Here is a 115,343-nt window from a genome sequence, read left to right as displayed (position 1 = left end):
GGAACGGGCTGGTCAGGTTGACGTCGAGGATCCGCTGCCAGTCCTGGAGGGTCTCCTCGACGACCGAGGCGCGCCGGTTCAGGCCCGCGTTGTTGACCAGTACGTCGATGCCGCCGAACGCGTCGACGCGGTCCCGCAGGGCCTCGCCCGCGGCCGCGGGGTCGGTCAGGTCGAGCCCGAGGGTCTCGGCCCGTACGCCGTGCCGTACGGCGAGCCCGTCGGCGATCTCCTTGGCGGCGTCCGCCTGCCGTCCGTAGCCGACGACGAGGTCATGGCCGGTCGCTGCGAGGGCCTCGGCCACGGCCGCGCCGATGCCCGAACTGGCGCCGGTGACAACGGCGATGGGGCGGTTCATGGGGTGTCCTTCCTGGTGGGGTGCGGGGAGGGGAGGGGGATGCGGGGGAGGGGAGAGGGGGTGGGGCCGGAAGCCCCTGACGCAGCCGGGGGAAGGAAGCGTCAGGGGCGGTTGCCGGCCACGTCCCCTTCAGGGGCGGGGAGTCAGTGACAGGGCCACCTTGGGAGCGGCTCGACGCCCCCTCTCCAGCAGCTCGAAGGCCTTGTCGACGTCGGCCAGCTCGAAGACGTCGGCGATCATGCCCTTCGCCGACAGGACGCCCTCGGCGAAGAGCCGCAGCGCGCGCTCGTAGTAGTCGAGCCCGTGCCGTACGCCGGTCATGGTGACGCCGCGCAGCACCAGCTCCGAGGCGTCGACGGCCGGCAGCGGGTCGCTGGGCACGCCGACCGCCGCGATCCGGCCTCCGACGTCGGCGACCCGCAGCGCTTCGAGGAGCGCCGGCACCGCGCCGGACGCCTCGATGACGACGTCGTAGTCGCCGTCGCGCGCCTCACCGGGCAGGAAGGCGTGTTCCGCCCCCATGCGCAGCGCGGCGCCGATGCCCGCGTCGTCGATGCCGACCACGTCGACCGTGCCCGCGACGCGGCGCGCCATCTGCACGGCGAGCAGGCCCATCGTGCCGGTGCCGAAGACGAGGACGCGCTCTCCGGGGAAGACCCCGACCTTGTCCAGTGCCGCGAGCACCGTGACCGCGGGTTCCGCGAGCGCCGCGGCGAAGTCGTCGACGCCCGGCGGGACCTTCGTCAGGGACTGGGCGGGGAGCCTGATGAACTCCGCGGCCGCGCCCTGCTGTCCGTAGAGGCCGACCTCCTTGAGCTGCGAGCACTCGTTGCGGTGGCCGCGCTGGCAGGCCCGGCAGCCCCCGCAGGAGAGCATGGTCTGCCCGACGACGCGGTCGCCGATCTCCAGCTGCCGCGAGTACTGGCAGTTCCCGGCGATCGCCACCACACGTCCGACCCACTCGTGGCCGAACACGTGGGGCATGGTGGCCCTGCCGTCCCGCACGTAACTGGCGGTGCCGTGCAGGAGTTCGAGGTCCGTGCCGCAGATGCCGACCGTCGTGGGGGCCACCAGGACATAGCCGAGCTCGGGGCCCGGTATCTCCACCTCCACCTGGCCGACCTTGTTGACGTCCATGACCGCGGCGGCCTTCATGGAGCCGTTCGGCCAGCGGCCGCACAGCAGGTCGTCCGTGGGCGGCAGCACTTTTTCGTGGTGTTCAGCCAACGTGTCTGCTCCTCAATCAGCGCCCGTCGTCGGTCGGCGGGCGGAAAATCGGGGTCTGCTCGCGCGTCGGCAGCTCCGGCACCCGCACGGGGAGCCGGGAGGCGACATCGGCGGGCAGCACGCGTACGGCGAGGAGGTCGAGCCCCTCGGCCCCGGCGGTGACCCGCACCGCGGCGCGCGCCTCGACGAGCAGCGCGCCACCGGCGTCGAGCACGCGCTCCGCGCGGTCGGGCGTCGGGTCGGTGTGCACCGACGCCGACCCGGCGACGGCGTACAGCGCGGCCTCGGTGCCGTGGGCCGGCTCGTGCGCCCAGGTGGCGCCGGGGGAGAGCCGGATCTGCTCGAAGGACTCGCACTCGCTGTGCAACATGCCGCGGCGGGCGAGACAGCGCCAGGTGCCGCTGTCGCCGCGCAGGGAGGGCGGCGCGGGTTCGCTGACGATCACCGGTCGGACCCCGGCGACGCGACGGCGACCTCGGCGTGGAAGAACTCCAGGCCGTCTCCCCGGTCCGCGCCGATGCGGGCGCGGGTGCCGAGCGGCAGCGTCACGGCCGTGCCCGGGCGGAGCTCCGCGGTGTCGCTGCCGTTCTCGACCCAGCCCGTGCCGGAGAGCACGAACACCATGTGCTCGCACCCCTCGGCGGTCAGCTCGACGGTGCCGGCGGCGTCGACCGTCTCCAGGGCGAGCGTGCGCAGCGGTCCTGTGAAGACGCCGGCGGGGGAGACGGAGCGCTCGGCTCGTAGGTCGTGAAGGCGGGCGGTGGGCACCGGGGGCTCCTCCTTGAGGGAAGCGGGGGTGGGGGCGTCGGCAGTGGTGGGCGCGGTCGCGCCGAGCGCCTCGCTGAAGCGGGGCGAGCGCATCTCGATGACCAGCCAGGCCAGATCGCTGTCGCCCGTGTTGCGCAGACCGTGGACGGTGCCGAGGCCGGTGAGGACCATCGAGCCCGGGGCGATCGGGTGGGCGGTGCCGTCGAGGTAGATCTCGCCCGTGCCGGAGAGGATGAAGTAGACCTCCTCGGTCCGGGTGTGCAGGTGCTCGCCGCTGACGCCGCCCGGCGGGACGCACGCCCACTCGACGGCCTCCCAGCCCCCGCGCAGGTCCGCGCCGGACGCGAGGGCCTTCCAGCGGGTCACGCCGGTGGTGCCGTGCACGCCGTGGATGTGGGCGGGGCCGCTGACGTCGCCGACGATCACCTCGCCGCCGTACGCGAAGGGGGCCGGGGCGTCGGGAGCCGGAGCGTACGCGGTCTCAGACATGCCGGCCCTCCACGAGGTCACGACCGCGCCCGCGTCCCGCGACCCGCAACTCGGCCACCGCGTCCAGGAGTTCCTGCTCGGTGACGTCGTTGACGAAGGTGACGTCGCCGATGCCCACGGGGAGCGGCAGACGCTGCTGGCCGTTGCGGTGGCGGACGGTGTCGAGCAGGGCGGCCGTCAGGAGTTCCGGCTGGTCGAGCAGGTCGTCCCAGGCGGGCAGTTCGAGGCCGTGCATCACGTCGTAGACCCGGCGCGCGTCCGCGTCGTCGATCAGTCCGCGGCGGCGGGCGAGGGCGGTGGTCAGCGCCATGTCGACGCAGACCGCCTCGCCGTGCAGCAGCGCGGGCAGGGCGCGCATCTCGACGGTGGGGCTGAAGGTGTGGCCGTAGTCGACCGAGCGCTCCAGCTTGGTCTCCCACAGGTTGGGTTGCAGCTCTTCGAGCATGCCCTGGATGGCGCGGTGCACGACCTCGCGCGCGGCGTCCTCGCCGGCTTCGCTCTCGCCCTGGAACTTCTCGTTCAGGAGGAGCGGGCCGTGGCTCTCCAGGACGTCGAAGAGCCGGGCGTCCTTGATCAGGGCGATCTTGAGGATCTCGGCGAGGCCGTTGCCGATGTGGCGGCGGTCGAGCGTGGCGAGGAAGGTGCGGTCCAGGAGGGTGAGGTCGGCGGGGAAGTAGGTGCCGAGCCGGTTCTTGTGGCCGTTGAAGTTGACGCCGGTCTTGGCGCCCACACCCGCGTCGACCAGGCCGATCAGGGTGGTGGGGACGCGGATGAACGGGGTGCCGCGGCGGTAGAGGCTGCTCGCCAGGCCGACGATGTCCATGAGGACGCCGCCGCCGATGACGATGAGGGGCTCCCGGCGCCGGTCCACGCCGAACGCGTCGAGTTCCTCGACGATGCGGGCCGCGGTCTCGAAGCTCTTGACGGTCTCGTCGGCTGGGACGACGCAGATGACGTGCTCGACGTCGTGGTAGTCGAAGTAGGCGCGGATGCGGTTGCCGTGGAGCAGGTCGACGTCGGAGTCGAGCACCACGAACCGGCGCAGGCGCTTGCCGGGGGCCGCGGCCGGCTCCAGGAGGTCCGTGCGCTCGAAGTCGAACAGGCCGTCGGCGACGCGTACTTCGTAGCTGACGGGCTTGGCGGTACGGACGACCCACGAGTCGACGCGCTCGCTGTAGGCGTACAGCCCGGCGCCGGGCTGAGCCGCGACGGCTGCGTCACCGGTGGAGCCGGCCGCGCCGTACCCGACGGTCTGGACGCGCTCGCTGGGTCGGCCCAGAAGCGCCGAATTGTTCCCGGACACGGATCACCTCAACTGGTTCGGAGTGAGCCTCTCGGCTGTGGAGAGCGGCTTAATCTATGCATTCTCAAGCAATCAACCGCAAGCGCGAGCGGCCATTTCCTGGACTTGGCGAAGTAGGCGTGCGTAGTCCTCAGAGGTGGGAGCGGAGAACCGAACGACTGCTACGTTCTGCCGTAATCACATAACTCGCAGGAGGATCTACGTGCGTGCCAGCACCCTGCCCCGGTACGGGGGCCCCGAACTGCTGACCGTGGCCGAACTGCCCCGCCCCACGCCGGGACCGGGTCAGATCCTGGTCCGGGTCGCCGCGTCGGCCGTGAACCCGGTCGACCTGGAGGTCCGTTCGGGGTCGGCGGCCCAGAACGTGGGCCACGGCTTCCCGATGATCCTCGGCTGGGACCTCTCCGGCGTCGTCGAGGAGTGCGGCTCCGGGGTGGACCGCTTCGCCGCGGGGGACCGGGTCGTCGCCATGTCGGCGCAGATGGCCACCGGAATCGGCACCCACGCGCAGTACGTCGCGCTCGACGCGGCACTGGCCGCCAGGGCGCCGCGCACCGCCGAGCTCCGGGACGCCGCCGCGCTGCCGCTCGCCGGACTCACCGCCCACCAGGCGCTGGAGGCCCTCGCCTCGCCGGCCGACGCCACCCTGCTCGTCACCGGCGCGACCGGCGCCGTCGGCGGGTTCGCCGTCCAGCTCGCCGTCTCCCGCGGCCTCAAGGTGCTCGCGTACGGACGGTCCGGCGACGCCGACCGGCTGCAGGCGCTCGGCGCCCACGAGGCGTACTCCGACGAGCGGCCCGTGCCGCCCGGCGCCGCCGACTGCCTCCTGGAGACGGCCGGACTGCCCGGCTCCGTCGCCGGGGTGCGGGACGGCGGGCGCGCCGTCTCCATCGTGCCGACGGCGCCGCCCGTCGCGGAACGCGGCATCGACGTACGGATGTCGTTCGTGGAGCAGGACGGCCGACGCCTCGAAGAGCTCTCCGCCCTGGTGGACGAGGGCGTGCTCACGCTGCGGGTCGCGGAGACGTTCCCGCTCGCCGAGGTGGGCGAGGCGCACCGGCGGCTCGCGGCGGGCGGCTCCCGCGGCAAGCTGCTGATCTCTCCCTGGGACTGACCGCGGCGCCCGTCGTGACGTGACCACACCTCGGTCCGTGACCCGATCCGCACCCCGGTCCGTGACCCGGCCCGTGCCCCGACCCGTGACTTGGAACAGCCATGCCGTTTGCCCTCTTCCCCCTGATGCTCTGCGTCTTCAGCGTCGGCAGCGCGGAGCTGGTCGTCGCCGGAGTCCTGCCGGCCATCGCCGGTGACCTGGACGTCTCCCTGTCCGACGCGGGTCTGCTCGTGACGGCGTACGCGCTCGGCGTCGTGGTCCTCGGCCCGCTCGTCACCCTCGCCAGCAGCAGGGTGCCCCGCACCCCGCTGCTGCTCGGCCTGATGGGGCTCTTCACGGCGAGCAACGTGCTCGCCGCGCTGGCCCCCACGTACGCGGTCCTGATGACCGCCCGCGTGCTCTCGGCGATCACCCACTGCACGCTGTTCGCGGTCTGCATCGTCGTCGCGGGATCGCTGGCGGAGAAGGGCAAGGAGGCCTCGGCGGTGTCGCGGGTCGCCGTCGGCCTCAACCTCGCCACCGTGCTCGGCGTGCCCCTCGGCGTCCTCCTGGAGGAGCACTTCGGCTGGCGCTCGGCGTTCTGGAGCATCGCCGGGCTGAGCCTGCTCGCCCTCGCCCTGGTCGCCTGGCGGCCGCCCGTCGCGCCCGTGCCGGTCGCCGGCGGGTCCGGTGGCGTCGGTGCCGAGCTGCGGGTGCTGCGCAACCGCACCGTCCAGATCGCCATCCTGCTCACCGCCCTCGCGATGGCGGGCGTCTTCACCGCGTACACCTTCGTGAACCCGATCCTCACCTCGATGGGCGGGTTCGACGACTCGACCGTGAGCTGGCTGCTGCTGCTCGTCGGCTGCGGCTCCCTCATCGGCAACCTCATCGGCGGCAAGCTCGCCGACCGTGCGCTGATGCCCTCGCTCGTCGGCGTCCTCGCGGTGCTCGGCGCCGACCTCGCCCTGATGGCGCTCGGCGGCGAGGTGCCCTGGCTCCTGCTCGTCCTGCTCGTCGTCTTCGGCGCCGCCTACTTCGCCGTCATGCCGGGGCTGCAGGCACGCATCCTCAAGGGGGCCGGCGACGGCGCGCCCACGCTCGCCATCGCCATCAACATCGGCGCGTTCAACATCGGCATCGCCTTCGGCGCCTGGTTCGGCGGCCAACTCCTCGGCTGGGACCTCGGGTTGCGCGTCGTCATCGCCGCGTCGGCGCTCCTCTCCTGGCTCGCCATGGCCCTCGCCGCCAACGAGCTCAGGAAGGACCGGCGCGCCGACCGCGCCACGGCCGCCCCGGCGCCCACCGACCCCGCCCACGCGTCCGCCCCCGCCCCCGCGTCCGCCCCCTCCCGCGTTCCCGCCACGGCCGACACCGCGACCGACTGAGACCGGCCCTTCGTCCGCGGCCCCACCTGCCGCAGCAACCACCTGTGGCACCCGACTTCCTCTGGAGTAGCACTGATGAGTGAGCTCACCCGGCGCAAGGTCCTGCGGCGATCCGCGGTGGCGGGCGGCGTCGCCCTGGGCGCGACGGTCCCCGGCGCGGGCTTCGCCGAGGCTGCGCCTGTCCGGGCCACGTCCGTCCGCGCCGCGGCCGAGGCCGCCCCGTCGGCGGCCGGTACGGCGGTCACCGTGCGGCCCGACGACGCCCGCTACCCGGAGCTGATCCGCGGCACCAACCAGCGCTGGGTCGGCAGCCCCGACTACGTACGTCTGGTGACCAGCGCCGACCAGGTGGTCGACGCCGTCAAGGAGGCCGTCACCGCGGGCAAGCGCGTGGCGGTGCGCAGCGGCGGCCACTGCTACGAGAACTTCACCACCAGCTCCGACATCAAGGTCGTCATCGACCTGTCGCAGCTCACGTCGGTGACGTACGACGCCGAACAGCGGGTGTTCGTGGTGGAGCCCGGCGCCTGGCTGTCCGACGTCTACAGCACCCTGTTCAAGCGCTGGGGCGTCACGCTGCCCGGCGGCTCCTGCCCGTCGGTGGCGGCCGGCGGCCACATCGTCGGCGGCGGCTACGGCGCGCTGTCCCGCCTGTTCGGGCTCACCGTCGACCACCTGCACGGCGTCGAGGTCGTGACGGTGGACAAGGACAAGACCGTGCGCAAGGTGGTCGCGACCCGGGACAGCGCCGACGCCCGCCTGCGCGACCTGTGGTGGGCGCACACCGGAGGCGGCGGCGGCAACTTCGGCATCGTCACCAAGTACCTGCTCCGCACCCCGGGCGCCACGGGAACCGACCCGGCGAACCTCCTGCCCCGCCCGCCCGCGGAGCTGCTGACGTCCACCGTCACCTGGTCCTGGGACGGTCTGACGCAGACGGGCTTCAAGCGCCTGGTGAAGAACTACGGCGACTGGTTCGTCGCCCACGGCGGTCCCGACGCCACCCACCTCGACCTGTTCAGCCAGCTCAAGGCGGCCCACAAGGCGGCGGGCGCGATCACGATGGTGACGCAGCTCGACGCCACCCGCTCCGGCGCCGAGGCCGACCTGGACGCGTTCGTCGCCGCCGTCGGCGCGGGCGTGCCCGTCACGCCCCGCGTCAGCACGCAGCGGCTGCCGTTCCTGCACGCCACCAAGTGGCCCGGGTTCGCGGGCGGCGACCCGACGCTGCGCTTCGAGGACAAGTCCGCGTACATGCGGGCGGGCTTCCCCGACGACCAGCTGTCCGCCGCGTACCACCACCTGACCCGCACCGACTACACCAACCCGGCGGCGCTGCTGCTGATCGCGGGGTACGGCGGGCGCGTCAACGCCGTCGCGCGGGACGCGACCGCGGTGGCCCAGCGGGACTCGGTGATGAAGCTGCAGTACCTCGCGTTCTGGCAGGAGACCGCCGAGGACGAACGGCACCTGGCGTGGGTCCGCGAGTTCTACCGGGACGTCTACAGCGCCTCCGGCGGCGTCCCCGCGCCGGGCCGCGTGAACGACGGCTGCTTCGTCAACTACGCCGACGTCGACCTCGGCGACCCGGCGCACAACACCTCGCAGACGCCGTGGCACGCCCTCTACTACAAGGACAACTACCCGCGCCTGCAACGCGTGAAGGCCGCCTGGGACCCGCGCGGCATCCTGCGGCACGCCCAGTCCGTCGAGCCCGCCACGGGCTGACCCCTGATCTCCGCGGTCCCTCCCCGGGCCGCGGCGCCGCGCCGGCCACTACCGGCGCGGCTTCCCCCCCTCCCGCAGAACAGCGACACGACAACAAGGAGAAAGCGATGCCTTTCGCTTCGACGCACGGCTCCAAGGTGGAGTACTTCGAGACCGGCACCGGTCCCGGCCTCGTCCTGGTCCACGGCACCGGCGGCGACGCGGGAACGTACGACCAGCTGCGCGACACCTTCAGTGACCGCCGCACCGTCGTCGTTCCCAACTACTCGGGCAGCGGCGCCACCGAGGACGAGGGCGGCCCGCTCACCCTGGACCTGCTCATCGCCCAGATCGACGCGGCGATCGAGGACAGCAGCGCCGAGGGCCCCGTCGACCTGGTGGGCTGGTCGCAGGGCGCGCTCGCCGTCGCCGCCTACGCGGCCGTGCACCCGGAGAAGGTGCGCCGCCTGGTCCTGCTCACCGGCTGGATCAAGAACGACGCCCGTCAGCAGCTCTACTTCGACCTGTGGCACCGGCTCGACCAGCTCGACCACGAAACGTTCGGCCGTTTCCTCCAGCTGAACGGCTGGACCACGGCGCAGGTGAATTCCTTCGGCGTCGCGGGCGTCGAGGAGATGGTCTCGGGCGGTGTCCCCGCGGGCATCGGCCGGCAGATCGCGCTCAACCTGGAGCTCGACATCACCGAGCACCTGCCGAAGATCACCGCGCCGACGCTGGTGATCGGTGCCACGCACGACAACATGATCCCGGTCCAGCACTCCCGCGCGCTGCACGCGGCCATCAAGGGCAGCCGGTACGCCGAGCTGGACGCCGGCCACTTCGCGGTCTTCGAGAAGCCGGCCGAACTGGCCGAGCTGGTCGGGGAGTTCCTCGCGGAGGACGACGCCAAGGGCGGGACCGAGGCGGCCTGAGGCGGCTGCGGGGCGCGCTTCCGTACGTCCGTACAGAGCCCGGTGGGGGCGGTGAGCCGCCCCCACCGGGCTCTGTCGCGTGCTTCCGCTACCGCGCCTCAGGCGCCGGGGTGTGCCGGAGCCGGTTCACCAGGGACGCCGTCTCCGGTTCGAAGGAGGCCATGTCGAGGGCGAGCGAAAGCTCCTTGGCGAACGTGCCCTGCGCCTGGGCGACCAGCTTCTTGCCCTCGGCGGTGAGGTGCGCGAACATCACCCGCCGGTCCTCCTCGCCGACCGTACGGGCCACCAGGTCCTCGTTCTCCAGACGGGTGACCAGGCGGCTCATCGTGGACTGGCTCGAGCCCACCGAGTCGGCGAGCTCCTGCATCCGCAGCGCGCCGCGCCCCAGGACCGAGAGGGCCGTGAACTCCGATGCGGTCACGCCGTGTTGGCGCTGGAGTTTCTTGTCGAGGGTCGTGCTCACCCCGTTCACCAGGAGCAGCAGCTGCCTCCACAGTTCGAGTTCGCCACTGAGCCGTCCGCGCGCGGCAGTCGCCATGCCGTCCTTCACCGTCCTGTAATCGCCTGCGCCCGAACCCCGGCCCCCTTGGAAGCGGCTCGGCGCCCCACGGTGTCGTCACAGCAGTGAAATACTTGCCTTTGCAAGCATAGGTCAAGGTGTGTCACGAGGGCCAGCATGTGGACGCACGGAAGAGCCGGCGCACCCTCGGGCAGGGCGCGCCGGCTCTTTCCTCGTCCGGCCCCGGAAGGTCAGCGCTTCGCGCGGGGCTTGGCGAACCTGCGCATCATCGGCATCTCGACGCCCTTGTGCAGCAGCCACGCGAAGGCCATGCACACCACGAAGTACAGGGCCATGACGCCCATGCCCCCGACGAACCCGAACTGCCGCGTCTCGCCGATCAGCGAACGGACGTGCACCAGGAGGACGTTGTGCACGATGTAGAACGCGAACGACACCTCGCCGAGCCAGACCATCACGCGTCCGCGGAACGGGGAGCGGTCACCGCGCAGGTCGGTGGCGGCGACGGCCGGGATGAGCAGGGCGAACGGGACGAGCGCCGCCGCGTTGAGGCCGAAGAGCCAGGGGGTGGCGTTGGCGACCGCGTATCCGACGACGACGAGACCGCAGGCGGGCAGCATGCCCAGGTTGATCCAGCGGCCGGTCATGAGGATGCGGGCCATGACGATGCCGAGGACGAAGTCGAGGGTGCGCACCGGCGGCAGCATGTAGACGGCCCAGTACTGGACCTCGGAGACCGGGAAGCCGTTGGACATGGTGCCGTCGGGCAGCAGGAGGTAGCCGAGCGCCGGGATCGCGGTGATGGCGGCGATCAGGCCGACGGCCCACGCCCACAGCCGCTCGGGCCGTATCGCCGAGATCCAGCGGTGCAGCAGGGGGAAGCAGAGGTAGAAGAAGACCTCGCAGGAGAGCGACCAGCTCGGCGGGTTGATGCTCAGGTACGTGTGGTAGTCCGGGATCCACGTCTGCATCAGGAGCAGGTTGGGCAGCCACTGCTGCCAGGTGGCGGTCGCCGCGGCGAACAGCACCATCGCGCCGATCCAGCCGACCACGTGGCTGGGGTAGAGCTTGACGAGGCGGCGGCGCCAGAACCTGCGGGGCGTGTCGTCCGGGCGGGCGGAGTAGGTGAGGATGAAGCCGCTGAGCAGGAAGAAGAACGTGACGCCCATCCACCCCGTCTTGCTGGCGGCGGCGTGGAAGAAGTCCGAGACGTCGCCGCTGAAGGGGTTCAGGGGCGGCTCGGTGGTCAGGGACGCGTGGAAGAGGAAGACCATGACCGCGGCGATGAAGCGCAGGCCGGTCAGCGAGGGGAGCCGGGCGAAGCCGGCGGGTCTGGCGGCCGGGGACGGGGCCGTACTGCTGAGGGGAGCGACGTTCGTCGCCATGGAGACCTCCGTGAGTGAATTAGATTGCATCCTGATGCAAGGACTGGCGCTGCGTGCCTGCGGCGAGCTCCCGCTGGATCGCGTCGAACGAGCGGTTCTTCGTCTCGGGGACCGTGCGCACCACGAAGACCAGCGCGGCGACGCAGACCGCGGCGAAGCACCAGAAGACGGCGGCCTCCCCGAACAGATCGGCGGCGGGCAGGAAGAGCTGGCCGACGACGAAGTTGGCGGACCAGTTGACGAGGACGCACAGCGCGACCCCCTTGGCCCGTACGGCGGGCGGGAAGACCTCGGCGGCGAGGATCCAGAAGACCGGTCCGATGCCGACCGCGAAGGCGGAGACGTAGAGCCCCATGGAGACGAGGCTGACCACGTGCGAGGCCCCGCCGAACGCCCCGTTCAGCGCGCACCCGAGCGGCACGAGCGCCGCGGCCATGCCCACCAGGGAGAGGACGAGCAGCGGCTTGCGGCCCGCCCGGTCGACCAGCGGGATCGCGGCGACCGTCATCAGCAGGTTGGCCGTGCCGATGGCGACCGAGTACATGATCGAGTTCGTGGCGGGGAGCCCGGCACGCTGCATGATGCTGGGGGCGTAGTAGATGATCGTGTTGATCCCCGCGAACTGCTGCACCGCGCCGATCGTGACGCCGATCAGCAGCGCGCGCCGCACGACGGGCTCGGCGAGCATCCCGCGCAGTGTGCCGCGGTCCCCGCCCTCTTCGCGTGCCGTCATCACCCCGCCCTGCCTCCGCCGCTGGAGCCACACCGGGCTCTCGGGGACGAAGAAGAGGCCGACCAGCATCAGGACGGACGGGATCAGGCCCGCGCCGAACATCGCGCGCCAGTTGGCGTCGTCGGCGAACCAGAGGTTGATCAGGTACGAGACGAGGATGCCCGCGGTGAGCAGGATCTGGTTCACCGTGATGAGGCGGCCGCGCAGCCGGGGCGGCGCCACCTCGGCGAGGTAGAGCGGCACGAGCGAGGAGGCGGATCCGACGGCGAGCCCGAGGATCACGCGTGCGGCGACCAGGGTCCAGAAGCCGGTGGCCAGGGTGGCGAGCAGCAGGCCGAGCGTGAAGGTGGCGGCGACGGCGATCAGCGTCCCGCGCCGCCCCCAGCGGTCGGCGGGCCCGCCGCTCCACAGGGCGCCGGCCGCCGCGCCGAGCAGGAGCGACGAGATCACCGCGCCCTCCTGGAAGGACGTCAGGTGGAAGTCCTCCTTGAGGAACAGCAGCGCTCCCGAGATGACGCCCGTGTCGAAGCCGAAGAGCAGTCCGCCCAGGGCGACGACGCCGACGGTGAGCGCCAACCGCCAGTTCGGAATGGCTGATTCCAGTCCCTCGGGCGCCTCTGGCCCAGGCGGGGCCAGGGACGTCGCCTCGTCAGATGTCACGGTCACCGACGGCACTCGCTTTCTTGGGTCTGCGTAGGTGGGGTTCATGTGTCACACGCCGTACCTCGTCCGGTACACCGCATAGCGGCTGTGCAACTCGCGGCGCGAGAGGTCGAATTCGGCGGGCTGGAAGGGGCGTGCGCGGCGTGCCTCGCGGGCCGTCCCGGCGACGAACGTCGTCACGACGCGGTCGAACATCGGCGTCGCCGTCACCCCCGCGAAGGCGAGTACGGCGCGCACCTGCCCGGCCGGGTCCGCCACCAGGTCGTCGAAGCGCAGGTCGAGCAGGCGCCCGCGCGGGACGTCGAGCCGGGCCCGCTCGGACGCCACGAGGTGGCGCTCGATGCGGTCGGCCCACTCCTGCCCGGCGGGCCGCACCTGACGGGCCGTGCGGCCGCGCAGCGCCGTCGCGATCCCGGCGCACGCGGCGACGGTGTCCGCCGGATCGCGGTGCACCTGGACGACCTTGGCGTCCGGGTAGACCCGCAGGAGCTGCTTCAGGTGGCGCGCGTGGAAGGAGTCGCGCAGCACCGGGCGGGAGGCCGGGACGCGCCAGGTGACGGCCTGGAGCTGGGCGCGGTGGAACGCGTACGCCTCGGTCGTGTCGGCCGTCTCCAGCCAGGCCGCGTAGCCGGGCACCCGCCAGGAGAGGGTCGCCGCCATGCTGTGGAAGGCGTTGCCGAGCAGCCGGTGGCAGCCGCCGGGCCGCGTGGCGCCGAGGAGCAGCCCGGAGCCCCGCCCCGCCGTGGCGAGCGCCGCGTCCCGCGCGACGCTCCCGGCCCGGCCGAGGGCCGCGCGGCGCCGGCGGATCGTGGTGGGGCGGCCCGCGGGGTCGTGCAGTTCCGCGAGGGTCGGGGCGTCGAGCCCGGGGTGCTCGGCGAGGGCGTTGTGCAGGAGCGCCGCGCCGCTGCCCGGCAGTCCGGTGACGAAGATCGGGGCGCGGATGTCGTTCAGGGCGATCTCGGGCCGCTCCCGCAGCAGCCGGATCATCTGCTGCTGCTTCAGGAGGGCCGCCACCAGTGCGGAGCGTGCGGCCGCGCGGCCCTCCGCGTGCAGGTCCGCCTCGGTGTCGAGGGAGTGCAGCAGCCGCCCGAGCGCGGGCAGGAAGCGCAGCCCGACGGCGTCCGCGCCGCCGTCCTCGCGCACCCGCTCCAGGAGGTCGTCCACGGCGAGCACGTCGCGGGCGCGTCCGCCCGGGTGCCCGCCGGGGGCCCCGTGTGCCGCCGTCCTCGGCAGGTCGCCGGTGGCGTGTCGCGGACTGCCCGCGCCGCGCCCCCAGACGGGGCCGCCGCCCCCGGTGCCGCCCCAGGGAACAGCCGACTCGCGTGCGAGGACAGCGGATTCGCTCCGTCTGCTCACCGACCCACCTTCCTGATACGTGCGTCACTCGCCGCCGTGCGTGTCGTGTCCGCACGGCGGCAGGGCCGGGTCGGCCCCGTCGAGTCCTGTGATGTCTTCGCGTACGTGTCCCCGCCCGGCCGCGCCGCCCCGGCGTCAGTGCCCGGACAGGCCCGGCAGGACGAGTGTCCAGAGGCGGGAGAGGTGCCGTTCCACGCTGTCGTCGCCCTCGTCCTCGCCTCCGGGACCGTGGAGCCGCCCCCGGAGACGGGACTCCGCACCCGCGAGGAGGTACTCCGCGAGGAGCACCACGTCGCGTTCGCCGACGGCGGGGGCGAGTCCGGCCGGGCCCGCGCGCTCGATGGCCTCCGCCACCGCGGGCAGCCAGAGGCCGGACCACGTGCCGTCGCCGTCGGGAAGCTCCCGCCACAGCCGGACGGCGGCGCGCACCACCTCGTCCTCCTCGAGGAGCCGTGCGAGCGCGAGGGTGAGCGAGACAACGGTGTCGAGCGCGGGCGCGGTGCCCGCGCCGGCTTCCGGCACGCCCGCGCCGGCCTCCGCCACGCACGCGCGGACCGCGGCGTCGCCGCGCGTCCGCACGGCCTGTGCCAGGCCCGCCTTGGAGGAGAAGTGGAAGGTGAGGGCGCCGACCGAGATGCCCGCGGCCCCGGCGACCCGGGTGAGGGACGTGCCCTCGTACCCGGTGTGCTCGAACTCGTGGGCCGCCGCACGGACCAGCGCCTCCCGGGTCCTCGCGGCCCGTTCCTGCTTCACCATCTCGCCCTTCCCTGTCCCCCCGGAGCCCTGCAACTCGCCCCGGTCCTTCACGCCACAGCCACTGTGGGCACTGGGCGCGTCGCCGACAACGCCGACTTCCGAAAGTCGCCCCTCGTGCCGATCCGCGCCGGCCGGACTTGGCCAAGTAGCGGCCGCCTGCAATCCCATCCGCACCCCGGGGCTTCAAAAGAAAACGAACGTTCTCTATTCTTGAGGAAGTCAGGCGCCATCACGGGGAGGGAATGCCATGACAGAGCTCCAGGACCACCGGCTGCCCGAGCTGATCGCGGACGGGTCGATCACCTCGTACGCGGAGACCGTCTTCGGTCATCTGCGCCGCGCGGACCAGCGGCGCTGGGCCGCGGCCTACGTGCTGGGGCTGCTCACCACGCCCGGCAGGAAGTCGGTCAGGCGCCTCGCGGCGCAGCTGCACGCGGGACCGACGGCCGCCCAGTCCCTGCACCAGTTCGCCAACGCCAGCCCCTGGGAGTGGAATCCGGCCCGGTACGAGCTGCTGCGGCTGGCCGAGCGCCGTACCCGGGTCCGCGCCTGGACCGTCGGCGTGGCGGTGCTGCCCAAGCGGGGCAGCCACTCCTGCGGCGTGCACCAGCGGTTCGAGCGGGCCACGGGCCGCACCGTCAACTGCCAGATGGGGATAGGGCTCTTCCTGTCCTCGGACACCGAGCACATTCCCGTGGACTGGCGGCTGCGGCTCCCCAAGGAGTGGGACGAGGACGAGGAGCTGCGGGCGCGCACGCGCATCCCCGGCACCGTGCGGCACTGCTCGCCCACGGAGCACGTCCTGCACCTCGTCGACTCGCTCACCCCGCACTCCGGCCGCGAACCGGTCCCGGTGGTCGCCGACACGAGCCACCACCCGACGTCGGGGACGCACCTGGCCACGGAGCTGACCGCGCGCGGGCGCCACTGTGTGATCGCCGTGCCGCACGGCCTGCGGGTCGTGCCGGAGGGGCAGCGGGTGCTCGCGCCGGGCGCCCCCGACGGCATCCTCACCGCGGGCCGTCTCCTCCAACTCCTGTCGCCGAAGGGGGCGGTGTCGGCCGCGGTCGACTTCCGGCACGGCGCGCCGCGGGCGGACCGGCTGGTCTCCGCCCTGGTGCGACTGCCCGGGCGGCGCGGCGTCTCGCCGGGTGTCTACCGGGTCTTCGCGCGGCGCCGCCCCGGGTCGCACGGTGTGGGGCGCATCTGGCTGACCAGCCTGGTCAACCCGCGGCTGCACGATCTGCTGCCGCTGGTGCGGGCGCACTCCGGCACGGCCGCCGCCCTCACGGACCTCACGGAGAACTACGGCCTGCGCGACTTCGAGGGCCGCTCGTTCCCCGGCTGGCACCACCACATGACGCTGGCGTCCGCCGCGTACGCGTACCGGCGGCTCGTCGCGGAGGAGCCGGTGGAACAGTGGCCGCGGCGGCACATCGCCTGAGGACTTACCGGGTAAGCCTGGTGACGCCGTGTCAGCTCGCCCGGTCGAAGTCGATCGCGCTGTACGCACGCAGCTTCGTGAGCCGGTGCGTGGAGTCGATGCGGCGGATCGTACGGGAGCGGGAGCGCATCACCAGCGACTCCGTGCTCGCGCTCGCCGCGCCGTAGCGCACGCCGCGCAGCAGCTCGCCGTCGGTGATGCCGGTGGCGACGAAGAAGACGTTGTCGCCCTTGACCAGGTCGTCCGTGGCGAGGACGCGGTCGAGGTCGTGACCGGCGTCCAGGGCGCGCCCGCGCTCCGCGTCGTCCCTCGGCCGCAACCTGCCCTGGATGGTGCCGCCCAGGCACTTGATGGCGCAGGCCGAGATGATGCCCTCGGGGGTGCCGCCGACGCCGAGCAGCAGGTCGACGCCGCTGTCCTCCTGGACGGCGAGCACGGAACCCGCGACGTCGCCGTCGGAGATGAGCTTGATGCGGGCACCCGTCGCACGGACCTCGTCGATCACTCCCCGGTGCCGGGGCCGGTCCAGGACGACGACGGTGACGTCCTCGGGGGCCAGGCTCTTGGCCTTGGCGACGCGGCGGACGTTGACCGAGACGGGCGCGTCGATGTCGACGTAGTCCGCGGCCTCGGGGCCGGTGACGAGCTTGTCCATGTAGAAGACGGCGGACGGGTCGAACATGGCGCCGCGGTCGGCGGCGGCGAGCACGGCGATGGCGTTGGGCATGCCCTTGGCGGTCAGGGTGGTGCCGTCGATGGGGTCGACGGCGATGTCGACCTCGGCGCCGGTGCCGTCGCCGATGCGCTCCCCGTTGAAGAGCATCGGGGCCTCGTCCTTCTCGCCCTCGCCGATGACGACGACGCCGTTCATCGAGACGGTGTGGACGAGGGTCCGCATGGCGCGCACGGCGGCGCCGTCGGCGCCGTTCTTGTCGCCGCGGCCGACCCAGCGTCCCGCGGCCATGGCGGCGGCCTCGGTGACCCGGACGAGCTCCAGGGCGAGGTTGCGGTCGGGGGCCTCCGCGGCTACCGCGAGCGGGGAGGACGTCGGGACGGGGGAGGTGAGCAGAGGCACCGGTGAGACCTTCCGATTCCGTGAACGGGCAGCTTCCGTCCGGACGTTACGTCTCCCGCCCGCCCCGGCGCCCGCCCCGGCCCCCGAACCCCCCACGCCTTTGGCAACTCCCCAAGGTCCCGTCGCCCCCCACCGGCACGCGTCGGCCGGGGCACCCCCTCCCGCACCCCGGCCAGCGTGTACGACCTCCGTGCCTCAGGCCGCCGTCCACCCGCCGTCGACCGGCACGGAGCCACCCGTGACGAACGACGATCGGTCGCTGAGCAGCCACGCGGCGGCCTGCGCCACCTCCACCGGGTCGGCCATGCGCTTCTGCATGGAGCGGGAGACGAAGCTCTCCTCCAGGGACGGCGTGTCCGCGAGCACCTGGTCCATGAGCTCCGTGCGGGTGCTCCCCACCACCAGGGCATTCACCCGGATCCCGCGCCGCCCGTACTCGTCGCCGCCCGCCTTCGTCAGACCGAGCACGGCGTGCTTCGCCGCGATGTACGACGCCGTGGCCCCCGTCGCGACCACGCCCGCCGCGCTGGACGTGTTGACGACGGCGCCTCCCTTGCCGTCCGCCAGCATCGCGCTGATCTGCGCCTTCATGCAGTTCCAGACACCGCGTACGTTGACGTCGATCACCTGGTCGAAGACGGCGTCGTCGGTCTCGTGCAGCGGCGTACCCGCGGTGGCCCACCCCGCGTTGTTGAAACCGCCGTCCAGCCGGCCGTACGTCTCCACCGCCGCGTCGACCACACGCCTGACGTCCGCCGGGACCGTCACGTCCCCGGCGACCGCGAGGGCCTGCCCGCCGGTCTCCGCTATCTCCGCGGCGATCTTCTCCACCAGCTGCTCACGGCGTGCCGTGAGGACCACGGCGGCGCCCTCGGCGGCGAAGAGCCGTGCCGCCGCCGCGCCGATGCCGCTCGAAGCGCCGGTGATCATGATCGTCTTGCCGGCCAGCATGCCGTGCTCGCCGTGCGTCGTGGTGCCGTTCATCGTCGTGCCGTCCCCCTTGGTGTGATGCTGCGTGTGGTGGTGCCGGGTCCTTGATCCGAAGGCCCTTCGGCGTTCCTCAACTCGGCGTCGTGGCGGGCCAGACAGCACCGGACGCGGCCTCCGCGTCGAGGGTGCGCAGGAGGTCCTCGTCGATCGCGTCCAGCGAGTCGACGATGTGCCGCACCGACAGCTCCTCCATGAACGTGCGCTGGAAACTGCAGGGATGGCCGACGAACGGCACGCCAAGCCCCTTCGCCGCCTCGGCGACCCGGGCGACGTCGTCCACGAACAGCACCTCGTCGAGACCCAGCGAGAACACGTCCTCGGCGATCTCCTTGATGCCGGGCCGGAACGAGTCGGTGCAGACGTAGCCGGGGCCGTCGAAGAGGTGCGCCCACGGGCCCAGGTGGGTGTCGAAGTGGGGCTTGCTCAGGCCGCCGTAGCAGACCACCTGGAGGCCCAGGCCGCGTATCCGCCCGATCAGCTCCGCGGCGCCCGGGTTCGGCCGCACCGGATGCTCGGCGACGTAGCGGTCGCGCTCGGCGAAGTAGAGCTCCAGGGCGGCGTCGCCCGTGATGTCGAGGCCGGCCGCGCGGGCCATCTCGCCCCCGGCGACGCGGCGCGGCTGGGACAGGATGCGCCGCTCGGTCGCGGCGTCGTACACGCCCCCGCGGCTGGTGATGAAGTTGCCGATGACGGGGCTGAACGTGTCGTTGAGCAGAACGCCGTCGATGTTGAGCGCGACGAGACGCAGTCGGTCGAAGTGCTGGTGCATGGAACGTCCTTGGCTGCTGGTCGGTCGGAGAACGAGGTGGTGATCGGTGATCGGTGACCGTGATCGGAGGAGCGCCGTCAGGCGTTGACCGCGGCCTCCCGCGACTCGCTCACGTCGATGCTGTCGGCGGCGTTGCCCGTGGCGATGGCGGGCATGAGCAGCCGCCACATGGCCCGGGTCCGCTCGGGCAGGTCCTCGCGGCCGCTCGCCAGGAGGGAGTACGCCTGGAGGCCCGTACACGCGGACACGATGAACTCGGCCAGCGTGCGGACGTCGACGTCCGTGCGGACGTCGCCCGCCGTGCGGCCGTCGGCGAGGCACTCCTCCATGATCCGGGCCCACTCCCGGTAGGGCGTGGCGTCGTCGAGTCCGAAGCCGGTCTGCTCGCTGGTGAGCCGGACGCCCGCGCGCAGCATCGGGTCCGTCTGGAGCTTGTGCGCCCACACGAACGTGATGTCCACCAGGCGTTGCAGCCCCTGTGACTTCAGGGCGGGGACGATGCTGGCCGGCTGGGCGCGCATCACCGCCAGGGCCAGCGCCTCCTTGTTGGGGAAGTGGAAGTAGACGGCTCCGAGCGTCACACCGGCGCGGTTCATGATCTCCCGCATGCCGGCACCGCTGTACCCGCGCTCGTCGAAGACCTCAGCGGCGGCGCGAAGGATTTCCTCGCGCGTCTTCTGGGCCCGCTCCTGCTTCGGTTCCGGCATCCGGACGGCCTCTCTCGACAAACAAAAAGAACGCACGTTACTTTACGCGTCATGGTTCTGGGTGACCAGAGCCCGCGCACTTCGATCGGGCATCACACATCCCTGGGGGGGACCCATGACTCTCGTTTCGTATGCACAGAACGCGCCAACCGCTGAACTGCGTCACGTGCCGCAGGAGTACGTCCACAAGCGCGTCCGCGACGAAGTACTGCTCACCGGCTGGGCGCCCGCGGGCGACGACCGGGTGACGGTCACCGCCCGGTGGCCGCGCGGTCATGCCTTCTACGCGCCCGTCACCGGACGGCACGACCCGATGCTGCTCGCCGAGACGCTGCGGCAGAGCATCCCGCTCATCTCGCACGCCCTCTACGACGTGCCGCTCGGCCACCACCTCATCTGGCAGCACTTCACCTTCGAGGTCGCGCCCGACGCGATGGTCCTCGACGCGGGCCCGATGGACGTCGAACTCCGCATCAGCTGCGGCGACATCGCCCGGCGCGGCGGCCGGCTCGCCGCGCTCACGATGGACATCGAGATCCTGCGCGACGGCCGCCACCTCGGTACCGCGCACACCCGGTTCAGCAGCCACGCCCCGGCGATCTACCGCAGACTCCGCGGCGACCGCTGCACGCCGCCCGCCGACACGCCCCGGGACCCGCTCGGCCCCGCGGTACCGCCCGCCCTGGTGGGCAGGGACCACGCCGACGACGTCGTGCTCTCACCCGCCCCGGTGCCGCACCAGTGGCAGTTGCGCGTCGACCGGACGCACCCCATCCTGTTCGACCACCCCGTCGACCACGCGCCGGGCATGCTGCTGCTCGAAGCCGCCCGGCAGGCGGCCCACGCCGTCCAGGGCCCGCGCGCCGGTGACGTCTTCCCGATCCGCTTCGAGTCGGCGTTCTTCCGCTACGTCGAGTTCGACGCACCGTGCCTGATCACCGCCCACGTCGAGCCCGCCGCGTATCCGGAAGGCCACCTGAGCGTCTCGGTCACAGCCCTGCAGGAGGACAGCGAGGCCTTCTCCTGCCGCGTGACCCTGGCGCACCCGGCGCCGTGAACCACCGGGCCCGGCGGAACGGAGGGCCGCCGGGCCCGGTACCACGGCCGAACTACCGGGCGAGCAGCCTCTGAAGGGTCGCCCGTCCCGCATGACCCCACGTCACCTTGCCACCGGGCAGGCCCCGTTCGCCGTTGCGGCCGATGTCGATCAGGGCCAGGGACTGGAGGGCCGCCCAGCCCTTGGCGCGGCGGACCATCGCCTCGTCGGCGCGTCCGTACGCCTCGAAGAAGCGGGGTGCGGCCCCCGTCGGCAGGATCAGCCACGCCGCCCCGAGGTCCGTCGCGGGGTCGCCCGCGCAGAGCTCTCCGAAGTCCAGCACGCCGGTGAGGGCGCCGTCGGCGACCACCACGTTCGCGGGGTGCAGGTCGCAGTGCAGCCAGCTGGGCGGCCCCTGCCACGCGGGCGCCGCGACGGCGTCCTCCCAGAGGGCGAGGAGGGCGTCCGCGCCGTCCGCGCCGACGCCGATGTCCTCGGGTGACAGGTCGGCGAGCCGGCCGGGGAAGTCGCGCGCGAGCGGGCGCAGGGGGCCGCCGCGCCCCTGGTGCGGCGGCGCCTGCGCGGGGGCGGGCGCGTGCAGCGTCCGCAGGAATTCCGCGAGGGCGTCCGCCGCCTGGGCGCCCCGGCTGACCGGCGTGCGGTCGGCCGGTGTGCCGGGCACCCAGGCCGCCACGGTCCACGGTTCCGGGAAGCGGGCGGACGGCACGCCCAGGCGCAAGGGCGTCGGTACGGGAAGGGGGAGGCCCGGCGCCATGGCCGGCAGCCAGCGGTACTCCTTGCGCAGGAGGCCGGGGGCGCGTTCCGTGCGGGGCATGCGCAGCGCCAAGTCGTCGCCCAGGCGCCAGAGTTCGTTGTCCCATCCTCTGGCCGCCCGGCGGATCTCCAGGGTCGCCAGATCCGGGTACTGCTCCTTGAGGAGGGTGCGCAGTACGGGTTCGGTGATCTCGGTCTCGGGGGCCTTGATGGCTGCTCCTCACCGGCGGGCGGCGTACTCGTGGGACGACCGGCTCGCGGGAGCACCCACCGTGAACCGAACCTCGTGCACGGAGTTCCGTGCGCCCGGCGGCGGCTGGACGCGGCCCGCCGCGTCCGTCGCGCGCGAGCGGACCGTGTGCGGGCCGGGGGCGAGCGTGCGGCGCAGGGAGAAGCCCTGCCAGGCCGGGTCGGCGCCGGGGGCGTCGAGGGTGGCCCGCTCCCACGGGTCGCCGTCGAAGGAGAGGTCGACGCGGACGACCTCCGTCGTGCTCCACGTACGCCCCCGGAACACCCAGCCCGTGTAAGGGAGTTCGGCGTCGGCGTCGGGCGAGAGGATCTTGCTGTTGACGTCCAGCGCGCGCACCGGCTGCGGGACGTCGTCCCCCGGGAGCGTCCGCGTGTAGAGGGTCGTCGTGAACACGTGCTCCGGGCGTTCGTCCGTCAGGACGATCCGGGTCAGCCATTTCACCGAGTTCGTGCCGAACATGCGCGGGACCACGGCCCGCAGCGGATACCCGTGCCGGACGCGCAGCGGCTCGCCGTTCATGCCGTGGGCGAGGAACACGTCACGCCGGGCGGTCTCCAGGGGGAGGTCCTTCACGTACGAGAGTCCGTCCTCGCCCTGGAAGGAGCCGGTGTCCGCGCCCTCGAAGAGCACGTGCCGGGCGGCGGGCAGCGGGCCCGCCCGGTCCAGGAGTGCGGCCAGGGGCAGGCCCGTCCACTCGATGTTCGTCACCGCCCGCGTGGGCGTGTCGGGCCGGAACGGGCTGCCGAAGCACTCGTGGACGGCGGTGAGCCGATCGGACGGCACGGCGAGGAGCGTCGCGAGGTCCAGGCGCAGTGGGCGCTCCACCAGGCCCTCGACCGTCAGGGTCCAGGCCGCGGGGTCGATGTCGGGGAAGCCGCCGAGATGGGTGCGGACGAAGACGTTGTCCACCGGAGTGATGAAGTCGGGGCCGGGGGCCGGGTCCCCGTGCGAGGGATCCCCCGGTGGTGGCGTCAGCGGAGGCGTGGACGTGGTGATGGGGGCGGAGGCGGACGCGGGTGCGGGTGCGGACGTGCGGCCCGCTGCGTCGGACGGTGTGCGCGGCGAGGTGGGTGCGGTCATCGGGCGGCTCCCTTTCCGGCGCCTCCGGGGCTGCCGGGGCCATCGGGTTCGGCGCCGGGCTCCGCCCCGCCGCGGTGCGGCGCCGTGTCGGACGCCTTCATCGCCAGGACGAACAGGGCCAGCATGGCCAGGGACAGGGCCGTGGGCGCGATGAGCATGACGAGAATTCCCCCCGGGTTCTCGAAGTCGTGCAAACCTCAAGATCCTAGGGGGACTTCATCGCGCGGTCCCACTTCTTTTTCCGCTCCGGCCCCCGGGTGGGGCGGACCTCAGCAGTTGCCGCGCGCCTCCTTCCCCGCGAACCGCTCCGCCAGCCACTGCGCCGCGAACGGCGACTGCGTGATCACGCCGCTGACGTGGCCACCGGCCGGCACCGTGTGCCACTCGACGTTCGCCCCCTGCGCACACCAGTCCTTGCGGACCTTCTTGCCCACGGCGTACGGGATGAGCTCGTCGGCGAGCGCGTGGTACTGGTACACGGGCGCGTCCGGCCTGGCCGCGCCGACCCGGGACTCGGTCAGGCGCTGCTTCCAGTCGGGCTGCTCCAGGGGGTTCTTCGTCGTCATGGACGCGATCGTCTTGAACGAGCCGAGCACCGAGCCGTCCGCGACGCAGGAGTTGCGCAGGGCGCCGATGAGCTTCTTGCCCTCGGGGTTGAGGTAGGAGCCGAGCTTCAGCTCGGGGAAGGCCGCGTTCTGGCCGATCGCCGCCATGAAGATGAGGCCCGAGCCGTACAGGCCGTCGTTGAACTTCGCGACCTCCAGCAGGTCACCGGGTACGCCACCGGTCGCCGTGCCCTTGACGTCGAGCTCGGGAGCGTACGAGCCGTGCAGTTCGGCCGCCCAGGACGAGGCCTGGCCGCCCTGCGAGTAGCCCATGATGCCGACCGGCGTGTCCTTGCCGAGACCCGCCTCGGGCAGGCGGATCGCGGCGCGGGCCGCGTCCAGCACGGCCTGGCCCTCGGCGCGGCCCACGGTGTACGTGTGGTCGCCCGGCGTGCCGAGGCCTTCGTAGTCGGTGACGGCCACCGCCCAGCCGCGCAGGGTGAGCTGCTGGATGAGGTTGCCCTCCACGGTGGTGCCCTTGGGGAAGCCCGCGCTGGGGGCGCAGTGGTCGCCGAGGCCGACGGTACCGACGGCGTACGTGATCAGGGGGCGGGGGCCCTTCCTGCCGTCCTCGGGCACGATGACCGTCCCCGAGACGGTGTTCGGCTCGCCCTTGGCCGTGGTCGAGCGGTAGTGGATCTTCCAGGCCTTGGTGTGGGTGGGCTGGCCGGGGATCGGGTGGAAGCTGCTGGGCTCGGAGGACACGATGTCGCCGGGGGAGTCGGCGGTCGCGGGGGTGCCGGTGGGGGCGGCGGCGGTCGCGGGGGTGCCGGTGGGCGCGGCGGCCTGTGCCGCGGTGAGCGGGGTGATGGCCGACAGGCCGAGCGCGGCCACCACGGCCCACGCTCTGGCGCTGGTACGTGCGTGCATGCGGCTCTCCCAACTTTCCTCAGGGGCAGGGGTGTTCTGTCAACGACCGTAGAGACAGGCGGGTAATCGCCGGGATGACCGGGACGCTCACCTTCGTTGACCTCGGTTCGCAGGTATCCAGGCCGCCGTCTCGGCGCTACGTTCCCAGAGGGGGAGCCGCGGGGCTCGGAGCGATGGGGGTGTGGCGCATGCTCGATGACGCCATGACGGCACTGGCGGCGGAGGGCTCGGCCGCCGTCGTGCAGGCCGCGGGGACGGAGGCGTGGCGGGACGTGCGGGGACCGGTGGCCCGGTGGTTCGGCCGCGGCGACCCGGCCCGCGAGCAGGCCGAGCTGGCCCGCCTGGACCGGACGGACGCCCGGCTCAAGGCGGTGGAGGGCGATCCGGGGCGGCGGCTGCGCGGCGACGAGCGGATCTCCTGGCGCACCCGCTTCGAGATCGTCCTCGACGATCTGGACGACGGCGTGCGCCGGGCGCTCGGCGACGGACTGCGGGAGCTCGTGAAGGAGCTGCGCGCCGCCCTCGTGACCCAAGGGCCCACCGTCGGGCACCTGACGGCGTCCGGGCCGGGCGGCCAGGCCGTCCTCGGCTCCGTCGTGAACCACGGCAGCCCGGTCAACATCGGAGAGATGCACGGGGATCTGTGGCTGGACCGCCCTTCCCCGCCGGATCCGGCCGAGGGCTGAGCGGACCGGCGGGTACCAGGCCGTTCACACGGCACAGCCCGCACATCGTCGGAGTGCTGCCCCAGGAGGCGCACTGCTTCCAGGACCGCGGCGTGGGCAGACGCCTCGCGCGGGAGATGGCCGACGGCGGCACCGCCGTGCTCGGCCAGGTCCTCTCCGGCACCGGAGGCGTCGGCAAGACCCAGCTGGCCGCACGCTACGCCCGCGACCTGCTGCGCAGCGGCGAGGTCGACCTGCTCCTGTGGGTCACCGCGGTCAAGCGCGAGGCGGTCGTCGCGGCGTACGCGCAGGCGGCGGAGGACGTCCTCGGCATCACCCTCGCCGACTCGGAGCAGGCCGCCGCCCGCTTCCTCGCCTGGCTGGAGCCGCGCCCGCCCGGCGGCGACGGGGAACAGGGCCCCGGCTGGATGGTGGTCCTCGACGACCTCGCGGACCCGGTCGACCTGCTCGCCGACCCCGTCACGCCCCGCATCGCCCTGTGGCCGCCGGCGGGCCCGCACGGCCGGACGCTCGTCACCACGCGGCGCCGCGACGCCGTCCTGACCGGGCACGGACACCGCTGCATCGACGTCGGCCTGTTCGACAGGGCGGAGTCGGTCGCGTACCTCACGCAGGTGCTCGCGGGGGAGCGCGGGGACAGCGACGCCGGCCCGCCACCGTCCGCGGACCTGCCGCCCGACCGCCTCGCGCGGCTCGCCGAGGACCTCGCGGACCTGCCGCCCGATCGCGTCGCGCGGCTCGTCGAGGTTCTCGGGGATCTGCCGTCGGATCGCGTCGCGCGGCTTGCCGAGGTTCTCGGGGGCCTGCCGTCGGATCGCGTCGGGCGGCTTGCCGAGGTTCTCGGGGGCCTGCCGTCGGATCGCGTCGGGCGGCTTGCCGAGGTTCTCGGGGGCCTGCCGTCCGATCGCGTCGCGCGGCTTGCCGAGGATCTCGCGGGCCTGCCGTCCGATCGCGTCGCGCGGCTTGCCGAGGATCTCGCGGGCCTGCCGTCCGATCGCGTCGCGCGGCTTGCCGAGGATCTCGCGGGTCTGCCGTCCGACTGCATCGCGCGGCTTGCCGAGGATCTCGGGGATCTGGCGTCCGATCGCGTCGCGCGGCTTGCCGAGGATCTCGCGGGTCTGCCGTCCGATCGCGTCGCGCGGCTCGTCGAGGATCTCGCGGGTCTGCCGTCCGATCGCGTCGCGCGGCTTGCCGAGAATCTCGGGGGCCTGCCGCTCGACTGCATCGCGCGGCTCGCCGAGGACCTCGGAGACCTGCCGCTCGCGCTGTCGCAGGCCGCCGCGTACCTCCTGGAGACCGGTCTCGACTGCGCCCGCTACCGCGCCCTCCTCGCGGGCCGCACCCGTGACCTGGCCCGCCTCCTCCCCGAGCCCGGCTCGCTGCCCGACGCGCAGACCGTCACCCTCGCCGCGACCTGGTCGCTCTCCGTCGACCGCGCCGACCGAATGCGGCCGCGGGGCCTCGCGAGCCCCCTGCTCGTCCTCATCGCCCTGCTCGACCCCAGCGGCATCCCCGCGTCCGTGCTCACCGGAGAGGCCGCGTGCCGCTACCTGGCCCGGCACCGCGCCGGGCCCGACGAGTCCGCCGGCACGGAGGACACCGTCGAGGCCTTCGACGCCGTCGACGCACTCCGAGCCCTGCACCGCATGCACCTCATCGACTACACCCCCGGGGTCCCCCATCAGGCCGTACGCGTCCACCAACTGGTCCAGCGCAGCATCCGCGAGACCCTCTCCCGCGACCGCGTCGACGAGGCCGCGTCGGCCGCCGCCGACGCGCTGGTCGAGGCCTGGCCCGAGGTCGAGAAGGACGCCGCGCTGAGCCGGGCGCTGCGGGCGAACACCGACGCGCTGCGGCGCGTGGCGGACGGGGCGCTGTGGGCGCCCGAGGGGCACGACGTGATCTTCCGGGCGGTGAGCAGCGTCGCGGAGGCCGGCCACTACACACACGCCGTGGAGCAGTACGAGACCCTGGCGGAACAGGCCGCGCAGCGCCTCGGGCCCGACCACAGGGACACCCTCGGGGCCAGGCTCGAAGCCGCCAAGCTACGGGCCGTGTCGGGCCACCCGCTCGTGGCGGTCGAAGAGCTCCGGCAGCTGGTCGGCGACACCGAGCGCGTCTGCGGGCCCGACGACGCCGACTCGCTGCGGGCCCGGCGCTCCCTCGCCCATGCGCGGGCACTCGCCGGGGACGTGCACGGGGCCCTCGTGGCGCTGGAGCAGGTCCTCTGCGACTTCCAGCGCGAACTGGGGGACGAGGCGCCCGAGACGCTGGGCGTCAGGGGCACCCTCGCTCTGTGGTGGGGCGAGGCGGGCGACACGGCCGGTGCGATCAACGCCCTCGAGCAGCTCGTCGTCGACCGCGAGGAGCCCCTCGGCCGCGAGGACGTCGAACTGTTCTGGGCCCGGCACAACCTCGCGGAGTACCGGGGGCGGGCGGGCGACGCGGCCGGTGCCGTCACCGCGTACGAGGAACTCCTCGCCGACCGGGAGCGGGTGCTCGGCCCCGACCACACCGACACGCTGGTCAACCGCACCGAACACGCCTACTGGCTGCGCATGTCGGGCCGCGTCACCGAAGCACTCGTGGCCCTGGAGCGCCTCCTGGTCGACGTGGAGCGAGTGCTCGGGACGTGTCACATCGAGCTGTTCGCCGTCCTGCGCAGCCTCGCCGACTGCTGGGAGGAGGCGGGCGACATCGCGGGCGCCGCCCTCGCCCACCGGCAGCAACTGGACGACCTGCGCGACGCCTTCGGGCCCGACCACGCCCAGACGGCGGGAGCCGCAGCCAACCTGACCCACACACTGATCAACCGCGGACGGGAACTGCGCGACGGAAGCAGGACTCCACCATCCGACCCCGAACGGAGAACCGCCATGCCGGAAGAGACCAGCCAGTCCCGGCCCGCCCGCCTGGACCAGGCCCTCGCCTGCTTCTACGAGGCGCGCGGCCTGACCGACCCCGAGGAGTCGCCGGGCGTCTACGGCATCATCCTGCACGACATCGCCGACACCTACCGCGACGCCCACGACCTCAAGGAGGCCGTCGAGTACTTCCGGCAGGCCGTCTCGTACAAGCAGCAGGCCGACAACCCGAGCGACCTCGCCACGACGATGACGGCACTCGCCAACACGCTGGTCGCGACGGGCGAGCGGACCGAGGCGCGGGACGTCCTCGAACAGCTCGCCGCGGAGGTCCCGAAGATCGGGGACACCGAGCGGCGGGCGGCCGTCCTGCACAACATGGCCCTCACCTACGAGGAGCTCGGCCGCCTGGGTGTCGAGCGGGCCTACGCCGACGCGGTCGCCGCCTGCCAGGCGGTGCTCGCCCTGATCGACGGTGCGTCCGATCCCGGCTGGTACGCGTCCGTGCTCAAGGACATGGGTGACGTCTACGACGCGCAGGACATGCTGCCGCAGGCCCACGCCGCGTACGAGGAGGCCGTCCGCTGCACCCGCCGCATCGAGGGCACGTCCACCTCGCTCATCACCGTCCTGATCGCCCTCGGCCGCACCAGCAGGCGGCTCGGCAAGCAGGAGGGCGAGACGACGGTGTCCGGTAACGGCGCGGCGGTCAACGGAGCGCGGCCCGACGCCGCGAGGTCTCAGCCGCGCGAAACCTCCGCGGAGACCCCGTCGGACGCGCCCCCGCCGCCGGACGGTCCGCCACCGGGCGACGAGGAGTCGTAGGGAGGGGCGCCGGGCGGGCGTTCCGTCTCCGTGCGGTACGCGCCGGGTGTCGTGCCCGTCCAGCGGCGGAACGCCCGGTGGAACGCGGTGTCCTCGGAGAAGCCGAGCCGGGCCGCGAGCTCCGCGATCGGCTCGTGGCCCTCCGCCAGACCCGCGATCGCCGCGTCGCACCGCACCGCGTCCTTCAACTGCTGGTACGACGTGGACTCCTGGGCGAGCCTGCGGCGCAGCGTCGCCGGGCTCACCGCGAGCCGCGCCGCGATCTCGCCGAGGGAGGGGAGCCGCGGCGTGGAGCGCAGGGCCCCGGCGAGGACGCGGCGCACCTGCTCGGCGACCGTCGTGCCGTACTCGCGGCGGCTGAGGAGTTCGAAGGGGGCAAGGCGCAGCATCTCGTCGAGCGCGTCCTCGTCCCTGACGAGCGGCGCGTCGAGCCAGTGCGGGTCGAAGCCCGCGCCGGTCCGCTCGGCGCCGAACCGCACGGGGCACCCGAAGAGCAGCTCGTACTCGTCCTTGTGCGGGGGCGGCGGGTGCCCGAACTCGGCCCAGCGCAGCGGGATGCGGCGCCCGATGAGCCAACTGCACAACCGGTGCCAGATGATGACGAGGCACTCGGCGAGGAAGTAGTCCTGTTCGAGGTCGCTGCGCACACCGAACACGGCCTCGCGCCCGCGCCGTTCGAGGACGAGATCGGGCCCGCCGGGAAACAGGCCGTAGAACGTCACGCCCCGCTCGACGGCCGCGCCGAGATCACGGCAGCCCAGCGCGGCCCGGCACATCATCGCGAACGTTCCCGGCCTGCTGACGGCGGAGCCGAGGCCCAGGAACTCGTCCTGCGTCGCGCGGTACAGCTCCCGGAAGAGCCGGGTGAACTGGGGCGCCGTGACCCGCGCCCGGTCGTCCCCGAGGAGGAGCGGCGGAATCTGCGCTTCCCGCAGCAGCGGCACCGTGTCCACACCGTGCCGCTCGGCGCCGCGCAGCACGGCCCGTACATGGTGCACGGTGATCGTCCGCCTGGCCATGTCACGACGTTAGCGCCGGGAGGTCCGGCCCAGAACACCGCGTTGGCGAGAACGGCTGAGCGCCCCGGCCAGTGGTGCTGACGTTTCGCGTCATCCCCGCGGCCGGGCGGGCTCCTTAGCGTCGTACGCATGCAGCAGACGCGGAAGGACCCCGTGCAGCCGTCCGAACTGCCCGGCACCCTGGCGCTCCTCGCGGAGTGGGCGGCGGAGCGCCACACCGATCTGCCCGCCCTGCGCTTCCGGCGCGACGGGGAGTGGGCCGGGACGACGTACGAGGAACTCCGCGACGCCGCACGCCGGGTGGGCCGGGCGCTGCTCGCGCTCGGGGTCCTTCCGGGCGCCCGCGTCGGGGTCCTCGCCGAGACGAGGCCCGAGTGGACCTGCACGCATTTCGGTGTCCTCGCGGCGGGTGCCGTCGTGGTGCCGGTCTATCCGACGGCCGGTGACGACGAGGTCGCGTGGGTCCTGTCGGACTCCGGCGCGGAGGTCGTGATCTGCGAGGACGCGGACCGGGCGGCGAGGGTCGGACGGCTGCGGGACCGCGTTCCCGGTCTGCGGCACGTGCTCCTCATGACGGAGCCGCCGAACGAACTCGGCTCGCTGGAAGAGCTCTTGGAGCGGGCATCCGCGTGCCGCGGCACGGACCTGGCCACCGTCATCTATACGTCAGGTACCACGGGACCGCCCAAGGGCTGTCTGCTCACGCACGGCAACCTGCTGGCCGTGCAGGCCGCGACCCTCCCGCTCGTGGACGGCGGCCCCGGCGAGTCCACGTACCTCTATCTGCCGCTGGCCCATCTCCTGGCCCAGCTCATCGAGTTCACGACGCTCATCGCGGGCGGCACGCTCACCTACTTCGGCGGGCGCATCGAGGACGTCGTCGCCGAGCTCGCCGAGGCACGGCCCACGCATCTGCCGTCCGTGCCGCGGCTGTTCGAGAAGGTGCGGTCCGTGGTGCTGTCGCTGGCCGAGGCGCGGGAGGGCGGGCGTGAGCGGTTCGAGGAGGCCGTCCGCATCGGGGTCCTCGCCGCCGAAGGAGCGCTGCCCGACGAGCTGCGGGACGCGTACGAAGCGGCCGACGAGGCCCTCTACAGCCTGGTCAGGCAGGCGCTCGGCGGCCGGGTCCGGTGGGCGCTGACGGGCGGCGCGCCCATCGCGCCGGACACCGTCGACTTCCTGCGGGCCTGCGGCATCGCGGTCTACGAGGGGTACGGGATGACGGAGTCGGCGGGCGTCCTCACCCTCAACCACCCGGGGGCGGTGCGGTACGGGACGGTGGGCCGGCCCGTCGACGGCGTCGAGCTGCGCATCGCCGATGACGGGGAGGTCCTGGCCCGCGGCGCCATGGTCTTCTCCGGCTACCACAACAACCCCGACGCCACCCGTGACGTCCTCGACGCCGGAGGGTGGCTGCACACGGGCGACCTGGGCGCGCTCGACGACGACGGGTTCCTCACGATCACGGGCCGCAAGAAGGACCTCATCATCACCTCCGGCGGCAAGAACCTCACTCCCTCCCTGACCGAACTCGCCATTCAGGCCTCACGGTTCGTCTCCCGCGCCGTGATGATCGGCGATCACCGGCCCTACCCGGTCGCGCTCGTCACGCTGGACGCGGAGGAGGTCGCGGGGTGGGCGGAGCGCGAGGGCGTGACACCGGCCGTCCCCGCCTCCCGCGACCCACGCGTGCGCGCCCTGGTCCAGGAGGCCGTGGACGCCGCCAACGCCACGGCGTCGCGGCCCGCCCGCATCCGCGACTTCACCGTCCTCGACGAGGACTTCACGGTGGAGGGCGGCCTGCTCACCCCGAGCCTGAAGGTGCGCAGGAAGGCGGTGACGGAGCGGTACGCGGAGGTGGTGGAGGAGTTGTACGAGCGGGGACCGACCAACCGAGCCCCCTAGGGAGAGCGCCCGGCTACCGCACCCCCGCCAGCCGCAGCAGCGCCGTCGTCGCCGCCGCGCCCACCACGACCACGGCGAACGGCGCCCTGCGCCACGCGAGCACCCCGCCGGCCAGTACCCCGGCGGGCCTCGCCCACCCCGCGAAGCCCTGCCCCTCGGTGAGCGCGCCGGTGGCGAGCAGCGCGACGAGCAGCACGGTGGCGCCCACGGTCAGCATCTCCTGGACCCGGGCGGGGAGTTCGACGCGTCCGTGCAGGACGGGCCCGGCGAGCCGGAAGACGTACGTTCCCGCGGCCAGGGCGAGGACGCAGGCGAGCGTGGCGTTCATGAGGCGCTCCTCGAAGAGGCGGGGCGGGGGCGGCGGGGTCCGCGGCGTGCCGCGAGCAGACCGAGCAGGGCGAGGAGTACGGGGACCCCGGCGGGCAGCAGCGGCGCGGCGAGCACCGCGACGACCGCGCCGGCCGCCGAGGCCCGCCGTGCCGCGCTGTCGCCGCGCAGGGCGGGCAGCACCAGCGCGAGCAGCACCGCGGGGAACGCGGCGTCGAGCCCGAACCGGTCGGTGTCGCCGAGCGCGGACCCGGCGAGGGCGCCCGCGAGCACGGAGAGGTTCCACGCGGCGAACAGGCCGACGCCGGATATCCAGAAGGCCGCCTTGCGCTGCCTGCGTCCCTCCTGGGCGAGGACGAACGCGGCGGTCTCGTCGGTGACGAGGTGCGCGCCGATCAGCCGCGCGGTCCAGGACCGGCCGAGGTCGTCGGCGAGGGCGAGGCTGAACGCGGCCGTACGGGAGTTGAGCAGCAGCCCGGTCGCCGCGGCCGCCACGGGGCCGCCGCCCGCGGTGAGGACGCCGACCGCGCTGAACTGGGCGGAGCCCGCGTACACGAGCAGCGACATGAGGACCGGCACCCACACGGGAAGGCCGCCTCCGACGGCGATGGCGCCGAAGGAGATGCCGACGACGGCGTCGGCGAGCCAGACGAGCGCGATGTCGCGCAGGACGCCGGGCGGGAGGTCGGAGAAGCGGACGAGGCCGGTGGCCCCCTCGCCCGTTCGGCAGGACGGGTCGTCTGTTCGGTGTGGCGAACGCATGCGTCGTAGGATGGGCGGAGAGGATCGCGTTCGTCAAGCCGAACGATCGGCCCCCTGTACCGAACGGACGGGGAAGAGGGCTAGGAGAAGCAGTCATGACCGACGGGTCCGACGGGTCCCGCATGCCGCGCGAGTGGGTGGCCGCGGCGCTGCGCCGCGAGCGCACCAGGGCCGGGCTCTCCCTCTCCGAGCTGGCCAAGCGCGCGGGCATCGCGAAGTCCACGCTGTCCCAGCTGGAGGCGGCCACGGGCAACCCCGGCATCGAGACGCTCTGGGCGCTGGCCGTCGCGCTCGGCGTGCCGTTCAGCGTGCTCGTGGAGTCGCCGACGCCCGCGGTGACGGTGATCCGCGCGGGCGAGGGCCCGACCATGCACGCGGAGAACTCCTCGTACGCGGGCACGCTGCTCTCCGCGGGCCCGACGGGCGTACGGCGCGACATCTACCACGGCGCACTGGAGCCGGGCGCGCCCCGCGAGTCCGACGCGCACATCCCGGGTTCGGTGGAACACCTGGTCATCAGCACGGGCCGCCTCCTGGCGGGCCCACGGGGCGAAGCGGTGGAACTGTCCCCCGGCGACTACATGTCGTACCGCGGAGACGTCCCCCACTCCTACGAGGCCCTGGCCCCGAACACGACGTTCGTCATGATCATGCAACACGTGTAGAGCTGCCCCGAAGGGGCGCACTCCAGGGGCGCGGGGAACTGCGCGCCCAGCCCCGTCCGGCCCGCACCGGGGCGACCGCCCGGCCCCCACGAGCGGAGGTCGATACCCAGGGCCCAGGGGCCAGAAAAGGCAGGAGCCCCGTCTCCTCTGCTCGCGCAGGGGAGCGGGGCTCCTTGGGTACTACTAATCAATCTCCGGATCTGGTCACCGGAGCAACCACACGCCCCACTCGCGTGGGGCGCCCGATCACATCGGGGTGACGTTCTCCGCCTGCGGGCCCTTCGGACCCTGCGTCACGTCGAAGGAAACGGCCTGGTTCTCCTCGAGGGAGCGGAAGCCGTTCGCGTTGATCGCGGAGTAGTGGACGAAGACGTCCGGGCCGCCGCCTTCCTGGGCAATGAAGCCAAAGCCCTTTTCAGCGTTGAACCACTTCACGGTTCCGGTAGCCATAAGCCCTCCTTGGGCCAAAGGGTTGCCCTGCTCCAGAACCAGCGATTGTTTAAACAACTGCATAAGTCTGAAAACGACGAGAGCCCACGGAGTTACATGCTCCGCAGGCTCTGTACTGCAAGGGAAACCAAACTGCAACTTGCGGCGAGCTTAGCACGCAGGCAGGGGAATGCAATAGGGGGCAAGATCACGTCACCCGGAGGTTTGACGCGTCCCCCAGTGGTGTTGACGGGACGCGCCCGGGCCCCGGCGCCCCGCCCGTACCGCAAGGGGGCTAGCCTCGCCGATGTGGACAATTCTCCCCTGAACGCCTTTGCGGGGGCAGGCGCCGAACAGCCGCACGACTCCCGTCGCATTCCCCGGCCGCGCGTCGGTCACATCCAGTTCCTCAACTGCATGCCCCTGTACTGGGGCCTCGCGCGGACCGGGACCCTCCTCGACTTCGAGCTCACCAAGGACACCCCCGAGAAGCTCAGCGAGCAGCTGGTCAGGGGCGAGCTGGACATCGCGCCGGTCACCCTCGTCGAGTTCCTGAAGAACGCCGACGACCTCGTCGCCTTCCCCGACCTCGCGGTCGGCTGCGACGGCCCCGTCATGTCGTGCGTGATCGTCTCGCAGGTGCCGCTGGACCGGCTGGACGGCGCACGCGTCGCGCTCGGCTCGACGTCCCGCACCTCCGTGCGGCTCGCGCAGCTGCTGCTCGCCGAGCGGCACGGCGTGCGTCCCGAGTACTACACGTGCCCGCCCGACCTGGGGCTGATGATGCGGGAGGCGGACGCCGCCGTCCTCATCGGTGACGCGGCGCTCCGCGCGAACCTCATCGACGGACCGCGGCTCGGCCTGGACGTGTACGACCTCGGGGAGATGTGGAAGGAGTGGACGGGCCTGCCGTTCGTCTTCGCCGTCTGGGCGGCGCGGCGCGACTACGCGACGCGGGAGCCGGAGGTCGTCCGCGCGGTGCACAAGGCGTTCCTCTCCTCCCGCGACCTCTCCCTGGAGGAGGTCGGCAAGGTCGCGGAGCAGGCCGCACGCTGGGAGTCCTTCGACGCCGGCGTCCTGGAGCGGTACTTCACGACCCTCGACTTCCGCTTCGGCGGCGAGCAGCTGGAGGGCGTGACCGAGTTCGCCCGCAGGGTCGGCCCGACGACGGGCTTCTCCGCGGACGTACAGGTGGCGCTCCTGGAGCCGTAGGCGGCTCAGCCGCCCGGGATCGGCGCCTGCATGTGCTCGCTGATCCACTGGATGGGGCCGTCGGCCATGGCGGGGACGTAGGAACGCGCGTTGTGGCCGCCGCCCTGGATGACGTTGAGCCGCGTCTTCACGGGGCCCTTCCCGTACGTCCTGATGAACTTCCGCAGGTTCGCCCGCCCCGATTCCTCCGTGCCGATCTGGAAGGCGAGGTCGACCTCCGGGCCCCCGCGCTCGGCGAGGCGCCGGGCGAGCCGCCCCGGGTCGTTGGCCCGGCGCTCCTTCTCGTGGCCCGCCCAGAGCGGCGAGTCAGGGACGGTGTCCGGGCCGCTGGCGATCACGGCGCGGAACCTGTCCGGGCGCTTCAGGACGGACTTCAGCCCGACGAAGCCGCCGGACGACGAACCCATGAAGGCCCAGCCGTCGCGGGACTTGAACGTCCGGAAATTCGCCCGTGCGAAATCGGGGACGTCGTCCGTCATCCAGGTGCCCATTCTCGGACGGCCCGGAATATCGCTGCCGTCGTAATAGTTCTTTGCGTCCGGATTGAGGACGGGCATCACCACGATGAACGGCAGACTCTTCCCTTCCCTGGACCAACGGGCGATGCTGCTCTCCAGCTTGAGGTCGGTCCCCATCCAATAGTTGTTGGGATAGCCGTTGCCGCCGGGCAGGACTATCAGTACGGGGAAGCCGCTGTCGGCGTACTTCGGGTCGAAGTACTGCTTCGGTGCCCAGACCCACACCTTGCCGGTGAATCCGGACTTCTTCCCCTTCAGTGTCGTCACCCCGATCTTTGTGCCGTCGTCGAGTGTGCTCTCGGTGGTGAAGGCCGCCTTGGGTCCGGTCGGCAGGAGTGTCTTCGCCGCCGCCGCGCCCTTCGCCTGTGTCGTGGCGCCCGAGGGCCGCTTCGGCCCCTCGAAGCTCACCGGCTCACCCTTGTCGGAGGAGCAGGCGGACAGGAGCAGCGCCGAGGCCAGGGCCGCGGCGGTCGCTGCGAGTGCGGTGGGGGAGGGACGGCGACGGTTCATGGGGACCTCGGGGCGGGGACGTGGGAAACGTGGGGTCGTAGCGGGATGTAGGTGAGCAATACGGGCATTACGCACATGTAGAGGGGAATGCGGGCGGGAGCGTTCCGTCCGCGGCTCGCGCACTACGCTGATCCGCGGTGTCGAGGCGCGCGAGGTGTCCGGCGCCGCGCCTGGGGGAGGCCAAGGTCATGCATCCGCTCGAAGCCGACGAACCCACCGCGATCGGGCCCTACCGGCTGCTCGGCCGGCTCGGCTCCGGCGGCATGGGCCGGGTCTATCTGGGCCGCAGCGGGGGCGGCCGCACCGTCGCGGTCAAGGTCGTGCACCCGCACTTCGCGCTCGACGAGGAGTTCCGGGCGCGCTTCCGCCGCGAGGTCGACGCGGCCCGGCGGGTCGGCGGCGACTGGACGGCCCCCGTCCTGGACGCGGACCCGGACGCGTCCGTCCCTTGGGTCGCCACGGGGTACGCGGCCGGGCCCTCGCTCACCGAGGCGGTGCGGGACGGCGGGCCGCTGCCCGAGCACTCCGTACGGGTCCTCGGCGCGGGCCTCGCCGAGGCGCTGGCGCACGTGCACGGACTGGGACTCGTCCACCGCGACGTGAAGCCCTCCAACGTCCTGCTCACCCTCGACGGCCCCCGCCTCATCGACTTCGGTATCGCCCGCGCCACCGACGGCACCGCCTCGCTCACCTCCACCGGCGTCTCCGTCGGCTCGCCCGGCTACATGTCGCCCGAGCAGATCCTCGGCAAGGGCGTCACGGGCGCGGCGGACGTCTTCTCGCTCGGCGCGGTCCTGGTGTACGGGGCGACGGGAGAGTCACCGTTCCCCGGCGACTCGTCGGCGGCCCTGCTCTACAAGGTCGTCCACGAAGAGCCCGAACTCGGCGCGCTGCGCGGCGATCTGCGCGCCCTCGCCGCCGCGTGCCTGGCCAAGGACGCGTCCGCGCGCCCCGCCCCCGCGGAACTCGCCCGCCGCCTCGCCCCGCAGGGCGCGGCCGCGCTGGTGACGGCGGGGTGGCTGCCGGGTCCCGTGGTGGAACGGGTGAGCCGGAGCGCGGTGCGGCTGCTGGACCTGGACACGGGAGCGGGGGCGGGGGCGGGGGCGGCGCCCGCTCCGCGGGAGGCGCCCTCGGGTCCCGTGGCGTTCAACACACCCTCCGTGGAGGGCTCGTTCGGCCCCCCGGACCCGTCGTACGCACCCGCACCCCCTTCCGTACCGGCACCCGTATCCGCGCCCGCCCCCGCCGCACCGGGCAAGCTCACCGTCTCCGTGGCCGCGACCTCCGCACCCGAAGGCCCGAACGGGCGCGGCCGCAGGGTGAGTTGTACGGTCGCGCTCGCCGTGGCCGGGGCGTTGGCCGCCGTCACGGTCGGTTCGGTGTTCGTCTTCGGGATGCTGCCGGAGGACGAGAATGCGGCGGGGGACCAGGCCGGTCAGCCGCCGGCGGCGTCCGGCGCGCCCAGCACCCCGGAGGGCTCCGCGGGCCCGGGCAAGGTCCCCGAGACCTACCTCGGCACATGGCGAGGCGACGCCGACGCGAGCGGCGGCCGGGTCCCCCTAGGCACGTTCACGGTCACCCTGCGCCAGACGAAGCCGGGGGAACGGCTCGGCACGGTCCTGCAGCGCGACCCGATCGGCAACACGTGCACGGACGTCCTGACCCTGAAGTCGGCCACCAAGGCGGAGGTCGTGGCGGTGGGCAAGGGCGCCGAGGGCAACGGCGGCCAGTGCGCGCAGACCCCGCACACGGTCCGCCTGCGCCTGGACGGCAGGACCCTCGTCTACACGTCGGACGACCCCGACGCGGGCGACCCTAAGGCGCGGCTGTCCCGGGTGGAGTGAGAGCCGCGCGGCGCCTCTTCAGGTACAGGTGCACGAGCCGGCCGCCCGCCACCGCGCAGAAGACGGCCGCCGCGAGGCCCGGCAGCCACAGGTAGGGGTACTGCTCGTGGACCCAGCAGGGCTCGCCGTGGGCGAAGCACTCCGGGCCGCGGCGGCGGTGCTTGGGCCGCGTCGCTCCGAAGCAGAGCAGGAGAAGCAGGCACGTCAGCGCCACGCCGGGAAGGGCGGCGACCGCCCGGCCCGCCGAACGCAGCGGCTCCTTCTTCCAGTCCGCCCGCAGCAGCGGAACGACGATCGCGGCGACGGCGGGCGGGGCGAGAAGCCCGATGGTGATCGCGAAGCCGTAGCCGCCGCCGGGCCAGCCGGGCGCGACCTCTCCCCACAGCGTCTCGCCCCAGGCCAGGTCCGCCAGGCCGAAGAGGACCACCACGGCGAGGACGGCGAGGAACAGCAGGGTGCCGAAGCGCCAGTTGCCCCGCTCCCCCTCCTCGCCCCCCTTCCGCTTCCCCTTCCCCGACCGGCCGGAGGTCCGCGCCCCCGGCACATGCTCGTACCGCAGCGCGGGCCCCGCCGCGCGCCGCCGGGAACTCCCCACAGCCGACCCCTTCCTGCCCTCACGACCTCCGCTACAGCGGAGTCGTCACCGTGGAGATCTCGCCGCTGCCGAGGTGCAGCATGCCCTTGCCCGGCGCCACCGGACCGCCGACCATGCTGCGCGAGATCCGCAGCCCGATCAGATCGCCGCTGGAGCTGTCCTGCGGCGACAGCAGAATGCCGCGGCGTCCCTTCTTCGCGTCGACCTGCCAGCCCGAGAAGCCGCTGCAGACGTCCTCCTCGTCGCCGGCGATGACCAGGGCGAGACCCAGGTCGGTGCCGCGCTGGATGATCCGCTTGAAGTGGCTCGCCGCGTCCGCGTCCTCGAGGATCTCGGCGTCGTCGACGAGGACGACGACCGGGTCCTCGGTCGACGCCTCCGCCTCGTCGATGAGCTCCTCGAACTCGTCTTCGTCGATGTCGTCCCCGGTGAACACTTTCAGCACGCCCTCCGTGCCCTCGAGCGCACGCAGCGGCGACTGGCGCGGGGCGGCGACGACCAGACGTACACCCTGCGTGCGGAACGAACGCGCCATGTTCATCAGGACCGTCGAGCGACCCGACTTGGCCGGGCCCGCGATGACGAACGCCGGCACGCCCTCCGCCAGGTCGGGCCCGTGCCCCATGACCTCGTCGCCGCCGATGCCCACCAGCGCCCACAGCTTGGAGCGCGAGGCGTCCGGGTCGCGCAGCTCCCACGCCTCCTCGAAGGAGATGCGGCTCGGCAGCGTGTCGACGCGGAACGGGCGGCGGTGGCGCGGCACGTCCGCGTCACGGGCCGCGGCCCGCTCGCCGATCGCGCCGATCGCGGCGGCCTGCCCCTGACCGGTGGAATCCTCCGACAGGAGAGCGAACTGCGTCTCCGTGCCGCTCTCGTTCCTGAAGGCGCGGCCCGGCGCGATCTCCTCGGGGACCTTGCGAGCCGGGATGCCGAGCATCGAGAAGTCGGAGCGGTCGGCGAGCCGCAGACCGTACTTGTCCTCGGTGAGCGAGGAGATGCGGCCCACGAGGAGCTGGCGGTCACCCGTCATCACCATGTGGAGGCCGACGCTCGCGCCCTCCCGCATGATCGTGGTGATCTCGTCGGTCAGCGAACCGTGGTCGATCTCGCCGAGCGTGGGCAGCCAGCCCTCCCAGCGGTCGAGGAGCACGACGATGTGCGGCAGCCGCTCGTCCTCCGCGGCGTCGGCCCGCTGCTCGCCGATGTCCGCGTACCCCTTGTCGGCCAGCAGGTCCTGGCGGCGGGTGAGTTCGCCCTTGAGGCGGTTGATGAGGCGTACGACGCGCTCGGTCTGGTTGCGGCCGACGACGGCGCCGCAGTGCGGCAGGCGGGTCAGCGCGTTGAGCGCACCGTTGCCGCAGTCGATGCCGTAGAGGTGCACGTCGGCGCTGGAGTGGGTGCGGGCGAGCGAGCCCGCGATGGTCCGCAGGACCTGCGAGCGGCCGGAGCGCGGCGCGCCGCCGATCATCAGATGGCCGAAGTGCGCGAAGTCCACGACGACGGGGCGGCGCGCCTGGTCGGCGGGGAGGTCCTCGACGCCGTACGGGGCGGGCGTGAGCGCGCCGGGGGCCGTGCGGGGCGCCGGGGCGGGGATCTCGTCGAGCAGCAGGGTCTCGCCGAGCGCGGGCAGCCAGGGGCTGTGCTGGGCGGGGATGCCGAGGGTCCTGTTGGCCTCGATGATCTCGTCGACGAGGACCTTCAGGTCGGTGATCTCCTCCTCCTCGCGGGCCTGCGCCTTCGGCTTCACGAGCGTGGCGCGGCCGAGGGCCGCCCAGTCGAGGGAGTCGACCCACGGCGCGAGCAGCGTCGGGTCGGCGGCCCCGGGGCGGCGGCCACCGACACGGCCCGACTGGAACGGTACGAGGGAGGCGTGCCCGAGACGCACGTACGCCCGTCCCGGGGTGTTCTTGGAGATGTGCCCGGCCTCGGGGGAGTCGATGACGTCGCTGGACTCGCCGCCGTCCGTCACGCGCAGCGCGATGCGGAGGTTGGTGTTGGCGCGGATCTCCGGAGAGACGACACCGGAGGGCCGCTGCGTGGCCAGGAGCAGGTGGATGCCGAGCGAACGGCCGCGCTGGGCGATGTTCACGAGGCCCGTCACGAAGTCGGGCAGGTCACGCACCATCGAGGCGAACTCGTCGATGACGATGAGGAGTCGCGGCACGGGCGCGTGCGAGGGGTCGCGCCGCACGAGGTCCTGGTAGTCCTCGATGTCCTTGGCGTCGGCGTCGGCGAGGATGTGCTCGCGCCGCTTCAGCTCGGCCCCGAGGGACTCCAGGGCCCTCTCCACGAGGTGCGCGTCGAGGTCGGTGACCATGCCGACGGTGTGCGGCAGCTTCACGCAGTCCTTGAAGGCAGACCCACCCTTGTAGTCCACGAGGACGAAGGTCATGTTCTCGGGCGTATTGGCGACGGCGAGCGCGGCCACGATGGTCTGCAGCAGCTCCGACTTACCGGAACCGGTGGTACCGGCGATGAGGCCGTGCGGCCCGTCCTTGCGCATGTCGATGCCGAAGGGACCGTCGTACGACTCACCGATGACGGCCATGGTGGACTGCCCGCCCGCCTGCCACCTGGCGGTGATCGCTCCCGCGGTCGGCGGCTCCAGCTGCAGCACGTCGAGCAGCCGACTCGACCCGGGCAGCGCGGAGTCCTCGGTCTCCCCGCTGATGTCGCGCAGCGGCGACACGGACCGCGCGAGGCGCAGGCACCAGGCGGGGGTCACGAAGTCGGGCCGTACGTCGAGGAGTCGCTCGGCGCCGCTCATCTCGACGCGCAACCGCAGCTCGCGCGGGGCGCCGGCCTGCTGCGGGTCGGGCGCGGTGGTGTGCCAGGCCTGGAAGGAGGGGAAGCCGCCGGGGGCCTGCTGGGGCATCGCGGGCCCGCTCGGCGCGCTCGGCAGGGCCGCGCCGCCGGCGCCGCTCGCGTACGGGTCGGGACCCGGCTTCGGCTCGGCGACGACGAAGGCCTGGCACTCGCCCGGCAGGAACCGTTCCTCGGTGTCGAGGCAGAGCGCGTACATGTGCACGGCGGGCCCCTCGCGCAGCAGCCGCACCACACCGGGCAGCGACCGCAGCCGCCGCGACCCGTCCCACACCACGACGATGTCGGGGTCGGAGAAGGCCGCCCCCTGCCCCTTGTTCTCCTCGGCGGCCTTCACCCGCGCGTCGAGGATCTGGGTCAGCTCACCGATGCGGGCGCCGACGGTCTCGGCGTCCGTCCCGATGAGTACGTTGATGTCCTGGCCGCCGGACGGCCGGGCGTGCGGCAGCCACCGCACCCAGTCCCAGCTCTCCTTCGACGTGGCCTCGGTGAGTACGTAGAACTGCACGTCCATCGGGCTGTGCAGGGTCGCGGTCTGCGCGACGGCCCAGCGCCCGAGCGCGGTGGCGGAGTCGTCGGGCCCCGCTATGCCGATGACACCGAGCCCCTTCAGCGGCAGCGCGACGGGCGCGTCCTCGATCTTCCACGTGACCTGCCGCCGGTGGTCGTCCTTCTCCGGGTCGTCGAGGACGACCTCGGAGGGCAACTGCCCGGTCCCGAACCGCACGAGGAGATGGTCGGCGTCGGTGCGCCGCCGCTCCCAGAGCCGGGTGCGGGGCCCGGTGGCGAGGGCGAGCACGGAGGCGGGATCGGGCACGGCGTTGCGCCGGTCGACCCGCTCGGCGACGAGCGCGTCCTGCGCGTCCTTCTCGATCCGGGCCTTCGTCTCCTTGTACTCCTTGACCTGCTTCGCATGGGACTTGCGCCCGTGCTTCTTGTCCATGAAGTAGTTGCCGAACAGCATGATGGGACTCAGTCCCGCCATGATCAGGTAGTACCAGCGATTGAAGATCATCGCTGCGATGACGGCACCGACCAGCGGAAACAGCGCCATCAGCCACGGCAGCGGCCGCGCCTCGAACTCACGGGGCGGGCTGGGCAGCCGGAAACTGGTCTGCCGCTCGGGCGGCCGCAGCCGCGGAGGCCGGTTGTAGTCGAGCCCGGCACCGTCCTCGGACCACTTGAGGGCGGCGTTCGGGGGCGTGTAGCGGACGAGTTCGAGGAGGGTGTTGCCGAGCGCGATCTGAGCCCCGAGCGGCCAAGCGACACTGTCGAGCCGCCCATTGGCGCCCCGGGCCCCCTTCGCCAGCTTGGCCCGAGCCTCCTTGCGCTCCTTCCACTCCTTGCGAGCCTGCCGCTCCCGCTTCTCCCGGGCCTTGCGGTCCTTCTTGGACTCGCCCTCGACCGGCGCCCCCGCCCCAACGGGCTCTTCCTCCTCCTTCTCCACCCCGAAGGGCGCGCCGTCGAGCGTCACACCCTCCTTCTCCTCAGGGGTTCCGTGGAGGGTGGCCTGACAGGTGCCGTCGGTTGCAACTGACAACGTCAGGGCGCGGGCGGGCAGCTCCGGATCATCGATGCGGATGTACGAGGCGGGCCCGCCGCCGATGTCGTACCGCCCGATCCCGAGCCGGTGCACGGCTCCGGCGGCGGCCCCGCTCGCGACGCGCAGCTCGACGAGCCCGGAGGGCTCGCCGGGCAGACATCCGGCGGGATCGTCGAGGCTGACGATGGCCCCCTCGCGCAGCGGCGAGGTGACGACGGTGGCGGAGGGGTCGACGGCGTACCCGTCCACATAAATGATCGGAGCGCCACCGCCGGGCGCCTGCTGCCCGTGCCCGATCGGAATGACCTGCGCACCGCTGTGGCCGACCTGCCGGGCCAGTTCCACCGCGATGTCCCGCACGGTGGACTCGGGATCGGCGTCGAGAACCACGTCGGCGGTGCCCCCGCCGAACGGATCGACGACGGTCAGAGTCAGGCGCACGATCGTCCTCCCCGGAGCTGAACAATGCGCCCGACGATATCCGCTCCCCCCTTCCCACAGGCAACGCCCTGTGCACAGCCGCACCCGGGAAAGGCCACGCGCCACCCGACATCCCCTGCCGCGATCTCCCTCCGCATCCGCCCGCATTCCTCCATAACTCTTCGCACCCCTTCGCACTCGCTCATAGCAGAGCTGTGACTGAACCGGGCTGTGATCCCATCCGCCCCACCCGTAAGCTGCTGGCGCAAGAGCGGAAGATCACACCATCCGCGTTAAGGGAGCCACGGGGGTTGGCCCTGCGGCGAGTTGATTGGGAGAGAGCCTCATGGCCAAGGACCTTGATGTCACATATCAGGACATGCGAGACGCGGCCAAGCACGTGGTCAAGGAGAAGGACAAGCTCAACGAGAAGCTGGACGGGCTGAAGAAGTACATCAAGCACCTCGTCGAGACGGGCTTCGTCACGAAGAGCGCCTCGAAGGCGTTCGACGAGAACTTCGACGAGTTCGTCGAGGGCGCGAAGAAGACGATCGACGGCCTGGACGGCATGGGCGACTACCTGACCAACGCCGCGGACAAGTACGAGCAGATCGACGACGAGCTCGGCAAGGCTGCACGCAAGTAGCCGGGGGCTCGGCTCCTTCGGGGCGGGAAGGGCGGGGCGACCGCCGTTCCCGCCCCGCCGTCGTTGTTCGGGCAGGGTTCGCAGGCGAGAAGCCACGGGACCACCCCCGCCGCCGGTTACAAGGGAGTTGATGTCGTGACGGAGCAAGAGCGGCAGAGCCGAAACGGAAGTGCACGGAGCACACCGGGCCCACCCGTCCCCGTCCCTGAGGACGACTACGTCGTCGCATTCGACTTCGACGACGGCTGGCTCGGGCTCACGCTCCACGAGGGCACCCGGGCGGAGGCCCGTCAGATGGCCGCGAGCCTTGCCGAGCGATTCGATCCGCGGCGGCAGGGCGTCGGCGGCAGGGGGACGGCAGGGGGACGGCAGGGCGGCGGCAGGACGGCGCTCCAGCGCGAACTGGAGGAGCATGCCCTCTCGGTCCACGCATCCGGCCCGCTCCTGACCGCGGTGGCCTAAACGGTCAGTGGCGTGTTCTTGCCCACCCGCGGCCCGCCGGGGTCCTCAACGGTTGATCGACTGGATCTCCTCGACCGTGACGTTCTGGACCGCCTCTATCTTGCCGTCGGGCATGGCCTCGGCCGCGCCATGGCCTGTGCCCGTCCAGCTGATTTCCCAGGTGAGGGAGGCCTTGAGGGGGAACGTGGAGCCGGCGGACGAGCGGCCGTAGACGATGCCGCAGGGCGGGGTCTCCTTGGACTTGCCCTTCGCGTACGGCTCCCCGATCGTGTCGCCGACGATGGGGCACTCACCGTTCGCGGGGAGCGTGGTCGCGTCCGCGGTGCCGGGGTCGAGGGTGAGCGACTTGGGCTTCGCGGTCGTCGTCGCCTCGATCCGGAAGCCCGGGATGTCGATCGCCGCCGTCGCCTTCACCTCGTCGAAGGCCGCCTTGTCGAGCCAGGCCCACGTCGGCAGCTTCACCTTGGTCGTGCCGTCGGGGGCCAGGGTGACCTTGGTCTTCGGCAGCTCCATGTGCTGGTAGGCGAGCGCCGCGAGGATCTCCGGGCTGATGGCCTCCTCGTACTGGGGCGGCGGCGCCTCGCCGTTCTCGACCCAGAAGGGGATGTCACTGCACGAGGTCCGCTTGAGGTAGTCCGGCTCGTCGGGGTTCTCGACCGCCGCCCAGAACATCCCCTCGCCGTCCTTGTCGACGTTGTAGTCCTTGTAGCCGGGGGTGTCCGTCCAGCCGTAGTCGTCCTCGTAATGCCGCTGGAGCTCGTTGATCGCCGCGCCCGCGTGCCCGGTCATCCCGGGCGCGCTCGCCGCGTCCTTCAGCTCCTTCGACATCTTCTTCTTGAACTCCTCGGCGCCGTACTTGGGTGCGTACCAGCAGGGCGGAGGCGTCCAGTTGACGTCGGACGACGTCACATTGCCGCTGCCGCCGCCTTTGGCGACGGAGCCGGTGTAGGTGACTTTCGCGGCGGCGTAGATGCCGGTGCCGGATTTGTCGGCGCCGCCCTGCTGTTCGGTGCTTCCGCCCTCGCCGTTGCTGCTGGGCTCCGCGGCGTACGCCGCGTGTGTGAGGGTGAGCGTTCCGGCGGCGAGTGCCAGGGCCGCCGCGCCGGTACCGAGCGTCGTGAGCCGTGATCTGTTCACTGGCATTGCTTCGCCTTCGTCTCGACGAACACCTTGGAGGCCTGCCACAAGCCTTCACCCGTGGGGTACTTGACCATCACGATCTTGAAGTGGTCGTAGTCCTTGATGCTCGGCTCGCTCTTCAGGACCTTTCCGGTCTTGATCTCTTTGCCGTAGAACTTGCTCGAGTCCACGCAGAAGGCGACCTCCACCGACTTGCCGTTCGGGGCGGACCGGGTGGTGGCCTGGTAGTGGCGCCGGGTCCCGGTGGCCGTCCAGCCGCCGTCGATCCGGCTGTCGATCTGCACCTTCGCGTAGTGCAGCCCGCCGCCGGTGGAGTACGCGGACACCGCCGCGTCCTTCGAGGTGCGCTTGTCAACGCCCCGATAGATCGCCCGCATGAAGTTCGCGGCATCATCCATAGCCGCCGCCTCGTTCGCGTCCTTCGGCTTGTCCCAGTCGAAGACCAGATTCATGCTCTTCGGCAGCGATACGTCGACGCCGTCCGGCTTGTCCGCGGCCGGTGCGCCCGCCGGGTCGGCCGACTTCTTCGGCTTCGCCGAGCCGTCGTCGGCCCCGGCGATCTTGTCGTTGTCCTTGGAGTCACTGTCGCTCCCGCCGCCGCATCCCGTCAGGAGCAGGGCAGCGGTCGCGGCGAGCGCGGCGGTGACGGGCACGGTGCGGCGGTTCACGGTCGGCTCCCGGTGGGGCGAGGGGTGTCTCCAGCGTGCCGACGTTAACCGTGGGGTCGCGGGTTCCGCCAGGGCTGGAAGTGGCCTGATAGCGGGGCGAATCGCCTGATTCCAGTGGACTGTCACCGTGTCGTGACGCGGAGGCGCGGGCGCCATCTATCGGGACTCAGCTGTCGCCGGAACCATTCAAGGAGGGCACGCGGTGATACAGGCACTCGGCTCAGGCGTCGAGGTTCACGAAGAGGCTCCGGGCGAACTCGTCGAACTCGTCGAACTCGTCGATGTTCGACGTGATCCACCCGATGTCCTCACCCACCGTGCGCACGATCACGTCGATGCGGAGGGATTCCAGGCGCCAGGCGTAGTTCACCGAACAGCACATGGCACCGGCCTCGGATGCGACGAAGTAGCGGATGGAGCGCTTGCCGCGGCCCAGATGCTCGGTGTCGAAGTCGATGACCTCGGGGTCCTGAGCGGCGCCGGGTTCGTCCTTCTGGACGAGCTCGTCCAGCGTCGCGTCGACGTCACCCTCGCTCGGGCCCGCGTGAACGAGGAAGGTCAGGAACTCCCTGCGGGGGTCCGGTACGTAGAGAAAGATCTGGTGGACCGGGACGGTCCGGGGAAGCTGCTCCGCCACGGAGTCCAGCTCGAAGGCCAGCATCTTGACCTGCTTCTTGTCGACGTGTTCGTCGTCGACGAGCGACCAGAGCAGCTCCGAGGTGCGGCGAGCCCATTTCTTGCGTTCCCGTGCCGCCGCACGCCCGTCGCCCAGGAGGGGCATGGCGGGCCAGACGGTGGCATCGCTGTCCGAGTCGAGAGAGAAGGTGACGGTCACTCGGTCCTCCAGCGAAACGTAGTCATCACGGCGTCGAAGAGCTCGACGAGGATCTCGGTGAAGTCGCCCTCGGGGTTGCCGTCGCCGAGTGTGGTGAAGCTGACGACGACCCAACCCCCGTCCCCGCCGGGCGGGGCGGGAGAGCCTGACAACGCGGACGACGGTACCGGCACGACGTATTCGACGTGCTTCGACGGCGCGTCCGCACCCTTCATCGCACAACGAACTAGCTTCTACAGTGGCGTAGTAGTACGGTCGGTGGCGACGTCAAGATCACCCCGCGCTCTGGGTGCCGTCCACGCCGCCAGCCAGGGTGCCGAGAGCCAACTACGCCTCAATCAACAGGTCTTCCTCTCCGGCCAGGGAATCGACCTGGGCGGTAAGGCCCTCGGATCGAGCGACACGGTGGACAAGCCGTACTTCGAGCCGTTCCAGGACTACAAGAACGAGTACACCGCCGAAGTGGGGTCCTCCTGGTGAGCCGAGGGGACCGCCGGGAGCCCGGCGAGCGCTACTTCGCCGCGCTGGACCGCGACCGCTTGCAGCGGGAGCGCGTGGCCGAGGAGGCGGAGCGCGCCTACGCCAAGGACGTGGGCGTGGTGCGCGTGATCTCGATGGTGCCTCCGCTCTTGTACTGCGCGTCCATGATCGTGGGCGCCGCCTCGGAGGGCGTCGCGCTGTTCGTCCTGCGGTACGTGCTGGGGCCCGCGGGTCTCGTCGCCACGGCGTTCGTGATCGGGCTGGTCCTGAAGTACGAGCGTTCGCCCCGGCGCGACTTCGGGGTTCCGGTGGTGGTCTTCGGCTCGGCCCTCCTGAACGGCCTGACCGGCTTCGCCACTGGGTCCGTGATCTACGTACTCGTACCGCTCGCAGCGCCCCTCACTCAGTGGGCACTGCCCAAGTACCGGGCCCGAGCCCGCAGCAGCGCCCGCACCCACAAGGAGCGCCGGCCGTGACCGTCCGACCGCACCCCGCCGAAGGCCTTACGTGACTGACCGCACCGCCACCGCTCCCCGCGGCTACCAGCTGATCCTGCCGCCCGAATGGGCCCGTATACCCATGCGGACGGGCACCGACGACGCGATCCGCGCCCTCGTCGACGACGCGTTCGCCACGCTGCCCGCGGACGCGCCGCGGGACAGGGTCGGGCCGTACCGGCGAGAGCTGGAGCGGCGTCTCAAGGACGCCGTCCAGGAGGCCCGCAAGGCCGAGGCGCTCGACCTCTACCTACCGGTCGAGCGCATGCACGGCATCGCCGTCCCCGCGTCGATCGTCGTCTCGGAGATGAAGTTCCCGGACGAGGTGGCCGTCGATCCCTCGGCGGTCTCGCGCCGCCTGCTGGAATCACCAGGCCGGGCGGGCGATACCGCGGTTGTGGAAATCGACGGCGTGAGCGCGGTCCGTACGGAACGCACGGTCGCCGCCGGGGAACCGGGTGGTGGCGAGCTCGCTTCGCGCCGCGTCGACTACGTGGTTCCCGTGCCGGGCGATCCCGGACGCTGGCTCGGTGCCGTCTTCTCGACGCTCGCGGTGGGGCAGCCGGAGGAGCCGGACGAGGAGAGGGATGCGGGTGTCGACGGCCTTGCCGAGCACATCGAGTACGCCGCGTACACCGATCTCTTCGTGGAACTGTTCGACGCGATGATGAGCACCTTCCGATGGAGTCGCCCGTGAGCCGGCCGCATGTGGACTACGACACCGATCTGTGGATGCAGATCCCGAACTCCTGGGCCGGCACTCCGTGGAAGGGCCCCAAGGAGTGGGGCCGCGATCTGTCCGCGGCGTGGTGGGGTGACAGCGGCCTGGAGCCGACCCGCAAGGACCTCAAGGTCCTGGCCGCGACGCTGCGCTCCTGTGCCGAGCGATTCCCGTCGAGCCACCCCGGGTTCGACGTCTACCTCCATCTGCCCGACCCGCGCCTGATGCCGCTGCCGGTGTACGTCGCCTCGATCGAGGCGGACGGCGAGGGCGACGGCGACCACGACCGTGATGAAAGTCTGCGGGCCCTGGTCACCACGGACGCCCCGGCCCTCGTGGAGAAGCCGATCGTGGAGGACTTCACCACAGAGTCGCTCGGCACGGGCCTGCGTTCCCTGCGGTACACGCAGCTGCCCGAAACGGACGGCGGCACGCTCGTCGCGGGCGTGCGCTACGCCTGGCGTCACGAGGCGACCGGATGCGACGTCGTGGTCATCGTGTCCGCCCCCGACCCGCGACGGGTACTGGGCGCCATGGACGACCTCGACGCCTTCGTGCGGTGGATCGGCATGCAGGGGTCGGCGTGAGCCCCGGACGGATCACGTGCAGCTGCCCCGCCGCGGACGGATCACGTGCAACTGCCCCGCCCCGCACGGGTCACGTGAACCCGCCCCGCCCCACCCCTCAGGGAGCCCAGACGCTCAGCGTCCGCGCCAGGTTCTCCAGATCCTCCGCCGCCCGCATGACATGCGCGATGTCCTCGGAGGCCGTCCAGATGACGACGTCCGCGCCGTGCTCCTCGATCTGCCACGCGTACCGCACGCAGGCCAGCAGGTGCGGGGAGTCCTCCTGCGGGACGTAGCGGAACGTGGTCATGCCCTTGCCGAGTCGGTCGGACTTGACCGTCTTCACGACCGGCGGTTCGACCGCGCTCTTGTCGTCCGCCTCGGTGAGGGCGCGGAGGGTCTCCTCGCGGGGGCCGGCGGTGGGGCCGAGTGCCGCGCAGACGGGGAGCGGGACGTCCGTCGGGTGGTCGAGGTGGAGGAAGAGCCAGTGGTCCGAGCCGGGCGGGGCGAGGGCTTCGGCGGTGCGCTGCAGGGTGCCTGCGACGAAGTCGACGCCGTTGGGGCCGGGGTCGAGGTCGAAGTCCTCCCACAGTTCCTCGGCAGTCTCACGAGCCCAGGCGCCGATGTCGTCCCATAGGTCGAACGGAGCGCTGAGACCTGCCCTGGGCGGTACGAGAACCCAAGGGTCCGCATCGATATCTCCGATATCGAGAATGCTCCAAAAGTACTCTTTCGCTTCTTTGGTCACCCTCGGCTCCAGCGGAAGTTTGCCATCACCGCGTCGAACCATTCGACGAGCGCTTCGGCCAGTTCGTCCTGCGGATCCCCGCCTCCCACAGTCGAGAATGCGGCCACGAACCAGCGGTCCGGATCGCCCGGTACGGACACCATGTACTCCACTCGACGAGATGCGAGGTCCGCGCCCTTCTGTGCCGAAGCACCTGCCACGTGCTCACGACGTACGGCGAGCGCACCATCGATCTGGCCCGAGCTCAGATCCGCGTCCTCCACACCATCCCGCGAGAGCAACTGGACCGCGACCTCGGTGGGCTCCGTCTCCGCAGTTCGGCGACCGGCGGGCCTGGGGACGAGGGATTCAGTCACCAGGATCGAAGCGCCGAGCATGGCATCACCCATGGGTTTCACGGGCAGATAGAGGTCCAGGGCATTGGTTTTCCGGGCATTGGTGACGGCCGCACGGAACCGGCGTTCCAGCTCGCGTTTATAGGGGCCGATCCGGTCCGTTGGGGCGTCCTCAGGTATGCGTGTGAACGCGTCATCCAGGATATGGCGAACGGCTTCTTCTGTGCCCTGGCGAAGCGGGACCTGGGCCCATTCGCTGGGCAGGAGAAGGCGATAGCCCGTGACGGGAGGGAGGCCTGGGGCGCCGGAGGAAAGATCTCGCGGAGCCGAGTCCATATGTTCAGCCTTCACCGTCTTGCTCCTTGCGATTGAGGTGTGCCATACCGGCGAGACCGGCAAGACTCACGGCCGCGGCGATCCACAAAGACAGGTGACCCTTCCCGATGGCGAGCAATGAGGCGTAGAAGAGGTAGATCACGAGGGCCCACTTGATCAAGCTGTGCTCATCAGCGATCTTCGACCAGTCGTCGGGGCGTCGAGCCAGGTAGATCAAGATCACTGGTGAGACCGCACACAGCGTCCATTCCCAGGTCGCGGGCGGGAGCCATGCCTCACCGGCGAGATCTTCCGTGAGGAACGGCGCGAACATACGGGCCAGGCCCAGCAGAAAGATCACCCGGAAGGAGACCACGCCGATCCGGAGACGCCGGTCCCTCTGGTGGTCACGGTCCTCGGGGCGCGAGGATTCCGGGCGCGAGGATTCGGCCGTCATGGGTTCTCCTTCACCATCGTGATGCCACGGGCCTGGTCATCCGGTCCTTCATGCGGCTGTACTCGCCGTCGGAGGCATAGTCTCCGGCCTTGTCACCAGTATCCAGGACAGTGCTGACCCCCCAGGACCCCCGAAGCACGTCTTTCTGTCGCGCGGCTTCGCGCGCGTTGTCGGCGAGCTTGGTGTTTTCGGGGTACGCGTCCCGCCACTTGTTGATGTCCTTGATCTGCTTGCCAACCTCGACATCGCCGAGCGCATCTGCCTTTTCTTTGGCGCTGATCTGGGGCATCTCGGCATCGCGTACCTCGTCGGCGGCCTTCTTCCCCTGACTCCTAGCTTTACCGAGTTGGTTCAGGTTACGGGCTTTGGCGTTCTTCCGCGCGGTGCCCGACCTGCCGCCTCCCTTTCGGGACTTAGCCACCGAACTCGCGCGCGATCCAGCCGTCTTGGAGGCGCTCTGCGCCGTCTTGGCCGTGCCAGCAGCACTGGAGGCTGCCTTGCGGGAACTCTCCTGCAGAGCCTTTATCGCTTTGCCGGCCTTGATGCCGTTGCGCGCCATCTTCAACGCACCGACATCCATGAGGACATCGAACCAGGAGCCGTTTCCTGTCGCAGCCTGCACGAGATGGATCGCGGCTACAGCGATCGTCAAGCCAAGGGCGATGACGCCGAGCCCGGGGAAGAACATCGCTGCGATGCCCACAGCGGTGGCCGCCCAGCTCATGGCCTCGGCCAGGGTGCCTAGCCACTCGGCATCCCCGATCGCCGCCTTAAAGTCGTTCCACCAACTGTCCTTCATGTCATCGTCGATGGACTTGCGGATCTTGCCCGCGTAATGGCTCGCGCGCTCGTCGTAATCCCCGGCCGCGGAGTTGAGACGCCCGCGGGCGTCCGACAGGTCTTCCTTGGCCTTCTTCAGGGCGGGATCCTCGGTGTCGGAATCCTTGTCGCCCTTCTTGTCCTTCTCGTCGCCGTCCTTGGCCTTCTTGTCGGAGTCCGGTTTGTTCTCGTGGGCGTCGATGATGCGCTGGGCGTCCTTGGCGTCGTCGAGCGCCTTGTCCGCCCGCTTCTGGTACCCCTCCATGTCCTCGGCCCAGCTGGACAGATGGTTTTTGACCTCGCGGTAGCGGTCCTCTGCCTCGTCGAGCTTGCGGCCGAGCCCGCGGGCGTCTTCTGCTAGCTTGTCCGCGTATTGGCCTTTGAGGTTGTCGGCGTCGGCCATCGCGGTGAGCGCCGCCGCCTGTGTGCGCAGGTACTCGGCGATCTTCTTCATGTGCTTCACCTGGCTGCGGACCCCCTCGGGGTCCCCCGGTACGGGGTCGCTCTCACGCAGTGGTTGCCAGTCCTTGGGCCGTGCCATTTCTCCCCCGAAAGTCGTGCTCGTGCGGTGTGACTGTGCCGCGCTGCGCTACTTGTCCTTCTTCTTGCCGGTTTTCGACAATTGGTCTTCGAGCTTCTGGAAGGCGTCCCGAGTGCCCTCGACTTGCTTACCGACCTCTTCGAGGTCTTCGAGGAGGCGTTTGCGATTCTTGTCCCAGTTGTCGACGAAGTCACCCATGGCATCCTTCATGTCGGATGCGCCAACCGCCGTTTTGACGTCGTCCTTCCACTCGTCGAGATTCTTGAATTCCTTCTCGATGGCGTTCAATTGGCTCGCCGACTTGTTGAGTAGCTGGAAGTCGACGACCAGGTCGGATCCGGACATGTCACCCCGTTGTTCTGGCTCGATATGCCGCATTGCGCGGGTCACTACTTTGCCATGATCGCGCCTGAACTGTCGGCGCCTGTTCTGTGGACGTCCTGAGGAAACCAGGACCGTCGATGACACGCCATGCCGTCTTCAGCCGCGCGGCTTCCGGGGAGGATCCTGCCTTCGGGAGAAGTCCCCTCGCCCCACCCGCCGCGCGATCCCGTCCTCCGGGGCATCGCCCAGCAGGGACCCGTACCCCGTCGCCGCCCACACGCTCGACTCGGCGTCGGCCTCGAAGTAGGGGACAGGGCGGCCGTCCGGGGGCGCCGTGTCCGTGAGGACCTCCGGAGCGCGGCGTTCGCGGACCGCGCGGGCGCAGTCGGCGCAGGCGGAGACCCGCAGTTGATCGCGGCGGCCCAGGGGCCGCCAGGAGATGGTGCGGGCCGCGCGGCCGTGCAGGGGGTTGAAGAAGCAGAGGGGGAGCGGGTCCGGCGTGCCGTCCAGGGCGTCGCGGCCCTCCAGCACCAGGGCGAGGACGCCGGCCAGGTCGGGCAGCCCCCGTGCGGAGTCGAGGACGGTGCCTGCGGCGGCGTACGCGTCGAGGGCCCGCTGGAGCCCCGGCGTCGTCCCGGCGTCCGCCGCCCGTGCCGCGTCGCCGAGCGCGAGGACCTCCGCCTCCGCGCGGCGGCGCAGCTCGGCCTCGTCGGCGGCGCGTGCCGCGGCGAAGACGGCCTGGGGGAGGGCGAAGGGGGCGGCGGCCGACGCGGTGCGGCGGCGTGCGGAACGTACGACGAAGGCCGCGAGGAGCGCGAGAGCGAGCGCCGGTACCGCGACGGCGGCGATGAGGGGCCAGGGGGGACCGTCGGCCTCCGGCCCAGCGCCTGAGCTGCCGCCCTCGCCGCTTTTGCCGCCGTTCCCCGCCCCGCGGTCCCGGGCCAGGTCCTCGTGCAGCTTCTTCGTCTCCTTCTCGTACTCCGCCGTGCCGTTGCCCCGCTCGATCACCGTGACGGCCTTGGCGGTCAGGTCCGCGAGGCTCGCGTCGTCCAGTTCGTCCATGAGGTCGACGGCGTTCGCGGCGTCCTCGGCCTGGTGCGCTTCGCCGGGCCACTCGTGGCCGCGGATCGAGTCGTGGAAGTCGCCGTCGGTGGTGAGGAGGATGAGGTCACCGTCCGTTGAGGGGCCACCGTCCGTTGAGGGGCCACCGTCCGTCGAGGGGGCACCGTCCGTCGAGGGGCCGCCGTCCGCCGAGAGGTCGCGGTCCTCGAGGCGGTCGCGTACGACGCCCGCGAGCGTGTCCGCGTCCCCGTTGTACGCGTCGCCCTTGGCCAGCGGTACGAGGACGACCTTGATGGGCAGACCGGTGGCGTCGATCTGCCGGACGAGTTCCTTCTGCCGGACAGGAGGCACGGCGGACTCGGCGTACGAAGGGTCGACGTACACCGGGGACTCGGCCAGCGCCCGAGCGATCTTCTCCCCGGGACCGCGGCCAGGGCCGGAGCCGGGCCCGGGGTCGGACGGAGCGGCGAGCGCGGGCGCCGTGGACGTCAGCAGGGCGAGCGAGGCCAGGACGGCGGCGACGGACGCCACCACCGGGCGGCGACGGAAACGCGGAGGGCGGTTCGGGTCACTGGACACCGGCGTACTCCCGTACCTGGCGGATGAGTTGGGGAACGCCCTTGCGCGCGGCGGGCATGGGGCCCGCGGCGTCCTCGTACGGGACACGGTCGGCGCCGCGCCCGCCCGAGGGCGCCGGCAGCCTGAGGCGGCGCGTGTGGGCGAGCTCCGGCCGCTCGATGACGAAGGCGCGGCAGGCGTCGCAGACGGGGATGGTGCGGCGCCTGCTGTCCTCCGGCGCGTACTGGGCGTCGCGCCAGCCGGTGGCCGGGCCGTGCAGCGGGTTGAGCGCGCAGCAGGGCTTGTCGGTGTCGCCGTTCGCGAGCGCGGCGCGGCCCATGCGGGCGAGCGTGACGGCGGCGGCGAGGTCGGCGGCCGGCACGTCGTCGTCCACGCGGCCGTCGGGCCCGCCGGCGTCCCGGTCGGCCAGCAGGGCGGCGGTGTCGAGGCAGTCCCATACGCGGGTGCGCAGACGGGAGGGCAGCGCGGCCTCGGGGTCGAACTCCCGCGACAGCGAGGCGAGTTCCTCGTGGGCGGCGCGGCGGAGGTAGGAGGGGGAAGGGTCGGTCGGGGCATCGAAGCCGACGAGCGTCGCACGCCTCCTCCCGGACCCTCCGCCACTCCCCGGCCTGGGCCGGATGACGCGAAGGCCCGGGGCGGCGGGACGCAGCCTCGGCACCGTACGCCCCAGGATGCCGAGGACGGCGGCGACCACGAGGAAGACGATCACGGCCCCGATCGCGCCCACCAGGAGGCCGGGCCAGAAGTCGGTGCTGAAGAGACGGGGCAGAGCGGTGTCGTCGACGGGGTCGGGCGCGTCGGCGCCGATCGAGGAGGTCTCGGGTGCGTCCGTACGGGGCGAGTCGTCGAGGAACGTCAGGAGTTCGTCGAGGCGTCGGCCCAGCCGGTGGTCGTCGGAACGCTCGTCCGAGTCGTCGTAGCTGATGCCGTCGGGCAGGTCGAAGGCGACGCGGTTCGCGTCGACGCGTACGTCGTACGAGACGACGTCGATGTCGCCCGAGATCGGATCGGCGACGACGTACACGCCGGGCTTGCCGAGGCCGCGGTGGAGCGCGTCGGCGAAGACCTCGGGGTCGCCGCCGGACTCGTCCTCGGTCATCTGGGGCACGAGGGCGACGTGTACGGGGCCGTAGTCGGCGTCCTTCATGCGGGAGCGGAGGCCGTCGAGCTGCCGGGCCGTGAGGGGGTGGGGGCTGTCGGGGTCGCTGTAGACGGGGTCGCGGCGCAGCCCGTCCGTGACGCGGTCGACGCGCGCTTCCATGTCGGCGGCGGTGGGCGGGGGAGAGGCGCTGGACGTGGTCTGGTCGAAGAGGGCGGTGGCGGTGAGGGCGACGGCCGCGGCGAGGACGAGGGCGACGGCGCCCTCGACCCAGTGAAGCCGACGGGCCCGGGACGGGGTGCGGGGCGAGGTCGCTTCCCCGTCGCCCTTCCTCAGGGAGACGACGTCGACGGCCGGCGTCCGCCGCCGTCGCCACCACCGGCGTACGTACGGGGAGATCAGCAGGACGAGCAGCGGGAGGCCGGTGAGCGCGATGCCGGTGAGGAAGGACTGGTTGCGGCGGTCGGTGGGACCGATGTGCAGCTCGTCGGGCTCTTCGCCGCCGCCCGACCCGTGCTTCTCGCGGGCTGCCTCGGCCCGCCGTGCGGCCTTCTCCGGGCCCAGCGCGATGACATCGGCGAACCGCTGGAAGCTGAGCAAGGGCCCGGCGTCGTACGGAAGTTCCCGGAGCTGGACCGACCAGGCGTCCTCGGCGGCCGCGCGCACGCCGAAGGCGACGGCCTGCGAGACGGAGGACTCGTCGATGAGCACGTACAGCCCGTCCCGCCCGAGCCGGTCGTGCACGGCACCGAGCAGCGCCTTGCTCTCCGTGCTGCTACCGGGTTCGGGCAGCACGAGCACATAGGTCCGCACACCGATCCGCCGGGTGATGCCCTCGGCGATCTCGGCGTAGTCGGGGGCGGTGGAGCGGGGGACGGCGCGGGGGAGGTGGTCGGTGATGTAAACGGGGTCGGAACGGAGGTGGGCGGCGAGGGAGGCGGCCTGGGTGGACCCCCGCGGGGACGGCTCGGGCGCGGCGAGGGCGGGGGCGGCGGCGAGGAGGGGGAGGAGGAGACAGGCGGAGAGGATGGCGCTGAGGGAAGCGGTCAGGAGGCCGATCAGGGACAGACACCGACGCCACCCCGAACCGTGACGCCTTCCCGCGCCCCGAGGGACCCTGCCCCCGTTGCCCTGGCGAACCCGCCCCGTCCGCGTGCGTCCCGCACCCTTCGCTTCCACGGCCACAGCGTCCCCCTCGTTCATTCGCCGCACATTACTGTCGCGACGAGCGGAGGACCACGGGTGGCGGGGCGGGCGGTGTGAGGGTGGCGTGCGGGTGCTGGGGCGGCGGGACAGGTCGACGAACCAGGGGGAGCAGGGCGCAGGGCGCCTCGGTCGGGGCGCGGGTCGGCCTCCGCTCCCGCCGCAACCCGGCCGCCACCGTCGGAACACGGATTTGCCACCCGGCGTCCGCCCGGCATCGGCATGATGGCCCGATGCCCGACGAGACCCCCACACCTGCCACGCCCGCCACACCCCCCACGCCCACCACAAGCCCGACCCCCACCCCCACCCCACCCCTCACCCCCCTCTCCGGCCCCCGCCGAACCGACCCCCCGCACGCCGCCGCCGACGAACGCGCCTCGCTCACCGCCTTCCTCCAGTACCAGCGCGAGACCCTCGCGATGAAGTGCGCGGGGCTGACCGCCGAGCAGCTCAAGGAGCGGGCCGTACCGCCGTCGGACATGTCGCTGCTGGGGCTGGTCCGGCACCTGGCGGAGGTCGAGCGGTCCTGGTTCCGCAACGTGCTCAACGGCGAGGCGGCGAACGCCCACTGGCAGGGCCGGGTCCCGGGTGAGCCCGCCGACTTCGACGTGGCGGACGCGGACCCCGACGAGGCGTTCGAGACGTGGCACACGGAGTGCGCCCGCTCCCGCGGCGTCGTGGAGGCCCTGAACCGCGCGGGCTCCCTCGACTACACCGTCGACTTCCGCGGCGACACGTACTCGCTGCGCTACGTCCTCACGCACATGATCGAGGAGTACGCCCGCCACAACGGGCACGCCGACCTGCTCAGGGAGCGGATCGACGGAGTCACCGGGGAGTAGTCCCGGCAGGCCGCCCCCGTAGGCTGGCGGCCGGAGAACAGTCGGACCCGGGGGACGGAGAGGGTGCCAGCCATGGCCCGCTACACAGCACCGCAGACCATCGCGCGCGGAGGCTTCAGCATCAAGGTGCCGGAGACGTGGTGGGAGTTCGACGTGCGCCCCGAATCCCGCGACGCCGCCATCCGCCAGATGATCAACGACCGCGTCCGGGCCCGCCCGGAGCTCGCCCCGCACCGGGAGACGTTCGAGGCGTTCCTGCGCAAGGCGTCGAAGGACGCGTGGCAGTCCGGCGCGCTGTACTGCGGCTGCATGGCGGAGAGCTTCGGCGGCGATACGCCGGTGACGGGTTCGGTCACCGTCTCCCTGGTCGGCGCCCGCACCCCCGACGGCGACGTCCTGCCCACCGACCCGGACCGCATCGTCGCCCAGCTCGGCGTCCGCGAGGCCAAGCGCGAGGGGGACGCGTGGCGCAAGGTCGAGACGGTCGACATCCCGGGCGTCGGCCTCGCGGCCCGCACGTACGGCATCGAGGACATCTCCGTCCCCGGCGACGAACGCACCATCCGCGTCGTCCTCATGCAGACCTTCATCCCGGTCCCCGGCCAGGAGGGCAAGGTGGCCCTGGTCTCCGGCAGCAGCCAGCTCCTCGAACTCGCGGACTCGTTCTTCGACATCTTCGACGCGGTGACGTCCACGTTCCGCTTCGCGGAGTAGGAGCGTGGAAGGGGGGCGGCCCGGGGCACGGCCCGGGCACCGTCCGGGGTACGGCGCGAGGCACTGTCGCCTTGCGTGCCCCGGGCCGCCCGTTCACGTCGACCGAAGGTCAGCGGCGGTTCATCGCCCGCTTGATCTTCTTGCCCGCCGCCGACTCGTCCAGCGTCTTCCACAGCTTCGACGAGCTGAGCGACGTGTAGACGCCGGGGGCGCCCTGCGCGCCGCAGCCGTCACCGTAGGAGACGACGCCGATGAGGATCGGGGCCTCGCGGCCGGGGACCTTGCGGAAGATGGGGCCGCCGCTGTCACCCTGGCAGGAGTCCTTCGTCTCCACGCCCGCGCAGAAGTTGACCTTCGCGTCGTACTCCTTGTAGCTCGTCCTGCACTCCGCGTGGGACAGGATCGGCACCTTCACCTGACGCAGGCGGTCGGGCGTGTGCGTCAGGTCCGTGTCCGTGTTGCCCCAGCCCGCGACCGTCGCCTTCTGGCCCGGGCGGATCAGCGCGTCCGTGCCCTGCGTGGGGAGCGCCACGGGCGAGATGCCGCGGACCGGCTTCTCCAGCTTGAGGAAGGCGACGTCGTACGCCTCCTTGCCCTTGAGGTAGCGGGGGTGCACGACCACGCCGTCCTTGGCGATGTTGCGTATCTGGCCCTGCCTGGCGGACAGGACCGTGCGGCCCACCGCCACCTGCAGCGACTTCGGTTTGACCGGTTTGCCCGCGTCGTCGACCAGGCAGTGCGCCGCCGTCACCGCCGTGTCGGGGGTGACCAGGCTCGCGCCGCAGAACTGACGGTCGCGCGCGCCGCCCGGCCCCTTCTCCATGACCGCCGTCATGAACGGGTAGGCGTCGTTGGGCACTTCGGTGCCGCCGATGATCGCGTGCGCCGCGGGGGCCGAGGTGGCGACCATCGCCAGCGCCGCGCCGGTCGCGGCGATACCGGCGGCTACGGCGGACTTGCGCGTGGGGGTTTCCAGGCCGATTTCCCGGCGGGCTTTCAGACGGGCTTTCAGGGGGGTTCTCATGGGGGGGTACGTCTCTTTCGTGCGTCCGTGTGACGGGAATGACGAATCACTCGGCGCGCGAAAAGTCTGTACCAGAGAGCCGCGTCAACCGCTGCGAACTGCCGCGCATTTACTCAGTTGTTCAACCATCTCGTACCGCTTCCCTCGCGCCGAAAAGAGAGACGGAGAATGCGTGCGGCGGGTTCATTCCTTCTGTTCCTCGGATTCCTCCGCGTACAACTCGCGCAATTGCGGGGAGAGTTCCGGGACCTGCGCACCGGCCGCCTGTGCCGCCGCGAGAGCCCGTACGTACGCGAGTGCCTCCTCGCGCAACGCCCGTTTCTCGCTTCCCTGCCGACTGCCCGCCAGCCACGTCACGATCGCCGGCGGGATGAGCGCGCCCGCCAGGTAACCGGCAGGGGCGTGCTGCGTGTATCCCCACCCGATCCCGATGCCTCCCGCGATCAGCAGGATCCACCCCGCCTCGTCGTGCCAGCCGCCTTCGTCCGCCCTCGCCTCGTACTGGGATACAGCAGCTGTTTTCACCGGAATCGGGACATGGGTGCGGGCCGGGGTGCTCCCGGTGGGGGTGTTCCCGGGAGGGGTGTTCCCGGGAAGGGTGCTCCCAGCCGGGGCGCGTCCGGGCGGGGCGGTCCCCACTTCCCTGTACGAGGGGATCGGCGCCACCCCCTTCCCCGTCCCGCCGTCCGAACGGCCCACCAGCCAGTCCGGCACCTGCGTCACCGGTGCCCCGCACGCCACCGCCGCCCCGATCACCTCGCGGTACCCCGCCAGCAGCGGATGCAGCAACTCCCGCTTCCAGCGCCGCCACACGAGCACCCAGAGCCAGACCGTCAGCGCCGTCAAGAAGACCGCGGGGCCGAACCGGACCGCCGGAGGGCGTGCCGCCAGGGACGGGACCGCGGAGGCGGCGAGCGGCCAGCAGACCGCGGCGACGACCGCCAGCGCGCCCAGCCAGGCCGGCGCGCTGTTCCCCGCGCCGCGGACCGCCTTCCGGCGCTCCCGGAGGAGGGCCGCCGTCGCCGTGTCGTCCGTGTAGTCGAAGCCGCGCCGGGCTCCGATGTCCCGTGCGGCCGCCAGAAGTCCCGGATCGGCGGCCAGAGTTGCGTGGGTTATGGGGAGGAGTGACGGGTGTTCCGTGGGGGTGCCCATGGTGGCGTCGTGTCCCTTCGCGGGTGGGGAACCGGACCGCCCCTCCGGGGCGTCCCCCTCGAGGCTGACGGATCATGGCACAGGCGTCGGCGCGCGCCACAAAACCCACCCGTCGGCTCTCCCGGCGACACCGGAACCGGACCGCACGGATCGCGCGTGGATAACGATGACAGCTGTGAGGTTCGCGATCTTTAACGCGCCTTGAGGGGCTTATGTGCTGCTGATACGGTGCGATGACTTGACACCGGACCTGGGGCTGAATAGCCCGTCCGAGACCGGGCGAGAAACCCGCGAGTGTCGCAGATGACGATATTTGACCGAATCTTCTTGGGTGTGCGGGGAGCAGTTGCGTGAAGATCCAGGAGCGTACGGGGGCGGGCAACAACCGTTCTGCCGCACCGGCCCAGCCGGGGGTCGGTGAGCGCCTTCCCGCGCCGCCTCGCGAGCGCAAACCGGCACTTGCCGCTCTGGCCGTCCTCCTCATCCTCGTCGGCGCCCTCGGCGCCACGGTGCTCGTGCTGCGCGCGGGCGACCGGATCGAGGTCGTGAAGGTGACCAAGCCCATTCAGGCCGGTGAATCCGTCAAGGAGAACGTGAACATCACCGGCGTGATGGTCGCCAAGGACGACTCCATCAACTACATCCCGTACGAGCAGCGCGGCGCGCTCACCAAGCTCAAGGCCAAGAGCACCATCCCCGGCGGCGTCGTCGCCGTCGGCGAGATGTTCGGCGCCAAGGCCGAACTGCCCGCGGGGAAGGCCTCCGTCGGCCTCTCCCTGAAGGAGGGCCAGTACCCCTCCGACATCAAGAACGGTGACACCGTCGCCGTCTACCCCGTCGTCTCCGGCACCTCCACCGGCAAGGGCTCCAGCGGCGGCACCGGCTCCAGCGGCGGCACGCCCCTGGTCGCCGACGCCAAGGTGAACAACGTCGCGGACAAGAGCGACGCCACCGTGAGCACCGGCAACCTCAACATCACCCTCGTCGTCCCGCAGGAGGAGGCCGCGGCTCTGGCGAGCGCGGCGTCCGAGGGCAAGGCCGTCGTCGCCCGCGTCTCCGACGCCGACTAGAGGCGAGTACAAGAGACATGGCGCTCATCGCTCTCGCCGCCGACAAGGGTTCGCCCGGCGTCACCACCGCGGCCGTCGCGCTCGCCGCCGTCTGGCCGCGCCGCGTGCTGGTCGCGGAGACCGACCCCGCGGGCGGCGACCTGGTCTACCGCAGTGCCGCCGCGCACGGTGGGCCGCTCAACCCCAACACCGGCATGCTCTCCATCGCGGCCACCGCACGCCGCGGCCTCGTGCCCGACCAACTCTGGGACCACACGCAGCCCCTGAGCGGCGGCCTCGAAGTCCTCGTCGGCCTCGGCATCGCCGAGCAGGCCGCGGGTCTCGCGGGGCTCTGGCCCACCCTCGGCCGCGCCTTCTCGCAGCTCGCCGACTCCCCGAACGCGCCCGCCGACGTGATAGCGGACTGCGGCCGGATCAGCGGCGACGGACCGGCCGTCGAGCTGTTCCCGCACGCGGCGCTCGTGCTGCTCGTCTCGCGCACCGAGCCCGAGGCCATCGCGCGCGTCCGCGACCGCGCCGCGGCCCTCGCCACCAAGCTGCACGGCGGCCCGCGCGGTGCGGCGTCCCTGGCGCAGCCCCTCATCGGCGTACTCCTGATCGCCGACCCCTCGACCTCCGCGAAACTCGTCCACCAGGTCAACGACATGCTGATGGCCGCGCAGACCGGCGCGCGCGTCGTGGGCACCCTCGCCGACGACCCCGCGGGCTCCGACCAGCTGGCCGGGCGCCGCCGCGGCCGGCTCGACAAGTCGCTGCTCATCCGCTCCGCGCGCAAGGTGACCGTCGACCTGTACCAGCAGTACGGCGCCGCCTGGACCAACCCCGTCGCGCAGCAGCCCGGGACGGGCCGATGAGCGCACCCGTCGATCACCAGCTCGTCAAGCGGTTCCGGCAGGACGCCGGTGACCGCATCGCCGAGCAGCGCCGCCTCGACCAGGTCTCCGGCGTCACCCCGATGTCGGGCGAGGACGAGCGGCACTACGCCCGCGCCGTCATCGCGCAGATCCTCGAGGAGCACGCGCGCACGGAGATCAACGCCGGGCGCACCCCCCTCGACGCGGAGACCGAGGAGCAGTACGCGGCCGCCGTGCACGCCGCGCTCTTCGGCGTCGGACGGCTCCAGCCGCTGCTCGACGACCCCGAGGTCGAGAACATCGACATCAACGGCTGCGACCAGGTCTTCGTCGGATACGCCGACGGCCGCGAGGCCAAGGCCGACCCGGTCGCCGAGACCGACGAGGAGCTCGTCGAGCTCATCCAGGTCCTCGGCGCGTACTCCGGCCTGTCGTCCCGCCCCTTCGACTCCGCCAACCCGCAGCTCGACCTGCGCCTGCCCGACGGCTCGCGCCTCTCGGCGGTCATGGACGTCACACGCCGCCCGGCGCTGTCCATCCGCCGCGCCCGCATGGGCAAGGTCTTCATGTCGGACCTCGTCGGGAACGGCACCCTGACCCCCGAGATCGGCCACTTCCTCGCCTGCGCCGTCCGCGCCCGCAAGAACATCATGATCGCGGGCGCGACCAACGCGGGAAAGACGACGCTGCTGCGCGCCCTCGCCAACGAGATCCCGCCGCACGAGCGCCTCGTCACCGTCGAACGCGCTCTGGAGCTCGGCCTCGACCAGTTCGCCGACCTGCACCCCAACGTCGTCGCGTTCGAGGAGCGCCTGCCCAACTCCGAGGGCCAGGGCGAGATCTCGATGGCGGAACTGGTGCGCCGGTCCCTGCGCATGAACCCCTCCCGCGTCATCGTCGGTGAGGTCCTCGGCGACGAGATCGTGACCATGCTCAACGCGATGTCGCAGGGCAACGACGGCTCGCTCTCCACGATCCACGCCAACAGCTCCAGCGAGGTCTTCAACCGCATCTCGACGTACGCGCTGCAGGCCTCCGAACGGCTCCCCATCGAAGCGAGCCAGATGCTCGTCGCGGGCGCCGTCAACTTCGTCGTCTTCATCCAGCGGCGCAACAACTACCAGTCCGGCGGCAAGCTCCAGCGCATGGTGACCTCCGTCCGCGAGGTCAACGGCGTCGACGGCCGCGTCCTGTCCAGCGAGGTCTTCGCGGAGGCCCCCGACGGGCGGGTCGTCGCCCACGCGCCGATCGCCTGCATGGACGAGCTGGCCGCGTTCGGCTACCGCCCCGCCGGGCAATGGGGGTGAGCACGACATGAAGCACGACATGAACTCACTGGCCGCTCTCGACGGTCTCGGCTCCATGGGCGGCGTCTTCTCGCTGCCCGTCCTGTACGCACTGGGCTGCGGCGTCGCCGCGGGCGGCGGCCTCGCGCTGCTCGCCGTCGCGATCCGCGGCCTGCCCGCCAAGCCCGAGCACGAGAAGCACCGGGCGAGCGAGCGCGCGGGCGAACTGGTCCGCTTCGTGGGCCGGCGCGGCTCCGCCGCCATCGGCGTGGGCCTGGTCGTGCTGCTCCTCACCCGCTGGGCCGTCGCGGGCATCGCGGCCGGCATCCTCGTCTTCTTCTGGGACAAGCTGTTCGGCGGCGCCGCCGAGGAGCGCGCGCAGATGAAGCGGGTCGAGGCACTCGCCGCCTGGACGGAGTCGCTGCGCGACACCATCGCGGGCGCGGTCGGCCTGGAACAGGCGATCCCCGCGTCCGCGCGGGCCGCAGCCCCGGTGCTCCGCCCCCACCTGGACGCGCTCGTGGACCGCCTCCGCGCGCGCACCCCGCTCCCCGAGGCCCTCCAGATACTGGCCGACGAGATCGACGACGCCTCGGCCGACATCATCGTCGCCGCCCTGATCCTCAACGCCAAGCTGCGCGGCCCCGGCCTGCGCCAGGTCCTCGGCGCGCTCGCCAAGTCGGCGCGCGAGGAGGTCGACATGCGCCAGCGCGTCATGGCGCAGCGCGCCTCGACCCGCCGCTCGGTGCAGATCGTGGTCGCCGTCTCCATCGCCTTCGTGCTCGGCCTCTCCATCTTCAACCGCGAGTTCGTCGAGCCGTACGGCACGCCCGTCGGCCAGCTCGTCCTCGCCATGGTGTGCGCCCTGTTCGCGCTCGGCTTCTGGTGGCTGCGGAAGCTGTCGACGGTGGAGACCCCGGACCGCTTCCTGGTCAAGGACGAGCCGGGCGTCCAGTTCGTACGCCCCCGGGGGCCCGGCGGCGCACCCGTGCCCGGCGGCCCCGAGCAGGCACCGCAGTTCGGCCGCCCCGGCGCCGCCCCGCAGACCCTGCCGGGCTACACCAACCCGTCCGAGGGGGTACGACGATGAGCCTGACCATGCCGGTAGTGATCGGCGCGATCCTCGGCCTCGGCGTCTTCGTCCTCATCCGCGCCCTGATGCCGTCGAAGCGCAGCGCGGTCGCGACCGTCGCGCGCATCGACGCGATGCGGGCGCGCGGCGCGGCCTACGAGTCGCAGCGGGCCACCACGGACACCGAGAAGCCCGGCCGGCTCGGCACGATGCGCGGCCGCGTGGGCCAGCGGGTCGCCGAGTTCTACCTCCAGCAGGGCTGGGAACAGCGCTCGCTCCGCGCGGACCTGGCGGTCCTCGACCGCAGCTGGGAGAAGTTCCTGGCGACGAAGGTGCTGCTCGCCGCGGCCGGCGTGTTCTTCGGCCCGTTCCTCTTCGCCGTGATCTACACGCTCGGCGTCGGCCGCAGCCCGATCATCCCGGTGTGGCTGGCGCTGATGTTCGGCGCGCTCTTCTTCTTCCTGCCGGACCTGGAAGTACGCAGGGACGCGGCGGACAAGCGGCGCGACCTGCGCCGCGTCATCGGCGCCTATCTGGACCTGGTGTCGATGAGCCTCGCGGGCGGCCGCGGTCTCCCCGAGGCGCTCATGGCGGCGGCGGAGGTCTCCGACGGATGGGCGACGCAACGCATCCGGAGCGCTCTGGCCGACGCCCGCATCACCGGCGTCAGCCAGTGGCAGGCCCTCGGCTCGCTCGGCGAGGAACTCGGCGTCGAAGAGCTGAAGGACCTGTCGGCGTCCCTGGCGCTGGTGGCGGACGACGGCGCGAAGGTGCGCGAGTCCCTCGCCTCCCGCGCCGAGACGATGCGACACCGCGAACTGGCCGAGATCGAGGGCAGTGCGGGCGAGAAATCCCAGTCGATGCTGGTCGCGCAGCTGCTTCTGTGCGCGGGCTTCCTGGTCTTCCTCATCTTCCCGGCGGCGATGCGCGTGTTCCAGGTCTGACGCGCGTGTGCCAGGACCAGGTGGCGCCGGCGACAACGGGGGCCGGCGCTTCTTCCCCCCACCCACTCTGAGAGGACTACTCATCATGAACGGACGGAACTTCAGTCACCCGGCTGTCGACTTCCTCGTGGCCTTCCTCAAGGGCCGCGTGGAGCGCGCCCGCTCCGGCGAGCTCGACCGCGGCGCGTCCGCGGTCGAGTGGGTCATCATCTCGGCGGTCGTCGTGGCGATCGTCGGCGTGGTCGCCGCGGTCATCAACGCGGCGCTGAAGGGCGGCGCGGACAAGGTCAGCGACTGCATCAAGGGCGCGGACGCGGGCAGCACCTGCTGACCGGCCGTTCACGGCATCGCATCGTGGGAGACGACGGGGTTCGAGTGCAGAGATCGCGGGGACTGCGTGGATTCGTGCGCCGCAGGGTGGAGGCCGCCTCCGCCCGCGGTGAATCCGGCATGACCGCGATCGAGTTCGTGCTGCTCACCCCGGTGCTGTTCTTCATGATCTTCGCGACGGTGCAGTTCGCCCTGTACTTCTTCGCGGACCACGTCGCCCAGGCGGCGGCGCAGGCGGGCGCGCGCACGGCCCGTGCCACGGCCGACGAGAACGCGGGCGGCTGGCGGGGCGAGGCACGTGACGTGGCCGACGCGTACATCCGCCAGCTCGGACCGAAGCTCGTGCTCGGCCCGGACGTGAAGACGATCCAGCCGGAGCAGAACACGGTCGGCGTGGAGATCACGGCACGGGTCCCCACGGTCTTCCCGGGCCTCGACCTGGACGTGCACGCGCGGTCGGCGGGCCCCGTCGAGCGGTTCGTGGAGGACAACGGCTGATGCGGAACACAGGCCTTCGCCTGCGCGACGACCGGGGACTCTCCACGGTCGAAGTGGTGATCCTGGCCCCGGTGATGATCCTCCTGATCCTGGTCCTGGTGGCCTTCGGCCAGCTCGTCGACGGCCGGGGAGCCATCGACGGCGCCGCACGCGACGCCGCACGCGCGGGCTCCATCCAGAAGGAACACGGCACGGCGCTCGCGGAAGCGCGCAAGGCGGCACGGGCCGACCTGGCGGACGTCTGCTCGGGCCCGGTCGAGGTCGTCCAGAAGAGCGAGGGGTTCGACGAGGACGTCGACCCGTTCTTCACCGTCGAGGTCAGCTGCGAGGTCAGGGGACTCGCCATGCTGGGCCTGGACATCCCGACGACGCTGGAGGCCACCTTCAGCTCCCCGCTGGACCCGTACCGGAGGCAGGCGTGACGCGCCGCACCGCCGTACGCGACTGGATCGCGTCCCGCCGCACCCGCCTCGACGACCGTGGCTCGGGCGCCGGCGCGGTCATCATCTTCGCGATCGTCTTCCTCGCGCTCGCGGCGTTCGTCATCGACGGCGGCCTGTCCATCTCCAAGCGGGAACGCGCCGCGGACATCGCGGAACAGGCGGCGCGCTACGCGGCACAGGACCTGGACCTCGAAGGCATCTACGAGGGCGTCAAGGGCGCCCCCATCAACTTCGAGAACTGCGACGCGCGGGTGGCGGCGTACGTGGCGGAGGCTGGCCTCAAGGGCGCGGACGTGGCCAACACGCACTGCGTGACGGCGAACCCGCAGCAGGTCGAGGTCGAGGTCCAGATGACGTACAGCCCGGTGTTCACCGGGATGTTCTACGGCGGCGACGTGACGGTGAAGGGGCGGGCCGTGGCGGAGAACGAGGTGGGCTGAGGCGCGGGATCCCCCTCACGCCTTCTTGTCGCCGCCGCCCTTTCCGCCCTTTCCGTCCTTTCCACCCTTCCCCTCTTGCTCCTTGACCGCGTCGTTGATCTTCTTGGTCAGGTCGTCCTCAAGCTTCTTGAACTCGCGGACCACCGCGTCGGACAGATCGGCGAGCTGGTCCAGCTGCTGGCCGATGTCCTCGCGACCGTCCTCCCAGTTGGACTCGAAGTCGTCCAGCGAGTCGTAGACGCCGCCGTCACCGATGTCGTCCTTGTAGGACTCGAATGTCTTCTTCGTGCGGTTCATACGGGTCTTGATGGAGCGCAGCCTGCTGCCGTAGTCCTCGAGATCGGTGAGCGGAATCGAGAGGTCGCTCTTGCCCTTGGCGCCCATGGTTGTTGTCCCCTCCCTCAGGTGCCCGAACAGCTTAGGTGCCGGCCGGTTTCCGGGTCGTAGTAGCGGGAGCCGTTGTAGTGCAGGCCCGATTCCGGGTCGAAGTACTGGCCGGGGGAACGCAGGGGGGTGTACGCCGTGCTGTTCGCCGGCCATGCGGTCGTTCCCCAGAGCGTGCTGCGGGTCCGCCATGTGACGGTGCCGCGGTCGTCGACGAGTTCCGTGGGTGTGCCGGTCAGATCGGTGACGAGCGTGAAGGAGCGGGAGTCGACCGTGTGGATGCGCTCCGTCTGGGCGAGGGGGTGGTCGCCCTCGTGGTCCCAGGTCAGAGTCACCGGGTGCGGTAGGTTCCGGGCCGTCGTGGTCTGTTCGCAGAGCGTCGTGCCGTCCCAGGTGAAGTCGGTCCGCTCGTCCACCGTCTCGCCGTCGGGCCCGAGCCGCTGCTTCGATACGCGTCGGCCGAGCGGGTCGTACGTGTAGCGCCAGCGTGTCCCGTCCGGAGTGATCACCGACGTGAGCCGGTCTTCCGCGTCCCACGTGTACCGCCAGTACAGCCCGGCCTTCCTTCGTAGGACGACGCGGCCGAGCGCGTCGTGTTCGTAGCGAGTGCTTCCTGCGCGCGTGAGGAGTGTTCCCGCGTACTCCCGCGGGCCCGTGGACTCGTGGCCGGGGTGGCTGTCCGGCCAGGTGGCGTGCGTCTGGTTGCCCGCGAGGTCGTAGGCGTACGTCTCCGTCCAGTTGTGGGCGTACACGGCCGTCACCCGGCCCGCCGGGTCGAGTTCGAAGTGGCGTCCTCCGGAGAGATGGTCGTCGAGGGCGGTGAGGGCTCCGTCGGCGCGGTAGGTGTAGGCGCGGTGCTGGACCGGGCTGCCGTCCGGTGCCGTCACCGTCTGGGCGGTGAGGCGGCCGACTTCGTCGTAGGCGCACTCCAGGGTCACCCGAGCGCCGGCGCCGGGTCCGGGGGAGGCCGTGGTGGTGATCCGCCTGCCCACCGCGTCCCGCTCGAAGTCCACGGTCCTGCCGCCGGGGGCGGTGAGCCGCGTCCGGTTGCCCGCCGCGTCGTACGTCCAGCTGCTGGTCGCCCCCGTGGGAGTCGTGCGTCCCGTACGTCGGCCCGCCGCGTCGTACGCGTACGTGAGGGGCCCGCGGCCGTCGACCGTCTCGGAGAGCAGGCGCCCGGAACCGTCCCGCTCCAGAGTGAGCCGGCAGTCGGGACCGGCGGCTTCGACCAAGTTGCCGCACCGGTCGTACGCGAAGGTGGTGACCGCCTCGGCGGACTCCTTGCGGACGAGCCGGTCCAGCGCGTCGTAGGCGAACGAGAGCACATCGCCGACCGCGTTCGTGCGGGTCACGACGCGGCCCGCGGCGTCGTACGCGTAGGACAGGGTGCGGCCGTCGAAGTCCGTCTCCGCGATCAGACGGCCCGCGGCGTCGTGCTCGTACGTCCAGGACAGCCCCTGCGGGTTGTCGACCCGGGTGAGGCGCAGGGACGCGTCGTAGTCGAAGTGGTGGCGGGCCCCGTCCGTGCCGACGCGGGCGGCGAGCAGGTCGAAGTGGGTGTACTCGGACGACGAGACCTGGCCCAGCTGATCGGTGTGGCCGATGCGGTTTCCCTCGCCGTCGTACGTCCAGGACTCCACCGCGCCGTCCGGAGCGGCGCGCCGGACGAGCCGGCCCTCCGTCGACCACGCGAGTCGGGTGGTGTGCCCCAGCGGGTCGGTGAGGGCCGTGGGCCGTCCCAGGGCGTCCCTCTCCCAGACCGTGACGGCGCCCAGCGGGTCCGTGACCTTGAGGGGCAGGCCCGCGCCGTCGCACCGCACGGTGGTCGTGCCGCCGGCCCCGTCGGTGACCGAGAGGGGGTGCCCCGCGGGCGTGTAGGCGTGGTGGACGGTCACGCCGGACGGATCGGTGACCGACGTGCAGTTGCCGCGCTCGTCGTACGTGTACCGCCAGTTGGTGCCGTCGGGCAGGTCGACGACCGTCTTCAGGTTCAGGTCGTTGTAGGCGACGCGGACGACGGCGCCGTCGGGCCGGGTCACCTCGGTGGGCCGGCCCAGTTCGTTGTTGACGTAGGCCGTGGTGCGCCCGAGCGGGTCGGTCGTGGCGGCGACGTGGTGCAGCGCGTCGTACGTGGTCGTGACCGTGGCGCCGAGCGGGTCGGTCTCGGCGACGACCAGGCAGTGCTCGTCGACGGCGAAGCGGGAGGTGGCGCCCGCGGCCGTGGTGACCTCGGTGACGCGGCAGCCGGGCCGGGCGGGGTCGGGCACGTCGTAGGCGAAGGTGTGGGCCATGTGCCCGGCCATGCCCCGCTGGGCGACGCAGCGGTCCCGGTCGTCGTACGCGTACGTGCGACGGCTGTTGTTCGTGTCCTCCCGCACCGTGAGGCGCAGCCGCTCGTCGTACGTGAACCGCGTCGGCAGACCGGAGGAGTTGGTGACGGCGGTGAGGTTGCCGTCCGTGTAGCCGTACCGCTTGACGACGAGGTCGTCGCCGCTGCCGTCCGCGGCCCCGCCCGCCACGCTGAGCATGGTGACGCGGCCGTCCTCGACGGTCAGCGTCACGTAGTAGCCGCCGCTGTGGAGGATCGCCCGCGGGGTGCCCGCCGCGTCGTAGTCGAAGTCGACGGTGTTGCGGTTGCGGTCCGAGATCATGGTCAGCAGGGCCACGCCATCGTCCTCGCGGGGCGCGGCGAAGCGGCGGGCGATGCCGGTGACCGGGTCGGTCACGCGGTAGCCGCCGTCGGCGAGGCGCTTGAGGGGCCGACGGGGGCCGGACTCGGGAAGTACGAGTTCCGCGGGCGCCGCCGCGGGTGTGGGCGGTGCGTCCGCGGCGTCCCGCCCCGCGGGGTGCGGGTACGTGAGGAGCATGCCGTCCTCCGTCACGAACACGATCCCGTCCTCGTCGACTTCGAGGCGCTGGTCGATCGTGGAGGTCCACGTCGGCCCGAACCAGCCGCCGCACCGGTATCCCGAGGCGGCCCGCCGGGTGAAGTCCAGCGGCAGCGTGCCGGGCAGCGAGAGGTCCGTCTCCTCCAGGAACATCTGGCCTGTGGCGACGTCGACCGAGTCGCCGCGGCTCTTGACCTTGCTCTTGACGCGGTCGTACGCGCCTCGCTCCCCGTCCTCGACGGCGGTACGGGCCGACTTGAACCCCTTGAGCCCGTCCTTCAAACCCTGAGCCCCTTTCCGAGTCTGGCCAGGTCGGCCTGATCCTTCGCGTGCCCAGTATCGGCTCATGGCCGACGTGGGCCGCGGATCCGTACCGGAACTGTGACGGGGACCCCCGATCCGTACAACCGCGAGCTCAGCGCGGTCCGCGGGCCGCACACCCGCCCCACGTGGGAAACGGGCCTATCGGGTGCGGCGGGAGGAAGCGGGCCGACGGCCCGGCGCCCGGGACCGTCCGGGCCTGTCTGACGTCCGACCCCTTCCGTAACATCACCTCAGTAGGCTCATCCGACCCCTCTGACCATCCACTCCTCCCCACAGGACACCAGGACACCTGCCATGGCGCGCATCCCTTCACGCTCGACGAGCCCGCCGAACCCGCAGTCTCCGCGGAACCGGACGCCGCAGCCGTTGCCGCGGCGCCGGCGCACCGCCGGAGACTTCGTCAAGGCATTCCTCGCGTTCGTAGCGCTTGCCGTGCTCCTCGTGGGCGTGCCCGGAGCCCTCGTCGTCTTCGTGGGGTGGCCGCTGCCGGGCGGTACGCCCTCGCTGAGCTGGCTGCAGCAGGAGATCACCGTCAGTACGTTCATCAACGTACTGACCGTCGTCGTCTGGTTCGCCTGGGCGCAGTTCGCCGCCTGTGTGCTCGTCGAGATAAAGGCCGCCCTCTCCGGAGTCGGCATTCCGGGCCGGGTACCGGGTGCCGGCGGCAGTCAGATGCTCGCGCGGCAGCTCGTCGCCGCCGTGCTGCTCGTGGGTGCCACCGCGGCCAGTTTCGCGCCGGGGCTCTCGCAGTTCGGGCAGTCCCTGGAGGGCAACCAGAAGCCGGCGTCCGCCGCGAGCGCCCAGCAGACCCCCGGTCTCTTCGGGCAGGAGCAGCAGGCCGCGGCGAGCGCCGCCGACGCGCTGGCCGCGCAGGCCGACCAGGCCGCCGCCCACGCCGGCGGGGGCGGCCGCACCGCCAAGGACGGGGACACGAAGTACTACCGGATCCAGCCTCCCGAGGGGCGCCACCACGACTCCCTGTGGGAGGTCGCGGAGCGGCACCTCGGTGACGGCCGCCGGTACAAGGAGATCTACCAGCTCAACAAGGACCGTGAGCAGCCCGACGGTTCGAAGCTCTCCGAGGCGAGCCTCATCCGGCCCGGCTGGATCATGGAGATGCCCGCGGACGCGCACGGCGGCGAGCTCGTCGAGATGCCCGACGAGGCGCCCAAGGTCTCCGAGGACGTCAAGGAGCAGATCTCCGACTACTCCAGGACGGGCGACCAGCGGCAGGGCGGCGGCGCCCAGGAGGGCGGCCAGGAGCAGGGCGGTGGCCGGGAGCAGGGCGGCGGCAGCTCCGTCGACCACGACACCGCCCACATCGTCCTCCCGGAACAGCGCCCCGCCGCGCCGGAGAAGCCCGCCATGCCGCAGGCCCCGGCCACCCCGGAGACGCCCGCCGCCGAGGCTCCCTCCGCCACCACCGGCAGCGACTCCGAAGGCTTCGACTTCGGGCTGCCCGAGGCGCTCCTCGGCGCGCCCCTCCTCGCCGCGGGTCTGCTCGGCGCCCTCGGCCGCCGTCGCCGCCACGCCCTGTGGCAGTCGGCCATGGGTGCCGTCGGCGGGCGCGGCGGCATGCAGCCGCCGACGCCGACCGGCACCGCGGCCGACGTGCAGGACGCGCTGCTCGTGGGCGCCGACCCCGAGGGCGTACGCCTCCTCGACCGGTCACTGCGCGGCCTCGCCGCCTCGCTCGCCGAGGAGAACCGCCCCCTGCCGACCGTGTACGCGGCCTGGCTGACAAACGGCGACCTGCACCTCCAGCTCGCCACGCCCGCAGGCCGCCCGCCCGCGCCCTGGCAGCTGGGCCAGGACCAGACGTTCTGGGTGCTGTCGCGCGCCGACGCCGAGCGGTACGAGGACGTGGACACGGCCGCGCCCTACCCCGGCCTCGTCTGCCTGGGCACCCTGGACGACTCGCGGCTGCTCCTCAACCTGGAGGCCGTGCCCGGCATCGTGTCGCTGAGCGGCGGCGCCGCCGACCGTGCCGCCGTCTTCGCGTCGGTCGCCGCCGAACTCGCCACCAACGGCTGGTCGGACCGGATGACCATCACCGTCGTCGGCTTCGGCCAGGACCTCACCCCGCTCGCGCCGAACCGCCTGCGTCACCTCGACGACGTCGAGGCGCTCATCGAGACCATGGAGGCCGAGACGCGGCAGCGGCGCGGCGCGCTCGGCGCCGCCGGGCACGACTCCGTGCTCACCGGCCGCACCGGCCCCGCCCAGCACACGCGCTGGGCCCCGCACCTGGTGCTGCTCGCCGCCGAGCCGAGCGCCGAGGACGCGGTCAAGCTCGCCGAACTCGCCGCGGACGCGAGCCGCCTGGGCATCGGCTACCTCGTCGGCGCGGAGTCCGGGGACCTGCCCGGCGCCGCCTGGGAGATGGAGATCACCCGCGACGGCAAGCTGCTCGCGCCGCTGCTCGGGCTCGAACTGGCCGCGCAGTCGCTGCCCGAGGCCCAGCAGCGCGCCGTCGTCCAGCTGTTCACGGACGCCGACCCGGAGGGCTCCGGCAGCCCCACGGGCCCCGGCGACGGCCCCACGGGCGCCGCGCCGCCGTTCCTCGTCGACGTCACCGAGCAGGGACGCCCCGCGGTCTACGCCCGCCTCGTCGGCACGTACGAGATCATCGGCCTCGGGACCCCGGACGGCGAGCGCAGCCCGCTGATGCACGAGGCCCTTGCCCTGCTGCTCCTGCACCGCGAGGGAGTGCACCCCCGGGTGCTCGCCTCCGCGCTGTGGCCGCGCGGCGTCACCGACGACGTGCGGGACGCGCTCGTCGACCGGTTGCGCGACTGGCTCGGCACCGAGCCCGACGGCTCGCCCCGGCTGCGCGCCGACCGCACGGGCCGGCTCACGCTCGCCAAGTCCGTCGTCTCCGACCTGGACGTGCTGCGGTCGCTCTACCACGAGGCGACGCAGGGGCGCGGCGCCGGCAACCGTGCCGTGCGCGGCCGGATGCTCACCGACGCGCTGGTCCTGGTGCGCGGTCCGCTGCTCGCCGACCGGCCGCAGGGGCGGTACGGCTGGCTCACGCACGAGATCATCGACGCCCAGCTCCCGCTGCTCGTCGCCGACATCGGGCTCGCGCTCTCCGAGTTCCACCTGGAGAAGGGCCGCGCGGAGAAGGCGATCGAGGCGCTCAACGCGGCGCTGGGCTCGGCGCCCGGCGACGAGCGGCTCTGGAACGAGCTGCTCCGTGCCACGCACGCCACGGAGGACCCGGCCCGCCTCCAGCAGGTCGCCGCGGACCTCATGGCCCGCAGCGGGGCGCGCGGGCTGCCGCCGCGCACGGAAGCGCTGCTGGACGAGCTGCTGCCGACGTGGCGCAGCGGCGTCACGGCGGCGGGCTGAGAGTCGTAGCTCTTGTTCCTGATCCTCGTTCTCGGCGGCGCCCTCTGGGGCGCCTTCGCCGGGCTCTTCGTCCCGCGGGCCGCCTACCGGCTGTCCGTGCCGCCCGACGAGGCGTGGCGTGCCGCGTGCCCCGAGGGGCACCCCCTCACCTCGTGGCTCGGGCTCGCCCGCTGCCGGGAGGACGGAGGCTGCCGGGAGGACGGAGGCTACGGCCCCCGAACCTCCGCCACGATCATCACCACCGCCCTGGTCTGCGCCGCGCTGGCCGCGACCACGGGCACCCGCCCCGAGCTGGCCGTCTGGCTCCTGCTCGCCCCTGTGGGTGTGCTCCTCGCCCTGGTCGACTTCACCGTGCACCGCCTGCCGGACGTCCTGACGCTCCCGCTGGCGGGCGCGTCCCTCGCGCTGCTCGGGGCGGTCACGCTCGTCCCGGAGCAGGCAGGCTCGTGGGAAGCGGCCCTCTACGGAGCACTCGCGCTGGCGGGCGCGTACTTCCTCCTCTTCCTCATCAACCCCAACGGCATGGGGTTCGGCGACGTGAAGCTGGCCCTCGGCCTGGGCGCCGTGCTCGGCTGGTACGGCTGGGGCGTCCTCCTGATCGGCACCTTCGCGGGCTTCCTGCTGGCCTCGCTGTACGGAGCGGCCCTGGTCGTCGCCCGCCGCGCGAGCCGCAAGACGGCGATCCCCTTCGGCCCGTTCCTGATCGGCGGGGCCTTCGTGGGCCTGCTGCTGGGGGGCTACACCGCCTGACGTCGGGCGTTCCCCACCCCTGGCGTACGCTGGCCTGGTCCGTCCACAACCCTTACGAACCTTGCGAAAGGGACGCCCCGGTGACCGAGAAGGCCGACCTCCAGTCCGTGCTCGACCGCGCCGCCGCAGGTGGGCGGATCACCCCGGAAGAGGCGCTCGCCCTCTACCGCGACGCCCCGCTGCACGCCCTGGGCGCCGCCGCCGACGCCGTGCGCCGCCGTCGCTACGCCGGTACGGAGCACATCGCGACGTACATCATCGAGCGCAACATCAACTACACGAACGTCTGCGTGACGGCCTGCAAGTTCTGCGCCTTCTACGCCGCTCCGAAGGACACCAAGAAGGGCTGGAGCCGCGACCTCGACGACATCCTGCGCCGCTGCGCGGAGACCGTCGAGCTGGGCGGCACCCAGATCATGTTCCAGGGCGGCCACCACCCGGACTACGGCGTCGAGTACTACGAGAAGCACTTCTCCGCGATCAAGGAGAACTTCCCGCAGCTGGTCATCCACTCCCTCGGCGCGTCCGAGGTCGAGCACATGGCCCGCATCTCGAAGGTCTCCGTGGAGGAGGCCATCCAGCGCATCAACGCGGCGGGCCTCGACTCCTTCGCGGGCGCGGGCGCCGAGCTGCTCCCGGCCCGCCCCCGAAAGGCCATCGCCCCCCTCAAGGAGTCCGGCGAGCGCTGGCTGGAGATCATGGAGATCTCCCACAACCTGGGCGTGGAGTCCACGTCCACGATGCTCATGGGCACGGGCGAGACGAACGCCGAGCGCATCGAGCACCTCCGGATGATCCGCGACGTGCAGGACCGGACGGGTGGCTTCCGCGCCTTCATCCCGTACACGTACCAGCCCGAGAACAACCACCTCAAGGGCCGCACCCAGGCGACGATCTTCGAGTACATCCGCATGATCGCGATCGCCCGGATCTTCCTCGACAACGTCGCGCACATCCAGGGCTCCTGGCTGACGACGGGCAAGGAGGCGGGCCAGCTCACCCTCCACTACGGAGCGGATGACCTCGGTTCGGTCATGCTGGAGGAGAACGTCGTCTCGTCGGCGGGCGCCAAGCACCGCTCGAACCTCCGCGAGATGATCGACATGATCCGCACGGCGGAGCGTGTGCCCGCGCAGCGCGCCACCACCTACGAGCACCTCGTCGTGCACGACGACCCGGCGAACGACCCGGTCGACGACCGCGTCGCCTCGCACATCTCCTCCACGGCGATCGAGGGCGGCACGGCCCACCCGGAGCTCAAGCTCCTCGCCTCCAACTGAGCACGGCGAGACCTGCCTTGCTGACCCTGCACGTCGCCGAGCACTCCCCGGAGACGGCGGTCCTGGTCTCCGGCGCGAGCGTCGCGGCGGTCGGTCCGTACGACGACCTGGCCGCGGCGCACCCGTCGGCCCGGGTCCGCCGCTGGCCCGGCATCCTCACCCCCGGCCTCCTGAACCCGTACGCCCCCGAACTCCTCGAGGCGACGTACCACCCCGACCCGCGCGAGTCCGACACGCTCGGCGTCGACCCCATCGGCGGCGAACGCGCCCGCGCGATCTTCGCAGCGGACCCCTCCCGCCGCGGCGGGAGCGCCCGCCGCGGCGTCCAGCGCCTCCTGGCGCACGGCACGGTGGCGGTGGCCGGCGACCTCCGCGCCCGCCCCGCCGTCGACGCGGTCCGCAGAGCATCCCTGTCCCAGGGCCAACGCCCCCCGACCCTCCCGGGCCCCCCATCCCTCTCCCCAACCCCCCTGATCCTCCTCCCACCCCTGACCACCGCCTCCCCGGCCCGCTTCGCGGTCTTCGACGTACGAGACCGCCGAGACCTGGTGAGACACGGCGCAAGCACGTGCGTGGCAACGGTGGTGGAGGGCCGCTTGGTGTACAGGTCACGCTGATGGGCCGACGGGCCGGGCCTCCAGGCTTCCAGCGAGTGCGGGCCCCTTGGTTGGCTGCCGGGGAGGTTGCTTCTAGGCGCCGGGGAGCGGGCGCTTTCAGGGGCGCGGGGAACTGCGCGAGCAACCACGACGGTCCCGCACCCGCGAACGCGCCGCGTGGGGCAGATGCGAGGGCGCGTCTTTATGGGGCGCGGGGGAACGGCTGTCTTGGCGCGGGGGAGCGGGTGTCTTCAGGGGCGCGGGGAACTGCGCGAGCAACCACGACGGTCCCGCACCCGCGCACGCGCCGCGTGGGGCAGATGCGAGGGCGCGTCTTTATGGGGCGCGGGGGAACGGCTGTCTTGGCGCGGGGGAGCGGCTGTCTTCAGGGGCGCGGGGAACTGCGCGAGCAACCACAACGAACCCGCACCCGCGAACGCGCCGCGTGGGGCAGATGCGAGGGCGCGTCTTATGGGGCGCGGGGGAACGGCTCTTGGCGCGGGGGAACGGGTGTCTTCAGGGGCGCGGGGAACTGCGCGAGCAACCACGACGGTCCCGCACCCGCGAACCCGCCCCGCACGAGGCACACGCGACCGCGAGAAAGCCCGCCGCAGGCGAGAGAGCCCGCCGCAGGCGAAAGAGGCCGCCGCCAAGGAAGAAGACCGGCCTGACACAATGGGCCGGGTGACCCGAGCCACCCTGGACAAGCAGCCGCACGAAGTCGCCACCATGTTCGACGACGTCGCAGAACGCTACGACCTCACCAACGACGTCCTCTCCCTCGGCCAGGCCCGCCTCTGGCGCAAGGAAGTCGCGAAGGCGGTCGACGCCCGCCCCGCCCAGAAGGTCCTCGACCTCGCCGCCGGCACGGCCACCTCATCCCAGCCCTTCGCCCGGTCCGGCGCCTACGTCGTCCCCTGCGACTTCTCCCTCGGCATGCTGCGCGTCGGCAAGCAGCGCCACCCCTGGATGCCGTTCACCGCGGGCGACGGCACGAAGCTGCCGTTCAAGGACGACACCTTCGACGCCGTCACGATCTCCTTCGGCCTGCGCAACATCCAGGACACGAGCGCCGCGCTCCGCGAGATGTACCGCGTGACGAAGCCCGGCGGCCGGGTCGTGATCTGCGAGTTCTCGCACGCGACGTGGGCCCCGTTCCGCACGGTCTACGAGGAGTACCTGATGCGCGCGCTGCCCCCGGTCGCCCGCGCGGTCTCCTCGAACCCGGACGCGTACGTCTATCTCGCGGAGTCGATCCGCTCCTGGCCGGACCAGCCGGCGCTGGCCGCGCTGCTGCAGGACGCGGGCTGGTCGAAGGTGGCCTGGCGGAACCTGACGGGCGGCGTCGTGGCGCTGCACCGCGGCTTCAAGCAGAGCTGATTCGTAACGCTCCAGTTGAGACTCGGATGCTGCGGACCCGAGGGAACCGGCCAACGGGCAAGATGTGTCCGTTGATACGACCCTGCCGTTTACTTATGCGGCGCTTATGGGCCGGTCCGCATCCCTGCCGAACTCCAGCGTCCCCGGAGCGTCTTGATGGCGTCGTACTGTCCACACTGCGGGGTACCCACCCCCGATGAGGCCCGCTTCTGCATGAAGTGCGGCCGCGAACGCCTCCCGGCGCCACAGGCGGAGGACCCACCACGGGCGGAGGACCCACCCCAGGCGGAGGAGAGACCAAAGCAGGCGGAGAAGCCCCCACACCCAGAGCAAACCCCGCCCACCCCCCAAACCCAAACCCCACCTCCCCCCACCCAGGCCCCCGCTCCCACCGCCACCACCCCTACCCCCACAGCCCCCTCCCCCCTCACCGCCTTCCTCACCCGCACCTTCCGCGGCGACTGGACCGGCTCCGTACAGGCCGCGCTCTGGCCCGTGGTCCTGCTGCTGGCCGGTGCCGCCGCGCTCGCGACCCCGGCGTACGGCCAGGGCGACGACGCCGTCTTCGGCTTCACGGACCGGCTCCGCATCGCCCTCGCGCTCCTGCTCCAATCGGTCGGCGGAGGCTTCGAGTTCACGGGCCGCGAGGAGGGGCCGGACTTCGGCTCGGGGTCCGGAAGCGACGGCCTCGGCCTGGACACAGGCACAGACATGGGCACGGACATGGGTACGGGCCTGGGCTCGGGCCCGGGTTCGGACTCCACGGCGACGACCCTGGAGGGCACCGCCTCCCTGCACTTGGTCCCGCTCACCATGACCGCACTGTGGATCGTGGCGCTCTACATCGGCGTACGCGTGCTCCGCACCCGCATCCTCACCCGGGCCGCGGCCCGGAACGGCACGGCCACGGCCACGGCCCCCACCGCCCCCACCGCCGGGCTGGAAGCCGCCGTGCGCGTCGCGCTGCTGGTGACCGTCGGCGTGCTCGCACTCGCTCTCTTCGCGCAGCCCGAGATCGAAGGCGTGGAACTGTCGTCGTCGCCGGTGCTCGCCGCCCTGGGCGCACTCCTGCTCGGACTCGCCGTATCCAGCGCGGTGTTGCTCCGCGTGGACACGTCGGTCTGGGCGAGGGTGACCTCACGGCCGGGAGCACAGTCCCTCATTCGGGCGACGGGCACGGCACTGCGGGCACTGGTCGTCGTACTCGTCCTCTGCTCGGTCGTCGCCTTCATCAGCCTCGCCCAGGTGGACGACCTGTCCGAGCTCACGGACCTCGACGACTCCGGCATCTCACCGCTCCTGGTCGCGCTGCTGATCCTGCCGAACCTCGCGGTGACGGCACTCGGCGTCGGCTGGGGCGCGGGCGCGGAGGCCTCGGTGCGCGGCAGCAGCTCGATGTACGGGAGCAGGCGCGAGAGCGGATCGTTCGGGCTCTCCGAACTCGGTGATGTCACCAACGACTGGGCGGTCGTGGGTGCGTTGGCACTCGGCCTCGTCTGCGCGCTGGCGATCGGCGTGCTCGCCGCGCGGCGCTGCGCGGGCCGCGGTGAACAGCTCCTCGCCGCGGGCGTCTTCTTCGGATTCGTCCTGCTGCTCGCCGGATTCAGCGGAATCGGCGTCGAGGTCTCCGGGCAGGCGTTCGGCAGCGGTTCGGGATTCGGCGGGTCGAGCAGCGGTGGCGGCGGCGGCGTGGAGACGGGCCTGAGCGTCCCGGAGATGCTGCTGTTCGGCCTGCTGTGGATTCTCCCCGCGGCACTCCTGGGCCCGTACCTCCTCCAGATGACGGGCCGACAGACCGCACACCCCTCCCCTCCCAGCCCTCCCGCGTACGCCCCAAGCCCCGCAGCACCCCAGACGCCTACCGCCCTGACGCCCCCGGCCCTGACGCCCCCGGCCCTCACGCCCTCGGCTCCGACGCCACCGGCACCGACGGCTCCCACCCAAACGGCCGCCACCTACACCCCCCAGCCCGCCTACCCGGGCCTCCACCCCCTCCCCACCAGGCCCCACAACCGAGCCACCGTCTGGGTGATCACCATCGTCGTGGCCCTTGTCGTCGGAGGCGGTGCGACCGCAGGCGTGCTGCTCTGGCGGGACACGGGGGACGACAAGGCGGGCACCGCGGACAACGCGGGCAAGGACAACAGGCCCGCGGTCAGCCGTTCCGAAGAGCCGACCAACACCCCGACCAGCGACCCGACAGAGGGCCCGAGCGGCGCCCCGTCCGGCGACCCGACCCCGGCCGCCTCACCCAACCCGGCCCCTGAAGGCACCGAACGCGTCACGGACCCCGAAGGCTTCTCTTTCGCCGTGCCCGAGGGGTGGTCCCGCCGGCCCGTCAACCCCGAGCGACCCGGACAGATCACCTATGCCGGGTCGACGGGACGTGAGGAGTTCCTCGTCGGCGTCGTCGCCGATGCCCCCTACACCTCGTACGAGAATTTCAGGAACATCGAGAGGCACACCAAGACCGCGCCGGACAAGTCGGACTACAACCGCGTCCGGATGGAGGAGAACACCTTCCAGGGGCGCGACGGAGCGATCTGGGAGTACACGTACACCGACAAGGGTGGCCGCACGATCCACGCCCTCAACCAGAGCTACGTCGCGGAGAACGGCACGGAGTACGCGATCCAGCTCTCGTGGCGCGAGGACTTCTGGCCGACGGGTGAGGGCGCGAAGACACACACGGCCGCACTGGACACATGGCGCCTCACGGACTGACGTGAGCGCCGGCTCCAGTAGTCGACGCCCATGTCAGTAGACCTACTGGAGCCCACGTCAGTAGTCCTAAAGGACGAGCCTGAAACAGTGCGACGTCCGGCGCGACGACTCGACGCCGGGTATCAACGGGGGAGTGGTGAACGACTCGGTGAGTTCCATGCCGAGCCGCCGCGCGACCGCGATGGACCGTTGGTTCTCCGAGACGATCATCGCCACGACGCTCGGCACCCCCGCCGCCCGCACCCGCTCGACCGTCGCCTCCGCGGCGGCGGTCGCGTACCCCTTGCCCCAGGCGGCGCGGCCGAGCCGCCAGCCGATCTCGATCTCGCCCACCGGCCCCCACGTCCTGGGCCAGGGCTGGGCGCCGGTGAAGCCGATCGGCTCGCCGGCCGCGTCGAGCATGGTCCACAGGCAGTAGCCCAGTTCGGCGTCGTGTCTGCGCTGCCGGGCGGTCAGCTCCTCGTACATGGAGAGCTCCGCCGAGGACCCGCCGAAGAACTCCATGACCTCGGGGTCGTCGAAGAGGCGGTGCCAGGCGAAGGCGTCCTCGTGGGTGGGGACGCGCAGCTCCACGGCGGGGAGGAGCGGCGCGGGCAGGGTATCGGTCTGCTCGGTCACGTGTGGCCCTTCGGCTGGCTGATCAGTACCGCCTCATAGACTGCCCATATCCCGTGCCGGTCGGCACACAGATTTCGAGCCTTGGGGAGAACCCGCCGTGACCGAGCCCCTCTCCGAACACACCGCGGACGTAATTGTCGTCGGCGCCGGCCCCGCCGGTTCGACGACGGCGTACTACCTGGCGAAGGCCGGTCTCGACGTACTCCTCCTTGAGAAGACCGCGTTCCCCAGGGAAAAGGTCTGCGGTGACGGGCTCACGCCCCGCGCCACCAAGCAGCTGGTCTCCATGGGAATCGACATCTCCGAAGAGGCGGGCTGGCTGCGCAACAAGGGCCTGCGCATCATCGGCGGCGGCGTACGGCTCCAGCTGGACTGGCCGGAACTCGCCTCCTACCCGGACTATGGACTCGTACGGAAGCGCGACGACTTCGACGAGCAGCTCGCGCGGCAGGCACAGAAGGCGGGCGCACGCCTGTACGAGCGGTGCAACGTCGGCGAGCCCGTCATCGACGACCGCACAGGACGCATCACGGGCGTGCACGCCAAGATGGGCGAGGAGAAGACCCCGGTCACCTTCCACGCCCCGCTCGTCGTCGCGGCCGACGGCAACTCCTCGCGGATCTCGCTCGCGATGGGCCTGCACCGCCGCGAGGACCGCCCGATGGGCGTCGCGGTCCGCACGTACTTCACCTCGCCCCGCCACGACGACGACTACCTGGAGTCCTGGCTGGAACTGTGGGACCGCCGCGGCCCCGGCGAGGACCGCCTCCTGCCCGGCTACGGCTGGATCTTCGGCATGGGCGACGGCACGTCCAACGTCGGCCTCGGCATCCTCAACTCCTCCAAGTCGTTCCGCGAGCTCGACTGGCGCGAGGTCCTCAAGGCCTGGTGCGCCTCGATGCCGGAGGACTGGGGATACACCCCGGAGAACATGACGACGCCGATCCGCGGCGCCGCCCTGCCGATGGCCTTCAACCGCCAGCCGCACTACACGAAGGGCCTGCTGCTCGTCGGTGACGCGGGTGGCCTGGTGAACCCCTTCAACGGCGAGGGCATCGCGTACGCCATGGAGTCCGGCCAGATCGCCGCGGACGTCATCGCACAGGCACACGCGCGTGCCACCCCCGCCCAGCGCGAACTGGCGCTCCAGAACTATCCGAAGACGCTCAAGGAGGTCTACGGCGGCTACTACACGCTGGGCCGTGCCTTCGTGAAGCTCATCGGCAACCCGAAGGTCATGAAGATCGCGACCCAGCGCGGCCTGACGCACCCGGTCCTGATGCGGTTCACGCTGAAGATGCTGGCGAACCTGACGGACCCGATGGGCGGCGACGCGATGGACCGCATCATCAACGGGCTGAGCAAGGTCGCACCGAAGGCGTAACCCCGGTGGGCGGTTCGCACCGTACGGTGCAAAATGGACGCATGATATTTATTGCCGTCAAGTTCACCGTCCGACCCGAGCACAGCGACAGCTGGCTCGAGCGGACCGCCGCATTCACCGCCGCCACGCGCGCGGAGCCGGGCAACATCTTCTTCGAGTGGTCCCGCTCCGTGGAGGACCCGAACCAGTTCGTGCTCCTGGAGGCCTTCGCCGACGGGGACGCGGGCGCCGCGCACGTCAACTCCGACCACTTCAAGGCCGGCCTGGAGACGATGGGCGGGCTCATCGCGACCGTGCCGCAGATCGTGAACACCGAGATCGAGGGCAGCGGTTGGTCCGAGATGGCGGAGCTGAAGCCGAAGAACGCGTGAGGCGGACGCCGCAGGGCGCCTGAGAAGGCGCCTCAGGGCGCACCAAGGGCCGGAACCCCTCCAGGGGGGTTCCGGCCCTTGGTCGTGGCTCTAAGAGGCCGTCAGAGGACGCGCACGGCGCCCGAGGCCGGGTAGCCGGACAGGTCCTGGATGACAACGCCCTTGCCGGGGTTGGCGGCGTCCAGGTACTGGCCGTTACCGATGTACACACCGACGTGGTACGCGGAGCCCTTGCCACCCCAGTAAAGGATGTCGCCGACCTGGAGGTTCGAGGTGCCGACCTCGGTGCCCATCGTCGACTGGTCCTGCGAGACGCGCGGAAGGTCCACGCCCGCCTGCTTGAACGCGGCCTGCACCAGGCTGGAGCAGTCCCAGGCGTTCGGGCCCGAGGCGCCCATCACGTAGGCGTCGCCCAGCTGGGCCTTGAGGAAGCCGATGACGGCGCCGACGCTGCCGCTGGCCGGAGCCGGGGCGTCCGCGGTGCTGTCGCCGCCGCCGGCGGTGGACTGCGTGGAGAGCGTCGTGCGCTCGGTGGAACGCGAAGCGCGCTCCTCCGCGGCCTTCTTCTTCGCGGCGGCCTCGGCCTTGCGCTCGGCCTCGGCCTTCTTCTCCGCCTTCGCGAGGTCTTCCTTGGCCTGCTTGGCGGCCTTGGAGGCGGCGGCGTCCTGCTCGGCGCGCGACTCGTAGGTGTCGGCGGCCTGCTGGGTGGCGTCCGCCGACTGCGCGATCTGAGCGGACAGATCGGTGGAGAGGGTGGGCATCTCGATGGTCTCGGACACCGGCTCGGCAGCGTTAGCCGTACCGGCCGCCGCGGCCACTGCCAGGGTGCTGAGGACGCCACCGGCAACTCCGGCACGCAGGGCAATCTTCGAGGCGCTGCGACGGGGCTTCCGGTGGCTGGGTATGTGAGCGGTGTGGGACATGAGAACAACTGCTAGCAGGGACCCACGGTTCCCTTCAAGAAACGTGTGCTGCGCCACAGTTGCCGATTCCGCGCCCGAATCCCGGGCGTGTCGCTTCTTATTGACGCCGTAACGGGCAATGTGGACACAGCCGATCACGCCTGTGATCATGGGTTTTCTGCGATACGTCCGAATTGCCCTCGGTCTACCACCCGTTGAGTCCGTTGGCCAAGCCCGGCTTATTTACGGAAGTTGCCGGTGTGGCGCAGGTCACAGCGTGTGCTCCTGGGGATCTCCCTGAGATCTCGCTGAGACATCCCTGAGATCTCCCGCAGATTTCAGGACCGGTTCGTGGGGGTCGCCGGACCCGTTCCCTCCGGCGGGCGGCCGCTCGTGAATCCGTGCACGCGTCCACCTCCGTCCACACCTGTGCCGCCAAAGTGTGAACGCGGCTCCTCTATCAAGCGAACCCGTCCAGCGCCAATTTGCTTGCAGAGGCCATCGCTTGATAGTGCGACACGTCTTCGACCAGCGATGACGCGCTGAGATGTCACCTCTAGTGATCACTCAGGCGCTTCGCGTACGAAGATCACCGCTCATTCGACTTCATGATCCTTCGTCAGGTGGTGGAGATCACAAAGCCGTTGTCGTACCCCGTGTCGCAGATCACAGACCGCCGGGCATAGGATGCGGGGCAGTTGGGCTTGTGACCTGCTTCACATATAAGCGATCTTGGACGGGGAGCAGGGCGCGGTCCGACGCAACCGCCAACAGTCAGTGCCGACTGAGAGGAGCGAGGAGCGTGAACGCCTATGCGCCCATCCTCGTGCTGGGAGCCCTCGGGGCAGGCTTTGCGATCTTCTCCGTGGTCATGGCCACGCTTATCGGTCCAAAGCGGTACAACCGCGCGAAGCTAGAGGCCTATGAGTGCGGCATCGAGCCGACGCCGACGCCGGCAGGCGGCGGGCGATTCCCCATCAAGTACTACCTGACGGCGATGCTCTTCATCGTCTTCGACATCGAGATCGTCTTCCTCTATCCCTGGGCCGTCACCTTCGACGCGCTGGGGATTTTCGGGCTCGTGGAGATGCTGCTCTTCGTGCTCACCGTCTTCGTCGCCTACGCGTACGTATGGCGACGCGGCGGCCTGGAATGGGACTAAGGGTCTGAGGGGTCAAAGAGCATGGGAATCGAAGAGAAGCTGCCGAGCGGGTTTCTGCTGACCACCGTCGAGCAGGCCGCGGGCTGGATGCGGAAGTCGTCCGTCTTCCCCGCCACGTTCGGCCTCGCCTGCTGCGCCATCGAGATGATGACGACCGGTGCCGGGCGCTATGACATGGCGCGCTTCGGCATGGAGGTGTTCCGCGGCTCACCGCGCCAGGCCGACCTGATGATCGTGGCGGGCCGGGTGAGCCAGAAGATGGCGCCGGTGCTCCGCCAGGTCTATGACCAGATGCCCAACCCCAAGTGGGTCATTTCCATGGGTGTTTGCGCATCATCGGGTGGAATGTTCAACAATTACGCGATTGTGCAGGGCGTTGACCACGTTGTCCCGGTTGACATCTATTTGCCCGGCTGCCCGCCGCGCCCCGAGATGCTGTTGGACGCGATTCTCAAGCTCCATCAGAAGATCCAGAACACCAAGCTCGGCGTGAACGCGGAAGAAGCCGCCCGTGAGGCGGAGGAGGCGGCCCTCAAGGCGCTCCCCACCATTGAGATGAAGGGGCTGCTGCGGTGAGCGACGCGCACGACGAGCACCTGAACGGCAACGGCGTCCCCGCGCCCCGCGACGAGACCGGCGAGGTCATCGGCGTACGCAGGGGCATGTTCGGCGCCGACAACGGCGGCGACACCTCCGGCTACGGCGGGCTCGTACGGACCATCACCCTGCCCGGCGCCTCCTCGCGCCCCTACGGCGGCTGGTTCGACGAGGTCGCGGATGAACTGGAAGGCGCCCTCGAAGAGCAGGGCCTCGTCCCGGAGAACGCGATCGGGAAGACGGTCGTCGACCGCGGCGAGCTCACCTTCCACATCGAACGCGAGCACCTCGTCCGCGTCGCCAGGACCCTGCGCGACGACCCGGCCCTGCGCTTCGAGCTCTGCACGGGCGTGAGCGGGGTGCACCTCCCCGGCGACAAGGGCCGCGAGCTGCACGCCGTCTATCACTTGCGCTCGATCACCCACAATCGGCTGATCCGGCTCGAAGTCGGCGTCCCCGATGCCGATCCGCACCTGCCCTCACTGGTCGCGGTCTACCCGACCAACGACTGGCACGAGCGCGAGGCGTACGACTTCTTCGGCCTCGTCTTCGACGGCCACCCGGCGCTCACGCGGATCATGATGCCGGACGACTGGCAGGGCTTCCCGCAGCGCAAGGACTACCCCCTCGGCGGCATCCCCGTCGAATACAAGGGCGCCCAGATCCCGGCTCCGGACCAGCGGAGGTCGTACAGCTGATGTCTGCCACTCAGGGAACATCCCACGCTTCCCCCCGCGAGACGACCGAGGGGACCGTATATACGGTCACCGGCGGCGACTGGGACGAGGTCGTCCAGGCGGCGGCCAAGGCCGACGACGAGCGCATCATCGTCAACATGGGCCCCCAGCACCCGTCCACGCACGGCGTGCTCCGGCTCATCCTGGAGATCGAGGGCGAGACCGTCTCCGAAGCCCGCTGCGGCATCGGCTACCTGCACACCGGCATCGAGAAGAACCTCGAGTACCGCACGTGGACGCAGGGCACGACGTTCGTCACGCGCATGGACTACCTGACGCCGTTCTTCAACGAGACGGCGTACTGCCTCGGGGTCGAGAAGCTCCTCGGCATCGAGGACCGGATCCCGGACCGCGCCTCGGTCATCCGCGTGCTCCTCATGGAGCTCAACCGCCTCTCCTCGCATCTGGTGTGCATCGCCACCGGCGGCATGGAACTCGGCGCCACGACGATCATGATCTACGGCTTCCGGGATCGTGAACTCGTTCTCGATGTCTTCGAACTCATCACCGGCCTGCGCATGAACCACGCGTACGTCCGGCCCGGTGGACTCGCCCAGGACCTGCCCCCGGGCACGGTCGACCAGCTCCGCGAGTTCGTGAAGACCATGAAGAAGAACCTTCCGGAGTACGACAAGCTCGCCACCGGGAACCCCATCTTCAAGGCCCGCATGCAGGACGTCGGCTACCTCGACCTCGCCGGCTGCATGGCCCTCGGCGCCACGGGCCCGGTCCTGCGCTCGGCGGGCCTCCCGCACGACCTGCGCAAGTCCCAGCCCTACTGCGGCTACGAGAACTACGAGTTCGACGTCCCGACCGCCGACACCTGCGACTCCTACGGGCGCTTCCTGATCCGTCTGGAGGAGATGCGGCAGTCGCTGCGCATCATCGAGCAGTGCATCGACCGGCTCGCCCCCGGGCCGGTCATGGTCGAGGACAAGAAGATCGCCTGGCCCGCCCAACTGGCCCTCGGGCCCGACGGGCTCGGCAACTCGCTCGACCACATCAAGAAGATCATGGGCACCTCCATGGAGTCCCTCATCCACCACTTCAAGCTGGTGACCGAGGGCTTCAGGGTCCCGCCGGGCCAGACGTACACGGCGGTCGAGTCGCCCAAGGGCGAGCTCGGCGTGCACGTCGTCTCCGACGGCGGCACCCGCCCCTACCGGGTCCACTTCCGCGACCCGTCCTTCACCAACCTGCAGGCCATGGCGGCCATGTGCGAAGGCGGCCAGGTCGCCGACGTCATCGTCGCCGTCGCGTCCATCGACCCCGTGATGGGAGGCGTCGACCGGTGACCACCACTCCTTCGGAACAGGGCACGGGCGTCAGCCTGGGCATGCCCCAACTCCCCGCCCCCGACTACCCGGCCGACGTGCGGGCCAGGCTGGAGGTGGACGCCAAGGACGTCATCGCCCGCTACCCCGACTCCCGCTCCGCGCTCCTGCCCCTGCTGCACCTCGTGCAGTCCGAGGAGGGCCACGTCACGCGCACGGGCATGCGGTTCTGCGCCGAGATGCTGGGCCTGACCACCGCCGAGGTCACGGCCGTGGCGACCTTCTACACCATGTACCGGCGCAAGCCGTCGGGTGACTACCAGGTCGGCGTCTGCACCAACACGCTGTGCGCCGTCATGGGCGGCGACGCGATCTTCGACGAACTCAAGCAGCACCTCGGCGTCGGCAACGACGAGACGACCGAGGACGGCAAGATCACCCTTGAGCACATCGAGTGCAACGCCGCCTGCGACTTCGCCCCCGTGGTGATGGTCAACTGGGAGTTCTTCGACAACCAGACCCCCGAGTCCGCGAAGCAGCTCGTCGACGACCTGCGCGCGGGCGTACCGGTCGAGCCCACGCGCGGGGCGCCGCTCTGCACGTACAAGGAGACCGCCCGGATCCTGGCGGGCTTCCCCGACCAGCGGCCCGGCGCCGTCGAGGCGAGCGGCGGCGCGGGCCACGCCTCGCTCATCGGACTGCGCCTGGCCAAGGGCGAGGAACAGCCGCGCGTGGTCCACCCCCGCGCGGCAGGCCCTCAGGACGAGGCTCCCGCCGAGCACCTCAGCTCGCACGACGCACCGCAGGAAACCTCGGCGTCCGACCCGGCGCACCCGGCAGGGCCCGCCGCCGAGGAGGGGGAGTGATGACCTTGGCAGCCGAGATCGACAACGAGACCAGCCCCGAGAAGCTGCTCGCACCGGTTCTCTCGGCGTTCTGGGACGAGGAGAAGTCCTGGACGCTGGAGACCTACCGACGGCACGAGGGATACGAAGGCCTGCGCAAGGCGCTCGCCATGGCCCCGGACGACGTCATCGCGTACGTGAAGGACTCCGGGCTGCGGGGCAGGGGCGGCGCGGGATTCCCCACCGGAATGAAGTGGCAGTTCATTCCGCAGGGAGACGGCAAGCCGCACTATCTAGTTGTCAACGCCGACGAATCGGAGCCGGGGACCTGCAAGGACATCCCGCTCCTCTTCGCGAACCCGCATTCCCTCATCGAGGGCATCGTCATCGCGTGCCATGCGATCAGGTCGTCGCATGCCTTCATCTATCTGCGGGGTGAAGTCGTCCCCGTTCTGCGCAGGCTGCACGAGGCCGTCCGCGAGGCGTATGCGGCGGGCTACCTCGGGAAGAACGTGCTGGGCAGCGGACTCGACCTCGAACTCACGGTGCACGCGGGCGCGGGCGCGTACATCTGTGGTGAAGAGACCGCACTGCTCGACTCGCTCGAAGGCCGCCGCGGCCAACCGCGACTGCGTCCCCCCTTCCCTGCCGTCGCGGGCCTCTACGCGTGCCCCACTGTCGTGAACAACGTCGAGTCCATCGCGTCCGTTCCCGCGATCCTCAATCGGGGCAAGGACTGGTTCAAGTCGATGGGCAGCGAGAAGTCACCTGGCTTCACGCTCTACTCGCTGAGCGGGCACGTCACCAACCCCGGCCAGTACGAGGGACCGCTCGGCATCACGCTGCGCCAGCTGCTCGACATGAGCGGCGGCATGCGCGCCGGACACCGCCTCAAGTTCTGGACACCGGGCGGCTCCTCGACGCCGATGTTCACCGACGAACACCTCGACGTCCCCCTCGACTACGAGGGCGTCGGCGCCGCCGGATCGATGCTCGGCACCAAGGCGCTGCAGTGCTTCGACGAGACGACATGCGTCGTGCGGGCCGTGACCCGCTGGACCGAGTTCTACGCCCACGAGTCCTGCGGCAAGTGCACGCCCTGCCGCGAAGGGACGTACTGGCTGGTGCAGTTGCTCCGCGACATCGAGGCCGGCAAGGGCGTCATGGCCGACCTCGACAAGCTGAACGACATCGCCGACAACATCAACGGCAAGTCCTTCTGCGCCCTGGGCGACGGCGCGGCCTCGCCGATCTTCTCCTCCCTCAAGTACTTCCGTGCGGAGTACGAGCAGCACATCACCGGCAAGGGCTGCCCCTTCGACCCGGCCAAGTCGACTCTCTGGGCCGACCGGCCCGCTGAAAGCGCGCAGGTGAACGCATGACAGTGACCACCAACAACGCTCCCTCCGGGGGCGGGGAGGCGGCGGTTCCGCCCGAGGATCTCGTCTCGCTGACCATCGACGGCATCGAGATCAGCGTCCCCAAGGGGACGCTGGTGATCCGGGCGGCCGAACTGCTCGGCATCGAGATCCCCCGGTTCTGCGACCATCCGCTGCTCGACCCGGCGGGCGCCTGCCGCCAGTGCATCGTCGAGGTGGAGGGCCAGCGCAAGCCGATGGCGTCCTGCACCATCACCTGCACCGACGGCATGGTCGTGAAGTCGCAGCTCACCTCGGCCGTCGCGGAGAAGTCGCAGCGCGGTGTGATGGAGCTGCTGCTCATCAACCACCCGCTGGACTGCCCCGTCTGCGACAAGGGCGGCGAGTGCCCGCTGCAGAACCAGGCGATGCAGGTCGGCGACTCGGACACCCGCTTCGAGGGCAAGAAGCGGACGTACGAGAAGCCGGTGCCGATCTCCACCCAGGTGCTGCTCGACCGCGAGCGGTGCGTGCTCTGCGCGCGCTGCACCCGCTTCAGCAACCAGGTCGCGGGCGACCCGATGATCGAGCTCATCGAGCGCGGCGCCCTCCAGCAGGTCGGTACCGGCGAGGGCGACCCCTTCGAGTCGTACTTCTCCGGGAACACCATTCAGATCTGTCCGGTCGGCGCGCTGACCTCGGCGGCGTATCGCTTCCGCTCCCGGCCCTTCGACCTGGTGTCGTCGCCCTCGGTGTGCGAGCACTGCTCGGGCGGCTGCGCGACGCGCACGGACCACCGACGCGGCAAGGTCATGCGGCGGCTCGCCGCGGACGACCCCGAGGTCAACGAAGAGTGGATGTGCGACAAGGGACGCTTCGGCTTCCGGTACGCGCAGCGCCCGGACCGGCTCACCACGCCGCTGGTGCGCAACTCCTCGACGGGTGAGCTGGAGCCCGCGAGCTGGCCCGAGGCCCTGGAGGTCGCGGCCAACGGTCTCGCCGCCGCGCGCGGCCGGGCCGGGGTCCTCGTCGGCGGTCGTCTCACCGTGGAGGACGCCTACGCGTACAGCAAGTACGCGCGCGTGGCGCTCGACACGAACGACATCGACTTCCGCGCGCGCGTGCACAGCAGCGAGGAGGCCGACTTCCTCGCGGCGCGGGTGGCGGGCCGGGGCCGGGACCTCGACGGGACGGGCGTCACGTACGCCCTCCTGGAGAAGGCGCCCGCCGTCCTGCTCGCCGGGTTCGAGTCCGAGGAGGAGGCGCCCGGCGTCTTCCTGAGGCTGCGCAAGGCCTGGCGCAAGCACGGCCAGCGCACCTACTCCCTCGCCCCGTACGCGACCCGTGGCCTGGAGAAGGCGGGCGGCACGCTGCTGCCCGCGGCGCCGGGCACCGAGACCGAGTGGCTCGACGCGCTCGCCGCGGGCGTCGGCCTGGAGGCGCCCGGCACCGAGGCCTCCGAGGCGCTGCGCGCCGAGGGCGCGGTCATCGTCGTCGGTGAGCGGCTCGCGGCCGTGCCCGGCGCGCTCACCGCCGCCGTGCGGGCCGCCGCGGCGACCGGCGCCGGGCTGGTGTGGATTCCGCGCAGGGCCGGGGAGCGCGCCGCCGTAGAGGTGGGCGCCCTGCCGTCGCTGCTGCCCGGTGGCCGTCCGGCCACCGATCCGCGCGCGCGGGACGAGGTCGCGGCCGCCTGGGGCGTCGCCGAACTCCCGCTCCGCTACGGCCGCGACACCGGCCAGATCATCGAGGCCGCCGCGACCGGCGAGCTCGGTGCCCTCCTGGTGGCGGGCGTCGAGGTCGCCGACCTGCCGGACCCGGCACGCGCGCGTGCGGCACTCGACGAGGTCGGTTTCCTGGTCTCCCTGGAGCTGCGGCCCAGCGAGGTGACGGACCGGGCCGACGTGGTCCTGCCCGTCGCCGCCGTCGCGGAGAAGCCGGGCACCTTCCTCAACTGGGAGGGCAGGGCGCGGATGTTCGACGCCGCGCTGAAGCCGGACCAGATGACGCGCAGGCTGGCGCCCACCGACGCGCGCGTGCTGCACATGCTCGCCGACGCCGGTGACATCCACCTGGGCCTGCCCGACCTGCTGACCCTGCGCCGCGAGCTGGACCGGCTCGGCGGCTGGGATGGGCCGCACGCCACGAACCCCGTGGAGACCGGCGTCCAGCCGCCGCGGCCCGCCGCCGGCGAGGCCGTCCTCTCGGGGCACCGGCTGCTGCTCGACCAGGGCCGCCTCCAGGACGGCGACGAAGCCCTTGCCGGTACGCGGCACGCCGCCCACGCGCGCGTGTCCGCGGCCACCGCGGCGGAGGCGGGCGTGAAGGACGGTGACCTCCTGTCGGTCGCCGGACCGGCGGGGGCGACCGAACTCCCGCTGCAGATCACGGAGATGCCCGACCGCGTGGTCTGGCTGCCGCTGAACTCGACCGGGGAAGGCGTCACGTCGGACACCGGCGCCCGCCCCGGCGAACTCGTCCGCATCGGCCCGGCGGTCCTGCCGGAGCCCACTGAGGCCCCGGAGGTGACGTCGTGACGCACACCCTGGTGCCGCTTGCGGCGGAAGACCTGTCCATGTTCGGCCGCGACCCCTGGTGGCTGGTGGTCTTCAAGGCGGTCTTCTGCTTCGCGTTCCTGATGGTGACGGTCCTCCTCGCCATCGTCTGGGAGCGCAAGGTCGTCGCCTGGATGCAGCTGCGCATCGGCCCCAACAGGAACGGCCCCTGGGGTCTGCTGCAGTCCCTCGCGGACGGCGTCAAGCTGATGCTCAAGGAAGACGTGATCGTCAAGCGCGCGGACAAGGTGGTCTACGTCCTTGCTCCGGTCATCGCGGCGATCCCGGCCTTCATGGCGATCGCGGTGATCCCGTTCGGGCCCGCGGGCAACGAAGTCTCGATCTTCGGCCACCGCACCACGATGCAGCTCACCGACCTGCCGATCGCGATGCTCTACATCCTCGCGGTCGCCTCCGTCGGCATCTACGGCATCGTCCTCGCGGGCTGGAGCTCGGGATCGACGTACCCGCTCCTCGGCGGCCTGCGCTCCTGCGCACAGATGATCTCGTACGAGATCGCGATGGGCGCGGCCTTCGCCTCCGTCTTCCTCTACTCCGGGTCGATGTCGACGTCGGCGATCGTCGAGGCGCAGGCCGACCGCTGGTACGTCCTGCTGCTTCCGGTCTCCTTCATCATCTACATCGTCACGATGATCGGCGAGACGAACCGGGCGCCGTTCGACATGCCGGAGTCCGAGGGCGACCTCGTCGGCGGCTTCAACACCGAGTACTCGTCCATCAAGTTCGCGATGTTCATGCTCGCCGAGTACATCAACATGGTCACCGTCTCGGCGGTGTCGGCCACGCTCTTCCTCGGAGGCTGGCGGGCGCCGTATCCGATCAGCACGTTCTGGGAGGGCGCGAACCACGGCTGGTGGCCGATGCTGTGGTTCGTGATCAAGGTCCAGCTGCTGCTGTTCTTCTTCATCTGGCTGCGCGGCTCGCTGCCCCGTGTCCGCTACGACCAGCTGATGAAGCTCGGCTGGAAGGTCCTGATCCCGGTCTCCGTCGTCTGGCTGATGCTGGTCGCCACGGTCAGGGCGATGCGGAACGAGGACTACGAATTCACCTCGATCGCGCTGTACGTCGGCGGCGGGGTCATCGCGCTGCTGCTGCTCTCCGTCGTCGTCGACATCTTCCGCGACAAGAGGGAGAAGGAAGCCGCCGCCGAGGAGGAGAAGCCGGTCGCCTTTGACCCCATGGCGGGCGGATTCCCCGTGCCGCCGCTGCCCGGCCAGAGCCTGCCACCCGTGCCGCGCCGACGCTCGCGCCAGGAGCGGGAGTTGATTGTCAGTGGTGGACCGGATACTCAAAGTGACGGAACCCGAAGTGACGGAAAGGAGGCGTCCGATGGCTGAGTCGAACCAGGAGTCGCACGACCCGAACCAATCGAAGCAGGGGTTCCAGAACCCTGTCGCGGGCTTCGGCGTGACCTTCAAGGCCATGTTCAAGAAGCGGCTGACCGAGCAGTATCCGGAGCAGCAGAAGACCACGGCTCCCCGCTTCCACGGCAGGCACCAGCTGAACCGCCATCCGGACGGCCTGGAGAAGTGCGTCGGGTGTGAGCTCTGCGCCTGGGCCTGTCCCGCGGACGCCATCTACGTGGAGGGCGCGGACAACACGGACGAGGAAAGGTACTCGCCCGGCGAGCGGTACGGCCGCGTCTACCAGATCAACTACGCCCGCTGCATCCTGTGCGGCCTGTGCATCGAGGCGTGCCCCACGCGCGCGTTGACGATGACGAACGAGTTCGAGTTGGCCGACAGCAGCCGCGAGAACCTCATCTACACCAAGGAGCAGCTGCTCGCCGGTCTTGAGGAGGGCATGGTCGAAAGCCCGCACTCGATCTTCCCCGGCACGGACGAGCAGGACTACTACCGTGGCCTGGTGACCGAGGCGGCGCCCGGGACGGTGCCCCAGGTCGCCTACTCCAAGGGCGAGACGCCTCAGGAGGCCGCCTCGGACTTCGGCGACAGCGAGCCGGCGTCGGAGCAGGTGATCGGTCGATGACTCAGCTCGCCGCCTACTCCACCTCGACCGGCGAGGCCTTCCAGTTCTGGGTGCTCGGCACGGTCGCGGTGATCGGCGCCCTGTGCACCATCCTCATGAAGAAGGCTGTGCACAGCGCGCTCTGCCTGGCCGGAACCATGATCATCCTCGCGGTGTTCTACCTGGCCAACGGCGCGTACTTCCTGGGCATCGTCCAGATCGTCGTCTACACCGGCGCGATCATGATGCTCTTCCTCTTCGTCGTCATGCTCGTCGGCGTCACCGCGGCGGACTCCCTGAAGGAGACCATCAAGGGACAGCGCTGGCTCGCACTCCTCTGCGGACTCGGCTTCGCGGTGCTGCTCTTCGCGGGCATCGGGAACGCCTCCATGAAGGAGTTCAACGGCCTCGGCAAGGCGAACGCGGGCGGCAACGTGGAGGGCCTCGCGGGGCTCATCTTCACCAAGTACGTCTTCGCCTTCGAGATCACCGGCGCCCTGCTCATCACGGCGACGGTCGGCGCGATGGTGCTCACCCACCGCGAGCGCACGGAGCGCGCCAAGACCCAGCGCGAACTGTCCGAGCAGCGCGTACGCGACGGCAAGCACCTGCCGCCGCTGCCCGCCCCGGGTGTGTACGCACGGCACAACGCCGTGGACATCGCGGGCCTGCTCCCCGACGGCACGCCGTCGGAGCTCACGGTCAACAAGACGCTGCGCGACCGCGGCCAGATCCGTGACGTGTCGAACCAGGCGCTGGACGACCTGCGGGCGCTGGAGCAGCGCTCCACCGACCGTCTGGAGCGGCCCGACCTGCGGAACGGCGACATCGGGCGGACCGAGGAGGCGTCGAAGTGAACCCCGTCAACTACCTGTACCTCGCCGCCCTGTTGTTCACGATCGGCGCGACCGGCGTGCTCATCAGGCGGAACGCGATCGTGGTGTTCATGTGCATCGAGCTCATGCTCAACGCCTGCAACCTCGCGTTCGTGGCCTTCTCCCGGATGCACGGCAACCTCGACGGCCAGATCATCGCGTTCTTCACGATGGTCGTCGCCGCCGCGGAGGTCGTGGTCGGGCTCGCGATCATCGTGTCGCTGTTCCGTTCCCGCCACTCGGCCTCGGTCGACGACGCCAGCCTGATGAAGCTCTGAGGGGTCGCTGAATCGTGGAGAACTTGATTGCGCTGCTCGTCGCGGCGCCACTGCTCGGAGCGGCCGTACTGCTGTGCGGCGGGCGGGCACTGGACCGCGCGGGCCACTGGCTCGGCACGCTGCTGGCGGCCGCCTCCTTCGTCATCGCCGTGGTGCTCTTCTCGGACATGCTGGGCAAGGGCGCCGACGAACGCTCCCTGTCGCAGCACCTGTTCAGCTGGATCCCCGTGGAGGGGTTCCAGGCGGACGTCGCCTTCCAGCTCGACCAGCTGTCGATGACGTTCGTCCTGCTGATCTCCGGCGTGGGCACCCTGATCCACATCTACTCGATCGGGTACATGGAGCACGACGAGCGGCGCCGCCGCTTCTTCGGCTACCTGAACCTGTTCCTCGCGGCGATGCTCCTGCTGGTCCTCGCCGACAACTACCTGCTCCTGTACGTCGGCTGGGAGGGCGTCGGCCTCGCCTCGTACCTCCTGATCGGCTTCTGGCAGCACAAGCCCAGCGCGGCCACCGCCGCGAAGAAGGCCTTCCTGGTCAACCGGGTCGGCGACGTGGGCCTGTCCATCGCCATCATGCTGATGTTCACCACCTTCGGGACGTTCGCCTTCGGGCCCGTCCTGGAGGCCACGAATGACACGTCGGAGGGCAAGCTCACCGCCATCGGCCTGATGCTGCTGCTCGCCGCGTGCGGCAAGTCCGCGCAGGTGCCGCTGCAGTCCTGGCTCGGCGACGCGATGGAGGGCCCGACCCCGGTCTCGGCCCTGATCCACGCCGCGACGATGGTGACCGCGGGCGTCTACCTGATCGTCCGCTCCGGCGCGATCTTCAACGGCGCGCCGGACGCGCAGCTCGTCGTCACCGTCGTCGGAGCGGTCACGCTCCTGTTCGGTGCGATCGTCGGTTGCGCGAAGGACGACATCAAGAAGGCCCTCGCCGGATCGACGATGTCCCAGATCGGGTACATGATCCTGGCCGCCGGCCTCGGCCCCGTCGGCTACGTCTTCGCGATCATGCACCTGGTGACGCACGGCTTCTTCAAGGCGGGGCTCTTCCTCGGCGCCGGTTCGGTCATGCACGGCATGAACGACGAGGTCGACATGAGGAAGTACGGCGGCCTCAGGAAGTACATGCCGGTCACCTTCGTCACCTTCGGCCTCGGCTACCTCGCGATCATCGGCTTCCCCGGTCTGTCCGGCTTCTTCTCCAAGGACAAGATCATCGAGGCGGCGTTCGCCAAGGGCGGCACGGAGGGCTGGATCCTCGGCACGGTGGCACTCCTGGGCGCGGCCATCACCGCGTACTACATGACGCGCGTGATGATCATGACCTTCTTCGGAGAGGAGCGCTGGCGCAACCGGCCGACGGCCTCCCCGGACCAGCCGGACGTCGAGCCGGCCGCGGAGCACCGTGGTGCCCACGACGAGCCGCACCCGCACGAGTCCCCGAAGTCCATGACGATCCCGATGATCGTGCTCGCCTTCGGGTCGGTGTTCGCGGGTGGCTTCTTCAGCATCGGCGACCGCTTCATGCACTGGCTCGAGCCGGTCACCCACCACGACCACGGCGACTCGCCGCTGAGCGCCACCACGGTCACCGGCGCCACCATGGTGGTCCTCGTCATCGGCGTCGCCCTCGCCTACGTGCAGTACGGGCGCAGGCCCGTCCCGGTCACCGCCCCGCGCGGCTCGGTGCTCACCCGCGCCGCCCGTCGCGACCTCCTCCAGGACGACTTCAACCACGTCGTCCTGGTGCGCGGCGGCGAGCACCTCACGCGGTCCCTGGTCTACGTGGACCACACCCTGGTCGACGGCGTCGTCAACGGCACGGCGGCCTCGGTCGGTGGCCTCTCCGGGCGGCTGCGCAAACTGCAGAACGGCTACGCCCGCTCCTACGCGGTCTCGATGTTCGGCGGCGCTGCGGTGCTCATCGCCGCGACCCTGCTGATGAGGGCGGTCTGATACCGATGTCCTTTCCCCTGCTGACAGCGACGGCGGTCCTGCCCGCGGTCGGCGCGATCGCCACGGCAGCCGTCCCGGCCGCCCGGCGGACCGCCGCCAAGTGGCTCGCGCTGCTCGTCTCGCTCGCCACGCTCGGTCTCGCGCTGACCGTGCTCGTACGGTTCGACCCCGACGGCGACCGCTATCAACTGACCGAATCGCACGCCTGGATCAAGGAGTTCGGGGTGCGGTACGAGCTCGGGGTCGACGGCATCGCCGTCGCGCTCCTCGCGCTCACCGCGCTCCTGATCCCGTTCATCATCCTGGCGGGCTGGCACGACGCCGATCCCCTGGAGACCAAGTCGTCGCGCTGGCGGCCGACCCAGGGCTTCTTCGCCCTGATCCTGGCCGTCGAGGCGATGGTGATCATCTCCTTCGAGGCGACGGACGTCTTCCTCTTCTACATCTTCTTCGAAGCAATGCTCATCCCGATGTACTTCCTCATCGGCGGCTTCGGAGACCGCGCCCACGCGGGCACGGACGAGAACGCCTCGGCGCAGCGCTCGTACGCGGCCGTGAAGTTCCTCCTCTACAACCTCGTCGGCGGCCTCATCATGCTGGCCGCCGTGATCGGGCTCTACGTAGTGGCGGGAAACTTCTCCCTCCAGGAGATCTCCGCCGCGCGCGCGGACGGCTCGCTCGACATGGCGACCAACACGGAACGGCTGCTCTTCCTCGGCTTCTTCTTCGCCTTCGCGGTGAAGGCGCCGCTGTGGCCGCTGCACACCTGGCTGCCGAACGCGATGGGGGAAGCCACCGCCCCGGTCGCCGTCCTGATCACCGCGGTCGTGGACAAGGTCGGCACGTTCGCGATGCTGCGGTTCTGCCTCGGCCTCTTCCCGGAGGCCAGCGACTGGGCGACGCCGGTCGTCCTCGTCCTCGCACTGATCAGCATCATCTACGGAGCGCTGCTCGCGGTCGGCCAGCGCGACATCAAGCGCCTGGTGGCGTACGCGTCGATCTCGCACTTCGGCTTCATCATCCTCGGCATCTTCGCGATGACCTCGCAGGGCCAGTCCGGCGCGACGCTCTACATGGTCAACCACGGCATCTCGACGGCCGCGCTGATGCTGGTGGCCGGCTTCCTGATCTCGCGGCGCGGCTCGCGCCTGATCGCCGACTACGGAGGGGTGCAGAAGGTCGCGCCGGTGCTCGCAGGCACCTTCCTGATCGGCGGCCTGGCCACCCTTTCGCTGCCCGGCCTCGCACCGTTCGTCAGTGAATTCCTGGTCCTGGTCGGCGCGTTCGCGCGCTACCCGGTGGTCGGGATCATCGCGACCGTCGGCATCGTGCTGGCCGCGCTGTACACGCTCGTCCTCTACCAGCGGACGATGACGGGACCCGTGAAGGCGGAGGTCTCGGCCATGCCCGATCTGCGGGTGCGTGAACTGGTCGTCGTCGCTCCGCTGATCGCCCTCCTGATCGGCCTCGGGGTCTACCCGAAGCCGCTCACCGATCTGGTGAACCCGGCGGTCGAGCACACGATGTCCGACGTACAGAAGAAAGACCCCAAGCCCGATGTGGAGGCGGCGAAGTGAGCGCAACAGCCGTCCACAGCCTGTGGACAACGGCGGCCGAACCGATCGACAAGATCGACTCGCCCACCATCGAGTACGGGCAGCTGTCGCCCACGTTGATCGTCATCGGCGCGGCCGTCATCGGAGTGCTCATCGAGGCCTTCGTCCCGCGCAAGTCCCGTTACTACGCCCAGCTGTTCCTCTCCGTGGTCTCCCTGGCGGCCGCCTTCGCCGCGGTCGTCGGGCTCGCGGCCCGCGGCTTCGGCACCACCAAGGCGCAGATCGCCGCGATGGGCGCCATCGCGGTCGACGGACCCGCGCTCTTCCTCCAGGGCACGATCCTGCTCACCGGAATCGTCGCGATCTTCACCTTCGCGGAGCGGCGCCTCGACCCGGTGGCGCACGGCAACCGCGTCGACTCGTTCGTGGCGCAGGCCGGGTCCGTCCCGGGCAGTGAGGGCGAACAGGCCGCCACCAAGGCCGGATTCGCGACCACCGAGGTGTTCCCGCTGGCGCTCTTCGCCATCGGCGGCATGCTGGTCTTCCCCGCGGCCAACGACCTCCTGACGCTCTTCATCGCGCTGGAAGTCTTCTCCCTGCCGCTGTACCTGCTGTGTGCCCTCGCCCGGCGCAAGCGCCTCATGTCGCAGGAATCGGCCGTCAAGTACTTCCTGCTCGGCGCGTTCGCCTCGGCATTCACGCTCTTCGGCATCGCGCTCCTCTACGGGTACGCGGGTTCCGTGTCGTACGCGACGGTCGCGGACGTCGTCGAGGGCAACGTCAAGACCGTGGACCCGGCGCTCGCCGACACCATGGGCAACGACGCGCTGCTCCTGATCGGCGTCGCGATGGTGGTGATGGGGCTGCTCTTCAAGGTGGGCGCGGTGCCGTTCCACATGTGGACCCCGGACGTGTACCAGGGCGCCCCGACGCCGGTCACCGGCTTCATGGCGGCGGCGACGAAGGTGGCCGCCTTCGGCGCCCTCCTGCGCCTCCTCTACGTGGTCCTTCCCGGGCTGCGCTGGGACTGGCGGCCGGTCATGTGGGGCGTCGCGGTCATCACGATGCTGGGCGGCGCGATCATCGCGATCACGCAGACCGACATCAAGCGGCTCCTCGCGTATTCGTCCGTCGCGCACGCCGGCTTCATCCTTGCCGGTGTCATCGCCACCACCCCGGACGGCATCTCCTCCGTCCTCTTCTACCTGGCTGCCTACTCCTTCGTGACCATCGGCGCCTTCGCCGTCGTCACGCTGGTGCGGGACGCGGGCGGCGAGGCCACGCACCTGTCCAAGTGGGCGGGGCTGGGCCGCAGGTCCCCGCTGGTGGCCGCGGTCTTCGCGGTCTTCCTCCTCGCCTTCGCCGGCATTCCGCTGACCTCCGGGTTCGCCGGGAAGTTCGCGGTCTTCAAGGCGGCGGCGGAGGGCGGCGCAGGCCCGCTGGTCGTGGTCGGTGTGCTGTCGTCGGCGATCGCCGCGTTCTTCTACATCCGCGTGATCGTCCTGATGTTCTTCAGTGAGCCGAAGGCGGACGGCCCCACGGTCGCCGTGCCCTCGCCGCTGACGATGACGGCGATCGGCATGGGCGTCGCGGTGACGCTGGTGCTCGGTGTGGCCCCGCAGTACTTCCTGGACCTGGCGAACCAGGCGGGAGTCTTCGTCCGCTAGCCCGGCCCATCCGTACAAACCCTGCCGCCCGGCATCCCGAGAAGGGGTGCCGGGCGGCGGCCTGTGGATAACTGTCCGGGGTGTCGGTGGGGAGCCCTATCGTGGAGGCAGTGGTCGAGGCAGGACGTACGGCGGGGGACAGGGCGATGGATGGGATCAAAGGCATGAGTGAGGTGACGGCGCCGGTACCGGCGCCGGACGCGGCGACCGGCACCGTGGCGGAGAGCGACGCCCTGCGCACGCTCCACCGCGTCTTCGGGTACGACGCCTTCCGCGGCGAGCAGGAATCGATCATCGACCACGTGGTGGCCGGCGGGGACGCCGTCGTCCTCATGCCGACCGGCGGCGGCAAATCCCTCTGCTATCAGATCCCGGCCCTGGTCAGGCCCGGCACCGGCGTCGTGATCTCCCCGCTCATCGCGCTGATGCAGGACCAGGTGGACGCGCTGCGGGCGCTCGGTGTGCGCGCCGGGTTCATCAACTCCACGCAGGACTTCGACGAGCGGCGCGTGATGGAGGCGGAGTTCCTCGCGGGCGAGCTCGACGTGCTCTATCTGGCGCCGGAGCGGTTGCGTCTGGACGCGACCCTCGATCTGCTCGGTCGGGCCAAGATCTCCGTCTTCGCCATCGACGAGGCGCACTGCGTCGCGCAGTGGGGCCACGACTTCCGCCCCGACTACCTCGCCCTCTCCCTCCTCGGGGAGCGCTGGCCGGACGTGCCGCGGATCGCCCTGACCGCGACGGCCACCGACGCCACGCACCGGGAGATCACGCAGCGGCTCGGCATGCCCGACGCCCGGCACTTCGTGGCGAGCTTCGACCGGCCCAACATCCAGTACCGCATCGTGCCGAAGGCCGAGCCGAAGAAGCAGCTCCTCGCCTTCCTCAAGGAGGAGCACGCGGGGGACGCCGGGATCGTCTACTGCCTGTCGCGCAATTCGGTGGAGAAGACCGCCGAATTCCTCTGCAAGAACGGCATCGAGGCCGTCCCGTACCACGCAGGTCTGGACGCCGGCACGCGCGCGGCGAACCAGTCCCGCTTCCTGCGGGAGGACGGGCTCGTCGTCTGCGCGACGATCGCCTTCGGCATGGGCATCGACAAGCCCGACGTCCGCTTCGTCGCCCACCTCGACCTGCCCAAGTCGGTCGAGGGGTACTACCAGGAGACGGGCCGCGCGGGCCGTGACGGCCTGCCCTCGACGGCCTGGATGGCGTACGGCCTCCAGGACGTAGTGCAGCAGCGGAAGCTGATCCAGGGCGGCGAGGGCGACGAGGCGTTCCGGCGCCGCGCCTCCTCCCACCTGGACTCGATGCTGGCGCTCTGCGAGACCGCCCAGTGCCGCCGCGCACAGCTCCTGACCTACTTCGGCCAGGAGGCGGGCGCCCAGACCTGCGGCAACTGCGACACCTGCCTGACCCCGCCCGAGACCTGGGACGGCACGGTGGCGGCGCAGAAGGTCCTCTCCACGGTCGTGCGTCTGCAGCGCGAGCGCGGCCAGAAGTTCGGCGCGGGCCAGATCATCGACATCCTCCTCGGCAAGAAGACCGCGAAGATCATCCAGTTCGACCACGACCAGCTCTCGGTCTTCGGCATCGGAGAGGAGCTGGCGGAGGCCGAATGGCGTGGTGTGATCCGTCAGCTGCTGGCGCAGGGCCTGATCGCGGTCGAGGGTGAGTACGGCACGCTGGTGCTCACCGAGACGAGCGGCTCCGTCCTCGGCCGCGAGCGCGAGGTGCGCCTGCGCAAGGAGCCGAAGCGGGCACCGACGGCGCGTGCGTCCAAGAGCGACCGCAAGGCGAAGTCGACGGCAGCGGCCGCAGAGCTTCCCCAGGAGGCGGTCCCGCTCTTCGAGGCACTGCGCGCGTGGCGCGCGGCTCAGGCGAAGGAACAGGGCGTCCCCGCGTACGTGATCTTCCACGACGCCACGCTCCGAGAGATCGCCACGCTGCGTCCCACGTCCGTGGGCGACCTGGCGGGCATCAGCGGAGTCGGCGAGAAGAAGCGGGCGACGTACGGCGAGGGCGTGGTCGGAGTCGTCGCGGAGTTCTTGGGCGGGGCGGCTTCGGGGGGCGGGGCGTCTGCCGGGCCCGAGGTGCCGCTCAGCGACGAGGAGGAGCCGGACTGGGGGGATGAGGAGCCGGACTGGTAGATCACCAGGATGGACTGCCTACGAGGGTTCGGGCGCTGACCGTCGAGCTGTGATGGCGGTGAGGCCGAGGTCGAGGTCGATGGTGAAGGGGACGCTCGGGGGAGGCGACCTCGATGGCCAGCACTACGGTTTTTGCGGGGACACGGGTCTGCCCGGGATCGAGGACCTCCTCGGAGGGCACGACGATGACGTCGGGCTCCGGCCTGTTCCGCAGGTCGATGTCGATGGTGAATTCGCGTAGGACTTCGAGGCCGGCGGAGGCGGCATCCTCCAGGCGCCGCTCGAAGAAGCTGACCGCTCGTGAATGAAAGATTGTTTGCGGACTCACGAAGACAAGGCTCCCGTCGATCAGCTCCGTGTGCGGAGGCAGATTCGGAAGCCGGTCCAGGTCGTCGGCGGTCCAATCACCCTTGGGCAGGACCGGCCACGTGGGCCCGGAAGCCTCGGGTTCGCCGCTCATCAGTGCTCCCATGGGGTGGAGTCTCACTGGTCCAACCAGCGTATCGGGCGGGGACCGGTGGAGGTCTGCATGTACATGTGAACGGGTGTCGGCACCTTGACTCGTTCCGGGTGCGTCTGCCGAGGTCACGTATGGTCCAGCGCCTCCTGCACCGCCCGCAGGACGGCCGCGTCGTCCGCCCCGAGGGCTCGGGCTGCCGCCGTGAACTGCAGTGCCAGTGCGGCGAGTTGCGCCGAGTCGGGAGGGGGGGCGGTGCCCGCCGGAAGCGGGGCGACCCTCGTGCCGGCGCCTCTGCGGGTGTGGATCAAGGAGGCCGCTTCCAGCTCGCGGTAGGCGCGGGCCACCGTGCCCGCTGCCAGGCCCAGGTCGGCGGCGAGTTGGCGGACGGGTGGAAGACGTTCGCCCTCGGGGAGGCGGCCCGTGGTGATGAGGGCGGCGAGCTGGGCCCGGATCTGTTCGTAGGGCGGGACGGGGCTCGTGGTGTCGACCCGGACGACGGGGCCTCTGGCCGGGCCCGTCATCGGCGGCCCGCCCGGGGCGAGACGATCGTGGTCAGGGACCACGCCATGGTGGACGCCGCGGACAGGGCCACGGGAATCAGTATCCAGGCCGACCCGGACGCGCCCGTGCAGTCGAGGCCGAGCAGCGCGCCCGCGGCGAACGTCGTGGTTCCCAGCAGGGGAGTGGAGACCAGCAGACCCCAGGCCGCGGTGATCGCCAGCGCCCGGTCGCGGCGCGGCTGTTCCTCCGAGGGGCGGCGGGCGATGCGGCGCAGGGACCACGCACACGCGGCCGTGCCGAGGGAGAGCGAGGCGAGGACCGGCGCGCCGTAGAAGAGGCCGGGCCAGGGGCCGACGGTCTGGGTCATGCCCTGGCAGGTGGTGGAGAGGGTGCGTCCTGCTCGGCCCTGGTCGTCGGGCGATGCCGTGAAGGCGGCCGCGATGAGAAGAGTGATCAGGGTCAGTGCCTGTGCGATGAGCAGACGGGTCGTCCGGGGCGGTACGTAGTCCCGGGCTCTGCGCGGGGTGAGGCCGGCGCTGCGGACCGGGCCGCGCGGTGGGGGTGTGAGGGCGTCGCCGAGCAGCACTCCGGCGACTGCGCAGAGGCCGAACACCGGTATGGCGTACAGGATCCCGACGCCCAGGCCGTCGTCGCGGGACGTCACCGCCCAGGCCGCGGCGGCGCCTGCGGCGAGCCCGGCCCAGCGGGCGTACAGATCGGCGCGGGCGCGCGCGGCTGCCTCTGGTGGGAGGGATGAGAGCGGTGGCGCGGTGCGGGTGCCGGTGGTCGTGTCGGTGTCGTGCATGGCTGAACCCCCGAGTGGACGGTGCCGGGTGGTCGGGCCCGGACCTGTACTCAGCGCTCGTTTGTATCAAGCGCTGAGTACAAGTTCACCTCACTCGGGGATTTGTGTCAAGAGGTCGGTACAAGTCGGTGTCGGTGTGGGTGGGCGTCGCCGCGAGATGGCCTCGATGCGCGTTCGCGTCGATACGCGTTGGCTCGATACGCGTTGGCGTCGATACGCGTCGGCGTGGTGGAGCTCAGCGCGCCGCCGCGATGCGGCCCGTCACCTCGCCCAGTCCGACCTTCGTGCCATTCGGTCCCGGTGCCCAGGCCGAGAGCGTGACCACGTCGCCGTCTTCGAGGAACGTCCGTTTGCCGTCGGAGAGTTCGAGGGGGTCGCGGCCGTTCCAGGTCATCTCGATCAGCGAGCCGAACTGACCGGGCTCGGGACCGCTGACCGTGCCCGAGCCGTACAGGTCGCCCGTGCGCAGCGAGGCGCCGTTGACCGTCATGTGCGCCAGCTGCTGCGCGGCCGTCCAGTACACGGTGGAGAACGGCGGCTCCGAGATGACCTGGCCGTTCAGGGTGACCGTCATGCGCAGGTCGTAACCGCCCGGCTCGTCCGCCGCGGACTCCGCGGAGTCGTCCAGGTACGGCAGGAGCTGGTGCGTGCGCTCCGGCGGGGCGATCCGCGCCGAGTCCAGCGCTTCCAGCGGGGTGATCCACGCCGACACCGACGTGGCGAACGACTTGCCGAGGAACGGCCCCAGCGGGACGTACTCCCAGGCCTGGATGTCCCGTGCGGACCAATCGTTGAGGAGGGTCAGTCCGAAGACGTGCTCCCGGAAGTCCGCGAGGGGGACGGCGGTCCCCTGCTCCGAGGAGGCGCCGACGACGAAGCCGACCTCCGCCTCGATGTCGAGCCGGACGGACGGGCCGAAGACGGGGGCCGAGTCCGCGGGCGTCTTGCGCTGCCCCGACGGGCGTACGACATCCGTACCGGACACGACGACCGTGCCGGACCGGCCGTGGTAACCGATCGGCAGATGCTTCCAGTTGGGGGTCAGCGGCGTCGGCGCGTCCGGCCGGAACATCTGCCCCAGGTTGGAGGCATGGTGCTCGGAGGCGTAGAAGTCGACGTAGTCCGCAACCTCGAAGGGCAGGTGCAGGGTCACTTCGGAGAGAGGGTGCAGCAGAGGGCGTACGGCATCGCGGTGGGCGGGCACCGTCACCCACGCCGTCAGTGCGCGCCGCACGTCGGACCAGGCCCTGCGGCCCGCGGCGAGCAGCGGGTTCAGCGTGGTCCGGGCCAGGAGTGAGACGTAGGGGGAGCCGAGCGCGGCGGCCGCGGCGCCCGCGTCCAGGACGTACGAGCCGAGCCGTACCCCCACCCTGCGTCGGCCGTCCGCCTCCCCGGCCAGGGAGAACACGCCGTAGGGAAGGTTGTGCGGACCGAAGGGGTCGCCCTCGGGAAGGCCGAAGGGGTCTCCTCCGGGAAGGTCGGCGGAGTCACCGGCGGCCGGGTCGAGCGGGGTCTGCTCGGACATGCGTACCTGCCTCGCTTTCCATAGGGATGTGCCACACGTTACGTGTGGATACCCCGGTTGCGGCAGTGTCTAAAGAGTCGCCAATGTGCGGATAAAGCCCGCTGAGCCCCCTGTTTCCTGCTTGGCGCTTTCCAAGGGATACGGAGTGGGTGGGGCCCCATTTGGTGAGGTCGGCATAGTCGGAACGAGGCATACCGGAATGTAATCCTCCACTTTTCGGTGAACCGGTGGGACCTCGGTACGATCCGGTCTCACCCGCCCGTATGCGCACCTTGCCAAGCAGCTTCCGGCCGGGCCCAGGATCCGTATTCTCTGGATCATGGCCGCCTCCCTCGCATATGCACTCATCGCCACTGACCTGGACGGGACGCTGCTGCGCGGCGACGACACGGTCTCGGACCGGTCGAGGCGGGCGCTGGCCGCCGTCGGCGGGGCGGGCGCCCGGCACCTCGTGGTGACGGGCCGCCCGGCCCCACGGGTGCGGCCCCTCTTCGACGAACTCGGGTACGACGGCCTGGCCGTGTGCGGTCAAGGAGCCCAGCTGTACGACGCCGGCGCGCACCGGATGGAGTGGTCGGTGACCCTCGACCGCGAGCTCGCCGAGGTGGCGCTCGGGAAGATCGAGGCGGAGGTCGGGCAGGTCCACGCGGCCGTGGACCAGGACGGCGTGGAGGGCCTCACGCTCATCGAGCCGGGGTACGAGATGCCGCACCCCACACTGCCCGCGGTGCGGGTGCCCGGGCGGGACGTGCTGTGGGAGGAGCCCATCAGCAAGGTGCTGCTGCGCCATCCGACGCTGGCCGACGACGAGTTGGCGGCGGTCGCGCGGGGCGCGGCGGGCTCGCTCGCGTCGGTGACCATGTCCGGGCCCGGCACGGTGGAGCTCCAGCCGTGCGGGGTGACCAAGGCGACCGGGCTCGCGCTGGCCGCCGAGCGGCTCGGCCTGACGGCCGCCGACACGATCGCCTTCGGGGACATGCCCAACGACATCCCCATGTTCCTGTGGGCCGCGCACGGAGTGGCCATGGCCAACGCGCACGGGGAACTAAAGGCGGTGGCTGACGAGTTGACCCTCTCGAACGAGGACGACGGCATCGCCGTCGTCCTCGAACGCCTCCTGCGGGCCTGATCCGCCGGACAGGACCTACCCCGCCGTCCGCCGGATCCGCTTCTCCCACGTGCGGTGGAAGACGACCTCGTCGCCGTCCTTGCACACCACCTCGTTCGACGTGATGAAGTCCGCCGCGTCGCAGGTGATTTCCGAGCGTGTCTCCACGCGCGTGTCCCAGCCGAGGTCGGGCCGGTGCAGGCGGATCGTCCAGTCCGAGCGGGTGCGGGCGCTCAGCGGGTCGCCCTCCTGGATCGTGTACGTCTCCAGGGCGTCCTCGGTGAACTCGAGCCCGTCGGGGTACACGCGCGTGCCGCCGTACCGGGGGTCGACCTCGAGCCGCCACTCGCCCTTGGCGACATCGCGTACGACCAGCCGCTCGGGCCGCTGCTCGTCCAGGGTCGCCGGGTACACCACGCCCAGCGGCTCCGACTGTTCAGCGGGCCCGAAGGTGATCGACGGATCCAAGTCGCCCTCGCGGACCGGCAGTTCCAGGGTGCTGCCGACCGGCTCCAGGGTGAAGCCCACCGAGTCCGCCTGCGGCCAGATCCAGGGCCAGTAGGCGGAGGACACCGCGAGCCGGATGCGGTGGCCCGGCGGGAAGGTATGGCCGATGCCGTTGAGCTCGAAGGTGACGTCCTCGGTGGCGCCGAGCGGCCAGGCGTCCGCGCGGTCCCTGCCGTTCCGTGCGGAGAGGTTCAGGACGCCCCGGGTGACGAGGGTGGACGAGCCGTCCGGTGCGATGTCGCAGAGCCGGGCGACGGCCTGGCCGTACGGCACGTCCATCCGCAGCCGCAGGGTCACCTTGGGGCGTCCCAGGATGCGTACCCGCGCGGGGACCTCGAATTCGAAACACGCCGACTTCGCGTCCTCGTCCCGCTGGTCCGGCGGCAGGTCCGCGTCGTTGCCGAAGGGGAAGTAGCGGCCCGCGTCCAGACCTGTGTGCTGAGGGGAATCGACGACTACGGGGGTGCCCTGGAGGGCGTACGGGACGGGGGTGACGTTCGGGGACGGCCAGGAAGGGTCGCCCACCCAGCCGCCGGACAGCTCCCGGTAGACGGTCGCCGGCGGGTGGGAATCGCTGATCCAGGAGCGGAGCTTCGGCTCGGCCATCACTCCGGAGTCGATGCCTTTGAGGTGGTGGTCCCACCAGCGCAGGGTCTCCTGGAGGAAACCGATCGAGGGTCCGGGCGGCAGCCCGCGGTCCGGGTACTGGTGCGACCAGGGGCCGATGAGGCCGCGCACCCGGTCGTCGGGGAGGTGCTCGACGAGGCGCAGGACCGTGTCGCGGTACGGGTCGTGCCAGCCGCCCACCGCGAGGACCGCGGCGCCGATCGCGGAGTAGTCCTCGCAGACGCTGCCGTGCCGCCAGTAGTCGTCCCGGGTCTGGTGGTCCAGCCAGGTGTGGATGAAGGGCTCCACGGCCGCCAGGCGCGTCAGCCACATCTCGCGCCACGCGTCGCCCACGAAGTAGGGGTCCGGCGGGCGGGAGACGAAGGCCAGCATGGTCGCCGCCCAGGCGTGCATGTCCACCGCGAGGACGGACCCGCCCATGTAGTGCACGTCGTTGTCGTAGCGGTCGTCCGCCGAACAGACCGTGACGATCGCCTTGAGCGGCTCGGGGGCGAGCGCCGCGAGCTGGAGGGAGTTGAAGCCGCCCCAGGAGATGCCGAACATGCCGACCTTGCCGGTCGACCACTCCTGGGCGGCCAGCCAGTTCACCACCTCGACGCCGTCGGCCAGCTCCTGCGCCGAGTACTCGTCGGTGGGCAGACCCTCGCTGTTGCCGTGCCCGCGGACGTCGACCCGCACGGAGGCGTAGCCGTGGCCCGCGTACCAGGGGTGCCGCTGCCAGTCCCGCGGCGCCGTCCAGTCGCTGAGGCGGTAGGGGAGATATTCGAGGAGGACGGGGACGGGTTCGTCGGTCACGGGACGCCACACGCGCGCGTAGAGCGTGGTCCCGTCGGCGAGGGGTACGCGGAAGTCCTCGCGGGTCGTCTCGTACGGGTAGGAGTCGCGGATCTGCATGAGTGGAACCTCAGTGGACGGGTTGTCCTCGGTGGACGCGGTGTCCCCGGTGGACGCGGTGTCCTCAGTGGACGGGGTGCATGGTGCGGCGCAGCCACGGCGCCAGGGCGATCACGGCGACGCCCGCGATCACGGCGACGGCGCCGTTCACGCCGAAGTACGCCGGGTTGGAGACCTCTCCGTAGACCTTCACGACCTGCGCCTGGATGCCGTTGGCGAGCGCGAGGGAGAGGAACCACAGCGCCATGGTCTGGCTGGCGAAGGCCTTGGGGGCGAGCTTCGTCGTCGCCGACATCCCGGACGTCTCCAGGAGGATGTCGCCGAGTCCGAGCAGCAGGTACGAGCCGACGATCCACCAGGCTGCCATCTTGTACGTGTCGTCGGCGTGCCCCGAGGTGGGCAGCACCATCAGGAGGAACGACAGGCCGCCCAGGATCACACCGAACGCGATCTTGTTGGACGCGTGCGGCTGGCGCGGGCCCATCCGCGCCCAGACGGCGGCGACGACGGGCGCGAGCGCCACCTCGAAGGCGCCGAGCGCGGACGCGTACCAGCTGGCGGGGAAGTGGTAGCCGAGGATCGACGTCTCCGCGTTCGACGCGGCGAGGAGCATCATCGTCGAGTACGCCTGGAAGAGGATGAAGTTGAAGACCACGGAGGCGAGGAAAAGGACGACGTAGGGGCGCAGCCTGCGCCGTTCGTCGTCCGTGACGCGCGGGCTGCGGAACATCAGCGCGAAGTAGACGACCGGTGCGATCACCGAGATGAGGGTGAGCAGGTCGACGAACCGGTCCATGGTCAGCCAGCCCACGGCGGCGAGCAGTCCCGCGAGCGCGGCGACCACGGCACAGCCGGCGACGATCATGAGGACGGCCCGGCGCATCGCGTCCCTGGGGAGCGCGAACTCGGCGGAGGCCTTCCGTCCGGCGAGGTGGCGCCGCCCCAGGACGTACTGGACGAGGCCGAAGGTCATGCCGATCGCGGCCGCCGAGAAGCCCCAGTGCCAGCCCTTGTGGTCGCCGAGCCAGCCGGTGATCAGCGGGCCCGCGAAGGCACCCACGTTGATCGCCATGTAGTACAGCGCGAAACCGGCGTCGCGCCGCTGGTCCTCGGTGCGGTAGAGCTTGCCGACCATGGAGGCGACGTTCGGCTTGAGCAGACCGGTGCCGGCGCTGATGAGGCCGAGGCCCACCCAGGTCATCGTCGCCGTCGGCACGGCCATCGAGTAGTGCCCGCAGGCGATGAGGATGCCGCCCCACAGCACCGCCCGGTAGGAGCCGAGAATGCGGTCGGCGAGTCAGCCGCCGGCCACGGAGACCAGGTAGACCAGAGTGCCGTACGCCGCTGAGACCGACGCGGCCGTGCCGGCATCCATCCCCATACCGTCGTTCGCGACGGAGTCGGCGAAGTAGAGGACCAGGATGGCCTGCATGCCGAGGAACGAGAAGCGCTCCCAGACCTCAAGGCCCGAAAGGGTGAGCAGGCCGCGCGGCTGCCCGAAGAAGGCGTGGTCGTCGCCCGGCGCGGGTTCACCGGGCGGCTCGGCAGGCGGCTCGTACTCGGCCGTAGTACGGGACAAAAGGCTTTCTCCCGATCGTTACGGTTGTTGTGGTGCGGGACGGTCTTGTCGGTCGTATGGGCTGATCAAGAACATACCGGTGGCCTTCGGCCACCGCGCGGGCTGGTCCGCCGACAGGTCGCGGGGCTCCGAACCCTGCCGACCAGGGCTGTGACGTGCGACGGGCGGGCAGGTGCTCACCGTGATCGAAAGTCGACCGGATACGCTGACTTGAGTGATGGCAGCGACACATCGACAAACCCGTGTCATCGAACGAGAACCAATGATCGACCGAGTTGGCCGTGTGATCGTCAGCAGACAGGAGAACCTCTCGTGACCGTCGTCGGGCCTTTTGGGCTGAGCGTGCGGGACCAGGCTCTCGAAGCCGATGTCCAGGTCGGATTGGCGGCTGTCGAGGAGGGACTGCTCGAGGCCACCAAGAGCGAGGTGCCCTTCATCACCGAGGCCGCCCAGCACCTCGTCCGTGCCGGGGGCAAGCGCTTCCGCCCGCTGCTCGTGATGCTCGCGGCCCAGTTCGGCGACCCCTACGCGCCGCGTGTGGTGCCTTCCGCCGTTGTCGTCGAGCTGACGCACCTCGCGACGCTCTACCACGACGACGTCATGGACGAGGCGGACGTGCGCCGCGGCGTCGCCAGCGCCAACCAGCGCTGGGGCAACTCCGTCGCCGTCCTGACCGGCGACTTCCTCTTCGCCCGCGCCTCCTACATCCTGGCCGACCTCGGTCCCGAAGCCGTCCGCATCCAGGCCGAGGCGTTCGAACGCCTGGTCACCGGCCAGATCCTGGAGACCGCGGGACCGGCCGAGGGCCGCGACCCGGTCGACCACTACCTCGACGTGCTCAGGGGCAAGACCGGCTCGCTGGTCGCCGTGGCCTGCCGGTTCGGCGCGATGATGTCGGGTGCCGACGAGACCGTCGTCGATGTCCTCACCCAGTACGGAGAACGGCTCGGCGTCGCCTTCCAGCTCGCCGACGACGTGCTCGACATCGCGTCCGACTCGCACGAGTCCGGCAAGACGCCCGGCACCGACCTGCGCGAGGGCATCCCCACGCTGCCGGTCCTGCGGCTGCGCGAGCGGGCCGCGCGGCTCGGTCTCGCCGAGGACATCGCCCTGTGCGAGCTGCTCGACTCGGACCTCACGGACGACGCACGGCACGCCGAGGCCCTCGTCAGGCTGCGTGCGCACCCCGCACTGGACGACGCCCGCCGGGACACGGTCTCCTACGCGGAGGGCGCACGCGCCGCCCTGGGGCCGCTGCCGGAGGGCGACGCCAAGGCGTCCCTGCTGGAGCTCTGCGACCTGGTGGTGCATCGGGCGGGCTGAGCGCCCCCGACGGGAACGTCCCGGAACAACTGTCGAGCGGCGGTGCCGACCCCCTACGGGATGGGGGAGGCGCCGCCGTTCCATGTCATCCCAGGGCAGTACGTGGAGTTGCGCCCGGGGTCTGACGCTTCTCGGTGGCCGATTTGGTCGGATGGAGTCCAGCGAGAACAACCACTCCTGACCAATTCGGGTGAGAATGGCGGCACAGGGTGGACGCAGGCACGTACAGGTAAGGCCGCCGCCGACCACGGAGGTAAGGCAGACAATGGCACCGTACGAACCGGAGAAGGACACCAGCGAGGCCGGGGAGCTGCGTGCCGGCCGCCGCAAGGCGGCCCGCTACGCGGTCCCGATCGCGGTGGCGGGGGTGGCGGCGGCGACCATCGGGCTCGTCCCGGCGCTCGCCACGTCGGGCGACCCGGACCTGCCGAAGGTCACCGCGCAGGAACTCATTGAGAAGATCGCCGCGTCGGACACGCAGCAGCTGTCCGGCAACGTCAAGATCAGCACCGACCTTGGGCTGCCGTCGATCGGCGGCATGGCGGGCGGTTTCGGGGGCGGTGGCGGCGCGGACCGGGGCGAGGACGGCGACGACAAGGGCTCGGCGGCCGACCCCAAGAGCAAGCTGATGGAGCTGGCCTCCGGCACGCACACGCTGCGCGTCGCGGCCGACGGCCCCGACAAGCAGAAGGTGTCCGTCCTCGGGGACGCCTCCGAGTACAGCGTGATCCACAACGGCGACGAGGTGTGGGCGTACGACAGCGCGTCGAACGAGGCCTACCACGCCACGGAGAAGGGCGCCTCTTCGGAGAAGCGCGACAAGGGCCGTGAGACCGGCCCGGGGGCCAAGGATGTTCCCTCCACCCCGGCGGACTTCGCCGAGCAGGCCCTGAAGGCCGTCGACGACACCACCTCCGTGAAGGTCGACGGCACCGCGCAGGTCGCCGGCCGTGACGCGTACCGCCTGGTGATCAAGCCGAAGCAGTCCGGCTCGACGGTCGGCCAGATCACGGTCGCGGTGGACGAGAAGACCGGCACACCGCTCAAGTTCACCCTGACCCCCGCCTCTGGAGGCGCGGCCGTCGTCGATGCCGGCTTCACGAAGGTCGACTTCGACAAGCCGTCGGCGTCGACCTTCGACTTCGCGCCTCCGAAGGGCACGAAGGTCACCGAGGCCGACGAGCACGGCAAGGAGGGCCGCGACTTCCAGGACAAGGGCGGCAAGGACGGCCAGAAGTTCGGCAAGGGCGACCTCAACGAGCCGAAGATCATCGGTGAGGGCTGGAGCACCATCGCCGAGCTGAAGCTGCCGGGCGGCCAGGGCCTGCCGACGGTCGGTTCGGGTGACGTCCCGCCGGACGCGCAGAAGCTGCTGGACTCGCTGGGCGACCAGGTCGACGGCAAGTTCGGCTCCGGCACGGTCTTCTCGACCCGCCTGATCAACGCCCTCGTCACCGACGACGGCACTGTCTACGTAGGCGCGGTTACGAAGGACGCCCTGGTGAAGGCGGCGAACGACGCGCACTGATGCGGTGCGGGCCGCACGCGTCCCACGCATCGCACGCGAGGGGTGACGGCGCGTAGGCGCGTACTACGTAGTGGTGCGTATGACATAGGGGAACGGCGGATGGAAGGTGCCTGCCGGGGCACCTTCCATCCGTCTCGTCGCAAGAGGGAGGGCAACGTGCCGGGTACCAACGGCAGCTCGGTGGAGGCAGCGGGCTCGGAGAGGCACGAGGACTCGGAGAGGCACGCAGGCTCGGTGGGACACGAGGGCTCGGTGGGGCACATCATCGAGACACACGCGCTGACCAAGCGCTACGGGAAGCATCTCGCCGTCGACCGGCTCGACCTCAACGTCCCCGTAGGCAGTGTTTTCGGTTTTCTCGGGCCGAACGGCTCGGGCAAGACGACCACCATCCGCATGCTGATGGGCCTCATCGAGCCGACCTCCGGCCGCGCCCAGGTCCTCGGCCGCCCCATGCCGCGCTCCACGCGCAGCGTGCTCCCGCACGTGGGCGCGCTGATCGAAGGACCCGCCCTGTACGGCTTCCTGTCGGGCCGTGACAACCTCCTGCGGTACGACTCCGCGGACCCGACCGCCGACCCGCGGACGCGCCGCGCACGGGCCGAGGCGGCGTTGGACCGGGTCGGGCTCACCGCGGCCGCCGGCAAGAAGGCGAAGGCGTACTCCCTCGGTATGAAGCAGCGGCTCGGACTCGCGGCCGCGCTGCTCCAGCCGCGCAGGCTCCTCGTCCTTGACGAGCCGACGAACGGCCTCGACCCGCAGGGCATGCGGGAGATCCGCACCTTGGTGCGGGAGCTGGCGGCGGAGGGCACGACCGTCTTCCTCTCCTCGCACCTCCTCGACGAGATCGAGCAGGTCTGCACGCACGCGGCCGTGATGACGCAGGGCCGTCTCATCACCCAGGGTTCTGTCGCCGAGCTCGCGGCGGGTGCGCGCGGCAGGCTCGTCGTGACGACACCGGACACGGGAGACGCCGCACGCGTCCTGAAGGAGCACGGCGTGACGGACCTCGTCGTGACGGAGGACCGCGTGACGGGAGAACCACCGGGCCAGGACGAGTCCGGCCGGGAAGTGGAGTTGGCCGAGTTGACCGCGGCGCTGGTCGGGGCGGGCGTCCGCGTCCGCGGCTTCGGACTCGAACG

The 115,343-nt window shown here is 71.2% G+C and carries 102 protein-coding genes and 3 pseudogenes (2 of these 105 cut by a window edge); 57 read left to right on the top strand and 48 right to left on the bottom strand.

All coding sequences use genetic code 11. The features are described 5' to 3' along the window. The 5 genes from AC07DO_RS28580 to AC07DO_RS28560 form a co-directional block, all read right to left on the bottom strand. A protein-coding gene (locus AC07DO_RS28580) for an SDR family oxidoreductase (protein WP_479063574.1) crosses the window boundary here: on the bottom strand, window positions 1–355 show its 5' end (the start). 431 nt of this gene lie to the left of the window's left edge; the window shows 355 of its 786 coding nt (coding positions 1–355); it begins with the start codon at window positions 353–355; the stop codon falls past the left edge of the window. Between the two features lie 129 nt (window positions 356–484). Then, window positions 485–1,582 carry a zinc-dependent alcohol dehydrogenase gene (locus tag AC07DO_RS28575; RefSeq protein WP_479063573.1) on the bottom strand — a complete coding sequence of 366 codons (1,098 nt, stop codon included), beginning with the start codon at window positions 1,580–1,582 and terminating at the stop codon, window positions 485–487. 16 nt (window positions 1,583–1,598) lie between these two features. Next, window positions 1,599–2,027, bottom strand: coding sequence for a hypothetical protein (locus tag AC07DO_RS28570; protein WP_479063572.1), 429 nt, complete (start codon window positions 2,025–2,027; stop codon window positions 1,599–1,601). Next, on the bottom strand, window positions 2,024–2,839 hold the full coding sequence (locus AC07DO_RS28565) for a cupin domain-containing protein (RefSeq protein ID WP_479063571.1): 816 nt from the start codon (window positions 2,837–2,839) through the stop codon (window positions 2,024–2,026). Before AC07DO_RS28565 ends, AC07DO_RS28570 begins: the two co-directional genes overlap by 4 nt. Continuing rightward, on the bottom strand, window positions 2,832–4,142 hold the full coding sequence (locus AC07DO_RS28560) for a sedoheptulose 7-phosphate cyclase (protein WP_479063570.1): 1,311 nt from the start codon (window positions 4,140–4,142) through the stop codon (window positions 2,832–2,834). The genes AC07DO_RS28565 and AC07DO_RS28560 overlap by 8 nt, the downstream gene beginning before the upstream one ends. 202 nt (window positions 4,143–4,344) lie before the next feature. Here AC07DO_RS28560 and AC07DO_RS28555 point away from each other — a divergent pair, with 202 nt between their 5' ends. From AC07DO_RS28555 to AC07DO_RS28540, 4 genes are all read left to right on the top strand, one after another. Then, a complete protein-coding gene (locus AC07DO_RS28555) occupies window positions 4,345–5,256 on the top strand; it encodes an NADP-dependent oxidoreductase (protein ID WP_479063569.1) in 912 nt (303 codons plus the stop codon). 101 nt (window positions 5,257–5,357) lie between these two features. After that, window positions 5,358–6,623, top strand: a complete 1,266-nt coding sequence (locus AC07DO_RS28550) for an MFS transporter (RefSeq protein ID WP_479063568.1) — start codon at window positions 5,358–5,360, stop codon at window positions 6,621–6,623. 75 nt (window positions 6,624–6,698) lie between these two features. Then, window positions 6,699–8,351: an FAD-binding oxidoreductase gene (locus AC07DO_RS28545; RefSeq protein ID WP_479063567.1), complete on the top strand. Its 1,653-nt coding sequence runs from the start codon at window positions 6,699–6,701 to the stop codon at window positions 8,349–8,351. Window positions 8,352–8,458: 107 nt separating this feature from the next. After that, window positions 8,459–9,262 carry an alpha/beta fold hydrolase gene (locus tag AC07DO_RS28540; RefSeq protein ID WP_479063566.1) on the top strand — a complete coding sequence of 268 codons (804 nt, stop codon included), beginning with the start codon at window positions 8,459–8,461 and terminating at the stop codon, window positions 9,260–9,262. Window positions 9,263–9,350: 88 nt separating this feature from the next. Here the strand turns inward: AC07DO_RS28540 and AC07DO_RS28535 are convergent, their stop codons facing one another. The 5 genes from AC07DO_RS28535 to AC07DO_RS28515 form a co-directional block, all read right to left on the bottom strand. Beyond that, entirely contained in the window at window positions 9,351–9,800 is a 450-nt protein-coding gene (locus AC07DO_RS28535; RefSeq protein ID WP_479063565.1) for a MarR family transcriptional regulator, read from the bottom strand. A gap of 212 nt (window positions 9,801–10,012) precedes the next feature. After that, window positions 10,013–11,167 carry an acyltransferase family protein gene (locus AC07DO_RS28530; RefSeq protein ID WP_479063564.1) on the bottom strand — a complete coding sequence of 385 codons (1,155 nt, stop codon included), beginning with the start codon at window positions 11,165–11,167 and terminating at the stop codon, window positions 10,013–10,015. A 19-nt stretch (window positions 11,168–11,186) separates the two neighbouring features. Continuing rightward, window positions 11,187–12,560 (bottom strand): MFS transporter, encoded by a 1,374-nt coding sequence (locus AC07DO_RS28525; RefSeq protein WP_479063563.1) that lies wholly within the window; start codon window positions 12,558–12,560, stop codon window positions 11,187–11,189. Window positions 12,561–12,611: 51 nt separating this feature from the next. Then, entirely contained in the window at window positions 12,612–13,919 is a 1,308-nt protein-coding gene (locus AC07DO_RS28520) for a sulfotransferase family protein (protein WP_479063562.1), read from the bottom strand. 135 nt (window positions 13,920–14,054) lie between these two features. Then, entirely contained in the window at window positions 14,055–14,675 is a 621-nt protein-coding gene (locus AC07DO_RS28515; RefSeq protein WP_479063561.1) for a TetR family transcriptional regulator, read from the bottom strand. A 247-nt stretch (window positions 14,676–14,922) separates the two neighbouring features. Between AC07DO_RS28515 and AC07DO_RS28510 the strand changes: the two genes are divergently transcribed. Continuing rightward, on the top strand, window positions 14,923–16,119 hold the full coding sequence (locus tag AC07DO_RS28510) for an IS701 family transposase (protein ID WP_479063560.1): 1,197 nt from the start codon (window positions 14,923–14,925) through the stop codon (window positions 16,117–16,119). A 31-nt stretch (window positions 16,120–16,150) separates the two neighbouring features. On the opposite strand, the gene glpX is transcribed toward AC07DO_RS28510, so the two are convergent. From glpX to AC07DO_RS28490, 4 genes are all read right to left on the bottom strand, one after another. After that, entirely contained in the window at window positions 16,151–17,188 is a 1,038-nt protein-coding gene (gene glpX / locus AC07DO_RS28505) for a class II fructose-bisphosphatase (RefSeq protein WP_479063657.1), read from the bottom strand. Window positions 17,189–17,389: 201 nt separating this feature from the next. Next, entirely contained in the window at window positions 17,390–18,178 is a 789-nt protein-coding gene (locus AC07DO_RS28500) for an SDR family NAD(P)-dependent oxidoreductase (protein WP_479063559.1), read from the bottom strand. A gap of 76 nt (window positions 18,179–18,254) precedes the next feature. After that, entirely contained in the window at window positions 18,255–18,953 is a 699-nt protein-coding gene (locus tag AC07DO_RS28495) for an HAD family hydrolase (protein ID WP_479063558.1), read from the bottom strand. 77 nt (window positions 18,954–19,030) lie between these two features. Further along, window positions 19,031–19,660 (bottom strand): ScbR family autoregulator-binding transcription factor, encoded by a 630-nt coding sequence (locus AC07DO_RS28490; protein WP_479063557.1) that lies wholly within the window; start codon window positions 19,658–19,660, stop codon window positions 19,031–19,033. A 166-nt stretch (window positions 19,661–19,826) separates the two neighbouring features. On the opposite strand from AC07DO_RS28490, the gene AC07DO_RS28485 reads away from it, so the two are divergent. Continuing rightward, on the top strand, window positions 19,827–20,717 hold the full coding sequence (locus AC07DO_RS28485; RefSeq protein ID WP_479063556.1) for a ScbA/BarX family gamma-butyrolactone biosynthesis protein: 891 nt from the start codon (window positions 19,827–19,829) through the stop codon (window positions 20,715–20,717). A 52-nt stretch (window positions 20,718–20,769) separates the two neighbouring features. On the opposite strand, the gene AC07DO_RS28480 is transcribed toward AC07DO_RS28485, so the two are convergent. From AC07DO_RS28480 to AC07DO_RS28465, 4 genes are all read right to left on the bottom strand, one after another. Continuing rightward, window positions 20,770–21,681 (bottom strand): aminoglycoside phosphotransferase family protein, encoded by a 912-nt coding sequence (locus tag AC07DO_RS28480; protein ID WP_479063656.1) that lies wholly within the window; start codon window positions 21,679–21,681, stop codon window positions 20,770–20,772. 9 nt (window positions 21,682–21,690) lie between these two features. Then, the gene (locus AC07DO_RS28475) at window positions 21,691–22,800 is read right to left on the bottom strand and encodes a molybdopterin-dependent oxidoreductase (RefSeq protein WP_479063555.1); all 1,110 of its coding nucleotides are present in this window, start codon (window positions 22,798–22,800) and stop codon (window positions 21,691–21,693) included. Continuing rightward, complete coding sequence (locus tag AC07DO_RS28470) at window positions 22,797–22,994, bottom strand: hypothetical protein (RefSeq protein ID WP_479063554.1); 198 nt, start codon at window positions 22,992–22,994, stop codon at window positions 22,797–22,799. The genes AC07DO_RS28475 and AC07DO_RS28470 overlap by 4 nt, the downstream gene beginning before the upstream one ends. 75 nt (window positions 22,995–23,069) lie before the next feature. Next, window positions 23,070–24,275: a lipase family protein gene (locus tag AC07DO_RS28465; RefSeq protein WP_479063553.1), complete on the bottom strand. Its 1,206-nt coding sequence runs from the start codon at window positions 24,273–24,275 to the stop codon at window positions 23,070–23,072. A 188-nt stretch (window positions 24,276–24,463) separates the two neighbouring features. Here AC07DO_RS28465 and AC07DO_RS28460 point away from each other — a divergent pair, with 188 nt between their 5' ends. Next, entirely contained in the window at window positions 24,464–24,961 is a 498-nt protein-coding gene (locus AC07DO_RS28460; RefSeq protein WP_479063552.1) for a hypothetical protein, read from the top strand. Window positions 24,962–25,053: 92 nt separating this feature from the next. Next, window positions 25,054–28,650, top strand: coding sequence for a tetratricopeptide repeat protein (locus tag AC07DO_RS28455; protein ID WP_479063551.1), 3,597 nt, complete (start codon window positions 25,054–25,056; stop codon window positions 28,648–28,650). Here AC07DO_RS28455 and AC07DO_RS28450 read toward each other — a convergent pair. Then, complete coding sequence (locus AC07DO_RS28450; protein ID WP_479063550.1) at window positions 28,566–29,669, bottom strand: AraC family transcriptional regulator; 1,104 nt, start codon at window positions 29,667–29,669, stop codon at window positions 28,566–28,568. The two genes, AC07DO_RS28455 and AC07DO_RS28450, sit on opposite strands and share 85 nt — an antisense overlap. Before the next feature lie 129 nt (window positions 29,670–29,798). On the opposite strand from AC07DO_RS28450, the gene AC07DO_RS28445 reads away from it, so the two are divergent. Then, window positions 29,799–31,571 (top strand): AMP-dependent synthetase/ligase, encoded by a 1,773-nt coding sequence (locus AC07DO_RS28445; protein WP_479063549.1) that lies wholly within the window; start codon window positions 29,799–29,801, stop codon window positions 31,569–31,571. Between the two features lie 13 nt (window positions 31,572–31,584). Here the strand turns inward: AC07DO_RS28445 and AC07DO_RS28440 are convergent, their stop codons facing one another. Continuing rightward, window positions 31,585–31,899, bottom strand: a complete 315-nt coding sequence (locus AC07DO_RS28440; protein WP_306334994.1) for an AzlD domain-containing protein — start codon at window positions 31,897–31,899, stop codon at window positions 31,585–31,587. Then, on the bottom strand, window positions 31,896–32,660 hold the full coding sequence (locus AC07DO_RS28435; RefSeq protein WP_479063548.1) for an AzlC family ABC transporter permease: 765 nt from the start codon (window positions 32,658–32,660) through the stop codon (window positions 31,896–31,898). Before AC07DO_RS28435 ends, AC07DO_RS28440 begins: the two co-directional genes overlap by 4 nt. Before the next feature lie 95 nt (window positions 32,661–32,755). On the opposite strand from AC07DO_RS28435, the gene AC07DO_RS28430 reads away from it, so the two are divergent. Continuing rightward, window positions 32,756–33,325, top strand: coding sequence for a helix-turn-helix domain-containing protein (locus AC07DO_RS28430; RefSeq protein WP_479063547.1), 570 nt, complete (start codon window positions 32,756–32,758; stop codon window positions 33,323–33,325). A 246-nt stretch (window positions 33,326–33,571) separates the two neighbouring features. On the opposite strand, the gene AC07DO_RS28425 is transcribed toward AC07DO_RS28430, so the two are convergent. Beyond that, a complete protein-coding gene (locus tag AC07DO_RS28425; RefSeq protein WP_006138897.1) occupies window positions 33,572–33,775 on the bottom strand; it encodes a cold-shock protein in 204 nt (67 codons plus the stop codon). Window positions 33,776–34,129: 354 nt separating this feature from the next. On the opposite strand from AC07DO_RS28425, the gene AC07DO_RS28420 reads away from it, so the two are divergent. Further along, a complete protein-coding gene (locus AC07DO_RS28420) occupies window positions 34,130–34,966 on the top strand; it encodes a menaquinone biosynthetic enzyme MqnA/MqnD family protein (RefSeq protein ID WP_479063655.1) in 837 nt (278 codons plus the stop codon). Window positions 34,967–34,971: 5 nt separating this feature from the next. Here AC07DO_RS28420 and AC07DO_RS28415 read toward each other — a convergent pair whose 3' ends face one another. After that, window positions 34,972–35,994 (bottom strand): alpha/beta hydrolase, encoded by a 1,023-nt coding sequence (locus tag AC07DO_RS28415; RefSeq protein ID WP_479063546.1) that lies wholly within the window; start codon window positions 35,992–35,994, stop codon window positions 34,972–34,974. 188 nt (window positions 35,995–36,182) lie between these two features. Between AC07DO_RS28415 and AC07DO_RS28410 the strand changes: the two genes are divergently transcribed. Beyond that, entirely contained in the window at window positions 36,183–37,838 is a 1,656-nt protein-coding gene (locus AC07DO_RS28410; RefSeq protein WP_479063545.1) for a protein kinase domain-containing protein, read from the top strand. Here the strand turns inward: AC07DO_RS28410 and AC07DO_RS28405 are convergent. Further along, a complete protein-coding gene (locus tag AC07DO_RS28405; RefSeq protein WP_479063544.1) occupies window positions 37,810–38,433 on the bottom strand; it encodes a hypothetical protein in 624 nt (207 codons plus the stop codon). The genes AC07DO_RS28410 and AC07DO_RS28405 overlap by 29 nt on opposite strands. 31 nt (window positions 38,434–38,464) lie before the next feature. Further along, the gene (locus AC07DO_RS28400) at window positions 38,465–43,240 is read right to left on the bottom strand and encodes an FtsK/SpoIIIE domain-containing protein (RefSeq protein WP_479063543.1); all 4,776 of its coding nucleotides are present in this window, start codon (window positions 43,238–43,240) and stop codon (window positions 38,465–38,467) included. 325 nt (window positions 43,241–43,565) lie between these two features. Between AC07DO_RS28400 and AC07DO_RS28395 the strand changes: the two genes are divergently transcribed. Both AC07DO_RS28395 and AC07DO_RS28390 read left to right on the top strand, forming a co-directional pair. Continuing rightward, window positions 43,566–43,865, top strand: coding sequence for a WXG100 family type VII secretion target (locus AC07DO_RS28395; protein ID WP_150185642.1), 300 nt, complete (start codon window positions 43,566–43,568; stop codon window positions 43,863–43,865). Window positions 43,866–44,000: 135 nt separating this feature from the next. Next, window positions 44,001–44,327, top strand: coding sequence for a hypothetical protein (locus AC07DO_RS28390; RefSeq protein WP_479063542.1), 327 nt, complete (start codon window positions 44,001–44,003; stop codon window positions 44,325–44,327). Between the two features lie 45 nt (window positions 44,328–44,372). Here AC07DO_RS28390 and AC07DO_RS28385 read toward each other — a convergent pair whose 3' ends face one another. The 4 genes from AC07DO_RS28385 to AC07DO_RS28370 all read right to left on the bottom strand — a co-directional run bounded on the left by AC07DO_RS28385 (window position 44,373) and on the right by AC07DO_RS28370 (window position 47,122). Next, window positions 44,373–45,470 (bottom strand): hypothetical protein, encoded by a 1,098-nt coding sequence (locus AC07DO_RS28385; protein ID WP_479063541.1) that lies wholly within the window; start codon window positions 45,468–45,470, stop codon window positions 44,373–44,375. Next, window positions 45,461–46,135 carry a hypothetical protein gene (locus AC07DO_RS28380; protein WP_479063540.1) on the bottom strand — a complete coding sequence of 225 codons (675 nt, stop codon included), beginning with the start codon at window positions 46,133–46,135 and terminating at the stop codon, window positions 45,461–45,463. The genes AC07DO_RS28385 and AC07DO_RS28380 overlap by 10 nt, the downstream gene beginning before the upstream one ends. Before the next feature lie 220 nt (window positions 46,136–46,355). Next, a complete protein-coding gene (locus tag AC07DO_RS28375; RefSeq protein ID WP_479063539.1) occupies window positions 46,356–46,970 on the bottom strand; it encodes a hypothetical protein in 615 nt (204 codons plus the stop codon). Further along, window positions 46,967–47,122, bottom strand: a complete 156-nt coding sequence (locus tag AC07DO_RS28370) for a hypothetical protein (protein WP_479063538.1) — start codon at window positions 47,120–47,122, stop codon at window positions 46,967–46,969. The genes AC07DO_RS28375 and AC07DO_RS28370 overlap by 4 nt, the downstream gene beginning before the upstream one ends. 106 nt (window positions 47,123–47,228) lie before the next feature. Here AC07DO_RS28370 and AC07DO_RS28365 point away from each other — a divergent pair, with 106 nt between their 5' ends. The 4 genes from AC07DO_RS28365 to AC07DO_RS28350 are packed head-to-tail and all read left to right on the top strand — an operon-like array spanning window position 47,229 to window position 49,255. Continuing rightward, the gene (locus AC07DO_RS28365; protein ID WP_479063537.1) at window positions 47,229–47,450 is read left to right on the top strand and encodes a hypothetical protein; all 222 of its coding nucleotides are present in this window, start codon (window positions 47,229–47,231) and stop codon (window positions 47,448–47,450) included. Continuing rightward, window positions 47,447–47,926: a hypothetical protein gene (locus tag AC07DO_RS28360; RefSeq protein WP_479063536.1), complete on the top strand. Its 480-nt coding sequence runs from the start codon at window positions 47,447–47,449 to the stop codon at window positions 47,924–47,926. The genes AC07DO_RS28365 and AC07DO_RS28360 overlap by 4 nt, the downstream gene beginning before the upstream one ends. A gap of 31 nt (window positions 47,927–47,957) precedes the next feature. Further along, window positions 47,958–48,644, top strand: coding sequence for a hypothetical protein (locus tag AC07DO_RS28355; protein WP_479063535.1), 687 nt, complete (start codon window positions 47,958–47,960; stop codon window positions 48,642–48,644). Then, on the top strand, window positions 48,641–49,255 hold the full coding sequence (locus tag AC07DO_RS28350; protein WP_479063534.1) for a hypothetical protein: 615 nt from the start codon (window positions 48,641–48,643) through the stop codon (window positions 49,253–49,255). Before AC07DO_RS28355 ends, AC07DO_RS28350 begins: the two co-directional genes overlap by 4 nt. Before the next feature lie 97 nt (window positions 49,256–49,352). On the opposite strand, the gene AC07DO_RS28345 is transcribed toward AC07DO_RS28350, so the two are convergent. The 7 genes from AC07DO_RS28345 to AC07DO_RS28315 all read right to left on the bottom strand — a co-directional run bounded on the left by AC07DO_RS28345 (window position 49,353) and on the right by AC07DO_RS28315 (window position 56,692). Continuing rightward, window positions 49,353–49,982, bottom strand: a complete 630-nt coding sequence (locus AC07DO_RS28345; RefSeq protein WP_479063533.1) for a hypothetical protein — start codon at window positions 49,980–49,982, stop codon at window positions 49,353–49,355. After that, the gene (locus AC07DO_RS28340; RefSeq protein ID WP_479063532.1) at window positions 49,979–50,668 is read right to left on the bottom strand and encodes a hypothetical protein; all 690 of its coding nucleotides are present in this window, start codon (window positions 50,666–50,668) and stop codon (window positions 49,979–49,981) included. The genes AC07DO_RS28345 and AC07DO_RS28340 overlap by 4 nt, the downstream gene beginning before the upstream one ends. Next, window positions 50,658–51,089, bottom strand: coding sequence for a hypothetical protein (locus AC07DO_RS28335; protein ID WP_479063531.1), 432 nt, complete (start codon window positions 51,087–51,089; stop codon window positions 50,658–50,660). Before AC07DO_RS28335 ends, AC07DO_RS28340 begins: the two co-directional genes overlap by 11 nt. A 10-nt stretch (window positions 51,090–51,099) precedes the next feature. Next, a complete protein-coding gene (locus AC07DO_RS28330; protein WP_479063530.1) occupies window positions 51,100–52,362 on the bottom strand; it encodes a DUF308 domain-containing protein in 1,263 nt (420 codons plus the stop codon). 135 nt (window positions 52,363–52,497) lie between these two features. Then, window positions 52,498–52,794, bottom strand: coding sequence for a hypothetical protein (locus AC07DO_RS28325; protein ID WP_398977212.1), 297 nt, complete (start codon window positions 52,792–52,794; stop codon window positions 52,498–52,500). Window positions 52,795–52,929: 135 nt separating this feature from the next. Then, on the bottom strand, window positions 52,930–54,414 hold the full coding sequence (locus AC07DO_RS28320; protein ID WP_479063529.1) for a hypothetical protein: 1,485 nt from the start codon (window positions 54,412–54,414) through the stop codon (window positions 52,930–52,932). Then, window positions 54,404–56,692 (bottom strand): hypothetical protein, encoded by a 2,289-nt coding sequence (locus AC07DO_RS28315; RefSeq protein ID WP_479063528.1) that lies wholly within the window; start codon window positions 56,690–56,692, stop codon window positions 54,404–54,406. The genes AC07DO_RS28320 and AC07DO_RS28315 overlap by 11 nt, the downstream gene beginning before the upstream one ends. 257 nt (window positions 56,693–56,949) lie before the next feature. On the opposite strand from AC07DO_RS28315, the gene AC07DO_RS28310 reads away from it, so the two are divergent. After that, on the top strand, window positions 56,950–57,561 hold the full coding sequence (locus AC07DO_RS28310) for a DinB family protein (protein WP_479063527.1): 612 nt from the start codon (window positions 56,950–56,952) through the stop codon (window positions 57,559–57,561). A 72-nt stretch (window positions 57,562–57,633) separates the two neighbouring features. Continuing rightward, window positions 57,634–58,275, top strand: a complete 642-nt coding sequence (locus tag AC07DO_RS28305) for a hypothetical protein (protein ID WP_479063526.1) — start codon at window positions 57,634–57,636, stop codon at window positions 58,273–58,275. A 109-nt stretch (window positions 58,276–58,384) separates the two neighbouring features. On the opposite strand, the gene AC07DO_RS28300 is transcribed toward AC07DO_RS28305, so the two are convergent. Next, window positions 58,385–59,299 (bottom strand): S1 family peptidase, encoded by a 915-nt coding sequence (locus tag AC07DO_RS28300; protein WP_479063525.1) that lies wholly within the window; start codon window positions 59,297–59,299, stop codon window positions 58,385–58,387. 183 nt (window positions 59,300–59,482) lie between these two features. Further along, entirely contained in the window at window positions 59,483–60,451 is a 969-nt protein-coding gene (locus AC07DO_RS28295; RefSeq protein ID WP_479063524.1) for a hypothetical protein, read from the bottom strand. Window positions 60,452–60,801: 350 nt separating this feature from the next. Here AC07DO_RS28295 and AC07DO_RS28290 point away from each other — a divergent pair, with 350 nt between their 5' ends. The 9 genes from AC07DO_RS28290 (at window position 60,802) to AC07DO_RS28250 (ending at window position 67,388) form a co-directional block, all read left to right on the top strand. Beyond that, complete coding sequence (locus AC07DO_RS28290; RefSeq protein ID WP_479063523.1) at window positions 60,802–61,521, top strand: hypothetical protein; 720 nt, start codon at window positions 60,802–60,804, stop codon at window positions 61,519–61,521. Window positions 61,522–61,538: 17 nt separating this feature from the next. Further along, window positions 61,539–62,375, top strand: a complete 837-nt coding sequence (locus AC07DO_RS28285) for a hypothetical protein (RefSeq protein WP_479063522.1) — start codon at window positions 61,539–61,541, stop codon at window positions 62,373–62,375. Then, window positions 62,372–63,682, top strand: a complete 1,311-nt coding sequence (locus AC07DO_RS28280; protein ID WP_479063521.1) for a CpaF family protein — start codon at window positions 62,372–62,374, stop codon at window positions 63,680–63,682. The genes AC07DO_RS28285 and AC07DO_RS28280 overlap by 4 nt, the downstream gene beginning before the upstream one ends. Window positions 63,683–63,689: 7 nt before the next feature. Further along, window positions 63,690–64,751, top strand: coding sequence for a type II secretion system F family protein (locus AC07DO_RS28275; RefSeq protein WP_479063520.1), 1,062 nt, complete (start codon window positions 63,690–63,692; stop codon window positions 64,749–64,751). Continuing rightward, window positions 64,748–65,677 carry a type II secretion system F family protein gene (locus AC07DO_RS28270; protein WP_479063519.1) on the top strand — a complete coding sequence of 310 codons (930 nt, stop codon included), beginning with the start codon at window positions 64,748–64,750 and terminating at the stop codon, window positions 65,675–65,677. The genes AC07DO_RS28275 and AC07DO_RS28270 overlap by 4 nt, the downstream gene beginning before the upstream one ends. Window positions 65,678–65,762: 85 nt before the next feature. Next, window positions 65,763–66,008, top strand: coding sequence for a hypothetical protein (locus AC07DO_RS28265; protein ID WP_150185664.1), 246 nt, complete (start codon window positions 65,763–65,765; stop codon window positions 66,006–66,008). A gap of 119 nt (window positions 66,009–66,127) precedes the next feature. Next, window positions 66,128–66,505, top strand: a complete 378-nt coding sequence (locus AC07DO_RS28260) for a TadE family protein (protein WP_479063518.1) — start codon at window positions 66,128–66,130, stop codon at window positions 66,503–66,505. After that, a complete protein-coding gene (locus AC07DO_RS28255; RefSeq protein WP_479063517.1) occupies window positions 66,505–66,927 on the top strand; it encodes a TadE/TadG family type IV pilus assembly protein in 423 nt (140 codons plus the stop codon). The genes AC07DO_RS28260 and AC07DO_RS28255 overlap by 1 nt, the downstream gene beginning before the upstream one ends. After that, window positions 66,924–67,388, top strand: a complete 465-nt coding sequence (locus AC07DO_RS28250; RefSeq protein WP_479063516.1) for a TadE/TadG family type IV pilus assembly protein — start codon at window positions 66,924–66,926, stop codon at window positions 67,386–67,388. Before AC07DO_RS28255 ends, AC07DO_RS28250 begins: the two co-directional genes overlap by 4 nt. Before the next feature lie 15 nt (window positions 67,389–67,403). On the opposite strand, the gene AC07DO_RS28245 is transcribed toward AC07DO_RS28250, so the two are convergent. Together AC07DO_RS28245 and AC07DO_RS28240 are read right to left on the bottom strand one after the other, a co-directional pair. Next, complete coding sequence (locus AC07DO_RS28245) at window positions 67,404–67,772, bottom strand: hypothetical protein (RefSeq protein WP_479063515.1); 369 nt, start codon at window positions 67,770–67,772, stop codon at window positions 67,404–67,406. 17 nt (window positions 67,773–67,789) lie between these two features. Beyond that, entirely contained in the window at window positions 67,790–70,942 is a 3,153-nt protein-coding gene (locus AC07DO_RS28240; protein WP_479063514.1) for a DUF6531 domain-containing protein, read from the bottom strand. Window positions 70,943–71,278: 336 nt separating this feature from the next. Here AC07DO_RS28240 and AC07DO_RS28235 point away from each other — a divergent pair, with 336 nt between their 5' ends. The 7 genes and pseudogenes from AC07DO_RS28235 to AC07DO_RS28205 all read left to right on the top strand — a co-directional run bounded on the left by AC07DO_RS28235 (window position 71,279) and on the right by AC07DO_RS28205 (window position 81,068). Beyond that, entirely contained in the window at window positions 71,279–74,338 is a 3,060-nt protein-coding gene (locus tag AC07DO_RS28235; protein WP_479063513.1) for a BTAD domain-containing putative transcriptional regulator, read from the top strand. Window positions 74,339–74,350: 12 nt separating this feature from the next. Continuing rightward, window positions 74,351–75,088, top strand: a complete 738-nt coding sequence (locus AC07DO_RS28230; RefSeq protein WP_479063512.1) for a prepilin peptidase — start codon at window positions 74,351–74,353, stop codon at window positions 75,086–75,088. An 80-nt stretch (window positions 75,089–75,168) separates the two neighbouring features. Further along, the gene (mqnC, locus tag AC07DO_RS28225) at window positions 75,169–76,368 is read left to right on the top strand and encodes a cyclic dehypoxanthinyl futalosine synthase (RefSeq protein ID WP_150170923.1); all 1,200 of its coding nucleotides are present in this window, start codon (window positions 75,169–75,171) and stop codon (window positions 76,366–76,368) included. A 17-nt stretch (window positions 76,369–76,385) separates the two neighbouring features. Further along, window positions 76,386–76,985: an imidazolonepropionase-like domain-containing protein gene (locus tag AC07DO_RS28220; protein WP_479063511.1), complete on the top strand. Its 600-nt coding sequence runs from the start codon at window positions 76,386–76,388 to the stop codon at window positions 76,983–76,985. Window positions 76,986–77,648: 663 nt separating this feature from the next. After that, entirely contained in the window at window positions 77,649–78,344 is a 696-nt protein-coding gene (locus AC07DO_RS28215; RefSeq protein WP_479063510.1) for a demethylmenaquinone methyltransferase, read from the top strand. 156 nt (window positions 78,345–78,500) lie between these two features. Further along, window positions 78,501–78,569: pseudogene (locus AC07DO_RS28210) on the top strand (zinc-ribbon domain-containing protein); the annotation flags it as partial. 270 nt (window positions 78,570–78,839) lie between these two features. Continuing rightward, a complete protein-coding gene (locus AC07DO_RS28205; protein ID WP_479063661.1) occupies window positions 78,840–81,068 on the top strand; it encodes a PT domain-containing protein in 2,229 nt (742 codons plus the stop codon). 66 nt (window positions 81,069–81,134) lie between these two features. Here the strand turns inward: AC07DO_RS28205 and AC07DO_RS28200 are convergent, their stop codons facing one another. Continuing rightward, window positions 81,135–81,686, bottom strand: coding sequence for a GNAT family N-acetyltransferase (locus AC07DO_RS28200; protein WP_479063509.1), 552 nt, complete (start codon window positions 81,684–81,686; stop codon window positions 81,135–81,137). 97 nt (window positions 81,687–81,783) lie between these two features. Here AC07DO_RS28200 and AC07DO_RS28195 point away from each other — a divergent pair, with 97 nt between their 5' ends. Next, complete coding sequence (locus tag AC07DO_RS28195) at window positions 81,784–83,070, top strand: geranylgeranyl reductase family protein (RefSeq protein WP_479063508.1); 1,287 nt, start codon at window positions 81,784–81,786, stop codon at window positions 83,068–83,070. 41 nt (window positions 83,071–83,111) lie between these two features. Next, the gene (locus AC07DO_RS28190; protein WP_150216890.1) at window positions 83,112–83,441 is read left to right on the top strand and encodes a putative quinol monooxygenase; all 330 of its coding nucleotides are present in this window, start codon (window positions 83,112–83,114) and stop codon (window positions 83,439–83,441) included. Between the two features lie 101 nt (window positions 83,442–83,542). Here AC07DO_RS28190 and AC07DO_RS28185 read toward each other — a convergent pair whose 3' ends face one another. Then, window positions 83,543–84,364, bottom strand: a complete 822-nt coding sequence (locus AC07DO_RS28185) for a C40 family peptidase (protein WP_479063507.1) — start codon at window positions 84,362–84,364, stop codon at window positions 83,543–83,545. A 781-nt stretch (window positions 84,365–85,145) separates the two neighbouring features. Between AC07DO_RS28185 and AC07DO_RS28180 the strand changes: the two genes are divergently transcribed. From AC07DO_RS28180 to recQ, 15 genes are all read left to right on the top strand, one after another. Further along, entirely contained in the window at window positions 85,146–85,505 is a 360-nt protein-coding gene (locus AC07DO_RS28180) for an NADH-quinone oxidoreductase subunit A (protein WP_003992243.1), read from the top strand. A 21-nt stretch (window positions 85,506–85,526) separates the two neighbouring features. Beyond that, window positions 85,527–86,081: a NuoB/complex I 20 kDa subunit family protein gene (locus tag AC07DO_RS28175; protein ID WP_055564035.1), complete on the top strand. Its 555-nt coding sequence runs from the start codon at window positions 85,527–85,529 to the stop codon at window positions 86,079–86,081. Further along, window positions 86,078–86,800, top strand: a complete 723-nt coding sequence (locus AC07DO_RS28170) for an NADH-quinone oxidoreductase subunit C (protein ID WP_479063506.1) — start codon at window positions 86,078–86,080, stop codon at window positions 86,798–86,800. The genes AC07DO_RS28175 and AC07DO_RS28170 overlap by 4 nt, the downstream gene beginning before the upstream one ends. Further along, on the top strand, window positions 86,800–88,134 hold the full coding sequence (locus AC07DO_RS28165) for an NADH-quinone oxidoreductase subunit D (protein ID WP_479063505.1): 1,335 nt from the start codon (window positions 86,800–86,802) through the stop codon (window positions 88,132–88,134). The genes AC07DO_RS28170 and AC07DO_RS28165 overlap by 1 nt, the downstream gene beginning before the upstream one ends. Further along, window positions 88,131–88,979: an NADH-quinone oxidoreductase subunit NuoE gene (gene nuoE / locus AC07DO_RS28160; protein WP_479063504.1), complete on the top strand. Its 849-nt coding sequence runs from the start codon at window positions 88,131–88,133 to the stop codon at window positions 88,977–88,979. Before AC07DO_RS28165 ends, nuoE begins: the two co-directional genes overlap by 4 nt. Beyond that, window positions 88,979–90,340, top strand: a complete 1,362-nt coding sequence (nuoF, locus tag AC07DO_RS28155) for an NADH-quinone oxidoreductase subunit NuoF (protein WP_479063503.1) — start codon at window positions 88,979–88,981, stop codon at window positions 90,338–90,340. The genes nuoE and nuoF overlap by 1 nt, the downstream gene beginning before the upstream one ends. After that, complete coding sequence (locus AC07DO_RS28150) at window positions 90,337–92,850, top strand: NADH-quinone oxidoreductase subunit G (RefSeq protein ID WP_479063502.1); 2,514 nt, start codon at window positions 90,337–90,339, stop codon at window positions 92,848–92,850. Before nuoF ends, AC07DO_RS28150 begins: the two co-directional genes overlap by 4 nt. Before the next feature lie 38 nt (window positions 92,851–92,888). Next, a complete protein-coding gene (nuoH, locus tag AC07DO_RS28145; protein WP_479063654.1) occupies window positions 92,889–94,226 on the top strand; it encodes an NADH-quinone oxidoreductase subunit NuoH in 1,338 nt (445 codons plus the stop codon). Continuing rightward, a complete protein-coding gene (gene nuoI, locus AC07DO_RS28140; protein ID WP_479063501.1) occupies window positions 94,219–94,878 on the top strand; it encodes an NADH-quinone oxidoreductase subunit NuoI in 660 nt (219 codons plus the stop codon). The genes nuoH and nuoI overlap by 8 nt, the downstream gene beginning before the upstream one ends. Continuing rightward, window positions 94,875–95,714 carry an NADH-quinone oxidoreductase subunit J gene (locus tag AC07DO_RS28135; RefSeq protein ID WP_479063500.1) on the top strand — a complete coding sequence of 280 codons (840 nt, stop codon included), beginning with the start codon at window positions 94,875–94,877 and terminating at the stop codon, window positions 95,712–95,714. The genes nuoI and AC07DO_RS28135 overlap by 4 nt, the downstream gene beginning before the upstream one ends. Continuing rightward, window positions 95,711–96,010: an NADH-quinone oxidoreductase subunit NuoK gene (gene nuoK, locus AC07DO_RS28130; RefSeq protein ID WP_003974374.1), complete on the top strand. Its 300-nt coding sequence runs from the start codon at window positions 95,711–95,713 to the stop codon at window positions 96,008–96,010. Before AC07DO_RS28135 ends, nuoK begins: the two co-directional genes overlap by 4 nt. A 14-nt stretch (window positions 96,011–96,024) precedes the next feature. Further along, window positions 96,025–97,971 (top strand): NADH-quinone oxidoreductase subunit L, encoded by a 1,947-nt coding sequence (gene nuoL / locus AC07DO_RS28125; protein ID WP_479063499.1) that lies wholly within the window; start codon window positions 96,025–96,027, stop codon window positions 97,969–97,971. Between the two features lie 5 nt (window positions 97,972–97,976). After that, on the top strand, window positions 97,977–99,548 hold the full coding sequence (locus AC07DO_RS28120) for an NADH-quinone oxidoreductase subunit M (RefSeq protein ID WP_479063498.1): 1,572 nt from the start codon (window positions 97,977–97,979) through the stop codon (window positions 99,546–99,548). Next, window positions 99,545–101,194: an NADH-quinone oxidoreductase subunit NuoN gene (gene nuoN, locus AC07DO_RS28115; RefSeq protein WP_479063497.1), complete on the top strand. Its 1,650-nt coding sequence runs from the start codon at window positions 99,545–99,547 to the stop codon at window positions 101,192–101,194. The genes AC07DO_RS28120 and nuoN overlap by 4 nt, the downstream gene beginning before the upstream one ends. 164 nt (window positions 101,195–101,358) lie before the next feature. After that, window positions 101,359–103,344 (top strand): DNA helicase RecQ, encoded by a 1,986-nt coding sequence (gene recQ / locus AC07DO_RS28110; protein WP_479063496.1) that lies wholly within the window; start codon window positions 101,359–101,361, stop codon window positions 103,342–103,344. Window positions 103,345–103,438: 94 nt separating this feature from the next. On the opposite strand, the pseudogene AC07DO_RS28105 reads toward recQ, so the two are convergent. The 4 genes and pseudogenes from AC07DO_RS28105 to fahA all read right to left on the bottom strand — a co-directional run. Continuing rightward, window positions 103,439–103,804 (bottom strand): annotated as a pseudogene (locus AC07DO_RS28105) (Uma2 family endonuclease); the annotation flags it as partial. Window positions 103,805–103,929: 125 nt separating this feature from the next. Then, on the bottom strand, window positions 103,930–104,325 hold the full coding sequence (locus AC07DO_RS28100; protein WP_479063495.1) for a GntR family transcriptional regulator: 396 nt from the start codon (window positions 104,323–104,325) through the stop codon (window positions 103,930–103,932). Beyond that, window positions 104,322–105,110, bottom strand: coding sequence for a hypothetical protein (locus AC07DO_RS28095; protein ID WP_479063494.1), 789 nt, complete (start codon window positions 105,108–105,110; stop codon window positions 104,322–104,324). The genes AC07DO_RS28100 and AC07DO_RS28095 overlap by 4 nt, the downstream gene beginning before the upstream one ends. 235 nt (window positions 105,111–105,345) lie before the next feature. Further along, window positions 105,346–106,635, bottom strand: a complete 1,290-nt coding sequence (gene fahA / locus AC07DO_RS28090; RefSeq protein WP_479063493.1) for a fumarylacetoacetase — start codon at window positions 106,633–106,635, stop codon at window positions 105,346–105,348. 319 nt (window positions 106,636–106,954) lie between these two features. Between fahA and AC07DO_RS28085 the strand changes: the two genes are divergently transcribed. Beyond that, a complete protein-coding gene (locus AC07DO_RS28085) occupies window positions 106,955–107,764 on the top strand; it encodes an HAD family hydrolase (RefSeq protein ID WP_479063492.1) in 810 nt (269 codons plus the stop codon). Window positions 107,765–107,779: 15 nt separating this feature from the next. On the opposite strand, the gene AC07DO_RS28080 is transcribed toward AC07DO_RS28085, so the two are convergent. Further along, window positions 107,780–109,771 (bottom strand): CocE/NonD family hydrolase, encoded by a 1,992-nt coding sequence (locus AC07DO_RS28080; protein WP_479063491.1) that lies wholly within the window; start codon window positions 109,769–109,771, stop codon window positions 107,780–107,782. A gap of 64 nt (window positions 109,772–109,835) precedes the next feature. After that, window positions 109,836–111,350: pseudogene (locus AC07DO_RS28075) on the bottom strand (peptide MFS transporter). A gap of 312 nt (window positions 111,351–111,662) precedes the next feature. On the opposite strand from AC07DO_RS28075, the gene AC07DO_RS28070 reads away from it, so the two are divergent. The 3 genes from AC07DO_RS28070 to AC07DO_RS28060 form a co-directional block, all read left to right on the top strand. Then, window positions 111,663–112,673, top strand: coding sequence for a polyprenyl synthetase family protein (locus AC07DO_RS28070; protein WP_366715616.1), 1,011 nt, complete (start codon window positions 111,663–111,665; stop codon window positions 112,671–112,673). Window positions 112,674–112,938: 265 nt separating this feature from the next. Beyond that, window positions 112,939–114,201 (top strand): LolA family protein, encoded by a 1,263-nt coding sequence (locus AC07DO_RS28065; RefSeq protein WP_479063490.1) that lies wholly within the window; start codon window positions 112,939–112,941, stop codon window positions 114,199–114,201. A 234-nt stretch (window positions 114,202–114,435) separates the two neighbouring features. After that, window positions 114,436–115,343, top strand: partial view of an ABC transporter ATP-binding protein gene (locus tag AC07DO_RS28060; RefSeq protein WP_479063653.1) — the 5' portion only. It continues 61 nt past the right edge of the window; the window shows 908 of its 969 coding nt (coding positions 1–908); the start codon lies at window positions 114,436–114,438; its stop codon lies beyond the right edge, outside the window.

This window comes from Streptomyces sp. NPDC045678 (genome assembly GCF_056432085.1).
The sequence above is the reverse complement of the archived record's forward strand: the minus strand, read 5'-3'. Positions and strand labels throughout refer to the sequence as shown.

Excerpts from the sequence above, each read along its gene's own strand:
- AC07DO_RS28565 (WP_479063571.1), bottom strand. The coding sequence starts at position 2,839 with ATGTCTGAGACCGCGTACGCTCCGGCTCCCGACGCCCCGGCCCCCTTC.
- AC07DO_RS28550 (WP_479063568.1), top strand. The coding sequence starts at position 5,358 with ATGCCGTTTGCCCTCTTCCCCCTGATGCTCTGCGTCTTCAGCGTCGGC.
- AC07DO_RS28545 (WP_479063567.1), top strand. The coding sequence starts at position 6,699 with ATGAGTGAGCTCACCCGGCGCAAGGTCCTGCGGCGATCCGCGGTGGCG.
- AC07DO_RS28540 (WP_479063566.1), top strand. The coding sequence starts at position 8,459 with ATGCCTTTCGCTTCGACGCACGGCTCCAAGGTGGAGTACTTCGAGACC.
- AC07DO_RS28535 (WP_479063565.1), bottom strand. The coding sequence starts at position 9,800 with ATGGCGACTGCCGCGCGCGGACGGCTCAGTGGCGAACTCGAACTGTGG.
- AC07DO_RS28530 (WP_479063564.1), bottom strand. The coding sequence starts at position 11,167 with ATGGCGACGAACGTCGCTCCCCTCAGCAGTACGGCCCCGTCCCCGGCC.
- AC07DO_RS28515 (WP_479063561.1), bottom strand. The coding sequence starts at position 14,675 with ATGGTGAAGCAGGAACGGGCCGCGAGGACCCGGGAGGCGCTGGTCCGT.
- AC07DO_RS28510 (WP_479063560.1), top strand. The coding sequence starts at position 14,923 with ATGACAGAGCTCCAGGACCACCGGCTGCCCGAGCTGATCGCGGACGGG.
- AC07DO_RS28500 (WP_479063559.1), bottom strand. The coding sequence starts at position 18,178 with ATGAACGGCACCACGACGCACGGCGAGCACGGCATGCTGGCCGGCAAG.
- AC07DO_RS28495 (WP_479063558.1), bottom strand. The coding sequence starts at position 18,953 with ATGCACCAGCACTTCGACCGACTGCGTCTCGTCGCGCTCAACATCGAC.
- AC07DO_RS28490 (WP_479063557.1), bottom strand. The coding sequence starts at position 19,660 with ATGCCGGAACCGAAGCAGGAGCGGGCCCAGAAGACGCGCGAGGAAATC.
- AC07DO_RS28475 (WP_479063555.1), bottom strand. The coding sequence starts at position 22,800 with ATGACCGCACCCACCTCGCCGCGCACACCGTCCGACGCAGCGGGCCGC.
- AC07DO_RS28465 (WP_479063553.1), bottom strand. The coding sequence starts at position 24,275 with ATGCACGCACGTACCAGCGCCAGAGCGTGGGCCGTGGTGGCCGCGCTC.
- AC07DO_RS28460 (WP_479063552.1), top strand. The coding sequence starts at position 24,464 with ATGCTCGATGACGCCATGACGGCACTGGCGGCGGAGGGCTCGGCCGCC.
- AC07DO_RS28450 (WP_479063550.1), bottom strand. The coding sequence starts at position 29,669 with ATGGCCAGGCGGACGATCACCGTGCACCATGTACGGGCCGTGCTGCGC.
- AC07DO_RS28445 (WP_479063549.1), top strand. The coding sequence starts at position 29,799 with ATGCAGCAGACGCGGAAGGACCCCGTGCAGCCGTCCGAACTGCCCGGC.
- AC07DO_RS28440 (WP_306334994.1), bottom strand. The coding sequence starts at position 31,899 with ATGAACGCCACGCTCGCCTGCGTCCTCGCCCTGGCCGCGGGAACGTAC.
- AC07DO_RS28435 (WP_479063548.1), bottom strand. The coding sequence starts at position 32,660 with ATGCGTTCGCCACACCGAACAGACGACCCGTCCTGCCGAACGGGCGAG.
- AC07DO_RS28430 (WP_479063547.1), top strand. The coding sequence starts at position 32,756 with ATGACCGACGGGTCCGACGGGTCCCGCATGCCGCGCGAGTGGGTGGCC.
- AC07DO_RS28425 (WP_006138897.1), bottom strand. The coding sequence starts at position 33,775 with ATGGCTACCGGAACCGTGAAGTGGTTCAACGCTGAAAAGGGCTTTGGC.
- AC07DO_RS28415 (WP_479063546.1), bottom strand. The coding sequence starts at position 35,994 with ATGAACCGTCGCCGTCCCTCCCCCACCGCACTCGCAGCGACCGCCGCG.
- AC07DO_RS28410 (WP_479063545.1), top strand. The coding sequence starts at position 36,183 with ATGCATCCGCTCGAAGCCGACGAACCCACCGCGATCGGGCCCTACCGG.
- AC07DO_RS28395 (WP_150185642.1), top strand. The coding sequence starts at position 43,566 with ATGGCCAAGGACCTTGATGTCACATATCAGGACATGCGAGACGCGGCC.
- AC07DO_RS28385 (WP_479063541.1), bottom strand. The coding sequence starts at position 45,470 with ATGCCAGTGAACAGATCACGGCTCACGACGCTCGGTACCGGCGCGGCG.
- AC07DO_RS28335 (WP_479063531.1), bottom strand. The coding sequence starts at position 51,089 with ATGACGGCCGAATCCTCGCGCCCGGAATCCTCGCGCCCCGAGGACCGT.
- AC07DO_RS28330 (WP_479063530.1), bottom strand. The coding sequence starts at position 52,362 with ATGAAGAAGATCGCCGAGTACCTGCGCACACAGGCGGCGGCGCTCACC.
- AC07DO_RS28325 (WP_398977212.1), bottom strand. The coding sequence starts at position 52,794 with ATGTCCGGATCCGACCTGGTCGTCGACTTCCAGCTACTCAACAAGTCG.
- AC07DO_RS28310 (WP_479063527.1), top strand. The coding sequence starts at position 56,950 with ATGCCCGACGAGACCCCCACACCTGCCACGCCCGCCACACCCCCCACG.
- AC07DO_RS28305 (WP_479063526.1), top strand. The coding sequence starts at position 57,634 with ATGGCCCGCTACACAGCACCGCAGACCATCGCGCGCGGAGGCTTCAGC.
- AC07DO_RS28300 (WP_479063525.1), bottom strand. The coding sequence starts at position 59,299 with ATGAGAACCCCCCTGAAAGCCCGTCTGAAAGCCCGCCGGGAAATCGGC.
- AC07DO_RS28295 (WP_479063524.1), bottom strand. The coding sequence starts at position 60,451 with ATGGGCACCCCCACGGAACACCCGTCACTCCTCCCCATAACCCACGCA.
- AC07DO_RS28285 (WP_479063522.1), top strand. The coding sequence starts at position 61,539 with ATGGCGCTCATCGCTCTCGCCGCCGACAAGGGTTCGCCCGGCGTCACC.
- AC07DO_RS28280 (WP_479063521.1), top strand. The coding sequence starts at position 62,372 with ATGAGCGCACCCGTCGATCACCAGCTCGTCAAGCGGTTCCGGCAGGAC.
- AC07DO_RS28275 (WP_479063520.1), top strand. The coding sequence starts at position 63,690 with ATGAAGCACGACATGAACTCACTGGCCGCTCTCGACGGTCTCGGCTCC.
- AC07DO_RS28270 (WP_479063519.1), top strand. The coding sequence starts at position 64,748 with ATGAGCCTGACCATGCCGGTAGTGATCGGCGCGATCCTCGGCCTCGGC.
- AC07DO_RS28265 (WP_150185664.1), top strand. The coding sequence starts at position 65,763 with ATGAACGGACGGAACTTCAGTCACCCGGCTGTCGACTTCCTCGTGGCC.
- AC07DO_RS28260 (WP_479063518.1), top strand. The coding sequence starts at position 66,128 with ATGACCGCGATCGAGTTCGTGCTGCTCACCCCGGTGCTGTTCTTCATG.
- AC07DO_RS28255 (WP_479063517.1), top strand. The coding sequence starts at position 66,505 with ATGCGGAACACAGGCCTTCGCCTGCGCGACGACCGGGGACTCTCCACG.
- AC07DO_RS28245 (WP_479063515.1), bottom strand. The coding sequence starts at position 67,772 with ATGGGCGCCAAGGGCAAGAGCGACCTCTCGATTCCGCTCACCGATCTC.
- AC07DO_RS28235 (WP_479063513.1), top strand. The coding sequence starts at position 71,279 with ATGGCGCGCATCCCTTCACGCTCGACGAGCCCGCCGAACCCGCAGTCT.
- AC07DO_RS28190 (WP_150216890.1), top strand. The coding sequence starts at position 83,112 with ATGATATTTATTGCCGTCAAGTTCACCGTCCGACCCGAGCACAGCGAC.
- AC07DO_RS28185 (WP_479063507.1), bottom strand. The coding sequence starts at position 84,364 with ATGTCCCACACCGCTCACATACCCAGCCACCGGAAGCCCCGTCGCAGC.
- AC07DO_RS28175 (WP_055564035.1), top strand. The coding sequence starts at position 85,527 with ATGGGAATCGAAGAGAAGCTGCCGAGCGGGTTTCTGCTGACCACCGTC.
- AC07DO_RS28165 (WP_479063505.1), top strand. The coding sequence starts at position 86,800 with ATGTCTGCCACTCAGGGAACATCCCACGCTTCCCCCCGCGAGACGACC.
- nuoF (WP_479063503.1), top strand. The coding sequence starts at position 88,979 with ATGACCTTGGCAGCCGAGATCGACAACGAGACCAGCCCCGAGAAGCTG.
- AC07DO_RS28150 (WP_479063502.1), top strand. The coding sequence starts at position 90,337 with ATGACAGTGACCACCAACAACGCTCCCTCCGGGGGCGGGGAGGCGGCG.
- nuoH (WP_479063654.1), top strand. The coding sequence starts at position 92,889 with ATGTTCGGCCGCGACCCCTGGTGGCTGGTGGTCTTCAAGGCGGTCTTC.
- nuoI (WP_479063501.1), top strand. The coding sequence starts at position 94,219 with ATGGCTGAGTCGAACCAGGAGTCGCACGACCCGAACCAATCGAAGCAG.
- AC07DO_RS28135 (WP_479063500.1), top strand. The coding sequence starts at position 94,875 with ATGACTCAGCTCGCCGCCTACTCCACCTCGACCGGCGAGGCCTTCCAG.
- AC07DO_RS28120 (WP_479063498.1), top strand. The coding sequence starts at position 97,977 with ATGTCCTTTCCCCTGCTGACAGCGACGGCGGTCCTGCCCGCGGTCGGC.
- recQ (WP_479063496.1), top strand. The coding sequence starts at position 101,359 with ATGAGTGAGGTGACGGCGCCGGTACCGGCGCCGGACGCGGCGACCGGC.
- AC07DO_RS28100 (WP_479063495.1), bottom strand. The coding sequence starts at position 104,325 with ATGACGGGCCCGGCCAGAGGCCCCGTCGTCCGGGTCGACACCACGAGC.
- AC07DO_RS28095 (WP_479063494.1), bottom strand. The coding sequence starts at position 105,110 with ATGCACGACACCGACACGACCACCGGCACCCGCACCGCGCCACCGCTC.
- fahA (WP_479063493.1), bottom strand. The coding sequence starts at position 106,635 with ATGTCCGAGCAGACCCCGCTCGACCCGGCCGCCGGTGACTCCGCCGAC.
- AC07DO_RS28085 (WP_479063492.1), top strand. The coding sequence starts at position 106,955 with ATGGCCGCCTCCCTCGCATATGCACTCATCGCCACTGACCTGGACGGG.
- AC07DO_RS28080 (WP_479063491.1), bottom strand. The coding sequence starts at position 109,771 with ATGCAGATCCGCGACTCCTACCCGTACGAGACGACCCGCGAGGACTTC.
- AC07DO_RS28065 (WP_479063490.1), top strand. The coding sequence starts at position 112,939 with ATGGCACCGTACGAACCGGAGAAGGACACCAGCGAGGCCGGGGAGCTG.